Annotated in this window: 105 protein-coding genes, 3 tRNA genes, 3 rRNA genes and 2 other RNA genes (2 of these 113 cut by a window edge); 47 read left to right on the top strand and 66 right to left on the bottom strand. The window is 65.2% G+C overall.

Features of this window, described 5'->3' with window-relative positions; translation table 11 throughout:
* A protein-coding gene (gene secA / locus ACUDP5_RS04005; protein ID WP_263913845.1) for a preprotein translocase subunit SecA crosses the window boundary here: on the bottom strand, positions 1-2253 show its 5' portion. It extends 483 nt beyond the left edge of the window; the window shows 2253 of its 2736 coding nt (coding positions 1-2253); its start codon is at positions 2251-2253; its stop codon lies off the left edge, out of view.
* Positions 2254-2430: 177 nt separating this feature from the next.
* Positions 2431-3414: a M23 family metallopeptidase gene (locus ACUDP5_RS04000; protein WP_263913975.1), complete on the bottom strand. Its 984-nt coding sequence runs from the start codon at positions 3412-3414 to the stop codon at positions 2431-2433.
* Positions 3415-3541: 127 nt separating this feature from the next.
* On the opposite strand from ACUDP5_RS04000, the gene ACUDP5_RS03995 reads away from it, so the two are divergent.
* Positions 3542-3949 (top strand): flagellar hook-length control protein FliK, encoded by a 408-nt coding sequence (locus ACUDP5_RS03995; RefSeq protein ID WP_175190689.1) that lies wholly within the window; start codon positions 3542-3544, stop codon positions 3947-3949.
* Positions 3950-4143: 194 nt separating this feature from the next.
* Here ACUDP5_RS03995 and lpxC read toward each other — a convergent pair whose 3' ends face one another.
* From lpxC to rnpB, 16 genes are all read right to left on the bottom strand, one after another.
* The gene (gene lpxC / locus ACUDP5_RS03990; protein ID WP_025136633.1) at positions 4144-5067 is read right to left on the bottom strand and encodes a UDP-3-O-acyl-N-acetylglucosamine deacetylase; all 924 of its coding nucleotides are present in this window, start codon (positions 5065-5067) and stop codon (positions 4144-4146) included.
* A gap of 240 nt (positions 5068-5307) precedes the next feature.
* Positions 5308-6492, bottom strand: a complete 1185-nt coding sequence (ftsZ, locus tag ACUDP5_RS03985) for a cell division protein FtsZ (RefSeq protein WP_025136632.1) — start codon at positions 6490-6492, stop codon at positions 5308-5310.
* 190 nt (positions 6493-6682) lie between these two features.
* A complete protein-coding gene (ftsA, locus tag ACUDP5_RS03980; protein ID WP_006217473.1) occupies positions 6683-7909 on the bottom strand; it encodes a cell division protein FtsA in 1227 nt (408 codons plus the stop codon).
* 4 nt (positions 7910-7913) lie between these two features.
* Positions 7914-8738: a cell division protein FtsQ/DivIB gene (locus ACUDP5_RS03975; protein ID WP_445658192.1), complete on the bottom strand. Its 825-nt coding sequence runs from the start codon at positions 8736-8738 to the stop codon at positions 7914-7916.
* 12 nt (positions 8739-8750) lie between these two features.
* Positions 8751-9701 carry a D-alanine--D-alanine ligase gene (locus ACUDP5_RS03970; protein ID WP_445658191.1) on the bottom strand — a complete coding sequence of 317 codons (951 nt, stop codon included), beginning with the start codon at positions 9699-9701 and terminating at the stop codon, positions 8751-8753.
* Positions 9698-11104, bottom strand: coding sequence for a UDP-N-acetylmuramate--L-alanine ligase (murC, locus tag ACUDP5_RS03965; protein WP_263913842.1), 1407 nt, complete (start codon positions 11102-11104; stop codon positions 9698-9700). The genes ACUDP5_RS03970 and murC overlap by 4 nt, the downstream gene beginning before the upstream one ends.
* Complete coding sequence (gene murG, locus ACUDP5_RS03960; protein ID WP_445658190.1) at positions 11101-12180, bottom strand: undecaprenyldiphospho-muramoylpentapeptide beta-N-acetylglucosaminyltransferase; 1080 nt, start codon at positions 12178-12180, stop codon at positions 11101-11103. Before murG ends, murC begins: the two co-directional genes overlap by 4 nt.
* Complete coding sequence (ftsW, locus tag ACUDP5_RS03955) at positions 12177-13370, bottom strand: putative lipid II flippase FtsW (RefSeq protein WP_263913840.1); 1194 nt, start codon at positions 13368-13370, stop codon at positions 12177-12179. The genes murG and ftsW overlap by 4 nt, the downstream gene beginning before the upstream one ends.
* On the bottom strand, positions 13367-14899 hold the full coding sequence (gene murD / locus ACUDP5_RS03950; RefSeq protein WP_445658189.1) for a UDP-N-acetylmuramoyl-L-alanine--D-glutamate ligase: 1533 nt from the start codon (positions 14897-14899) through the stop codon (positions 13367-13369). Before murD ends, ftsW begins: the two co-directional genes overlap by 4 nt.
* Positions 14896-16065, bottom strand: coding sequence for a phospho-N-acetylmuramoyl-pentapeptide-transferase (gene mraY, locus ACUDP5_RS03945; protein WP_025136625.1), 1170 nt, complete (start codon positions 16063-16065; stop codon positions 14896-14898). The genes murD and mraY overlap by 4 nt, the downstream gene beginning before the upstream one ends.
* Positions 16055-18919: a bifunctional UDP-N-acetylmuramoyl-L-alanyl-D-glutamate--2,6-diaminopimelate ligase MurE/UDP-N-acetylmuramoyl-tripeptide--D-alanyl-D-alanine ligase MurF gene (murF, locus tag ACUDP5_RS03940; RefSeq protein ID WP_445658188.1), complete on the bottom strand. Its 2865-nt coding sequence runs from the start codon at positions 18917-18919 to the stop codon at positions 16055-16057. Before murF ends, mraY begins: the two co-directional genes overlap by 11 nt.
* Entirely contained in the window at positions 18916-20643 is a 1728-nt protein-coding gene (locus ACUDP5_RS03935; RefSeq protein ID WP_263913837.1) for a peptidoglycan D,D-transpeptidase FtsI family protein, read from the bottom strand. Before ACUDP5_RS03935 ends, murF begins: the two co-directional genes overlap by 4 nt.
* Positions 20640-20930: a cell division protein FtsL gene (gene ftsL, locus ACUDP5_RS03930; protein ID WP_263913836.1), complete on the bottom strand. Its 291-nt coding sequence runs from the start codon at positions 20928-20930 to the stop codon at positions 20640-20642. The genes ACUDP5_RS03935 and ftsL overlap by 4 nt, the downstream gene beginning before the upstream one ends.
* Positions 20930-22027, bottom strand: a complete 1098-nt coding sequence (rsmH, locus tag ACUDP5_RS03925; protein WP_263913835.1) for a 16S rRNA (cytosine(1402)-N(4))-methyltransferase RsmH — start codon at positions 22025-22027, stop codon at positions 20930-20932. Before rsmH ends, ftsL begins: the two co-directional genes overlap by 1 nt.
* A 7-nt stretch (positions 22028-22034) precedes the next feature.
* Positions 22035-22463 carry a division/cell wall cluster transcriptional repressor MraZ gene (mraZ, locus tag ACUDP5_RS03920; protein WP_006226256.1) on the bottom strand — a complete coding sequence of 143 codons (429 nt, stop codon included), beginning with the start codon at positions 22461-22463 and terminating at the stop codon, positions 22035-22037.
* A gap of 323 nt (positions 22464-22786) precedes the next feature.
* Positions 22787-23192: RNase P RNA component class A (gene rnpB / locus ACUDP5_RS03915), an RNA gene on the bottom strand.
* A 117-nt stretch (positions 23193-23309) separates the two neighbouring features.
* Here rnpB and ACUDP5_RS03910 point away from each other — a divergent pair.
* The gene (locus ACUDP5_RS03910; RefSeq protein WP_263913834.1) at positions 23310-25133 is read left to right on the top strand and encodes an ATP-binding cassette domain-containing protein; all 1824 of its coding nucleotides are present in this window, start codon (positions 23310-23312) and stop codon (positions 25131-25133) included.
* A 67-nt stretch (positions 25134-25200) separates the two neighbouring features.
* On the opposite strand, the gene pyrC is transcribed toward ACUDP5_RS03910, so the two are convergent.
* Positions 25201-26265 carry a dihydroorotase gene (pyrC, locus tag ACUDP5_RS03905; RefSeq protein ID WP_445658187.1) on the bottom strand — a complete coding sequence of 355 codons (1065 nt, stop codon included), beginning with the start codon at positions 26263-26265 and terminating at the stop codon, positions 25201-25203.
* 10 nt (positions 26266-26275) lie between these two features.
* Positions 26276-27469 carry a M20 aminoacylase family protein gene (locus tag ACUDP5_RS03900; protein WP_445658186.1) on the bottom strand — a complete coding sequence of 398 codons (1194 nt, stop codon included), beginning with the start codon at positions 27467-27469 and terminating at the stop codon, positions 26276-26278.
* Between the two features lie 147 nt (positions 27470-27616).
* Here ACUDP5_RS03900 and ACUDP5_RS03895 point away from each other — a divergent pair, with 147 nt between their 5' ends.
* Positions 27617-27895 (top strand): SWIB/MDM2 domain-containing protein, encoded by a 279-nt coding sequence (locus ACUDP5_RS03895; protein WP_006217453.1) that lies wholly within the window; start codon positions 27617-27619, stop codon positions 27893-27895.
* Positions 27896-28412: 517 nt separating this feature from the next.
* Here the strand turns inward: ACUDP5_RS03895 and ACUDP5_RS03890 are convergent.
* The 7 genes from ACUDP5_RS03890 to ACUDP5_RS03860 form a co-directional block, all read right to left on the bottom strand.
* A complete protein-coding gene (locus ACUDP5_RS03890) occupies positions 28413-28778 on the bottom strand; it encodes a DUF4870 family protein (RefSeq protein WP_445658185.1) in 366 nt (121 codons plus the stop codon).
* Positions 28779-29099: 321 nt separating this feature from the next.
* Positions 29100-29212: ribosomal RNA gene (rrf, locus tag ACUDP5_RS03885) — 5S ribosomal RNA — on the bottom strand.
* Positions 29213-29412: 200 nt separating this feature from the next.
* A 23S ribosomal RNA gene (locus ACUDP5_RS03880) occupies positions 29413-32297 on the bottom strand.
* Positions 32298-32605: 308 nt separating this feature from the next.
* Positions 32606-32681: transfer RNA gene (locus tag ACUDP5_RS03875), tRNA-Ala, on the bottom strand.
* Positions 32682-32707: 26 nt separating this feature from the next.
* Positions 32708-32784: transfer RNA gene (locus tag ACUDP5_RS03870), tRNA-Ile, on the bottom strand.
* A 133-nt stretch (positions 32785-32917) separates the two neighbouring features.
* A 16S ribosomal RNA gene (locus tag ACUDP5_RS03865) occupies positions 32918-34448 on the bottom strand.
* The 16S, 23S and 5S rRNA genes sit together here with 2 tRNA genes alongside, the layout of an rRNA operon.
* A 1229-nt stretch (positions 34449-35677) precedes the next feature.
* Entirely contained in the window at positions 35678-36154 is a 477-nt protein-coding gene (locus tag ACUDP5_RS03860; RefSeq protein ID WP_183003466.1) for an Lrp/AsnC family transcriptional regulator, read from the bottom strand.
* 156 nt (positions 36155-36310) lie between these two features.
* Between ACUDP5_RS03860 and hppD the strand changes: the two genes are divergently transcribed.
* Positions 36311-37423 carry a 4-hydroxyphenylpyruvate dioxygenase gene (gene hppD / locus ACUDP5_RS03855; RefSeq protein ID WP_175195530.1) on the top strand — a complete coding sequence of 371 codons (1113 nt, stop codon included), beginning with the start codon at positions 36311-36313 and terminating at the stop codon, positions 37421-37423.
* Positions 37424-37507: 84 nt separating this feature from the next.
* On the opposite strand, the gene msrA is transcribed toward hppD, so the two are convergent.
* Genes msrA through ilvD form a run of 3 tightly spaced genes read right to left on the bottom strand, consistent with a single transcriptional unit; the run spans position 37508 to position 40095 of the window.
* Positions 37508-38062, bottom strand: coding sequence for a peptide-methionine (S)-S-oxide reductase MsrA (gene msrA / locus ACUDP5_RS03850; RefSeq protein WP_445658184.1), 555 nt, complete (start codon positions 38060-38062; stop codon positions 37508-37510).
* Positions 38063-38090: 28 nt separating this feature from the next.
* Positions 38091-38426: a c-type cytochrome gene (locus tag ACUDP5_RS03845; protein WP_445658183.1), complete on the bottom strand. Its 336-nt coding sequence runs from the start codon at positions 38424-38426 to the stop codon at positions 38091-38093.
* Complete coding sequence (gene ilvD / locus ACUDP5_RS03840) at positions 38410-40095, bottom strand: dihydroxy-acid dehydratase (protein WP_263914148.1); 1686 nt, start codon at positions 40093-40095, stop codon at positions 38410-38412. Before ilvD ends, ACUDP5_RS03845 begins: the two co-directional genes overlap by 17 nt.
* Positions 40096-40229: 134 nt before the next feature.
* Between ilvD and lgt the strand changes: the two genes are divergently transcribed.
* Positions 40230-41018 carry a prolipoprotein diacylglyceryl transferase gene (gene lgt / locus ACUDP5_RS03835; protein ID WP_263914149.1) on the top strand — a complete coding sequence of 263 codons (789 nt, stop codon included), beginning with the start codon at positions 40230-40232 and terminating at the stop codon, positions 41016-41018.
* Here the strand turns inward: lgt and ACUDP5_RS03830 are convergent.
* The 4 genes from ACUDP5_RS03830 to ACUDP5_RS03815 form a co-directional block, all read right to left on the bottom strand.
* The gene (locus ACUDP5_RS03830) at positions 40993-41757 is read right to left on the bottom strand and encodes an SIMPL domain-containing protein (protein WP_263914150.1); all 765 of its coding nucleotides are present in this window, start codon (positions 41755-41757) and stop codon (positions 40993-40995) included. The genes lgt and ACUDP5_RS03830 overlap by 26 nt on opposite strands.
* A 74-nt stretch (positions 41758-41831) precedes the next feature.
* Positions 41832-42016, bottom strand: a non-coding RNA gene (ssrS, locus tag ACUDP5_RS03825) — 6S RNA.
* Between the two features lie 43 nt (positions 42017-42059).
* Positions 42060-42371, bottom strand: a complete 312-nt coding sequence (locus ACUDP5_RS03820) for a cell division protein ZapA (RefSeq protein WP_199165131.1) — start codon at positions 42369-42371, stop codon at positions 42060-42062.
* A complete protein-coding gene (locus ACUDP5_RS03815) occupies positions 42371-42817 on the bottom strand; it encodes a hypothetical protein (protein WP_445658182.1) in 447 nt (148 codons plus the stop codon). The genes ACUDP5_RS03820 and ACUDP5_RS03815 overlap by 1 nt, the downstream gene beginning before the upstream one ends.
* A gap of 481 nt (positions 42818-43298) precedes the next feature.
* On the opposite strand from ACUDP5_RS03815, the gene ACUDP5_RS03810 reads away from it, so the two are divergent.
* The 4 genes from ACUDP5_RS03810 to ACUDP5_RS03795 all read left to right on the top strand — a co-directional run bounded on the left by ACUDP5_RS03810 (position 43299) and on the right by ACUDP5_RS03795 (position 48046).
* Positions 43299-43763 carry a tripartite tricarboxylate transporter TctB family protein gene (locus ACUDP5_RS03810; protein WP_263914151.1) on the top strand — a complete coding sequence of 155 codons (465 nt, stop codon included), beginning with the start codon at positions 43299-43301 and terminating at the stop codon, positions 43761-43763.
* Positions 43764-43776: 13 nt separating this feature from the next.
* A complete protein-coding gene (locus ACUDP5_RS03805; protein ID WP_183003474.1) occupies positions 43777-45282 on the top strand; it encodes a tripartite tricarboxylate transporter permease in 1506 nt (501 codons plus the stop codon).
* Between the two features lie 201 nt (positions 45283-45483).
* Positions 45484-47088, top strand: coding sequence for a gamma-glutamyltransferase family protein (locus ACUDP5_RS03800; RefSeq protein WP_263914152.1), 1605 nt, complete (start codon positions 45484-45486; stop codon positions 47086-47088).
* A 52-nt stretch (positions 47089-47140) separates the two neighbouring features.
* Complete coding sequence (locus ACUDP5_RS03795) at positions 47141-48046, top strand: NAD(P)-dependent oxidoreductase (protein WP_263914153.1); 906 nt, start codon at positions 47141-47143, stop codon at positions 48044-48046.
* Positions 48047-48092: 46 nt separating this feature from the next.
* On the opposite strand, the gene ACUDP5_RS03790 is transcribed toward ACUDP5_RS03795, so the two are convergent.
* Entirely contained in the window at positions 48093-48725 is a 633-nt protein-coding gene (locus tag ACUDP5_RS03790) for an FMN-dependent NADH-azoreductase (protein WP_263914154.1), read from the bottom strand.
* A gap of 125 nt (positions 48726-48850) precedes the next feature.
* Between ACUDP5_RS03790 and ACUDP5_RS03785 the strand changes: the two genes are divergently transcribed.
* On the top strand, positions 48851-49789 hold the full coding sequence (locus ACUDP5_RS03785) for a LysR family transcriptional regulator (protein ID WP_025137466.1): 939 nt from the start codon (positions 48851-48853) through the stop codon (positions 49787-49789).
* Here ACUDP5_RS03785 and ACUDP5_RS03780 read toward each other — a convergent pair.
* The 6 genes from ACUDP5_RS03780 to ACUDP5_RS03755 all read right to left on the bottom strand — a co-directional run bounded on the left by ACUDP5_RS03780 (position 49783) and on the right by ACUDP5_RS03755 (position 55834).
* The gene (locus ACUDP5_RS03780; protein ID WP_263914155.1) at positions 49783-50712 is read right to left on the bottom strand and encodes a 2-hydroxyacid dehydrogenase; all 930 of its coding nucleotides are present in this window, start codon (positions 50710-50712) and stop codon (positions 49783-49785) included. The genes ACUDP5_RS03785 and ACUDP5_RS03780 overlap by 7 nt on opposite strands.
* 113 nt (positions 50713-50825) lie before the next feature.
* Positions 50826-52349 (bottom strand): tripartite tricarboxylate transporter permease, encoded by a 1524-nt coding sequence (locus ACUDP5_RS03775; RefSeq protein WP_025137468.1) that lies wholly within the window; start codon positions 52347-52349, stop codon positions 50826-50828.
* A 6-nt stretch (positions 52350-52355) separates the two neighbouring features.
* Complete coding sequence (locus ACUDP5_RS03770; RefSeq protein WP_263914275.1) at positions 52356-52835, bottom strand: tripartite tricarboxylate transporter TctB family protein; 480 nt, start codon at positions 52833-52835, stop codon at positions 52356-52358.
* A gap of 216 nt (positions 52836-53051) precedes the next feature.
* Positions 53052-54584: a sensor histidine kinase gene (locus ACUDP5_RS03765; RefSeq protein ID WP_445658181.1), complete on the bottom strand. Its 1533-nt coding sequence runs from the start codon at positions 54582-54584 to the stop codon at positions 53052-53054.
* Positions 54585-54594: 10 nt separating this feature from the next.
* A complete protein-coding gene (locus ACUDP5_RS03760) occupies positions 54595-55281 on the bottom strand; it encodes a response regulator (RefSeq protein WP_025137471.1) in 687 nt (228 codons plus the stop codon).
* Positions 55262-55834, bottom strand: a complete 573-nt coding sequence (locus ACUDP5_RS03755) for an RNA pyrophosphohydrolase (RefSeq protein WP_006217428.1) — start codon at positions 55832-55834, stop codon at positions 55262-55264. The genes ACUDP5_RS03760 and ACUDP5_RS03755 overlap by 20 nt, the downstream gene beginning before the upstream one ends.
* Before the next feature lie 65 nt (positions 55835-55899).
* Here ACUDP5_RS03755 and ACUDP5_RS03750 point away from each other — a divergent pair, with 65 nt between their 5' ends.
* The 10 genes from ACUDP5_RS03750 to ACUDP5_RS03705 all read left to right on the top strand — a co-directional run bounded on the left by ACUDP5_RS03750 (position 55900) and on the right by ACUDP5_RS03705 (position 64902).
* A complete protein-coding gene (locus tag ACUDP5_RS03750; protein ID WP_263914157.1) occupies positions 55900-57630 on the top strand; it encodes a proline--tRNA ligase in 1731 nt (576 codons plus the stop codon).
* A gap of 57 nt (positions 57631-57687) precedes the next feature.
* Complete coding sequence (gene ybgC / locus ACUDP5_RS03745; protein WP_025137473.1) at positions 57688-58110, top strand: tol-pal system-associated acyl-CoA thioesterase; 423 nt, start codon at positions 57688-57690, stop codon at positions 58108-58110.
* A gap of 2 nt (positions 58111-58112) precedes the next feature.
* Positions 58113-58793 carry a protein TolQ gene (tolQ, locus tag ACUDP5_RS03740; RefSeq protein ID WP_025137474.1) on the top strand — a complete coding sequence of 227 codons (681 nt, stop codon included), beginning with the start codon at positions 58113-58115 and terminating at the stop codon, positions 58791-58793.
* Positions 58793-59251 (top strand): ExbD/TolR family protein, encoded by a 459-nt coding sequence (locus tag ACUDP5_RS03735; protein WP_006392914.1) that lies wholly within the window; start codon positions 58793-58795, stop codon positions 59249-59251. The genes tolQ and ACUDP5_RS03735 overlap by 1 nt, the downstream gene beginning before the upstream one ends.
* Positions 59252-59290: 39 nt before the next feature.
* Positions 59291-60406, top strand: coding sequence for a cell envelope integrity protein TolA (gene tolA, locus ACUDP5_RS03730; RefSeq protein ID WP_263914158.1), 1116 nt, complete (start codon positions 59291-59293; stop codon positions 60404-60406).
* Positions 60407-60426: 20 nt separating this feature from the next.
* On the top strand, positions 60427-61749 hold the full coding sequence (gene tolB / locus ACUDP5_RS03725) for a Tol-Pal system beta propeller repeat protein TolB (protein ID WP_445658180.1): 1323 nt from the start codon (positions 60427-60429) through the stop codon (positions 61747-61749).
* A 31-nt stretch (positions 61750-61780) separates the two neighbouring features.
* Positions 61781-62278: a peptidoglycan-associated lipoprotein Pal gene (pal, locus tag ACUDP5_RS03720; protein ID WP_025137478.1), complete on the top strand. Its 498-nt coding sequence runs from the start codon at positions 61781-61783 to the stop codon at positions 62276-62278.
* 85 nt (positions 62279-62363) lie between these two features.
* A complete protein-coding gene (ybgF, locus tag ACUDP5_RS03715; RefSeq protein WP_263914159.1) occupies positions 62364-63056 on the top strand; it encodes a tol-pal system protein YbgF in 693 nt (230 codons plus the stop codon).
* Positions 63056-64099, top strand: coding sequence for a FecCD family ABC transporter permease (locus tag ACUDP5_RS03710; RefSeq protein WP_263914160.1), 1044 nt, complete (start codon positions 63056-63058; stop codon positions 64097-64099). The genes ybgF and ACUDP5_RS03710 overlap by 1 nt, the downstream gene beginning before the upstream one ends.
* Positions 64096-64902: an ABC transporter ATP-binding protein gene (locus tag ACUDP5_RS03705; RefSeq protein WP_445658179.1), complete on the top strand. Its 807-nt coding sequence runs from the start codon at positions 64096-64098 to the stop codon at positions 64900-64902. The genes ACUDP5_RS03710 and ACUDP5_RS03705 overlap by 4 nt, the downstream gene beginning before the upstream one ends.
* 86 nt (positions 64903-64988) lie before the next feature.
* Here ACUDP5_RS03705 and ACUDP5_RS03700 read toward each other — a convergent pair whose 3' ends face one another.
* Positions 64989-65486 (bottom strand): YbaK/EbsC family protein, encoded by a 498-nt coding sequence (locus ACUDP5_RS03700; RefSeq protein ID WP_263914162.1) that lies wholly within the window; start codon positions 65484-65486, stop codon positions 64989-64991.
* An 84-nt stretch (positions 65487-65570) separates the two neighbouring features.
* On the opposite strand from ACUDP5_RS03700, the gene ACUDP5_RS03695 reads away from it, so the two are divergent.
* Positions 65571-66380 carry an alpha/beta fold hydrolase gene (locus ACUDP5_RS03695; protein ID WP_445659127.1) on the top strand — a complete coding sequence of 270 codons (810 nt, stop codon included), beginning with the start codon at positions 65571-65573 and terminating at the stop codon, positions 66378-66380.
* A 58-nt stretch (positions 66381-66438) separates the two neighbouring features.
* Here ACUDP5_RS03695 and ACUDP5_RS03690 read toward each other — a convergent pair whose 3' ends face one another.
* Complete coding sequence (locus ACUDP5_RS03690; protein ID WP_175195561.1) at positions 66439-66909, bottom strand: Lrp/AsnC family transcriptional regulator; 471 nt, start codon at positions 66907-66909, stop codon at positions 66439-66441.
* Between the two features lie 243 nt (positions 66910-67152).
* Between ACUDP5_RS03690 and ACUDP5_RS03685 the strand changes: the two genes are divergently transcribed.
* Positions 67153-68109, top strand: coding sequence for a DMT family transporter (locus ACUDP5_RS03685; protein ID WP_263914164.1), 957 nt, complete (start codon positions 67153-67155; stop codon positions 68107-68109).
* 98 nt (positions 68110-68207) lie between these two features.
* Here the strand turns inward: ACUDP5_RS03685 and fusA are convergent, their stop codons facing one another.
* The 4 genes from fusA to ACUDP5_RS03665 all read right to left on the bottom strand — a co-directional run bounded on the left by fusA (position 68208) and on the right by ACUDP5_RS03665 (position 72969).
* On the bottom strand, positions 68208-70319 hold the full coding sequence (fusA, locus tag ACUDP5_RS03680) for an elongation factor G (protein ID WP_263914165.1): 2112 nt from the start codon (positions 70317-70319) through the stop codon (positions 68208-68210).
* A gap of 308 nt (positions 70320-70627) precedes the next feature.
* Entirely contained in the window at positions 70628-71092 is a 465-nt protein-coding gene (locus ACUDP5_RS03675; protein ID WP_025137487.1) for a universal stress protein, read from the bottom strand.
* Between the two features lie 87 nt (positions 71093-71179).
* Positions 71180-71524 carry a TIGR01244 family sulfur transferase gene (locus ACUDP5_RS03670; RefSeq protein WP_263914166.1) on the bottom strand — a complete coding sequence of 115 codons (345 nt, stop codon included), beginning with the start codon at positions 71522-71524 and terminating at the stop codon, positions 71180-71182.
* 50 nt (positions 71525-71574) lie between these two features.
* Positions 71575-72969 carry a PLP-dependent aminotransferase family protein gene (locus ACUDP5_RS03665; protein ID WP_263914277.1) on the bottom strand — a complete coding sequence of 465 codons (1395 nt, stop codon included), beginning with the start codon at positions 72967-72969 and terminating at the stop codon, positions 71575-71577.
* 173 nt (positions 72970-73142) lie between these two features.
* On the opposite strand from ACUDP5_RS03665, the gene ACUDP5_RS03660 reads away from it, so the two are divergent.
* Positions 73143-74069 (top strand): DMT family transporter, encoded by a 927-nt coding sequence (locus ACUDP5_RS03660; RefSeq protein ID WP_445658178.1) that lies wholly within the window; start codon positions 73143-73145, stop codon positions 74067-74069.
* Positions 74066-74710 carry a LysE family translocator gene (locus tag ACUDP5_RS03655; protein WP_263914168.1) on the top strand — a complete coding sequence of 215 codons (645 nt, stop codon included), beginning with the start codon at positions 74066-74068 and terminating at the stop codon, positions 74708-74710. Before ACUDP5_RS03660 ends, ACUDP5_RS03655 begins: the two co-directional genes overlap by 4 nt.
* Positions 74711-74721: 11 nt before the next feature.
* Here the strand turns inward: ACUDP5_RS03655 and ACUDP5_RS03650 are convergent, their stop codons facing one another.
* Positions 74722-75414, bottom strand: coding sequence for an LrgB family protein (locus ACUDP5_RS03650; RefSeq protein ID WP_263914169.1), 693 nt, complete (start codon positions 75412-75414; stop codon positions 74722-74724).
* Positions 75404-75823, bottom strand: a complete 420-nt coding sequence (locus ACUDP5_RS03645) for a CidA/LrgA family protein (RefSeq protein WP_263914170.1) — start codon at positions 75821-75823, stop codon at positions 75404-75406. The genes ACUDP5_RS03650 and ACUDP5_RS03645 overlap by 11 nt, the downstream gene beginning before the upstream one ends.
* Positions 75824-75918: 95 nt before the next feature.
* On the opposite strand from ACUDP5_RS03645, the gene ACUDP5_RS03640 reads away from it, so the two are divergent.
* From ACUDP5_RS03640 to ACUDP5_RS03600, 9 genes are all read left to right on the top strand, one after another.
* Positions 75919-76806, top strand: coding sequence for a LysR family transcriptional regulator (locus tag ACUDP5_RS03640; RefSeq protein WP_445658177.1), 888 nt, complete (start codon positions 75919-75921; stop codon positions 76804-76806).
* Between the two features lie 71 nt (positions 76807-76877).
* Positions 76878-77765 (top strand): alpha/beta hydrolase, encoded by an 888-nt coding sequence (locus ACUDP5_RS03635; RefSeq protein WP_445658176.1) that lies wholly within the window; start codon positions 76878-76880, stop codon positions 77763-77765.
* Between the two features lie 187 nt (positions 77766-77952).
* Positions 77953-78864, top strand: coding sequence for a dihydrodipicolinate synthase family protein (locus tag ACUDP5_RS03630; protein ID WP_175195575.1), 912 nt, complete (start codon positions 77953-77955; stop codon positions 78862-78864).
* 74 nt (positions 78865-78938) lie between these two features.
* Entirely contained in the window at positions 78939-79694 is a 756-nt protein-coding gene (locus tag ACUDP5_RS03625) for an ABC transporter ATP-binding protein (RefSeq protein WP_263914173.1), read from the top strand.
* Positions 79687-80436, top strand: a complete 750-nt coding sequence (locus ACUDP5_RS03620; protein WP_445658175.1) for an ABC transporter ATP-binding protein — start codon at positions 79687-79689, stop codon at positions 80434-80436. Before ACUDP5_RS03625 ends, ACUDP5_RS03620 begins: the two co-directional genes overlap by 8 nt.
* Positions 80437-80519: 83 nt before the next feature.
* On the top strand, positions 80520-81725 hold the full coding sequence (locus tag ACUDP5_RS03615; protein WP_445658174.1) for an ABC transporter substrate-binding protein: 1206 nt from the start codon (positions 80520-80522) through the stop codon (positions 81723-81725).
* A gap of 113 nt (positions 81726-81838) precedes the next feature.
* Complete coding sequence (locus ACUDP5_RS03610) at positions 81839-82741, top strand: branched-chain amino acid ABC transporter permease (RefSeq protein ID WP_263914175.1); 903 nt, start codon at positions 81839-81841, stop codon at positions 82739-82741.
* Position 82742: 1 nt separating this feature from the next.
* Entirely contained in the window at positions 82743-83708 is a 966-nt protein-coding gene (locus ACUDP5_RS03605) for a branched-chain amino acid ABC transporter permease (protein WP_263914176.1), read from the top strand.
* Positions 83708-84358 carry a GntR family transcriptional regulator gene (locus ACUDP5_RS03600; protein ID WP_025137502.1) on the top strand — a complete coding sequence of 217 codons (651 nt, stop codon included), beginning with the start codon at positions 83708-83710 and terminating at the stop codon, positions 84356-84358. Before ACUDP5_RS03605 ends, ACUDP5_RS03600 begins: the two co-directional genes overlap by 1 nt.
* Here the strand turns inward: ACUDP5_RS03600 and ACUDP5_RS03595 are convergent.
* Complete coding sequence (locus ACUDP5_RS03595; RefSeq protein ID WP_263914177.1) at positions 84345-84830, bottom strand: multidrug/biocide efflux PACE transporter; 486 nt, start codon at positions 84828-84830, stop codon at positions 84345-84347. The genes ACUDP5_RS03600 and ACUDP5_RS03595 overlap by 14 nt on opposite strands.
* Before the next feature lie 103 nt (positions 84831-84933).
* Here ACUDP5_RS03595 and ACUDP5_RS03590 point away from each other — a divergent pair, with 103 nt between their 5' ends.
* On the top strand, positions 84934-85797 hold the full coding sequence (locus tag ACUDP5_RS03590) for a LysR family transcriptional regulator (RefSeq protein ID WP_263914178.1): 864 nt from the start codon (positions 84934-84936) through the stop codon (positions 85795-85797).
* A gap of 42 nt (positions 85798-85839) precedes the next feature.
* Here ACUDP5_RS03590 and ACUDP5_RS03585 read toward each other — a convergent pair whose 3' ends face one another.
* A complete protein-coding gene (locus tag ACUDP5_RS03585) occupies positions 85840-86706 on the bottom strand; it encodes a ChbG/HpnK family deacetylase (protein ID WP_263914179.1) in 867 nt (288 codons plus the stop codon).
* Between the two features lie 36 nt (positions 86707-86742).
* On the opposite strand from ACUDP5_RS03585, the gene ACUDP5_RS03580 reads away from it, so the two are divergent.
* On the top strand, positions 86743-87138 hold the full coding sequence (locus tag ACUDP5_RS03580) for a GtrA family protein (protein ID WP_263914180.1): 396 nt from the start codon (positions 86743-86745) through the stop codon (positions 87136-87138).
* On the opposite strand, the gene ACUDP5_RS03575 is transcribed toward ACUDP5_RS03580, so the two are convergent.
* Together ACUDP5_RS03575 and ACUDP5_RS03570 are read right to left on the bottom strand one after the other, a co-directional pair.
* Positions 87095-88684, bottom strand: coding sequence for an ArnT family glycosyltransferase (locus ACUDP5_RS03575; protein ID WP_445658173.1), 1590 nt, complete (start codon positions 88682-88684; stop codon positions 87095-87097). The two genes, ACUDP5_RS03580 and ACUDP5_RS03575, sit on opposite strands and share 44 nt — an antisense overlap.
* Entirely contained in the window at positions 88684-89736 is a 1053-nt protein-coding gene (locus ACUDP5_RS03570) for a glycosyltransferase family 2 protein (RefSeq protein ID WP_263914182.1), read from the bottom strand. Before ACUDP5_RS03570 ends, ACUDP5_RS03575 begins: the two co-directional genes overlap by 1 nt.
* A gap of 279 nt (positions 89737-90015) precedes the next feature.
* On the opposite strand from ACUDP5_RS03570, the gene ACUDP5_RS03565 reads away from it, so the two are divergent.
* Genes ACUDP5_RS03565 through ACUDP5_RS03545 form a run of 5 tightly spaced genes read left to right on the top strand, consistent with a single transcriptional unit; the run spans position 90016 to position 94060 of the window.
* Complete coding sequence (locus tag ACUDP5_RS03565) at positions 90016-90519, top strand: GNAT family N-acetyltransferase (RefSeq protein ID WP_263914280.1); 504 nt, start codon at positions 90016-90018, stop codon at positions 90517-90519.
* A gap of 33 nt (positions 90520-90552) precedes the next feature.
* Entirely contained in the window at positions 90553-91761 is a 1209-nt protein-coding gene (gene gltS, locus ACUDP5_RS03560; protein ID WP_263914183.1) for a sodium/glutamate symporter, read from the top strand.
* Positions 91758-93287: a TAXI family TRAP transporter solute-binding subunit gene (locus ACUDP5_RS03555; RefSeq protein ID WP_263914184.1), complete on the top strand. Its 1530-nt coding sequence runs from the start codon at positions 91758-91760 to the stop codon at positions 93285-93287. Before gltS ends, ACUDP5_RS03555 begins: the two co-directional genes overlap by 4 nt.
* 42 nt (positions 93288-93329) lie before the next feature.
* The gene (locus ACUDP5_RS03550; RefSeq protein ID WP_445658172.1) at positions 93330-93593 is read left to right on the top strand and encodes a hypothetical protein; all 264 of its coding nucleotides are present in this window, start codon (positions 93330-93332) and stop codon (positions 93591-93593) included.
* Complete coding sequence (locus tag ACUDP5_RS03545; RefSeq protein WP_263914186.1) at positions 93593-94060, top strand: YaiI/YqxD family protein; 468 nt, start codon at positions 93593-93595, stop codon at positions 94058-94060. Before ACUDP5_RS03550 ends, ACUDP5_RS03545 begins: the two co-directional genes overlap by 1 nt.
* A gap of 45 nt (positions 94061-94105) precedes the next feature.
* Here ACUDP5_RS03545 and ACUDP5_RS03540 read toward each other — a convergent pair whose 3' ends face one another.
* The 7 genes from ACUDP5_RS03540 to ACUDP5_RS03510 form a co-directional block, all read right to left on the bottom strand.
* Complete coding sequence (locus ACUDP5_RS03540; protein ID WP_183003513.1) at positions 94106-94273, bottom strand: hypothetical protein; 168 nt, start codon at positions 94271-94273, stop codon at positions 94106-94108.
* A gap of 207 nt (positions 94274-94480) precedes the next feature.
* A tRNA-Val gene (locus ACUDP5_RS03535) sits at positions 94481-94555 on the bottom strand.
* 60 nt (positions 94556-94615) lie between these two features.
* Positions 94616-95338: a DNA polymerase III subunit epsilon gene (dnaQ, locus tag ACUDP5_RS03530; RefSeq protein WP_263914187.1), complete on the bottom strand. Its 723-nt coding sequence runs from the start codon at positions 95336-95338 to the stop codon at positions 94616-94618.
* Between the two features lie 4 nt (positions 95339-95342).
* The gene (locus tag ACUDP5_RS03525; RefSeq protein ID WP_445658171.1) at positions 95343-98450 is read right to left on the bottom strand and encodes an efflux RND transporter permease subunit; all 3108 of its coding nucleotides are present in this window, start codon (positions 98448-98450) and stop codon (positions 95343-95345) included.
* A 27-nt stretch (positions 98451-98477) separates the two neighbouring features.
* Positions 98478-99557 carry an efflux RND transporter periplasmic adaptor subunit gene (locus ACUDP5_RS03520; RefSeq protein ID WP_263914189.1) on the bottom strand — a complete coding sequence of 360 codons (1080 nt, stop codon included), beginning with the start codon at positions 99555-99557 and terminating at the stop codon, positions 98478-98480.
* 195 nt (positions 99558-99752) lie between these two features.
* Positions 99753-100214, bottom strand: a complete 462-nt coding sequence (rnhA, locus tag ACUDP5_RS03515) for a ribonuclease HI (protein ID WP_263914190.1) — start codon at positions 100212-100214, stop codon at positions 99753-99755.
* 50 nt (positions 100215-100264) lie between these two features.
* Positions 100265-101044, bottom strand: a complete 780-nt coding sequence (locus ACUDP5_RS03510; protein ID WP_263914191.1) for a class I SAM-dependent methyltransferase — start codon at positions 101042-101044, stop codon at positions 100265-100267.
* A gap of 20 nt (positions 101045-101064) precedes the next feature.
* Here ACUDP5_RS03510 and gloB point away from each other — a divergent pair, with 20 nt between their 5' ends.
* The 3 genes from gloB (at position 101065) to fabI (ending at position 104259) form a co-directional block, all read left to right on the top strand.
* Complete coding sequence (gloB, locus tag ACUDP5_RS03505) at positions 101065-101886, top strand: hydroxyacylglutathione hydrolase (protein WP_445658170.1); 822 nt, start codon at positions 101065-101067, stop codon at positions 101884-101886.
* Between the two features lie 7 nt (positions 101887-101893).
* Positions 101894-103309, top strand: a complete 1416-nt coding sequence (locus ACUDP5_RS03500; RefSeq protein WP_263914193.1) for a transglycosylase SLT domain-containing protein — start codon at positions 101894-101896, stop codon at positions 103307-103309.
* Between the two features lie 164 nt (positions 103310-103473).
* Entirely contained in the window at positions 103474-104259 is a 786-nt protein-coding gene (gene fabI, locus ACUDP5_RS03495; RefSeq protein ID WP_029953785.1) for an enoyl-ACP reductase FabI, read from the top strand.
* An 86-nt stretch (positions 104260-104345) separates the two neighbouring features.
* On the opposite strand, the gene ACUDP5_RS03490 is transcribed toward fabI, so the two are convergent.
* On the bottom strand, positions 104346-104744 hold the full coding sequence (locus tag ACUDP5_RS03490) for an OsmC family protein (RefSeq protein ID WP_006392867.1): 399 nt from the start codon (positions 104742-104744) through the stop codon (positions 104346-104348).
* A 182-nt stretch (positions 104745-104926) separates the two neighbouring features.
* Here ACUDP5_RS03490 and ACUDP5_RS03485 point away from each other — a divergent pair, with 182 nt between their 5' ends.
* Positions 104927-105604, top strand: coding sequence for a tellurite resistance TerB family protein (locus tag ACUDP5_RS03485; protein ID WP_445658169.1), 678 nt, complete (start codon positions 104927-104929; stop codon positions 105602-105604).
* Positions 105605-105642: 38 nt separating this feature from the next.
* Here the strand turns inward: ACUDP5_RS03485 and ACUDP5_RS03480 are convergent, their stop codons facing one another.
* The 3 genes from ACUDP5_RS03480 to ACUDP5_RS03470 form a co-directional block, all read right to left on the bottom strand.
* Positions 105643-106629 (bottom strand): tripartite tricarboxylate transporter substrate binding protein, encoded by a 987-nt coding sequence (locus ACUDP5_RS03480; protein WP_445658168.1) that lies wholly within the window; start codon positions 106627-106629, stop codon positions 105643-105645.
* A gap of 29 nt (positions 106630-106658) precedes the next feature.
* Entirely contained in the window at positions 106659-107540 is an 882-nt protein-coding gene (nadC, locus tag ACUDP5_RS03475; RefSeq protein ID WP_445658167.1) for a carboxylating nicotinate-nucleotide diphosphorylase, read from the bottom strand.
* 128 nt (positions 107541-107668) lie between these two features.
* Positions 107669-108604 (bottom strand): NrtR DNA-binding winged helix domain-containing protein, encoded by a 936-nt coding sequence (locus ACUDP5_RS03470; protein WP_263914198.1) that lies wholly within the window; start codon positions 108602-108604, stop codon positions 107669-107671.
* A 189-nt stretch (positions 108605-108793) separates the two neighbouring features.
* Between ACUDP5_RS03470 and ACUDP5_RS03465 the strand changes: the two genes are divergently transcribed.
* Positions 108794-109024: a hypothetical protein gene (locus ACUDP5_RS03465; RefSeq protein WP_263914199.1), complete on the top strand. Its 231-nt coding sequence runs from the start codon at positions 108794-108796 to the stop codon at positions 109022-109024.
* Positions 109025-109051: 27 nt separating this feature from the next.
* Here the strand turns inward: ACUDP5_RS03465 and ACUDP5_RS03460 are convergent, their stop codons facing one another.
* Entirely contained in the window at positions 109052-109387 is a 336-nt protein-coding gene (locus tag ACUDP5_RS03460) for an STAS domain-containing protein (protein ID WP_025137527.1), read from the bottom strand.
* A gap of 194 nt (positions 109388-109581) precedes the next feature.
* Here ACUDP5_RS03460 and ACUDP5_RS03455 point away from each other — a divergent pair, with 194 nt between their 5' ends.
* Both ACUDP5_RS03455 and alr read left to right on the top strand, forming a co-directional pair.
* Positions 109582-110013 carry an ATP-binding protein gene (locus ACUDP5_RS03455; RefSeq protein WP_263914200.1) on the top strand — a complete coding sequence of 144 codons (432 nt, stop codon included), beginning with the start codon at positions 109582-109584 and terminating at the stop codon, positions 110011-110013.
* 134 nt (positions 110014-110147) lie between these two features.
* The gene (gene alr / locus ACUDP5_RS03450) at positions 110148-111299 is read left to right on the top strand and encodes an alanine racemase (protein ID WP_445659126.1); all 1152 of its coding nucleotides are present in this window, start codon (positions 110148-110150) and stop codon (positions 111297-111299) included.
* A gap of 36 nt (positions 111300-111335) precedes the next feature.
* On the opposite strand, the gene ACUDP5_RS03445 is transcribed toward alr, so the two are convergent.
* Positions 111336-111696, bottom strand: the end of a protein-coding gene (locus ACUDP5_RS03445) for an MFS transporter (RefSeq protein WP_445658166.1). The gene runs 2108 nt beyond the window's last position; only the last 361 of its 2469 coding nucleotides appear in the window; the start codon falls outside the window, past its right edge; its stop codon occupies positions 111336-111338.

The following is a 111696-nucleotide window of genomic DNA, read 5'->3' as shown; positions in this document are numbered from 1 at the left end:
GCGGGCCGCCGCGACCACGCGCTCGCGCAGGTCTTCGTCGGTCAGGGTGGCTTCCTTTTCGAGCATCTCGACCAGCGGCAGACGGATCTGCCAGTCGGCTTCCAGCGCCTTTTGCAGGGCCGGGATGTCCCACTGCTCTTCCACCGATTCCGGCGGCACATAGGTGTTGAACAGCTCGGTCACCGCGGCATCGCGCAGGTTTTCGACCGTGGCGCCGACGCTGGCAGCTTCCAGCACGTCGTTGCGCTGCGAATACAGCACCTTGCGCTGGTCGTTGGCGACGTCGTCGTATTCCAGCAATTGCTTGCGGATGTCGAAGTTGCGGCCTTCCACCTTGCGCTGCGCGGTTTCGATCGAACGGGTCACCATGCCTGCCTCGATGGGCTCGCCCTCGGGCAGCTTCAGGCGTTCCATGATGGCGCGCACGCGGTCGCCCGCGAAGATGCGCATCAGCGAATCTTCCAGCGACAGGTAGAAACGCGACGAGCCCGGGTCGCCCTGGCGGCCGGCACGGCCACGCAGCTGGTTGTCGATACGGCGCGATTCGTGGCGCTCGGTGCCGATGATGCGCAGGCCGCCGGCGGCCTTCACTTGCTCGTTCAGCGGCTTCCAGTCGGCGCGGATCTTTTCGATGCGCGCGTTCTTTTCGGCTTCGGACAGCGATTCGTCCGCGCGGATCAGGTCGACCTGCTTGTCGACGCTGCCGCCCAGCACGATGTCGGTGCCGCGGCCGGCCATGTTGGTGGCGATGGTAATGTGGCCCGGCTTGCCGGCTTCGGCGACGATCTCGGCTTCACGGGCGTGCTGCTTGGCGTTCAGCACTTCGTGCGGCAGCTTGGCCTTTTTCAGCAGGCCCGACAGCAGCTCGGAGTTTTCGATGCTGGTGGTACCCACCAGCACCGGCTGGCCGCGTTCGTGGCAGTCGCGGATGTCTTCGAGAATGGCGTTGTACTTTTCCGCATCCGTCTTGAAGACCTGGTCGTTCTGGTCTTTGCGGATCATGGGCTTGTTGGTCGGGATGATGACCGTTTCGAGCCCGTAGATTTCCTGGAATTCGTACGCTTCCGTGTCGGCCGTACCCGTCATGCCGGACAGCTTTTCGTACATGCGGAAGTAGTTCTGGAACGTGATGGACGCCAGCGTCTGGTTCTCGTGCTGGATCTTCACGCCTTCCTTGGCCTCGACCGCCTGGTGCAGGCCGTCGGACCAACGGCGCCCCACCATCAGGCGGCCGGTGAATTCGTCGACGATGATGACTTCGCCGTCCTGCACCACGTATTGCTGGTCACGGAAGAACAGCGAATTGGCGCGCAACGCCACCATCAGGTGGTGCATCAGCGCGATGTGGCGCGGGTCGTACAGCGACTCGCCCTCGGGCAGGATGCCCAGGCGCGCCAGGATGCCTTCGGCGTTGACGTGACCGGCTTCCGACAGGTAGACCTGCTGGCTCTTTTCGTCGACCCAGTAGTCGCCTTCGGGTTCCGGTTCCTGCGGCTTGGGCTCGGTGGCCATGCGGGTCAAGAGCGGCGGCACCGCGTTCATGCGGATGTACAGCTCGGTGTGATCTTCGGCCTGGCCCGAAATGATCAAGGGCGTGCGCGCCTCGTCGATCAGGATCGAGTCCACTTCGTCGACGATGGCGTAGAACAGCGCACGCTGGCGCCGGTCTTCAACACGGTATTCCATGTTGTCGCGCAGGTAGTCGAAACCGAATTCGTTATTGGTGCCGTAGGTGATGTCGGCCGCGTAGGCGGCTTTCTTTTCTTCGTTCGGCTGCTGCGGCACCACCACGCCCGTGGACAGGCCCAGGAAGTGATACAGGCGCCCCATCCATTCAGCGTCGCGGCGGGCCAGGTAGTCGTTCACCGTGACCACGTGCACGCCCTTGCGGGCGATCGCGTTCAGGTAGACCGGCAGCGTCGCCATCAGCGTCTTGCCTTCACCCGTGCGCATTTCGGCAATCTTGCCGCTGTGCAGGGCAATGCCGCCCAGCAGCTGCGCATCGAAGTGGCGCATGCCGAAGACCCGCTTGCCGGCTTCGCGCACGACGGCGAAGGCTTCCGGCAGCAGGTCGTCCAGGGAAGTGCCCTGGGCGTGGCGGGAGGTGAACTCCTCGGTCTTGGCCGCCAGCTCCGCATCGGAGAGCGCGGAGATCTTGGGCTCCAGCCCGTTGATCTGGGTTACCAGCTTGCGATACTGCTTAAGCAGCCGGTCGTTGCGGCTACCTATGAGTTTTTTGAGCAGAGAAACCATGCGTATGTCGGCCGCACGAACCACGCCGCGCCCGCAAACAGGCTGAGGGCAGCGTCGCCCGTGACTTGATGTTATTTGGTTGAGCGGGGGTCCGCTGGGAAACGAACCAGTTTAACGCACCTGGAGCGCAATAGCCTGATCCTATGGCCAGGCTGGCACTGTAGCCCGGATCGGGCCTCAGCGCGCGGCGCCGTTGGCGCCGACCTGCGCCACGGCCGGCGGCGCATGTTGCTGCGGCCCGAGGAACAGGCGCGGATCCAGCGGCTGCCCGGCCAGCCGGACCTCGAAGTGCAGGTGCGGGCCGGTGGACCGGCCGGACGAACCGACCCGGGCCACCTGCTGGCCACGTTCGACCAGTTGCCCCTGCTTGACCATCAGGGACGAGGCATGGGCGTAGCGGGTAATCAGGCCATCGCCGTGGTCGATTTCAACCATGTTGCCGTAGCCGGGCTGGAACTTGGCTTCCAGCACCACCCCACCCGAGGCCGCCAGGATCGGCGTGCCCGGCGGTGCGGCGAAATCCAGGCCTTCGTGCATGGCGGAACGCCCCGTCACCGGGTTGCGGCGCCAGCCATAGGACGAACTGAGATAGGGGTAGTCGGTGATCGGCATCGCCGTGGGCATGCGCGCCTGGTCTGCCGAACGCCGCGTCAGCGCGGCATCCAGCAGCTTGAGGTTATCGGTCTGCAGCGCCAGCCGTTCCTGGATTTCGTCCAGCTGGCGGCCCAGCGCTTCGGCCGATGCCGCGCTGGGCGGCGCCCGGTCGGTGAACAGATCGTCCATGACCTGGGTCGCCTCGGGCGCATGGTTCGCATCGGTCGCGGCAGCGGCCAGTTGCTTGGCCACTTCCGGATCGGTATAGGCCACGCCGGCCACCTGGGCCACGCGCTGACCCAGGCCGTCGATGCTGACCAGCTTGGCTTGCAACGCCCCCACCTTGGCAGCCAGGAGGTTCATGTTGCCGCGCAGGAAGTCCGCATCGCGCCCCGGCTGCTCGGACAGCGGCCAACCCACGGTGTGTACGGCGGGCAGGATAGGAGTAATGTACCGTTGAAGCGCGGCGCCAAAGATGGCGGCCGTCATCAACGCGCCCCCCAGAAACAACGCCAATCGCGCGCCTCCCAGGGTGAAATGCCCGTCCTGCCCGTCGCGGGCGTGCATAATCACGATTTTCAAGGTTTGCTTCCTAATTCTTAGAGCCGGGATGAATAGACCCACTTCATACCGTCAACGTTCCAGTTCCAGCCGGCGGAAAGAAAATACCGCCCTGGGATGGCTGGGTCATGACATGCGGGGCGCCGGCGTACTGGCGACCGCCCGCAAGCACTTGCAAATCCAATATGCGGTGGCGGCGATTCTGCCCGCCCCGTTGGGCGCCGTGTGCCAGGTCGGCAAGCTGGAAAACCAGCGCCTTCAACTGGTGGTGCCCAGTGCCGCGCACGCGGCGAAGATGCGTCAACTGGCCCCGCGCATCGCGCAGGCCTTGTCGGACCAAGGCTGGAACCTTAACGAAATTGCCGTCAAGGTACAAGCCGGCCTACCCAAGCCCGGCGCCCGCCAGCCGCTGCCCCCGAAAGAGGCGCAGCCTCTGGGCGATACCGCCCTGGGCGCTTTCGAAGCGCTGCACGACACCCTGCGCCCCGGCCCCCTGGCCGACGCGGTCGCCAAGCTTTTGAAGCACCACAAGAGTAGCTGAGATAGCCTGACTTGTCCGGCACGCAGCCCGCCCGGATACCAAGCGAAACCAAGTTGTCGGACCGGATGATGCCTCGGGAAATACCTGGATGGCATCCGAAGGCGGAGGGGCGGCGGCAGGCGCCATCCCCGGACAGGGCTGGGCATCAGCTGGGGACGGACCCCGACGATGCCGCCCTTAGCGGCGAACCGGCATCAAGCCAGTTGCCATTCGTGCCGAAACGCCTGCGGCGCCGCGGCTTGCGATTCGTAGGTCACCAATTCCCAGGCGTCGCGCTGCGCCAGCAGTGCGCGCGCCAGCTGGTTGTTCAGGCCGTGGCCCGACTTGCAGGCCACATAGCGCGCCACCAGGGGTTTGCCCAGCAGATACAGGTCGCCGATGGCGTCCAGGATCTTGTGCTTCACGAATTCGTCGTCGTAACGCAGGCCGTCGCTGTTCAGCACCCGGTACTCGTCCATGACGATGGCGTTGTCCAGGCTGCCGCCACGGGCCAGGCCCATCGAGCGCAGCGCTTCGACTTCGTTGACGAAGCCGAACGTGCGCGCGCGAGCGATTTCACGCACGTACGAATGGGTGGCGAAATCGATTTCGGCAAAATTGGCGGTCGAGTCGATGGCGGGGTGGCGAAAGTCGATTGAGAAGGCCAGCGCGTACCCTTCATGGGGTTCCAGCCGGGCCCACTTCTCGGTGCGGCCTTCGCCCTCGCGCACTTCCACCGTCTTCAACACGCGGATGAACTGCTTCGGGGCGTTCTGCTCGACGATGCCCGCCGAGCGCAACAGGTAAACAAAGGTGGCCGCACTGCCGTCCATGATGGGGACTTCTTCGGCAGTGAGGTCGATATGCAGGTTGTCTATGCCCAGGCCGGCCAATGCCGACATGAGATGTTCCACCGTGGACACGCGAACATTGCCCTGCTGCAGCACGGATGCCATGCGGGTGTCGCCCACGCCGGTGGCCTGCGCGGGCAGGTCGACGACTTCGGGCAGATCGACGCGATGGAACACGATGCCCGTATTGGGCGCCGCCGGGCGCAGGGTGAGCTCGACCCGCCGTCCGGAGTGGACGCCGACACCAGTCGTGCGGACGAGATTCTGAATGCTGCGCTGTCGGAACATGAGACTAAGGTATTTTGAGCCAGGAAGCCGACAAGTTAAGAAGAGATTGCCGGCGTAACTGACGTATTGTAACTCTGTCCGGTTCCCAACGCCATCAAGGGCGCCTGGACCGACCGATAAAACCGTCCCCTATTCAAGCCGTGCAAGGGAAACACGGGCCGCTCCGCCTCCGGCTTGCCTGCGGGGACAGGCAAGCCGGAGATGAGGGAGTGCATATAGAGCCTGAATCAGGCTCCAGGTTCAATCCGCCTGCTTGCGCAGGAAAGCCGGGATGTCGAAATGATCCATGCCCGAGCTTTCCAGTGCACGCACCTGGGCCGACGCCTGGCTGCGCGGGTTGCGCATGACAGACGGCATGTCCAGATTGCGGTAATCACCCTGACCGGCGGCCGGCATCGTGCCCATGGGCATGTTGTCGGTACCGGTACGCAGCACTTCAGCGGTGCTCTGCACCAGTTGCGGACGCGCCTGCGCACGGCCCAGGCCGGTCGCAACCACGGTCACGCGCAGGTTTTCACCCATCGACTCGTCGTAGGCGGTGCCGAAGATCACGGTGGCGTCGTCCGAAGCGTAGCTGCGGATCGTTTCCATGATTTCGCGCGTTTCGCGCATCTTCAGCGAGCGGCTGGCAGTGATGTTGACCAGCACGCCGCGAGCGCCGTTCAGGTCCACGCCTTCCAGCAGCGGGCAGGCAATGGCGTGCTCGGCGGCGACGCGGGCGCGGTCAGCGCCCGAAGCCGATGCCGTGCCCATCATGGCCTGGCCCTGCTCGCCCATGATCGTCTTGACGTCTTCGAAGTCGACGTTGACGTTACCTTCGACGTTGATGATTTCGGCGATGCCCGCGCACGCGTTGTGCAGGATATCGTCGGCCGAACGGAAGCAGTCTTCCTGCGTCGCGTCCTCGTCCATCAGTTCATAGAGGTTCTCGTTGAGCACCACGATGAGCGAATGCACGTGCTTGGCGAGTTCGGCGATGCCGTCTTCAGCCATCTTCAGGCGCTTGTTGCCTTCGAAGGTGAAGGGCTTGGTCACCACGCCCACCGTCAGAATGCCCAGCTCCTTGGCCACTTCGGCCACGACCGGACCTGCGCCCGTGCCGGTGCCGCCGCCCATGCCGGCGGTGATGAAGACCATGTGCGCGCCGTTCAGGGCGGCACGGATCTCCTCGCGTGCGGTTTCAGCCGACGCGCGGCCTTGCTCGGGCTTGGCGCCCGCGCCCAGGCCCGTGCGGCCCAGACGGATCTGCACCGGGGCGTTGGTCGCCGCCAGTGCCTGCGCATCGGTGTTGGCGCAGATGAAATCCACGCCGTGCACGCCGCTGCGAATCATGTGCGCGACGGCATTGCCGCCCGCACCACCCACACCAACGACCTTGATTACGGTCCCTTTGGTGTTGTTCTCAAGCATCTCAAAGTTCATCATGATGACTCCCTCACAAGTCCGATTTTGCAAATCACAAAAATTCCCCAACAACCTATATTTTGTGAATCGCCTCAAAGCCGAAGCCGACCGGTTTGATCCGCAACGGGTTTGAGACGCCTCCCCTTCTGGCCCGACCCGCGATGCCGCTGCGGATCACGCCAAGGAGCAGGCCCCAACCTGCCCCCCTCTTTCAATTCATGAACCATTCCTTCATGCGCGCCAGCAGGCTCTTGAAATTGCCCGTCTGCGCGGCGACCTTGCGGCCACGCACACGCTGCATGCGCGCTTCCTGCAGCAAGCCCATCACGGTCGAGAAGCGCGGATTGCGCATCACGTCGGCCAGGCTGCCTTCGTATTCGGGTACCGCCACGCGCACCGGCTTGAGGAACACGTCCTCGGCCAGTTCGATCATGCCGGGCAACTGCGCCGAGCCGCCGGTCAGCACCACACCGGAAGCCAGCAGGTCTTCGTAGCCCGAATCGCGCACCACCTGCTGCACCAGCGTGAACAGTTCTTCCACGCGCGGCTCGATGACGGCGCCCAGCGCCTGGCGCTTGACCTGGCGCGGGCCACGGTCGCCCAGGCCCGGCACTTCCACGGACTCGTCCGGGCTGGCCAGCACCTGCTTGGCCACGCCATAGCGCAGCTTGATTTCCTCGGCATCGGGCGTCGGCGTGCGCAGCATGGCCGCGATGTCGTTGGTGATCTGGTCGCCGGCGATCGGCAGCACGGCGGTGTGGCGAATGGCGCCGCCGGTGAAGATGGCGACGTCGGTGGTGCCCCCGCCGATATCCACCAGCACGACGCCCAGTTCTTTCTCGTCAGCGGTCAGCACGGCCAGGCTGGAGGCCAGCGGCTGCAGGATCAGGTCCTGCACTTCCAGGCCGCAGCGGCGCACGCACTTGACGATGTTCTGCGCGGCGCTGACCGCGCCGGTCACGATGTGTACGCGCACTTCCAGGCGCAGGCCGCTCATGCCGATGGGCTCGCGGATGTCTTCCTGGCCGTCGACGATGAATTCCTGCGTCAGCACGTGCAGCACTTGCTGGTCGGTCGGGATGTTCACGGCCTTGGCGGTCTCGATGACGCGAGCGACATCGGTGGCGGTGACTTCCTTGTCCTTGACGGCGACCATGCCGCTGGAGTTGAAGCTGCGGATATGGCTGCCGGCGATGCCGGTGTAGACGTCGCGGATCTTGCAATCTGCCATCAGCTCGGCTTCTTCAAGCGCGCGCTGGATGGAATTCACAGTGGTCTCGATATTGACGACCACGCCCTTGCGCATGCCGCGCGATTCGTGCTGGCCCAGGCCAAGCACTTCGAATCGGCCTTCGGGCAAGATTTCAGCCACCACAGCCACCACCTTGCTGGTGCCGATATCGAGGGCGACGATAAGGTCCTTGATGTCACGGGTCATGGCGTTAGCGTTTCTTGGGAGGTTTCGGTGTGGATTTGGATTTGGTTTCCGACGCGGGCAACGGAGCCAGCGCCAGGGCGAAACCATTGGGATAGCGCAGGTCGGCCTGCGTGATGGTGCGCCCTTCCAGGCGCCCCGACACGGCGGGCCACGCTTGCACAAAGCGTTGAATGCGAGCTGCGAACGGCAGCGCGCCGGGCAGGCCATGCGGATCCGGCGCATCGGCGCCCGGATCGCGGCCCAGGTCCAGCAACATGCCGTTGGACAGCACCACGCGCCAGGCATAGCGCGGACTCAGCTCCAACTGCTTGACGTGCATGTCCAGCGGCGCAAACCAGCGTGCCAATTCGGCGTAGCGCTGCACCACCAGCGATTCGGTGCCCTCGGGCCCGGAGAACTGCGGCAAGACCGTTTCGTCGTCCACCTCGCCCGTGTTGGCCGTGAACGCTTCGCCCCAGGTGTTGATCATCTGGTTTTCGTTCCACAGCGCCAGCGGCTGCTGCTCTTCGATGCGCACGCGCAGCACATTGGGCCAGATGCGGCGCACGGTGGCGTGCCGCACCCAGGGCACCGATTCGAAGATCTCGCGAGCGTCGTCCAGGTCCACCGTGAAGAAGTTGCCCTTGAAGCGTCCGGCGATCGCCGCACGCACCGCCCCCGGCGATACATAGTGCAGCTCGGTGTCCGGCGTGGACTCCAGTTCGATGGCCGACAGCGTGAAATACGGGCGTTGCGCTACCCACACCACGCCCGCGATCAGCACGGCGCAGACCGCCAGCACGGCTAGCGTGTTGGCAATCAGGTTGGTAGTGCGAGCGTCGTTCCACACAGAGTATCCAGGTCAAGCGTTGCGAGCGATGCTGTGCACTTTGCACGAAGCGTCGGCCAGGATCGCCACGCACAGATCGGCGTAGCTCATCCCCGTGGCGCGGGCGGCCATGGGAACCAGCGAATGGCTCGTCATGCCGGGCGAAGTATTCATTTCCAGCAGCCAGGGGCGGTTGTCGGCATCCAGGATGAAGTCGGCGCGACCCCAGCCTTCGCAGCCCAGCGCGCGGTAGGCGCGCACGGCGACGTCGGCGACTTCTTCCGCCACCGCTGGCGGCAGCGTGGCCGGGCAGAAATACTGCGTGTCGTCCGAGAAATACTTGTGCTCGTAGTCGTAGTTGCCACCGGGCGCGGCGATCTCGATGACCGGCAGTGCGCGCGCGGTCTTGCCGCCACCCAGCACCGCCACGGTCAGCTCGCGGCCCTGGATGAACTGTTCGGCCAGCACTTCGGCGTCGAACTTGGCGGCCAGCGCGTAGGCTTCCTTCATGTCGGAATAGCCCACCACCTTGGTGATGCCCACGGTCGAGCCTTCATGCGGCGGTTTGATGATCAGCGGCAGGCTCAGCCGGTCAGGCACCAGGCGCAACTCGGTGTCGGCGTCCAGCAATTCGAATTGCGGCGTCGGCAGGCCCTGCTGCAGCCAGACGCGTTTGGTCATGGTCTTGTCCATGGCCAGTGCCGAGGCCAGCGGGCCGCTGCCGGTGTAAGGAATGCCCAGGAGTTCCAGGGCGCCCTGGATCGAGCCGTCTTCGCCGTAGCGACCGTGCAGCGCGATGAACACGCGATCAAAGCCCTGGCTGGCCAGTTCGGCCAGGCTGCGCTCGCCGGTGTCGAACAGGTGCGCGTCGACGCCGGCGCTGAGCAGCGCCTGGTGCACGCCGGCCCCGGACATCAGGGACACCTCGCGTTCGGCGGAACGACCGCCGTACAACACGCCTACCTTGCCGAATTTCGCGCTCATGCCAATTCTCCAACTTGGGCGGGGACCTTGCTGATCGAACCCGCTCCCATAACAATCACCACGTCGCCGTCGCGCACGAAATCCACCACGGCTTGCGGCAGGTCGGCGACGTCTTCGACAAAGACAGGCTCGACCTTGCCGGCCACGCGCAAGGCGCGCGACAAGGCGCGGCCATCGGCAGCCACCAGCGGCGGTTCGCCTGCGGAATAGACTTCGGTCAGCAGCACGGCATCGGCCGTACCCAGCACGCGCACAAAATCTTCAAAGCAATCGCGCGTACGCGTGTAGCGGTGCGGTTGGAACGCCAGCACGATGCGGCGGTCCGGCCAGGCGCCGCGGGCGGCCGCCAGCGTGGCGGCCATCTCGACCGGGTGGTGGCCGTAGTCGTCGATCACCGTGAACGTGCCGCCGCCATGCGAAGCAGGCACGGGGAATTCGCCGGTCTGCGTGAACCGCCGGCCCACGCCCTTGAACGAGGCCAATGCGTCGCAGATGGCTTCGTCGGACACACCCAGCTCGGTCGCCACGGCAATCGCCGCCAGCGCGTTGCGCACGTTATGCAGGCCCGGCAGGTTCAACACCACCTGCAGCGGCGGCAGCAGCGTTTCGCGATGGCTGCGCTGCACGTTGAAGCGCATGCGCGTGCCTTCCGGCTGCACTTCGTAGCCGCGCACCATGGCCTCGTCGTTCAGGCCGTACGAGGTGATGGGGCGCGACACGAATGGCATGATCTCGCGCACGTTGGCGTCGTCGGTGCACAGCACGGCGCTGCCGTAGAACGGCAGGCGCTGCGTGAACTCGATGAACGCGCTCTTCAGCCGCGCCACGTCATGGCCGTAGGTGTCCATGTGATCCGCATCGATGTTGGTCACGATGGCCATCACCGGCAGCAAGTTCAGGAACGAAGCATCGGATTCGTCGGCTTCGACCACGATGTAGTCGCCCTGCCCCAGCCTCGCGTTGGCGCCGGCGGAATTCAGCCGGCCGCCGATCACGAAGGTCGGGTCCAGGTCACCCGCGGCCAGGATGCTGGCCACCAGGCTGGTCGTGGTGGTCTTGCCGTGCGTGCCGGCCACCGCAATGCCACGCTTCAAGCGCATCAACTCGGCCAGCATGATGGCGCGCGGCACCACCGGGATGCGCGCGGCGCGCGCCGCAATGACCTCGGGGTTGTCGCCCGCCACCGCGGTCGACGTGACGATCGCGCCCGCGCCGGTGACGTTGCTGGCGACGTGGCCGATGGCGATGTTCACGCCCAGGCCCGCCAGGCGGCGCGTCACCGCCGACTCGTTCAAGTCGGAACCGCTGATGGTGTAGCCCAGGTTGAGCAGCACCTCGGCAATGCCGCTCATGCCCGAGCCGCCGATGCCTACGAAATGGATATGTTGAATTCTGTGTTTCATGATGAACGCCCCGCTGCTTGTTCACAGACGTCGGCGATATGGGCCGCCGCTTCGGGGTGCGCATGCGCGCGGGCCCGTTCGGCGACAGCCTGAAGTTCTTGACGAGTGCGCTGGCCCAGCCAGTCCGCCAGCCATTCGGGGCTCAAGGCGTTCTGCGGCTGCAGCCAGGCGGCCTGCGCGTCGCTCAGGAAGCGCGCGTTGGCGGTTTGGTGGTCATCGATGGCATGGGGGAACGGCACGAACAGTGCCGCCACGCCCGCTGCGGCCACTTCGGACACCGTCATGGCGCCCGCGCGGCAGATCAGCAGGTCGGCGTCGCCCATGGCGCCAGCCATGTCGTCGATGAAAGCGCGGCAGTCGGCCGTCACGCCCGCCTGGGCGTAGGCCTGCTGCAGCGCCGGCAAATGTTGTTCGCCAGCCTGGTGCACGACCACCGGCCGACGGTCTTGCGGCAGGCGCGCCAGCGCCTGGGGTACGGCGGTATTCAATGCCTGGGCGCCCAGGCTGCCGCCCACCACCAGCAACCGCAGCGCACCGCTGCGGCCGCTGTAGCGCTGGGCCGGATCGGGCAAGGCGCACAGGTCGGCGCGTACCGGATTACCCATGGCTTCGCCCTTGGGCAGCACGCCGGGAAAGCCGCTGAGCACGCGGCGGGCCATGCGGGCCAGCCACTTGTTGGCGGTGCCGGCCACGGCGTTCTGTTCGTGCACCACCAGCGGCGTGCCGCGCAGCGCCGCGATGACCCCGCCGGGAAAGGCGACATAGCCGCCCATGCCCAGCACGACGTCGGGGCGCACCGCGGACAGCCGTCCCCACGCCTGCGCAAACGCGCGCACCAGCAGGAACGGCAGCTTGAGCAGCGCGGCAGCGCCCTTGCCGCGCACGCCGGCAAAGCGCAGCGGCACGAGCTCGATGCCGCGTGGCGGCACCAGCTTGCCTTCCATCTTGTCGGGATTGCCCAGCCACAGCACGCGCCAGCCGCGCTGGCGCAGCACATCGGCCACGGCCAGGCCGGGCATGATGTGGCCGCCGGTGCCGCCGGCCATGATCAGGATGGTGCGAGGCGTGGCGCTCATGTCCGCCCCCCGCGCATCATGATGCGGTTTTCGACGTCCACCCGGATCAGCATGGCCAGGGCGCACAGATTCATCACCACGCCCGAACCGCCGTAGCTCATCAGCGGAAGGGTCAGGCCCTTGGTGGGCAACAGCCCCAGGCACACGCCCATGTTGATGAAGGCCTGCACGCCGAACCACATCGCCACGCCATGCGCTACCAGGCCCGCGAAGGTGCGTTCCATGGCGATGGCCTGGCGGCCGATGTCAAAGCCGCGATATACGATGATGGCGAACAGCGAGATCACCAGCATCACGCCGGCAAAACCGAGTTCTTCGCCCACCACCGCCATCAGGAAGTCGGTGTGCGCTTCGGGCAGGTAGTGCAATTTTTCGACGCTGGCGCCCAGGCCCACGCCCAACCATTCGCCGCGCCCCAGCGCGATCAGCGAGTGCGACAGCTGATACGCGCTGCCGTAGGCGTTGTCTTCGTTCCAGGGGTCCAGGTAGGCGAACAGGCGCGCACGGCGCCACGGCGACAGCCAGATCAGCATCAGGAAGGTACTGACCAGCACCGCCAGCAGGCTGCTGAAGTACTTGCCGTTGATGCCGCCCAGGAACAGGATGCCGATGGCAATGGCCACGATCACCATGAAGGCGCCCAGGTCGGGCTCGAGCAGCAGCAGCATGCCCACGCCGGCCAGCGCAAACGCCATCGGCAAAAAGCCGCGGGCAAAGGCCTGCATGTGTTCCTGCTTGCGCACGGTGTAGTCGGCGGCGTACAGCAGTGCGGCCAGCTTCATCAGTTCGGACGGCTGGAAATTCAGCGGACCCAGGGGAATCCAGCGATGGGCGCCATTGACTTCACGGCCGATGCCGGGCACCAGCACGGCCACCAGCAGCACCATCGCCACCACGAACAGCGGCACGGCCAGCCGTTGCCAGACGCGGATGGGAATGGCCAGCACGATCGCGGCGGCCAGCAGGCCGGCGCTGACGAACAGGCCGTGACGGATCACGAAGTAATAGCGGCCATACGAGGCATAGCGCGGGCCGTCGGCCAGCGCGATCGACGCCGAATACACCATCAGCAAGCCGAGCAGCAGCAACGTCGAAGCCGCGATGACCAGCGGCAGATCGAAGTTGCGCATGCGGGTACGGCCGGGCCGTACGGCGTTGACGCTGGCGGTGAGATCGGCGATCAGGCTCATGCCACCTCTCCACGGTCGCGGGCCAGGTCTTCGACCTCTTCCACGAACACCTGCCCGCGGTGCGGATAGTTGCGGAACATGTCCATGCTGGCGCAGGCGGGCGACAACAGCACCGCGTCGCCGGCTTGCGCCAGATCGGCGGCGCGGCGCACGGCCTCGTGCAGGGAAGCGGCCTGGATGCAGTCGACGCCGGTTTCAGCCAGCACGCGGCCGATCTCGGGGCCATCCTGGCCGATCAGCACGACAGCGCGCGCATGGCGCGAGACGACCGGAACCAAGGGCGAGAAATCCTGGCCCTTGCCCAGGCCGCCGGCGATCAGCACCACGGGCTGACCCAGGCCTTCCAGCGCGGCCACGGTGGCGCCCACGTTGGTGCCCTTGCTGTCGTTGATGTAGTCCACGCCGCCGATGTTGCGCACGAAGGCGGCCCGATGCGGCTCGCCCGCGTAGTCGCGCAGCGCACGCAGCATGGCGCCCCAGCCCAGGTCCAGGCAACGCGCCAGTTGCAGCGCGGCCAGGGCATTCAAGGCGTTGTGGATGCCGCGGATACGCAGCGCATCCACCGGCATCAGGCGGCTCATGCGGCCCTTGGCACGCACGGGTTCCGGCGCGTCTTTCTTGCGGCGCACGGGCGCGACCGGCTCGTCGAAGTCGACCGGCTCGGCGGCAACCAGCCAGGCCACGCCCTGGCCCTGTTCCAGGCCCATGTCGCCCACGCGCTCGGGCACGTCGCGGCCGAAACTGCGCGCGTTCAGCGCATCCAGCGTCGGCACCATGGCGGCCGTATAAGGATCTTCGCGATTGACGATGGCCACGCGCGCCATCTTCAAGAGGCGCGCCTTGGCCTGGGCATAGGCGTCCATGTCGCCGTGCCAGTCCAGATGGTCTTGCGTGACGTTCAGCACGACGGCCGCGTCGGCCATCAGCGTATGCGTGGTTTCCAGCTGGAAGCTGGAGAACTCCAGCACCCATACCTGCGGCAGTTCGTCGGCATCCAGCGCCCCCATCAACGCGGTCAGCGCGGCCGGGCTGATATTGCCGGCAGCCAGCACGGACAGGCCGCTGGCTTGCACCAGGTCGCGCGTCAGGGCGGTGACGGTGGTCTTGCCGTTGGTGCCGGTCACGGCCAGCACGCGGGGACGGTATTCGCGGGTCTCGGCCAATTCGGCCAAGGCGCGCGCGAACAGTTCCATTTCACCGATGACTTCGATGCCACGAGCCTTGGCCTCGCGCAGCAGGTCTTCGGCCGGCGCACCGGTGGGCGCCAGGCCCGGGCTGATCACGACCTGGTTCACGTCGTCCAGCAGAGCGACGTCGAACGAGGTGTCGCAACCCAGACGGTATTCGACCTCTGCCTGCGCCAGCGCTTCCTGCAGCGCCGGCAGGCCGCCCGGCGCTGCGCGCGTGTCGGCCACGCGCAGGCGGGCGCCCTGTCGGGCGCTCCAGCGAGCGGCGGCGACACCCGACTCGCCCAATCCGAGGATCAGGACGAGCGGCGCGTCAGCGCGGGAGGTTTCCATCGTATTCATCGCAACTTCAGGGTAGAGAGGCCAATCAGCACCAGCATCATGCTGATGATCCAGAAACGCACGACCACCTGGGTTTCTTTCCAGCCGCCCACTTCAAAGTGATGATGCAGCGGCGCCATGCGGAATATGCGTCGACCTGTTCCATAACGTCGCTTCGTGTACTTGAACCAGGTCACCTGGATCATCACCGACAGGGTCTCGACCACGAACACGCCGCCCATGATGAACAGCACGATCTCCTGGCGCACGATGACCGCGATGGTGCCCAGCGCACCGCCCAGAGCCAATGCACCGACGTCGCCCATGAAGACCTGCGCCGGATACGCGTTGAACCACAAAAATGCCAGGCCGGCGCCGCCGATCGCGGCGCACAGCACCATCAGTTCGGATGCGCCCGGGATATACGGGAACAACAAGTACTTCGAATAGTCGACGCGTCCAACGACGTAGGCGAAGATGCCCAGCGCGCTGCCGACCATCACGGTGGGCATGATCGCCAGGCCGTCCAGGCCATCGGTCAGGTTGACGGCGTTGCTGGTGCCCACGATCACGGCCCAGGTCAGCGCAACAAAGCCCAGCACGCCCAGCGGATAGCTGACGGTCTTGAAGAACGGCACGATCAGGTCGGCGCGCGTCGGCAGCGCCATCGTGAAGCCGCTGCCCACCCAGGCCTTGAAGAGCGGCCACAGTTCGGTATTGGCCGGCGCGGACACGGCGAATGCCAGGTAGACCGCGGCCACCAGGCCGATGGTGGCTTGCCAGAAGAACTTCTGCCGTGCCGGCATGCCTTCCGGATCGCGGTAGACCACCTTGCGGTAATCGTCCATCCAGCCGATCCAGCCGAAGCCGAAGGTCACCAGCAGCACCACCCACACGAAGCGGTTGGTCCAGTCGGCCCACAACAGCGTGCTGATGGCGATGGAAATCAGGATCAGCACGCCGCCCATGGTGGGGGTGCCGGTCTTGACCAGATGCGTTTCGGGGCCGTACGAACGCACGGCCTGGCCGATCTTCATTTCGGTCAGCTTGCGGATCACGCGAGGCCCCGCCACCAGGCCGATCAGCAAGGCGGTGGCGCATGCCAGTACCGCACGCAGCGTGATGTATTCGAACACGCCCAAGGCGCGCACATCATCGGAAAGCAGACGGGCGATCTCAAGCAGCATGGTGGTCTCCCTGCCCCTTGGACACTTGCCCGTCAGTCGAAGTAAAAGCCGTCACTACCCGCTCCATGCGCATAAAGCGCGATCCCTTAATCAATACGCAGGACGCGCGCAGGCCGCGCAACGCGGCAACGACTTCGTCTACCGATGCGCAGGCGTGTGCGCCCGAACCGTAGGCGGCGGCTGCCGCCCGGCTGGCTTCGCCTAGCGTGATGAGCGCGTCGAGCCCATGCTCGCGCGCGTAATTGCCCACCTCGACATGCATGGCGGGGCCGTTGTCCCCGACTTCACCCATGTCGCCCAGTACCAGGACGCGGGTGCCGCCGATGCGCGCCAGCACATCAATGGCGACGCGAACCGAATCGGGGTTGGCATTGTAGGTGTCATCAATGAGCAACGTTCCGTCACTCAATTTCTTGTACTGCATACGGCCCGCCACGGGGCTGAACCCGGCCAGCGCGCGCACGGCGACGTCCAGCGGCGCCCCCGCAGCGATGGCGCTGGCGATGGCGGCCAGGGCATTGCGCAGGTTGTGCAGGCCGGGCACCGGCAACGTCAGGTCGGCGGCGCCCACCGGCGTCACCACGCGGCAGCGCGTCGAATCGACGTCCGCCAGGATCTGTTCCGCATAGACGTCCAGGCCGGGCTGCAGGCCAAAGCGCAGCACGCGGCGCGGCGCGGCCAGCTTGTCCCAGATGGCCGCATAAGGCTCGTCGCCGGGGTACACCGCCACGCCGTCGTCGGGCAAGGCCGCGATGGCCGCGCCGTTTTCATATGCCACCGCTTCCACGGTGTGCATGAATTCCTGGTGCTCGCGCTGCGCATTGGTCACCAACGCCACGCTGGGCGCGGCGATGGCAGCCAGCTGCGCGATCTCGCCCGGATGATTCATGCCCAGTTCGAACACCGCGGCGCGATGCTCGGACCGCAGGCGCAACAACGTCAGCGGCACGCCGATATCGTTGTTCAGGTTGCCCGCGGTGGCCAGACGGGCCGCCTCGCCTTTCCAGCCCGCCAGCATGGCGGAAATCATTTCCTTGGTGGTCGTCTTGCCATTGCTGCCCGTCACCGCCACCACCGGCAGCGTGTACTGGGCGCGCCAGGCGGCGCCAATGCGCATCAGCGCCAGGCGAGTGTCGCCTAGCACCAGTTGCGGCAGATTCGATTCCGGCACGGCATGCGCCACCACGGCCGCGCAGGCGCCGCGCTCGGCAGCCTGGTCCAGGTAGTTGTGCGCATCGAAGTTGTCGCCCACCAGCGCCACGAACAATTCGCCTGCGCCGATGCGGCGGGTGTCCGTGGACACGCCCTTCACCAGCGGCAAGAGCAGCGCCAGGCGGGCCCACTCGCGGTCGTCGAAAGGCAGCTTTTCGCCACCGATGTCCTGGTAGGTCTCGTGGCCCTTGCCCGCCAGCAGCACCACATCTTCGGGCGAACTCGCCCAGATGGTCTGCATGATGGCGCGGGCGCGGTCGACCTGCACGTCAGCGCCTGCCGACGCCGGAATGCCGGCCAGGATCTGCGCCACGATGGCGTCAGGGGATTCGGAACGGGGATTGTCGCTGGAAACCACCACGTGGTCAGACAATTCCGCGGCGATGCGGCCCATTTCCGGACGCTTGCCCGGATCGCGCTCGCCGCCGCAGCCGAACAGGCAGATGAGGCGACCGGCGCGCGCCTGCGCCACCGGGCGCAAGGCAGTCAGCGCGCGCGCCAACGCGTCCGGCGTGTGGGCGTAGTCCACCACCACCAGCGCCCCGCGCCCGGCATTGGCCTGGGTGCTGGAGACGACGGGTTCCACGGTCTGCAGACGGCCATCGACCGGATCGGTCGCGGCCAATTCACGTGCAATCTGCGCAAACGGCAGGCCCAGCTTGTACAGCACGCCGGCCACCAGCAGCAGGTTGGACACGTTGTGCGCCCCCAAGAGGCGCGTCACGATCTGCGCCTCGCCATGCGGTGACACCAGCGTGAATATCTGGCCTTGGGCGGTCGCCTGCAGATCCCGCGCGCGCATCGCGGCGGGAATTGCGGCGTCCGCGCTCAGGCTGTAGCCCATGACCGATACGTCGGCCGGCAGCGAGGCGATCAGGCGGCGTCCGGCTTCGTCGTCCGCGTTCACCACGGCGGCATTCAGGCCAGGCCAGCGGAACAGACGGGCCTTGGCGGCCTCGTAGCTTTCCATCGTGCCGTGGTAATCAAGATGATCGCGGGTCAGGTTGGTGTACGCGGCCAACGCCACGCGCACGCCATCCATGCGGCCCTGTTCGATGCCGATGGAAGAGGCCTCCATGGCCACCGCCTTGGCGCCGGCGTCGCGCATCGCCGCCAGCAGGCGGTGCACGGTCAGCACGTCGGGGGTGGTCAGGCTGCCACCCAGCGTGCGGCCATCCGGCAACACGGCGCCCAGGGTGCCGATGGTGCCACAAGGCTTGTCGTTGCGGCCCAGCGCATGAGCAATCCACTGTACCGACGACGTCTTGCCGTTGGTGCCGGTGACGGCCACCACGGCCAACGCCGACGAGGGGCGGCCATACCAGGTGTCGCCCAACTCGCCCAGCAGGGCGCGCAGGCCCGTGACCGGCAACATGGGCGTATCGCCCGCTGCGGCGGCGGCCTCGATGGCCTCGGTGGCGGGCGCTTCGAACAGTACCGCGCTGGCGCCCAGCGCCAACGCCGCCTCTATATAGAGGCGGCCATCGCTGGACAGGCCCTGGCAGGCGACGAACACGTCGCCCGGTTCGATCTCGCGGGAGTCCAGTTTCAGGTGCGCGGTCAACGACACGCGCGAATGCAACCACGCCACGGCTTGTTCGACCGTGGCGGCGGGGGATGAGAGGAAGCCTTTGGCGCTCATCTGCCTGGCTCCTTGATACCGGCAACAATAGTGGATTCGAAGGGCGCGTCCGGCCTCACGCCCATCAACCGCAGACTCCCGCCGACAATATGGGAGAACACGGGTGCGGCAATCGCGCCGCCGTAGTAACCGCCGACCGTGGGCTCGTCGATGGACACCGCCACGACGATCTTGGGATCGGACACCGGCGCAAAGCCCACGTACGAGCTGCGATAGCGCTGCATGCTGTACTTGCCATCGACGATCTTGCGAGCGGTGCCGCTCTTGCCGGCCACGCGGTAGCCCTGCACCTGGGCGGCCTTCGTGCCATCGGGTCCGGCAGCCGCTTCCAGCATGCCGCGGACCAGGGCAGTGGTCTTGGGCGTGTAGATCTTGACGCTGGTCGGATCGCTGTCGCGCTTGACCAGGGTCAGCGAGACCATGTCGCCGTTGCGGGCGAACACGGTGTAGGCGCGCGCCACCTGCAGCAGCGACACAGACAGGCCGTAGCCATAGGCCATGGTGGCCTTTTCGATCAGGCGCCAGCGGTCCCAGGGGCGCAGGCGACCGGGCGCCGCGCCGGGGAATCCCACTTGCGGCGCTTGCCCCAGGCCCAACTCGGTGAAGCGGTCCCACATTTCGCGGGATTCCAGCTTCTCGGAGATCATCGTCATGCCGATATTGCTGGACTTGCGCAGCACGCCCGCCACATCCAGCGTGCCGTTGCGGCTCACGTCGCTGATGGTGCTGCCCTGGTAGGTAAAGCGGCCATTGCCGGTTTCAAACAGGGTGTTCGTGGTGATGCGGCCCAGATCCAGCGCCAGCGCGGCAGTGAAGGGCTTCATGATCGAGCCGGGCTCGAACGTGTCGGTGATGGCCTGATTGCGCAGGTTGGCACCGTGGAAGGTCTCGCGCTTGTTCGGATCGAACGTCGGCACATTGGCCAGCGCCAGGATCTCGCCGGTGTGCACGTCGACGACCACGGCGGTTGCGCCCTTGGCCTGGTGCTTGTCCATGGCGTCCTTCAGTTCCTTGAACACCAGGTACTGCAGGCGGGTATCGATGGACAGGCGCAGGTCGCGACCATCGACCGGCAGCGTCACGGCCTGCACGTCTTCGATGACGCGACCCAGGCGATCCTTGATGACGCGGCGGCTGCCCGGGCGGCCCGACAACTGCTGGTTGAAGGTCAGTTCGACGCCTTCCTGGCCCTGGTCTTCGACGCTATTGAACCCGACCACGTGCGCCATCACGTCGCCGTCCGGATAGTAGCGGCGGGTCTCGGGCTGCTGGTGCACGCCGGGCAGGCCCAGCTGCTTGATCTTGTCGGCCACATCCATCGAGACCTGACGCTTCAGGTAGACGAAGTTCTTGTCTTCCTCGACCCGGCGGCGCAGATCGGCAACCGGGGATTCCAGCAACTTGGCCAGGGAGTCCAGCTGCGCAGGCGTGGCCTGCTTCAGATCTTCGGGAATGGCCCAGATGGCCCGCGCCGGCACGCTCGAGGCCAGCACGGCGCCGTTACGGTCCATGATCTTGCCGCGCGTAGCGGACAGTGTCAGCGTGCGCTCGTAGCGGCGCTCGCCTTGCTGCTGCAGGAATTCGTTGGAGAGGCCTTGCAGGAACAGGGCGCGGCCGGCCAGCACGGTAAAACCGCCGAACAGCAGGATCAGCACCAGGCGGGCGCGCCAGGTCGGCAACTGACCGCGCAGCACCGGATTGTCGAAGAACGGAACGCGCTTCATTGGGCGCCTCCGCTGGTCGGCACCGGGGCCTGATTCAGGTACAGCGTGCGATCCGGAACGATGGGAATCATCTTCAGGTTGTCACGCGCAATCACGTCGACCCGCGCGTTACGCGCCAGTTCGGCACGTTCCAGTTGCAGGCGCCGCCAGTTGGTTTCCAGGTCACGTGCCTGCGCCTGATCGCGGCCCAGCTCGACAAAGAGCTGGCGCGACTGATACCGGCTGGTGACCAGGGAAATGGCCGACAGCATCAGTAAAGCCGCAACGATCAGGTTGACGCGACCCATCAGCGGCGCCCTCCTTTGCCACCGCGGCGAGGCGGCGGGGCCAGGTCGCTGCCCGGCAGCGAACCGATCTTGACGAACGCGGCGCCGCCTTCGGCGGACAACGGGGTATCGGTACGCTCGGCGACGCGCAGCACCGCCGAGCGGGCACGCGCATTGACCGAGACTTCGTCGTCTTCGGCCAACACGCGTCCCAGGGAACGCAACACAGGCTGGGGCATTTCGCTTTCGCGCAGCGGCAGGCGTGCATGCGCGGCCGCCGGACGAGCCGCCGCCGCGATGCACTGCTTGACCATGCGGTCTTCAAGCGAATGAAAGCTGATCACCGCCAACCTCCCCCCTGGGGCAAGCAGATCTAAAGCTGACGCGAGGGTGCGCGCGAGCTCTTCGAGTTCCCGATTGATGTAAATCCGTAGAGCTTGAAAGGTGCGTGTGGCCGGATGCTGCCCCTTTTCGCGCGTGCGGACGGCGCTGGCGACGCACTCGGCAAGCTCGAGCGTGGTGCGCAGCGGCCTTGTTGCGCGGCGAGCAGCAATCGCCTTTGCAACCTGAAAAGCAAACCGTTCTTCGCCATAATCCGCTATGACCTCCCGCATCTCATCCACACTGGCTTGCGCCAGCCAATCCGCCACCGTGGGTCCACGAGTGGTGTCCATCCGCATGTCGAGCGGGCCGTCCCGCATGAACGAGAAACCGCGCTCGGCATCGTCGATCTGAGGCGACGACACGCCCAGATCCAGCATCACGCCATCGACCTTGTCGATGCCGAGCTGCCCTAATTCTTCGGCCATGGTGGCAAAGCCCCCATGCACCACCGTCACCCGGGAATCTGCCGCCGCCAACGCATTGGCGACCGCGATGGCCTCGGGGTCCTTGTCGAACACCACCAGCCGCGCCCCCGCCCCGAGGCGGCTGAGCAACTCCCGGCTGTGACCGCCGCGTCCGAACGTGCCGTCCACAAAGACGCCACGTTCCGCCCGCGTAGCCGCGGCCGGCTCGTCCTGGAGGTGCGACCGGGTCGCGCCCTTGCCGCCGAAATCGGCCAGCAACAGCGCGTCCACCGTCGGCTCCAGCAGGACGGGCCGATGTTCGAATTCCATAACTTTTTCAGAACGAAAACTGATTCAACACATCCGGCATACCCTTGGCCAGGTCTTCAGCCTCTCGGCTTGCCAGGGTAGCGGCATCCCACAGCTCGAAATGAGCGCCCAGACCGAGCAGCATCACATCGCGCGTCATACCGGAAGCGTTGCGCAGTTCAGGCGCGATCAGGACGCGGCCGGAGCCGTCCAGTTCCACGTCCTGAGCGTTGCCCAGCAACAGCCGCTGCAACGCGCGAGCCGTCATGGGAAAGGCGGCAATCTGCTCGCGCTTCTTTTCCCACTCGGGCCGCGGGTACACCAGCAGGCAGCCGTCTGGGTGGCGGGTCAGGGTCAGGCGGCCGTCCGCCTGCGACATCAGCGCGTCACGATGCCGGGTCGGAATCGAGATCCGTCCCTTGGCATCCAGCGTGAGCGCGCTGCTTCCCTGAAACACCACTTTTACCCCACTTAATTGCACAATTTCCTACTATTTCCCACTCTACGGTATGGCAATGGGGCGGTCAAGCGCGCGGTTGCAATTTTTTCAATCACAACAAGGACTTAGAGCAACTTGTAAATGCGCAAAAAGAAAAACCTCCCATTAAATCAGGAGGTTGCGTCACTAACTAAAAGTGCTTCTTAAGAAGTGGCGGCTAACGATGCCTTTGCATTGTTTTACCTGGCCCGCTGGTCGAAGACTGGCGGGCGTTCCGCGCCGGCTGCCGCGATTCGGGCTTTGAAAAAAAGCCGCCCACGCCGCACGGATGGAGAAATTCAATGCAAGACGGGTCTATAGGCCGGATTCTGTACGCCAGGTTTCCCTGGCGGGCAATCATTCCTCTGCGCGGATCATTGCTGAGCCGCTGTAGCCACCTACCCGCATGCTTGGACGGAGCCGCCCTTAGCGACCCGAAAGCCGCACGCATGCCTATTTGATGTTGCTCCGGGTAGAGGTTGCCGCGTTTCACCCTGCGATGCCGCCGATCGTTGCCGACCGGCGCAATACGGAGATGGCCGTATCAGTGCGCGACTGGCGCGCCCGCCCCGCAGACTCGTCTCTGTGGTCCTGTTCCTCGTCCGCGTCCGAAGACGCAGCCGGACGGCCGTTAGCCGTTACCCTGCCCTATGGAGTCCGGACCTTCCTCGATGGATTCGCATCCACCGCGATCGCCCAACCCGCCTTGCGGTGCGTATTCTAGTACAGGTTGCGAGCCTGTCCCCCAGAGGGGCCAAACGACCCGGCGGGGTTCCTGCGACAATAGCGCTTGATCCGCCTAGACGCAGCAGACACGACTACTACATGGCCCTCGCAACTCTCATCACCCTGACCGACATCCAGCTGGCCTACGGCCACCACCCACTGCTGGACCACGCCGACTTCGCCATCCAGGCCGGCGAGCGCATCGGCCTCATCGGCCGCAACGGCGCCGGCAAGTCTTCCCTGCTTCGCCTGCTCGACGGTCGCACCCTGCCCGACGACGGCGACATTGCCCGTACGTCGGGCCTGCGCGTCGCCACGGTCGAACAGGAACCGGAGCTCGACGAAAACGCCACGGTCTTTGACGTCGTCTGCAACCTGGGCGACGACCACGAAGACTGGCAACGCCCGTCACGCGTGCGCTCGGTGCTCGAAAAACTGGGCCTGCCCGCGGACGCCCAGATCGCTGGCCTGTCCGGCGGCACCCGCAAGCGCGTCGCGCTGGCGCGTGCGCTGGTCGACGAACCCGATCTGCTGCTGCTGGACGAACCCACCAACCATCTCGACTTCGAAGGCATCGCCTGGCTGGAAGAGATGCTGCGCACCTGGAAGGGCGCGGCGGTCATCATCACCCACGACCGCCGCTTCCTGGACTCGGTGGCCACCCGCATCGTCGAACTCGATCGCGGACGCCTGCTCAGCTTCCCCGGCAATTTCTCGCAATGGCAGGAACGCAAGGCGCAGTGGCTGGAGTCCGAACGCCTGGAGCAGGCGCGCTTCGACAAGCTGCTGGCCCAGGAAGAAGTCTGGATCCGCAAAGGCGTGGAAGCACGCCGCACCCGCAACGAGGGTCGCGTGCGCCGCCTGGAACGCCTGCGTGTCGAACGCGCCGAGCGCCGTGAACGCGTCGGCGACGTGTCGCTGGCGCTGGCCGAAGGCCAACGTTCGGGCAAGATGGTGGCCGAGCTGGAACACGTCAGCAAGCGCTTTGGCGACAAGATCGTGGTGGACGACTACTCCACTACGCTGCTGCGTGGCGACCGCATCGGCATCGTCGGGCCCAACGGCGCCGGCAAGACCACCCTGCTCAAACTCATCCTGGGTGAAATGCAGCCCGACAGCGGCAAGACCCGGCTGGGTACCAATGTCTCGGTCGCCTACTTCGACCAGATGCGCGCTCAGCTCGATGAAAACGCCACCTTGGTCGACATCATCAGCCCGGGCAGCGAGTGGGTCGAGATCGGCGGCACGCGCAAGCACGTCATGAGCTACCTGGGCGACTTCCTGTTCTCGCCCGCCCGCGCCGGCTCGCCCGTGCGCAGCCTGTCAGGCGGCGAGCGCGCCCGGCTGCTACTGGCGCGCCTGTTCGCCCGCCCCGCCAACGTCCTGGTGCTGGACGAACCCACCAACGACCTGGACATCGAAACGCTGGAACTGCTGGAAGAACTGCTGCAGGAATATTCCGGCACCGTCCTGCTGGTCAGCCACGATCGCGCCTTCCTGAACAACGTCGTGACGCAGACCATCGCCTACGAAGGTCACGGCCGCTGGCGCGACTACGTGGGCGGCTATGACGAATGGGTTGCCCAGCGCCCGGCATCAGCGAACGGCGAAGACGCCGAAAAGGCCATCAAGGCTGCCGACGAAGCCGCGGCGCGCGCCAAGGCCGCCAAGCCCAAGCCGGCCAAGACCGCCAAGATGAACTCATGGGAATTGCGCGAACTGGAAGGCCTGCCCGAGGCCATCGCCGCGCTCGAGGCCAGGCAGGCCGAACTGGCCGGCAAGCTGGCCGACGGCAGCCTGTACCGCGATGCCCCGGCCGAAGTCGAACGCATCAACGGCGAACTGTCCAAGCTCGAAAGCGAGCTCGAAGAAAAATTCGCCCGCTGGGAACTGCTGGAGGCGCGCCGCGAAGGCGCCCTCTGAAGACATTGCCACTATCTATATATATAGATAGTGGCATGTCATGGATGGGCGGCGAGGCCGCCCGCGATCAGACTGCGGCGCGCCAGGCCAGGGTTTCTCCCGCGGCCAGCGGCACCAGCGCCGTATTGCCGAACGGCACTTCATCCGGAATCTCGTAGGTCTCGCGCACCAGCGTCAGGGTGCCGGTGTTGCGCGGCAGACCATAGAAGTCCGGGCCATGGAAGCTGGCGAACCCTTCCAGCTTGTCCAGCTTGCCAACGGCCTCGAACGCCGTGGCGTACAGCTCCATGGCGTGCAGCGCGGTGTAGCAGCCGGCGCAGCCGCAGGCATGCTCCTTCAGGCCGCGGGCATGCGGCGCGCTATCCGTACCCAGGAAGAACCGCGGGCTGCCGCTGGTCGCGGCTTCGACCAACGCCAGGCGGTGCGTTTCACGCTTGAGGATCGGCAGGCAATACCAGTGCGGCCGCACGCCGCCCTGGAAAATGGCGTTGCGGTTGTACAGCATGTGCTGCGGCGTGATCGTCGCGGCGATCGGACCTTCGGCGTCGCGCACATATTCCGCGCCTTCCTTGGTCGTGATGTGCTCGAACACCACCTTGAGCGCCGGGAATGCGCGGCGCAACGGCTTCATTACGCGCTCCACGAAGATCGCTTCGCGGTCGAACACGTCGATCGACGGATCGGTCACCTCACCATGCACCAATAGCGGCATGCCGCATTTTTCCAGCGCTTCCAGCGCCTTGGCACACTTGCCCAGCAGGTCGGTCACGCCGGCATCGGAATTGGTGGTCGCGCCCGCCGGATACAGCTTGACGGCGTAGACCTGGCCGGACTCGTGCGCGCGATAGATTTCTTCGGCCGAGGTGTTGTCGGTCAGGTACAGCGTCATCAGCGGCGTGAACGCGTCGGCGTTGCCGCCCGCTTTGGTCAGCGCGGCCAGGATGCGGCCGCGGTAAGCGAGCGCCCGTTCGGTGGTGGTCACCGGCGGCTTCAGGTTCGGCATGATGATGGCGCGGGCGAATTGCCTGGCGGTGTCCGCCACCACGGCCTCCAGCGCCGCGCCATCGCGCAGGTGCAGATGCCAGTCGTCGGGGCGGGTGATGATCAGTTGCTGGGGTGTTTGCGTAGACATGGGAAGCTTCTTAATCTGCCAGCGGCATGCCCCGTTCGGCCAACGCGCAGAACATCGCGCTGCCCAGGGGAATGACGGCATCGTTGAAATCAAAATGCGAGTTGTGCAGCACGCAGCCGGAATCGGCCCCGCCCTGCCCCAGCCGGAAATACGCGCCGGGCTTGCTCTGCAACATGAAGGAAAAATCTTCCGAACCCATCGACGGCACCAGGTCCCGCACGACGTTCTCCTTGCCGATCATCTCGGTGGCAATGTCGGCGACAAGATTGGCGTGCTGCGGCGTGTTCAGGGTCGCGGGATAGATGCGCTCATAGATCAGTTCGGCCGTCCCGCCGAACGCGCCGGCAATGGCAGTGACCAATTCGCGCATACGCGTCTCGACCATTTCCTGCACCGACTTGCGGAACGTGCGTACCGTACCCACCAGCTTGGCTTCACGCGGAATCACGCTCATCGCACCGGGATGCCCCGCCTGCATCGAGCCGATCGACACCACCGCGGAATCCAGCGGATTGACGTTGCGCGACACGATGGTCTGCAATGCCGTGATGATCTGGCCCGCGATGGTCACCGGGTCGATGGTCTGATAGGGATGCGCGCCGTGGCCGCCGCGGCCGGTAATCTGGATCTCGAAGCGATCGGCCGCCGCCATCATCGGCCCCGGATTGATGCCGATGGTGCCTGGCTTCAGGCCCGGCCAGTTGTGCAGGGCGTAGATCGCGTCACACGGAAACGTATCGAATAACCCATCCTCGAGCATGGCTTTCGCGCCACCGCGCCCTTCTTCGGCCGGCTGGAAGATCAGTACCGCCGTGCCGTCGAAATTACGCGTCTGAGCCAGGTACTTGGCCGCACCGATCAGCACCGCCGTATGGCCGTCGTGGCCGCAGCCGTGCATCAGGCCAGGCTTGGTGGACTTGTGGCCGAACTCGTTGTCTTCGGTCATGGGCAAGGCATCCATGTCCGCGCGCAGGCCGATCATCCGGCCGCTGTCGCAACGTTTGCCGCGGATCACGCCCACCACACCGGTCTTGCCGATGCCGCGGTGCACCTCGATTCCCAGCGCCTCCAGCGCACCCGCGACGATCCCGGAGGTCCGAACTTCTTCAAAGCCCAATTCCGGATGGGCGTGCAAATCGCGCCGCAGCGCCGTCAATTCGTCATGAAAGAGGCGAATTGATTCCAAAGGAGAACGTGCGTACATAGGAGGTTACAGAATGACGTGGGATGGGGGACGGTCCGGACATTTTAGTTGCTACAGAGGATAAATGCCTTTGTCTTTACGGGAGAGACACGTTATGCTCCGGCCGCAGGACAATTTTTCCAACAGCCAGAGAAGGAGCGCCGCATTATGGCCACAACCTCCAAACCCGCGACCGCGCGCAAGCCGAACGCTGCATTCATGAAGCCCCTGACTCCCAGCGCCGAATTGGCGGCTGTGATCGGTTCGGAAGCCGTGCCGCGCACCGAGGTCACCAAGAAGATCTGGGAATACATCAAGAAGCACAACCTGCAAGACGCCAGCAACAAGCGCAACATCAACGCCGATGCCAAGCTGCGCCCGATCTTTGGCAAGGATCAGGTCACGATGTTCGAACTGACCAAGCTGGTCAACGCACATCTGAAGTAAGCAGGCAAAGGGCGTACGTCGTACGTCCCTGCCTCGATACTGTCGCGACGCCCTGGCTTGAACGCCGGGCGGACTCGACTTCCGGCACCTACCGCCCACAGCAGTTCCGCACAGGCTTTCCGCCTAGCGCCGCCAGACCCATACCCGCGATGGGCACGGCCAGAATTCCCACGCACGACCTACGCTTCGGTGCCTGCGCATGTGAGTCGCACACACCTCGCGCGCTCCTTAGCCCTGCGCACCATGTGCTCGACGGCCGTTCATGCCGCACGCTTGATGGGTTTCGCTCAGCCGCAGCGCCGGCAGTGAGGCGGCGGCTACGCGCATGCACGCCGATCCGAAAGCGAGCGAAAGCTCGTCAATATCTCCAGGTGAACACTCCCTCCCAGGCTCCCATCGCGTTCAAGTGCGCTCGGGTCGCCTGTCTGTCCATATCGCCCTTGTTCTTGCTGCGCTTATGGACCCTGGAAATAAAAAAGGCCGGCGCATGCCGGCCTTTCCAGGGAACGCCGTACGTTCAGGCGTAGGTGGTCGGTGCAGTGCCTTCCAACAGCGACAGCCAGCCCTTGATCAGGCGGTACAGGCCCCAGACAACCGTGGCGACCACGCCGATCCAGCCGATATAGATCACCAGCGCCAGGCCGCTGATGGCCAACCACAGCAGAGCCCACCAAAAGGTCCGCAGCAGCCAGTCGAAATGGGCAGCGTAAACGGTGCCAGCGGCATCCGAACGCTTCAGGTACATCAGCACGACGGCAGCCAGCGTAGCAATGCCCAGGAAGCCACTGGTCAGAAAGCCCAAGGCAAACAAGCCATAGGCCACATGGGTCAGCGTGCGCAGGTCTAATGCCGTACCGGGCGCGGGGGTCTGGGTATCACTCACGATTACGCTCCAACAATTGACTCGGTCAATCTTACCGCACAATACCATTGGGCCCACGAGCGTTGTTAATTGGGCACAATCAGCATTGACGCGGCTTGCAGCCCTGTTGACGGCTCCGTCAGGCATTCATTTTCAGGCCCGCCGCCAGGCTGTCCAGCCTGCCCTAGCCAACGCATTCAAAGCCCCGACGCCCAAACAAAAGCCCCTGGTCGGCGCAGCCGCCCAGGGGCTTTTATCTTGTCAAAACCGTGGCCAGTCAAAACCGTAGCCACAAAGACAAAACCCCACAGGCGAGAGCCTGTGGGGTTTTGCGGAATAAAAGCCTGACGATGACCTACTTTCACAGACGTCCGTCCACTATCATCGGCGCAAAGGCGTTTCACTGTCCTGTTCGGGATGGGAAGGAGTGGTACCACCTTGCTATGGTCGTCAGGCGTAACTGGTTGAGTGGCTGCTTTGAGGGCAACAACTCCAATCTTGGAAGAAGCGCAACGTGTGGGTGACCAGAGACTCGCTCGATGATCACGCACAGTGGGGTGTAATTGGTGTTGGCTGGCTGCTGACGGTGCAGCCAGATTTTGTATTGAACGACACTTGGAACGCTACATCACCAGGTCATAACCATCAGTGTTATAGGATCAAGCCTCACGAGCAATTAGTATCGGTTAGCTTAACGCATTACTGCGCTTCCACACCCGACCTATCAACGTCCTGGTCTCGAACGACTCTTTAGGGGGATCAAGTCCCCGGGATACCTAATCTTCAGACGAGTTTCCCGCTTAGATGCCTTCAGCGGTTATCTCTTCCGTACTTAGCTACCCGGCAATGCCATTGGCATGACAACCGGTACACCAGAGGTACGTCCACTCCGGTCCTCTCGTACTAGGAGCAGGCTCCGTCAAGTATCCAACGCCCACGGCAGATAGGGACCAAACTGTCTCACGACGTTTTAAACCCAGCTCACGTACCTCTTTAAATGGCGAACAGCCATACCCTTGGGACCGGCTACAGCCCCAGGATGAGATGAGCCGACATCGAGGTGCCAAACACCGCCGTCGATATGAACTCTTGGGCGGTATCAGCCTGTTATCCCCAGAGTACCTTTTATCCGTTGAGCGATGGCCCTTCCATTCAGAACCACCGGATCACTATGTCCTGCTTTCGCACCTGTTCGACTTGTCAGTCTCACAGTCAAGCACGCTTATGCCATTGCACTATCAGCACGATTTCCGACCGTACCTAGCGTACCTTCGAACTCCTCCGTTACACTTTGGGAGGAGACCGCCCCAGTCAAACTGCCCACCATGCACTGTCCCCGATCCGGATAACGGACCAAGGTTAGAACCGCAAACAAACCAGGGTGGTATTTCAAGGATGGCTCCACGTGATCTAGCGACCACGCTTCAAAGCCTCCCACCTATCCTACACAGGCCGGTTCACAGTCCAATGCAAAGCTACAGTAAAGGTTCATGGGGTCTTTCCGTCTAGCCGCGGGTAGATTGCATCATCACAAACACTTCAACTTCGCTGAGTCTCAGGAGGAGACAGTGTGGCCATCGTTACGCCATTCGTGCAGGTCGGAACTTACCCGACAAGGAATTTCGCTACCTTAGGACCGTTATAGTTACGGCCGCCGTTTACCGGGGCTTCGATCAAGAGCTTGCACCCCATCACTTAACCTTCCGGCACCGGGCAGGCGTCACACCCTATACGTCGACTTTCGTCTTTGCAGAGTGCTGTGTTTTTAATAAACAGTCGCAGCCACCGATTCTCTGCGACCCCATCATGCTAAGCGCGCAGGCGCTTCACACTACCGGGGTATACCTTCTCCCGAAGTTACGGTATCAATTTGCCGAGTTCCTTCTCCTGAGTTCTCTCAAGCGCCTTGGAATATTCATCCCGTCCACCTGTGTCGGTTTGCGGTACGGTCTCGTACAGCTGAAGCTTAGAGGCTTTTCTTGGAACCACTTCCAATCACTTCGCAAGCAATGCTCGCTCGTGCCATACCCTTGATTTACGCGCCCGGATTTGCCTAAGCGCCATCTTCGATGCAGCAACAGGGACATCCAACACCCTGATGATCTTCCGCGATCCGTCCCCCCATCGCACTGTACGACGGTACTGGAATATTAACCAGTTTCCCATCAGCTACGCATCTCTGCCTCGCCTTAGGGGCCGACTCACCCTGCGCCGATGAACGTTGCGCAGGAAACCTTGGACTTACGGCGAGGGGGCTTTTCACCCCCTTTATCGCTACTCATGTCAGCATTCGCACTTCTGATACCTCCAGCAGCCTTTACAAGCCACCTTCGCAGGCTTACAGAACGCTCTCCTACCGCGTGCACTAAAAGTGCACACCCGCAGCTTCGGTTTATCGCTTAGCCCCGTTACATCTTCCGCGCAGGACGACTCGATCAGTGAGCTATTACGCTTTCTTTAAAGGATGGCTGCTTCTAAGCCAACCTCCTGACTGTCTATGCCTTCCCACTTCGTTTCCCACTTAGCGATAATTCGGGACCTTAGCTGGCGGTCTGGGTTGTTTCCCTCTTGAGTCCGGACGTTAGCACCCGGTGCTCTGTCTCCCAAGCTGTACTTGCGGGTATTCGGAGTTTGCCATAGTTTGGTAAGTCGCCATGACCCCCTAGCTATAACAGTGCTCTACCCCCCGCAGTAATACTTGAGGCACTACCTAAATAGTTTTCGGAGAGAACCAGCTATTTCCAGATTTGTTTAGCCTTTCACCCCTATCCACAGCTCATCCCCTAATTTTTCAACATTAGTGGGTTCGGTCCTCCAGCACGTGTTACCGTGCCTTCAACCTGGCCATGGATAGATCATCTGGTTTCGGGTCTACACCCAGCGACTGAATCGCCCTATTCGGACTCGCTTTCGCTACGGCTTCCCTATTCGGTTAACCTTGCCACTGAATGTAAGTCGCTGACCCATTATACAAAAGGTACGCAGTCACCCCACAAGGAGGCTCCTACTGTTTGTATGCATACGGTTTCAGGATCTATTTCACTCCCCTTCCGGGGTTCTTTTCGCCTTTCCCTCACGGTACTGGTTCACTATCGGTCGATCACGAGTATTTAGCCTTGGAGGATGGTCCCCCCATCTTCAAACAGGATTTCACGTGTCCCGCCCTACTTTTCTTACGCTTAGTTCCACACACAAAATTTCATCTACAGGGCTATCACCTGCTACGGCGGGGCTTTCCATCCCCTTCGATTATCTTGCATGCTAAAACGTAAAGGCTCTTCCGATTTCGCTCGCCACTACTTTCGGAATCTCGGTTGATTTCTTTTCCTCGAGCTACTGAGATGTTTCAGTTCACCCGGTTCGCTTCCACTAGCCTATGTATTCAGCTAGGGATACCGCATTGCTGCGGTGGGTTTCCCCATTCGGACATCTACGGATCAAAGCTTGTTTGCCAGCTCCCCGTAGCTTTTCGCAGGCTACTACGTCCTTCATCGCCTGTGATCGCCAAGGCATCCACCATATGCACTTAGTCGCTTGATCCTATAACGCTGTAGGCTATAGGACCTGAGTATTAGCGTTTGTGCCGTTCATAAGTTTCAAAGCAGTCTGAAGTTATTCACTTCAGTCTTGAGAACTTGGAACAAAATAATGCAATCACAACCCGTACTTATCTTCATCGACTTGCGCCGAGTACTTGATAAGTACATTTCGTTGTGCTTCTTCCAGATTGTTAAAGAACGAATATAGCTGTCAGGTAAAACCTAACTCATAAGACCGTCGATTTATTCAATCACGATGCTATGAGTTAGCCTCTACACGTCACCACCAGGTGACTGCTTGAGAATCAATGGTGGAGGTGAACGGGATCGAACCGATGACATCCTGCTTGCAAAGCAGGCGCTCTCCCAGCTGAGCTACACCCCCATATTCAACGCCTGGCGTCAAATACTTGGTGGGTCTGGTTGGATTCGAACCAACGACCCCCGCCTTATCAAGACGGTGCTCTAACCGACTGAGCTACAGACCCAAAACCTTCTCGGATCAGTAGTCAGGATGCCATGGACACAGGGAGGAATCCCTCTACCCAAGCCCACAACCGATCCCAGCTATATATCAAACAACCGATAAGAGTGGACGCTTAACACGAGCACTAAGCTCTGAAAGGAGGTGATCCAGCCGCACCTTCCGATACGGCTACCTTGTTACGACTTCACCCCAGTCATGAATCCTACCGTGGTAATCGCCCCCCTTACGGTTAGGCTAACTACTTCTGGTAAAACCCACTCCCATGGTGTGACGGGCGGTGTGTACAAGACCCGGGAACGTATTCACCGCGACATGCTGATCCGCGATTACTAGCGATTCCGACTTCACGCAGTCGAGTTGCAGACTGCGATCCGGACTACGATCGGGTTTCTGGGATTGGCTCCCCCTCGCGGGTTGGCGACCCTCTGTCCCGACCATTGTATGACGTGTGAAGCCCTACCCATAAGGGCCATGAGGACTTGACGTCATCCCCACCTTCCTCCGGTTTGTCACCGGCAGTCTCATTAGAGTGCCCTTTCGTAGCAACTAATGACAAGGGTTGCGCTCGTTGCGGGACTTAACCCAACATCTCACGACACGAGCTGACGACAGCCATGCAGCACCTGTGTTCCGGTTCTCTTGCGAGCACTTCCAAATCTCTTCGGAATTCCAGACATGTCAAGGGTAGGTAAGGTTTTTCGCGTTGCATCGAATTAATCCACATCATCCACCGCTTGTGCGGGTCCCCGTCAATTCCTTTGAGTTTTAATCTTGCGACCGTACTCCCCAGGCGGTCAACTTCACGCGTTAGCTGCGCTACCAAGGCCCGAAGGCCCCAACAGCTAGTTGACATCGTTTAGGGCGTGGACTACCAGGGTATCTAATCCTGTTTGCTCCCCACGCTTTCGTGCATGAGCGTCAGTGTTATCCCAGGAGGCTGCCTTCGCCATCGGTGTTCCTCCGCATATCTACGCATTTCACTGCTACACGCGGAATTCCACCTCCCTCTGACACACTCTAGCTCGGTAGTTAAAAATGCAGTTCCAAAGTTAAGCTCTGGGATTTCACATCTTTCTTTCCGAACCGCCTGCGCACGCTTTACGCCCAGTAATTCCGATTAACGCTTGCACCCTACGTATTACCGCGGCTGCTGGCACGTAGTTAGCCGGTGCTTATTCTGCAGGTACCGTCAGTTTCACGGGGTATTAGCCCATGACGTTTCTTTCCTGCCAAAAGTGCTTTACAACCCGAAGGCCTTCATCGCACACGCGGGATGGCTGGATCAGGGTTTCCCCCATTGTCCAAAATTCCCCACTGCTGCCTCCCGTAGGAGTCTGGGCCGTGTCTCAGTCCCAGTGTGGCTGGTCGTCCTCTCAAACCAGCTACGGATCGTCGCCTTGGTGAGCCGTTACCCCACCAACTAGCTAATCCGATATCGGCCGCTCCAATAGTGCAAGGTCTTGCGATCCCCTGCTTTCCCCCGTAGGGCGTATGCGGTATTAGCTACGCTTTCGCGTAGTTATCCCCCGCTACTGGGCACGTTCCGATACATTACTCACCCGTTCGCCACTCGCCACCAGACCGAAGTCCGTGCTGCCGTTCGACTTGCATGTGTAAGGCATCCCGCTAGCGTTCAATCTGAGCCAGGATCAAACTCTTCAGTTTAATCTCTGTATTTGTTCGTATTTCTTAACCCCCGAAAGGGTCGAGTCATACGTCGCTACTCAAAGGAAGTGAGGTATGTTCTTAAACTTGACGTCTAAGGTACTTCACTTCTAGTGAGCACTTGATTTCATTGTGCTTGTGACCGAAGTCACTCTGCACTCGCATCAAGCGCCCACACTTATCGGTTGTTTAATTGTTAAAGAGCGGCACTGCTAAATTCTGTACTGCGTTTACTTCTTGCTGCTATCTGCCCGTCAACTTCGGCTAACTTCGCTTTCGCGTCGTCGCTGTCGTTGCAGCAGAGAAACGAGATTATGAAGAAGTTTTTATCGTTTGTCAAGTCAGCTTCGTTTTCGTTTTAACGCAAACTCGCTGCCTTGCTTTACGACCCCTTCAGGTCTCGCCTTAGCAGCTATCGAAACATCAGGGTTAACCCTAACTTTTCGGCAACTGCCAAGTCTGAAACTATAACACAACTTTGCAGATTATGCAACCGGCTTTTGCCTAATTTGCATCCTATCCTGCAACCCCGCCATCCGGTGAATTCCTTCACTTTCCAGCAGCCCCGGGAAACCCCAGAGGTTGGTTACCGCTCAGTCGGCTAGCAACTTGATTCAGACCACCCTACCGGGTAAACCCTGATTCGCTGTCACCAGCCAAGCCCAAGACTATAGCACAATTTTTGCAGATTGTGCAACTGGCTTCTGCCTGATTTGCACCATCTTTTGCAAAACCCGCTGACTGCTGGTTCGAGAACCGTTGCCGGCCCATCGCCTTGAAGCCCTGCGGCAGATCTGTGTTGCCGAGGCATCCAGATCCGTTGCACTTGCTTGGCTTCGCGGTTCAGAAAACTGCTTGAACTGCGAAGGAGCGAGACTATAGCACAGAATTTTGGCTTGTCACGCCAGAATGACACCCGCTTTGCAGAAAGATGATGTTTTCGGGGGACGCACCCCGTGCTGACAGACAGTTCTTGTAGCTTCTTCTCTATATGGAGAAGAAGAAGCAGGCACTGGACCTTCTCTATATAAGGACAAGGTGCATCCCGTACAGAAGCTCATCGAGTCCGGCGATTCCGCCACCGTAAGCGCCTGGCGACCGAAGCCCTGCCTATATATAGAAGCGTAAAACGAGACTCCCCTTGTCCTCGCTTCCTATGCAGACCGCCCCTGCGTCGCCCGCTTAGACGCGCCCCCCTTATATACAGAGGGCCCGAATCTCCCAAAGGACTACAGCCGCAGCTCGGTGGTTTCCTTGATTTGCTGGAGCGCAAAGAACGATCGCATGTCGACGACTGCGGGGTGGCGCATCAAGGTGTCCATGGCGAACCTGGAGAAGTGGGCCAGGTCGGCAACCTGGATCCGCAGCAGGTAGTCCATGTCCCCAGACATGGCGTAGCACTCGACCACTTCGGGCCAGAGCTGCACGTCGCGAGCGAAGTCGCTCATCGGGGCGTGGCTGGAACCGCTGTATTTGTTCAGGCGGATGTTCACGTAGGCCAGCAGACCAAGCCCTACCTTTTCGGCGTCGATGAGCGCCACGTACTTCTTGATGAAGCCCTTCTCTTCCAGGCGTCGGACCCGGCGCAGGCAGGGACTGGGCGACAGGGACACGCGGTCGGCCAGCTCTTGATTGCTGAGCCGGCCATCGCGTTGCAACTCGGCCAGAATCCTTAGATCTGTCCTATCAAGCTCCAAGTCAGACATATTTAGCCCTAGATGTTTTATCTTCAGCAATATTATTGCCCAACCTTGCCGCTTTCGCGACATGTTTGCAATTGTCTGCCTGCCTTTCCTCCCTACAATCTTCATCCTGGACTTGGAGAACAAGTCGACCGAATAATGATTCAAGGGAGCAGACCTATGAGCAGCGCATTCCAACCCTGGGACAACCCGATGGGCACCGCCGGGTTCGAGTTCATCGAGTACGCCGCGCCGGACCCCGCCGCGCTACGCAAGGTGTTCGAACTGCTGGGTTTCAAGGCCATCGCCAAGCACCGCCACAAGGACGTGACGCTGTACCGCCAGGGCGGCGTGAATTTCCTGATCAATGCCGAACCCGATTCGTTCGCGCAGCGCTTTGCCCGCCTGCACGGCCCTTCCATCTGTGCCATCGGCTTTCGCGTGCAGGATGCCGCGGCCGCGTACAAGCGCGCACTGGAACTGGGCGCGTGGGGCTTTGACTCGCACAGCGGCCCGATGGAACTGAACATTCCCGCCATCAAGGGCATCGGCGATTCGCTGATCTACCTGGTGGACCGCTGGCAGGGCAAGGAAGGCCACGGCGGGATCGGCGACATCAGCATCTATGACGTGGACTTCGTGCCGGTGGACCCGGACAACGCCCAAGCCGACCTGAACCATCGCGGCGCCGGCCTGACGCTGGTCGACCACCTGACGCACAACGTGCACAAGGGCCGCATGGCCGAGTGGTCCGAGTTCTACGAGCGCCTGTTCAACTTCCGCGAAGTGCGTTATTTCGACATCGAAGGCAAGGTGACGGGCGTGAAGTCCAAGGCGATGACGTCGCCCTGCGGCAATATCCGCATTCCGATCAACGAAGAAGGCACGGAAGAGAAAGGTCAGATCCAGGAATACCTGGACCTGTACCGTGGCGAAGGCATCCAGCACATTGCCATGGCCACCGAAGACATCTACGGCACCATCGAGGCGCTGCGTGCCAACGGCGTGGTGTTCCTGGATACGCCGGAGACCTACTACGAACTGCTGGACCGCCGCCTGCCGAACCACGGTGAAGACGTGGCCCGTCTGCAGAAAAACCGCATTCTCCTGGATGGCGCCCCCGACGGCGGCCTGCTGCTGCAGATCTTCACCGAAAACCAGATCGGCCCGATCTTTTTCGAGATCATCCAGCGCAAGGGCAACGACGGTTTCGGCGAAGGCAATTTCAAGGCGCTGTTCGAATCGATCGAACTGGACCAGATGCGCCGTGGCGTGGTGAAAAACGTCGACTGACCGCTTCCCCCTCCAGCGCCCGGCGTCTTGCGCCGCGCGCTGGCCTTGAAACCTCACCTTGCGTGAGGTTTTTTTTCGCCGGTGTTACTTGGTCAGGCGGTCCTGGAACTGCTTGCGGAACTTGGCCACCTTGGGCGCGATGACGAATTGGCAATAGCCTTGCTCGGGGTGCAGGGCGAAATAATTGCGGTGATAGTCTTCGGCCTGCCAGAACGTTTCCGGCGCCAGCAACTTGGTGACGATGGGCGCATCGTAGATCTTTTGCGCGTCGACCTCGGCAATGACGGCTTCGGCCTGTTCGCGCTGGACGTCGTTCTGCCAGAAGATGGCCGATTCGTACTGCGGACCGATATCGTTGCCCTGGCGGCCCGGGGTAGTCGGGTCGTGAGTGGCGAAGAAGACGCGCAGCAGGTCACTGTAGGAAAGCTCGGCCGGGTCGAATTCGACGCGGGCTACTTCGATGTGCCCGGTGTCTTTGCCGCAGACCTGCTCGTAGCTGGGGTTGTCCACGTGGCCGCCGCTATAGCCAGGCAGCACGCTCTTGACGCCGCGCAGGTCGGCAAAGACCGCTTCGACGCACCAGAAGCAGCCGCCGCCAAGAACGGCGACTTCATTGCCCGGGGAGGGTTGTTCTGCCATGACGATTCCTTTCTAGAAGACGATAAGACTACTGCTTGGGCGGCGCCAGCGACAAGATCCATTCGGCCAGGAGGCGCGCGTCTTCCGGGCTGACATGGGTTTGCGCCGGCATCGGCACGGCACCCCAGGCGCCGCGGCCGCCCCCGCGGATCTTGCCGGCCAGGTAATCCACCATGGCGGGACCTTGCCCGGCATAGCGTTCGGCCACGCTGGCCAGTGGCGGCCCCACGCGCTTGGCATCCACCTGGTGGCATGCCATACAGGCCTTGTTCTTGGCCAGGTCCAGGCCGGTGGTCTGGGCCTGCGCCGCGCCTGCGACCAGCAGGCCGGCGGCAACCACCCACAAACTACGTATCAAATGCATCGGTTACTGCCCCACGGCTCGCGGTGCTGGCGAGCTTGCCGAACTTGGCAAGCACACCGCGTGTATAACGCGGCTTGGGCGGGACCCAGGCCTGGCGACGAGCCGCCATTTCTTCGTCGCTGATATTGAGCTGCAACAGCAGCTTGTGGGCATCGATGGTAACCGAATCGCCTTCGCGGATCAGCGCGATCGGGCCGCCCACGAAGGCTTCGGGCGCCACGTGGCCCACCACCATGCCCCAGGTGCCGCCCGAGAAGCGGCCATCGGTGATGAGGCCGACGGTTTCGCCCAGGCCCTGCCCGATCAGGGCGGAGGTCGGCGCCAGCATTTCACGCATGCCGGGCCCGCCCTTGGGGCCTTCGTAGCGGATCACCACCACGTCGCCGTCACGGATCTGGCGCGCCATGATGGCGGCCATGGCATCGTCTTCGGAATCGAAGACCCGCGCCGGCCCGGTGATGACCGGATTCTTCAGGCCGGTGATCTTGGCCACGCAGCCCTCGGGCGAGAGATTGCCCTTGAGGATGGCCAGGTGGCCCTGCGGATACAGGGCGCGGTCCAGCGGCATGATCACGTCCTGGTCGGCGCGCGGAGCATCCGGAATGTCCGCCAGGGTCTCGGCGATGGTCTTGCCGGTGATCGTCATGCAATCGCCATGCAGCAGGCCGGCGTTGAGCAGCAGCTTCATGACCTGCGGGATGCCGCCGGCGCGATGCAGGTCGGTGGCGACGTACTTGCCGGAAGGCTTCAGGTCGCAGAGCACCGGCACGCGTTTGCGGATGCGTTCGAAATCGTCGATGGTCCAGGGCACTTCGGCGGCGTGTGCGATGGCCAGGAAATGCAGTACCGCGTTGGTCGAACCGCCCGTGGCCATGATGACCGAAACGGCGTTTTCGATGGATTCGCGGGTGATGATGTCGCGCGGACGCAAGCCGCGCCTGACGGCTTCGACAAGGACCCGCGCCGATTCGGCCGCGGACGCGACCTTTTCGTCATCTTCGTTGGCCATGGTGCTGGAGTACGGCAGGCTCATGCCCATGGCTTCGAAGGACGAACTCATGGTGTTGGCGGTGTACATGCCGCCACAGGAACCCGACCCGGGGATGGCGCATTTTTCGATCTGCTTGAAGTCGGCTTCGGGCATGCGGCCCATCGTGTATTCGCCGACAGCCTCGAAGACCGACACGATGGTCAGGTCCTTGCCCTTGTAGTGACCCGGCTTGATGGTGCCCCCATAGACGTAGATGCCGGGCACGTTCATGCGCGCCAGGGCGATCATGCCCCCGGGCATGTTCTTGTCGCAGCCGCCGATGACCACCACGCCATCCATCCATTGGCCCTGGGCAGCGGTTTCGATGCAATCGGCGATGACTTCGCGCGACACCAGCGAATACTTCATGCCCTCGGTGCCCATCGACATACCGTCCGAGATGGTGGGCGTGCCGAATACCTGCGGGTTGGCGCGGGCGCCGCGTATGGCGTCGATGGCCGCGTCGGCCAGGCGTTGCAAGCCGCTGTTGCAGGGGGTGATGGTGGAATGGCCGTTGGCCACGCCGATCATGGGGTTTTCGAAGTCGGCTTCCTGGTAGCCCAGCGCGTAATACATGGCGCGATTGGGTGCCCGGGCGACGCCGTGGGTGATATGGCGGGAACGTTCGTTGTGCGACATGGTCTGTTGTCTCCTGTCGGCCGTCAGGACGCGGACATGGCAGCCGCGCCCGGGAGGATGGCCTGGCTCGCTCGCGTGCGAATCTTCAAGGCTCGCCGGTTATTATCATTCAACTTCATTGTGTCGGGCGGAACATGCTGCAATATCCAAAATTCGACCCCGTTGCCCTGCAGATCGGGCCCTTGTCCATCCATTGGTACGGGCTGATGTATCTGGTGGGCTTCGCCCTGGTGTATTTCCTGGGCCGTCGGCGCATCACGCGCGGCCACACCACGTCGCTGAACGTTCGCGACCTGGAAGACCTGATCTTCTACAGCGTGCTGGGCGTGGTGCTGGGCGGGCGGCTGGGCTATGTGCTGTTCTACAAGCCGGGCTATTACCTGTCGCACCCGCTGGAGGTGCTGTACCTGTGGGAAGGCGGCATGTCGTTCCACGGTGGCCTGATCGGCGTGATCCTGGTGATGCTGCTGTTTGCGCGCAAGAAGGGCCTGCCATTTTTCGCGGTCAGCGATTTCATCGCGCCGCTGATCCCGCTGGGGCTGGGCTTTGGCCGCCTGGGCAACTTCATCAATGGCGAGCTGTGGGGCCGTCCGACCGACGTGCCGTGGGCGATGGTGTTCCCAAGCAGCGGCGACGGTGTGCCGCGCCATCCGTCGCAACTCTATGAGCTGGGCCTGGAAGGCATCGTGCTGTTCGCACTGATGTGGTGGTTTTCGAGCAAGCCGCGCCCCCTGGGGCAGGTCAGCGCGGTATTCCTGATGGGCTACGGAACGTTCCGTTTCCTGGTGGAATTCACCCGCGAGCCGGACAATTTCCTGGGCCTGCTCGCGGGCGGGTTGAGCATGGGACAGTGGCTGTCCCTGCCGATGGTCGCCCTGGGCGCCATCATGTTCAGCCTTACTGCAAAACGATCGTCCCGTTGACCGAGATGCTGACCGTGACGTCTCCCGCTTCCAGGGGGACGTCCGCGCTGAAGCCGGCGCCGCCGGAGGCGTCCTTGGCCATCGCGCCCATCATGCGCGGCATCGGCGTGACACCGCCGGCGCCGCCCAGTTCAAGCTTGCTCAGGCGGTAGCCCGAGAAGCCGAAGGCGTTCGAGGCGGCCAGTGCACGGTCCTTGAAGGCCTGCGCGGCTTCTTTCAGCAGCTTGCGTTCTTCGGCTTCGCGCACTTCACGCGACAGCGAAAAGCTGATGTTCGAAATGGCGGTCTTGTCCGACAGCTTGGATGCCAGTGCGGCGGCGGCGGCGAAGTCCTTCGATTCCAGGATGATCTCGCCCTGGCCGCGCCAGCCGGCGTTCTTGCTCGCCTTGCTGCCGCTGCCGGAATTGGGCCAGACATTGAAGCCGCCCGTGCGCACGTCCACACCCTTGGTGTCGCGGGCGCGCTTGGCCACGTCGTCCAGCATGGCGGTCAGCTTCTGGCCCGCCGTGGGCTGATCCGCAGCCTCGACCTCGGCGGACAGTGAAATACGCACCGTGTCTTGCTTGACCTCGGACGAGGCAGTGGCCTGCAGGGTCAGCTCGGGCGATCGGTTGGTCGTGGATTCCGTCGGCGCAGGCGTCTGGGCCTGGGCGAAAACGGGCTGCGCCATGGACAGAGCGACCACGGCTGCGCACGCCGCACCAAGTTTGGTCAGCGAAAAAACGGGGGGTTTGAACATGGACTGGTCCTATGAGGGAGGACGATGGGGAGGCGCCCGAGGCGGACCTGCGCTCGTGGCAGGCCCGCTGGGATAGATGCCCCGCCTGTGCCGTCAAGGCCGGCATCTCGAACCCTGAGGTTCAAGGTGGTCGCGTTCCGAAGAGCCTTGGGTTCATCTACGAGAGACAATCACGCCAGCTCTGCACTCCCGCAACCAATATGCCATAAGACATAGGTTCAGAGAATGTATGGCCAAGTCACGGACACGGCAGGGACAAACTGAAAATACTGAAAAAAACTGGTGAAAACCGCGTATGAACGTTAGAGCAGTTTTTCCTGACCCGACAAGGCATCGTCGAGGACTGCGTTCATGTCCTCAATTCTACGCTTGAAGTCGCCGACCGCCAAACCGCCCAGCGGACCGTCGGGCGCTTTCATGGCAAGCAGCTCGCCAGCGACCTGCAATGCGGCCATCACGGCGATGCGTTCGTTGCTGGAGACCTTGCCCGTCCCCTGGATGCGCAGCATGAGCTGGTCGACGTGGCGCACGGCGGCCATCAGGGTGGGTTTTTCTTCGGGGGAGCACGCCAGCGAGTAGTCGCGCCCCAATATGGTTACGTCAACGCGTTCCATCAGTGTTGCTCTCCGGACGGCGCACCCGGCAAGCGGGCCAGGACGGCGTCGATGCGCTCGCGGGCCGAGGCAGCGGCCGCGCGCAAGCGCTGTAGTTCGGTGTCGCGCACTTGCAGGCTGCCCTGCAGCTCGGTTTCCCGAGCAGAGAAACGCGCTTCGAGCGAGTGGCGTTCGGCGGTTTCGCGAGCGAGCTGTTCGCGCAGGGCCACTTCGGCCTTTTGCGCCTGCTCGAGCATCGCGGTGACGGCGCCGTCGTTGTCTTGCAGCTTGTGCTGCAGGGCGGCGATGTCGGCGTCGCGTTCGGCAGCGCGCTGCTTGAGCACGCGCTGCTCGGCTTCTGTTTCATTCAGGCGCATACGCAACGCGTCACGCTCGGCGTGGAGTTGCCGGGTGCGTTGCACCAGTTGCCCGATACGGGCGGCGAGTTGGTCTAGGTCTTGCAGCATGGGCGCTATCGTAAACCATCCAGGGGGGAATCGGGCCTCTTCACGCAAGGTGAGAAACACGGCAATATTCAGTAGGAAATGCAGCTGTCATTCCAGCGGCCGGCAACATAACCGATCAGGGCCAACTAGAAAAGTCCCGCGCGCCTGGAATTCGACGGATCGCCCCGACCGGCTTTCGCATTTCTTTCTATAAACTTTCACTTAGCTTTCAAAACGCCATCAATCCGCCCGCCCCGTTACATCTGGGGATCGGGAGTACCCCAATTTTAGGGAAAACCCCAGGCTTTCACCGAGCTTACAGGGTTTGCATCGTCGCGGGCGTCCATTACCATTCGGCCTTTCAAGAAGCCTTCGCCGACGCTTTCAGAAGACCCAAGGCACCCCGACGTGCCTTTTTTGTGCCTGTCACTCGCCTTTCGGCCCGCCTGGCAGATCACAAGCCTTTTTTTATCTACATGCTGTAAACAGGAGCCAACCAATCATGCAGCTACGCAATCGACAGGACTTCTGGTCGGGGGTGATGTTCATCGCCCTCGGACTGGGATTCGCCTGGCAAGCCAGCAGCTACCAAATGGGTACTGCCGCCCGGATGGGCCCCGGGTATTTTCCTTTCTGGCTAGGCATTGTTCTCGCATTGCTGGGCGCCATCGTGCTGCTTGGCTCGCTGTCCAAGAAAGCCCACGAAACGCACGTCGACAAGTTCGACTGGCGCATCGTGCTGCTGGTGGTCGGGTCCGTGGTCATCTACGGTCTGGTCCTCAAGCTGCTCGGCATCTATATCTCGGTGTTCATGCTGGTTGTGATCAGCAGCCTGGCGAGCCACGAGTTCAGCCTGAAGGTCGCCGTTGCGAACGGCATCTTCCTGGTGGTGTTCTCGTATCTCGCATTCGTCAAGGGGCTGGGGCTGATTTTCCCGCTGTGGCCGTCGTTTCTGGGCATGAACTAAGGAGCAACCGGTCATGGAATTGTTTGACAACCTGATGTTGGGTTTCTCGGTGGCGTTCACGCCCGAGAACCTGTTGTACGCGCTGCTGGGCTGCGTCCTGGGTACGTTGATCGGCGTGCTGCCGGGCATCGGCCCCGTCCCGACCATCGCCATGCTGCTGCCGATCACGTACGTGCTGCCGCCGGTGGCTGGCCTGATCATGCTGGCGGGTATTTACTACGGTGCTCAATACGGTGGCTCGACCACGGCCATTCTCGTGGCGCTGCCAGGAGAAACGTCCGCGGTGGTGACCGTGCTGGACGGTCACCAGATGGCCCGCAACGGCCGCGCTGGCGCCGCCCTGGCCATTGCCGCCCTGGGTTCGTTCTTCGCCGGTTGCGTGGCCACGCTGCTGCTGGCCGCCTTTGCCCCCCCGCTGGCTGAAGTCGCGTTCAAGTTCGGCCCCGCCGAGTACTTCTCGCTGATGTGCCTGGGTCTGGTCGGCGCCGTGGTGCTGGCCTCGGGCTCGCTGCCCAAGGCGATCGCGATGATCATCCTGGGCCTGCTGCTGGGCATGGTCGGCACCGACGTCAACTCGGGCGTTGCCCGCTTCGACTTCGGCGTGCCGGAACTGCAAGACGGCATCGACTTCGCCATCGTGGCCATGGGTGTGTTCGGCTTTGCCGAAATCATGACCAACCTGGAGCAGAAGGAAAACCGCGTCGACATCACCGACAAAATCGGCTCGCTGTATCCCAACAAGCAGGAATTCAAGGAATCGTACCCCGCCGTGCTGCGTGGCACGGCCCTGGGTTCGGCCCTGGGCATCCTGCCGGGCGGTGGCGCCGTGCTGTCGTCGTTCGCGTCGTACACGCTGGAAAAGAAGATCTCGCGCAATCCGGAACGCTTCGGCAAGGGCCACCCGGCCGGCCTGGCTGGCCCGGAATCGGCCAACAACGCCGCCGCGCAGACGTCGTTCATCCCGCTGCTGACCCTGGGCATCCCGGGCAACGCCGTGATGGCGCTGATGGTGGGCGCGATGACGATCCACAACATCCAGCCCGGCCCGCAAGTGATGACGAGCCACCCCGAGCTGTTCTGGGGCCTGATCGCTTCGATGTGGATCGGCAACCTGATGCTGGTGGTGCTGAACCTGCCGCTGATCGGCCTGTGGGTCAAGCTGCTCAAGGTGCCCTACCGCATCCTGTTCCCGGCGATCCTGGTGTTCTGCACCATCGGTGTGTACTCGCTGAACTACAACGCGTTCGACATCTTCACGACGGCCATGTTCGGCATCGTGGGCTATGTCTGGTCGAAGCTGAAGTGCGAAGGCGCACCGCTGCTGCTGGGCCTGGTGCTGGGCCCCATGATGGAAGAGAACTTCCGCCGTGCCCTGCTGCTGTCGCGTGGCGATTTCACCACCTTCGTGACGCGCCCCCTGTCGGCATCGCTGCTGGCCGTGGCCGTGTTCCTGGTGATCCTGGTGGCCCTGCCGGCCATCCGCAAGAAGCGCGAAGAGACCTTCGTCGAAGAAGACTGACGCGAGCCTTCGCTGCCCAGGCGGCAGCGGTTGCAAGCCTTTCGGACCCCCGGCTCGCCGGGGGTTTTTCTTTGGCCAGCACCAGGGCCCGAGGACGACCTGCCCAGCAAAAGCTACCAATAATTACAACGCGCTACAGGATGCGAGGCCGCGGGCTTCATCTACGGTAAGCTACGGGTTTACCCCACGCGATGATTCAACATGAATTTCGACTGGAACAACCCCTACCCCACCACGCGCACGCCGGTGTTCGCCCGCAACGTCGTCGCGACCTCGCAACCGCTGGCGGCTCAGGCGGGCCTGCGCATCCTGGCCAACGGTGGCAATGCCGTGGACGCGGCCATCGCGGCCGCGGCCACGCTGACACTGACCGAGCCGGTCAGCAACGGCCTGGGATCGGATTGCTTCGCCATCGTGTGGGACGGCTCGAAACTGCACGGATTGAACGCGTCGGGGCCGGCCCCTGCGGCCTGGAACCTGGATTACTTCCGGCGCCGCCACCAGGGCGCGATTCCGACCCGCGGCTGGGACAGCGTCACGGTGCCCGGCTGCGTGGCCGGCTGGGCCGCGCTGCATGAAAAGCTGGGCAGCCTGGCGTTCGCCGACGTGCTGGCCCCCGCGATCGACTATGCCGAGCGGGGCTTTGCCATCAGCCCGATGGTGCAGCAGAAGTGGGCCGCGCAAGCGGATGTGCTGCAACCACAGCCAGGCTTCGCCGAGCACTTCCTGCCGCGCGGCCGTGCGCCGCACGTGGGCGAGCATTTCGTGCTGAAAGGCGCCGCCGCCACGCTCAAGCGCATCGCGGCCAGCGGCGGCCGCGATTTCTATGAAGGCGAAACCGCCCACAAGCTGGTGGCCCACGCACAGGCCCATGACGCGGCGCTGACCCTGGCCGACCTGCGCGACTATGCACCCGAATGGGTGACACCCATCAGCCAGCTGTACCGCGGCCACACGCTGCACCAGATCCCGCCCAACGGGCAGGGCATCGCCGCCCTGATCGCCCTGGGCATCCTGCAGAATTTCGACCTGGCGTCCAGGCCCGTGGACCACCCCGAGACCCAGCACCTGCTGCTCGAGGCCATGAAGCTGGCGTTCGCCGATGTCTACACGCACGTGGCGGATTCGCGCCATATGCGCCTGACCGTGGCGCAGATGCTGCGCGCCGACTACCTGGCCGAACGCGCGCGGCTGATCGACCCGAATGTGGCGCAGGCGTTCGCCTGTGGCCACGCGCCGCAAGGCGGCACCGTCTACCTGACCGCCGCCGACCGCAGCGGCATGATGGTGAGCTTCATCCAGTCCAACTACATGGGCTTCGGCTCGGGCGTGGTGGTACCGGGCACGGGCGTCAGCCTGCAGAACCGAGGCCACTGTTTCAGTATGCTGCCCGATCATCCCAACGTCGTGGCGGGCGGCAAGCGCCCTTTCCACACCATCATTCCGGGCTTTTTGATGCGCGATGGCGCGCCGGTGATGAGCTTCGGCGTGATGGGCGGCAACATGCAGCCGCAAGGCCAGGTGCAGACGCTGGTGCGCATGCTGGACTACGGCCAGCAACCCCAGGCGGCCTGCGACGCCCCGCGCTGGAAATGGAACCAGGGACTGGCGGTGGACGTCGAACCCTCGATGGCGCGCTCGGTGGCCGACGGCCTGCGCGCACGCGGCCACGTGCTGGAAGGCATCGAAGACCCCTACATGGACTTCGGCTCGGGCCAGTTCATCTGGCGCCTGGGCGACCCGGCCGTCGATGGCTACGTCAGCGCCAGCGACAGCCGTCGCGATGGACTCGCCGCCGGCTTTTGATTGCGTTAAGGTTACTGCCTCAGGTTTTCCTTTCCTCTGCGGAGTCCCCTGCATGGCATCGATCGGTACCAAGAGCTACGACGCGGTCGTGGCCCAGAAAGTCGCATTCCTCGGCTTGGGCGTGATGGGCCTGCCCATGGCCGGCCACCTGGCTCGCGCCGGGCATGACGTCACCGTCTACAACCGCACGCCGGCCAAGGCCCAGGCCTGGGCCGCGGAATTCGGCGGTCACAGCGCCGTGACGCCGCGCGAAGCCGTGGCCGGGGCACAGATCGTGTTCGCCTGCGTGGGCAATGACGACGACCTGCGCAGCGTGGTGCTGGGCCCGGATGGCGCCTTTTCGGGCATGGCGCCGGGCGCCGTGTTCGTGGATCACACCACCGCATCGGCCGACGTGGCGCGTGAACTGTATGCGCAAGCCAAGGACCTGGGCCTGAATTTCATAGACGCGCCGGTTTCTGGCGGCCAGGCCGGGGCGGTCAACGGCGTGCTGACGATCATGTGCGGCGGCGAACAGGCCGTGTTCGATGCCATCAAGCCGGTGGCGCAGGCGTTCGGCCGCGCCGTCACCCGCGTGGGCCCGCCGGGCGCCGGGCAGTTGGCCAAGATGGTCAACCAGATCTGCATCGCCGGCATCGTGCAAGGCCTGTCGGAAGCCGTGGCGTTCGGCCAGGCCGCCGACCTGGACATGAAGCTGGTGCTGGACGTGATCAGCAAGGGCGCGGCCCAGAGCTGGCAGATGGAGAACCGCGGCGGCACCATGGTCGATGACAAGTTCGACTTCGGCTTCGCGGTGGACTGGATGCGCAAGGACCTGGGCCTGGTATTGGCCGAGGCCCGCCACAACGGCGCCCGGCTGCCGCTGACGGCGCTGGTCGACCAGTTCTATGGCGACGTGCAGAAGATGGGTGGCGGCCGCTGGGATACGTCCAGCCTCATCAAGCGCCTGCGGGATTGATCCGGCGCAGCTGAAAAAATGCGGCCCCGTGGGCCGCATTTTTCATTCAGGCCGCTTGTTGTGCGACCGGGGCCGGCGCTTGCAACAGCGCGTCGATACGTTGGCGGGCCAGCGCCACGCCTTCCAGTGCGGCGGCCTCGCCCATCGCCATGCCTTCGGCGGCGATGAAGGTGACGTCGGTCATGCCCAGGAAGGCCAGCATCTGCCGCAGGTACGGCGTCATGGTGTCCGACGGCGTGCCTTCGGCCTTGCCGCCACGCGCGGTCAGCACGAACACCTGCTTACCCTTCACCAAGCCCTCGGGCACGCCTTCCGGCGTATAACGGAACGTGACGCCGGCGCGGGCAATGTAGTCGAGGTAGCTCTTGAACTGTGCGGGCAGGCTGAAGTTGTAGACCGGCACGGCGAACACGATACGGTCGGCTTCCTTCAATTCGGCCACCAGCGTATCGCTGAGTTCGACGATGCGCTGTTGTTCGAGCGTGCGCGCATCGGCCGGGGTGAACAACGCGCCGGCGGTGGCGCCGTCGAAGTACGGCAGCGGCGCGGCGCCGATGTCGCGGGTGGTGATGACGGCAGCCGGATCGGCCTGCTTGACGCGGGCGACCAGATGGTCGGCCAATTGCTTGCTGTGCGAGCGGTCGCCCAGAATCGACGACAGGATTACCAGGGTTTTCATGACTTAATCTCCAGTGGGGACCGCACGGATGGGCAGGTCCTGAATGCATGGGCTCACTGTAGATCGCTTAATTGATCACATAAACCCCTGTATGATGAACTACTCGTTCCACACATAGAACAATCATGCAAGATCTGAACGACCTCTACTACTTCTCTCAAGTCGTCGAGCAAGGCGGCTTCAGCGCGGCGGCCCGGGCGTTGGATATCCCCAAATCACGCCTGTCGCGACGCATCTCTCACCTGGAAGAAAGCCTGGGCGTGCGGCTGCTGCAACGCACGACCCGCCGGCTGCGGCTGACGGCTGCGGGGGAACGCTACCTGCACTACTGCCGCGAGATGGCGGCTTCGGCCCGCGCGGCCGACGACGCCATGCGCCAGTTGCAGTCCGAGCCGTCAGGCCCGGTGATTGTCAGCTGCCCGGTCTCGATTGCCCAGGACGTGCTGGCCCCCCTGCTGCCGGAATTCCTGGACGCCTGGCCGGCGATTTCGGTGCAGTTGCTCGTGACCAACCGGCGGGTGGACCTGATTCGCGAAGGCGTGGACCTGGCACTGCGCGTGCGGACCAAGCTGGATACCGACGCCGAACTGGTGGTGCGGCACCTGGGCACTGCGCGCGGCACGCTGGTGGCCAGCCCCGGCTACCTGCAGCGCCACGGCACGCCCGACACGCCGCAGGACCTGGCCTCGCACACCACGCTGAGCTTCAGCGATCCGCAGAACGAGGTGCGCTGGCCCCTGCGCAACGACAAGGGCGAAGAGGTGCACGTCGAATTGAAGCCGCAGTTGTCGTGCAACGACTTCATCGTGCTGGTGGAGGCGGCCGTGCGCGGACGCGGCATCGCGCTGCTGCCCTCGATCGCGACGCACGAGGAACTGCGGCGCGGCCAGCTCGTGCCGGTGCTGCCGCAATGGCAATCGCCGGAAGGCATCGTGCACTGCATTTACCCGTCGCGCCGCGGCATGATGCCCGCGGTGCGCACCTTGCTGGACTTTCTGTCGCAGCGCCTGCCCGCCACCTACCAAAGGCTGGAAAAGCAAGGCACTGCGTTGCCGGCTCAGTAACCGCGCGATCGATCGACGACGCCCGTGATGGGCTCGCCACGCATCAGCTGCGCGACCTTGGCCGCGATCTGCTCGATGCTTTCGTCGCGCAAGGTACGGGCGGCGATGTGCGGCGTGATGTGCACGCGCGGGTCGCGCCAGAACGGATGGTCCTTGGGCAACGGCTCGGTGTGAAAGACATCCAGCGTCGCGCCGGCGATCTCGCCTTCTTCGAGCATCTGCACCAGGTCATCTTCGACCAGGTGTTCGCCACGGCCGACGTTGACCAAGTGTGCGTCGGGCAGCAACTGGCCCAGCGTGTCGCGATTGAGAATGCCGCGGGTGTCGGGCGTAAGCGGCAGCACGTTGACCAGGAAGCGCGTGCGGGCCAGGAAAGCCGGCAAGGCATCCTGACCTGAAAATGTCTGCACGCCGGGAATGTCGCGCGGGGTGCGCGACCAGCCGGCCACCGGATAGCCGAATTCGGCCAGCGTCTGCGCCACGCGCGCACCGACCTGCCCCAGCCCCAGCACGCCCACGGGCCAATCGGCCTGGCGCGTGCCTTCGCGGGTATCCCAGTGCTGGCGCGCCTGGGCCTCGTCGAAGGCCTGGAAATCACGCGATACGCGCAGCAAGGCATAGAGCGCGTATTCGGCCATCTGCACCGACATGCCGGCATCTTCGAGGCGAACGATGCGCACCTGCGGCGGAATCTCGGGCATCTTGAGCAAGGCGTCCACGCCGGCGCCCAGATTGAACAGCGTGGTGATGCCGGTTTCGTGGCTGAACAGTTCTGCCGGCGGCCGCCAGACCAGGGCGACTTCGGCACCCGACGGCGGACCATCGGGATTCCAGACGGAAATGCGGCAACCGGGCATGGCGGCTTCCAAGCGCGGGACCCAGACATCGGGATCGTGCAGGGGGCAGGCAAAGAGTATGTGCATGACGGGGATCTGTGCGGGCTGGATAAACCACAAGCATGCGGCAAGGCGGGCCGTAAATCAAACGGCCCGGCATGAAAGCCGGGCCGTGCGCACATCAGGTATCGCCAGCCGGATCAGGCCGTCTGCGTGACCTGCGGCTTGTTCTTGCCCTTGTTGCGGCGCAGGAAGGCCCACACCTGCAGCAGGATCAGCAGCGCGCTGGCACCGATGAACCAGGCGCTGATCGGACGCTGCACGAACACCGCCAGGTCACCGCGCGACAGCAGCAGCGCGCGACGGAAGTTCTCTTCGACCATGGGGCCGAGCACGAAGCCGAGCAGAATGGGCGCAACCGAGAATTCCAGTGTCATCAGGATGGCGCCGATCACACCGAAGGCCAGCACTTCCCAGATCTGGAAGAGGCTGTTCTGCGTACTGAACACGCCCACTGCGATGAAGAACAGCGCGGACGGGAACAGATAGCGGTACGGCACCTGCAAGAGCTTGACCCACACGCCGATCAGCGGCACGTTCAGCACCATCAGCAGCACGTTGCCGACCCAGAAGCTGGCGATCAGGCCCCAGAAGATGTCCGGATGCTCGGTGATGAGCTGCGGGCCGGGCTGGATGCCCTGGATCAGCAGCGCGCCCAGGATCAGCGCCATCACGGCATCGCCCGGAATGCCCAGGCTCATCGTCGGGATGAAGTCGACCTGCGTCTTCGAGTGCGACGAGGCTTCGGGCGAGGCCACGCCGGCGATCATGCCGGTGCCGAACTTCTCGGGCGTCTTGGAGATCTTGCGTTCCAGCGCGTAGGCCACGAAGGTCGTGATGGTGGGGCCGGTGCCGGGCATGGCGCCGAACAGCGTGCCCACCGCGGTGCCGCGCACCATCGGCCAGAAGGCCGTCTTCAGTTCCTGCTTGCTGGGCCGCATGTCGCGCAGGCGCAGCTTGGCGCCGCTGCCGATGATGGTCATGCGGTTGACGCTCATCAGGAAGTCGGCCACGCCGAACAGGCCCATCGAGATCGCCACCAGTTCCAGGCCGTCGGACAGGTCCAGCAGGCCGAACGAGAAGCGGATGGTGCCGGTGTTGACGTCGGTGCCCACCACGCCGCACATCAGGCCGAACAGGGTCATGGCGACGCCCTTCAGGGGCGAACCACGCGACATCGTCGCGCCGGCCAGGAGGCCCAGCAGCATGATCGAGAAGATCTCGGTGGGACCGAACTTGAACGCCACTTCGACCAGCAAGGGCGAGGCGAAGATCATGACGATGATCCCGACCGATGCCGCGAAGAACGAACAGATCATCGTGATGCCCAGCGCGGTCCCGCCCTTGCCCTGTTTGGTCAGGGGATAGCCGTCAAGGCAGGTCACCGCGTGCGGCGGGTGCGAAGGCAGGTTCAGCAGGATCGCGCCGATGGCGCCGCCGTACTGCGAGCCGTAGAAAATACCGGCCAGCATCAGGATGGCGGGCACCGGCTGCATCACGTAGGTCAGCGGCAGCAGGATGGAAATGGCCGACAGCGCGCCCATGCCGGGCAGCACGCCGATGAGGTTGCCCACCAGCACGCCGAAGAACGACCACATCAGGTTGTGGAACTGGAACGCGACGCCGAAGCCGTACCAGAGGTCCATCAAAGATTGAGAGATCATGGCGCTTCAACCCCAACGAAACAGCGGCAGCTGCAGTTGCAGCGCCCACCAGAAAACCACCACCGCGATCACGGACATGCCGATCGACAGCACGAATGCCTGCTTGATCGTGTTCTTGCGATCGCCCAGGGCAGAAATGAAGACGATGGCGAACGTGGCGGGCAGCAGGCCGCCCCAGTGGCCCAGCACCAGGAACGCCAGGGTGCCCAGCAGGATGCAGGCGCCGCCGCGGAAATCCGGCAGGCCGTGCGCGTGGCCGTCACCCGGCGCCGGCGGGGTCGCCTCGCCCGAACGCGCCGAGATCGCGATAAGTATTCCGGTCAGCGCCAGCAGGCCGCCCAATGCCGCGGGAAAGAACCCCGGGCCCATGTGGCTGAGCGATCCGATGTGATAGTCCGTACCACCGTAAATCGCCCCCAATCCGATAAGGACCATCAGCGCGCCGCCGTAGTAGTCCTTTCTATTAATTGTTTTTTGCACTTCCATCCTCCTGAAGCAGGGCCGTGCAGCCCTTGAGGCGCCGCTCAGATCGAGCGCCACCCGGCCCTTTACGACAGACCGGCTGGCAGATTACGGAAGCAAGCTGCTAATCCGCTTTCTATGCGCTGTCGCCATCCTGAATCCGGGGGTAATCCCTGATGGAAACAGTCCGACTTAGCGTTAGCGGCCAGGAGGAAAGAATGAAAGCTGACTTGGACAAATCTACTGTTCGCCCGTGAACTCGACGTCCGTGGGGCGCGGATACTGCGAGACCGTGGCGGCCAGGGGCAGCCACAGCACGGAGGCCAGACCCACCCCGCCCTGCTCGTTGGCCTCGCCGTCGCGCAGCTCGATGTCGCCATCGTTGCGACGGGCATAGGCGCGGGCGATCGCCAGCCCCAGGCCCGACCCGGACGAGGCCACAGGCTTGTCGGTGCCGACCCGTTCGAAGCGGGCGAAGGCGCGTGCGCGCAGCAAGGGTTCGAGCCCGGGACCGTTGTCGGACACGGCGACTTCGGCACGGTTATCGACCCGGCTGACCGACACCGTGATGCGCGCGCCGACGGGTGCGTAGTGAATCGCGTTGTGCACCAGATTGGACAGGGCCTCGTGCAGCTCGGCCTCGCTGCCGGACACGGTCGCGCCGACCTCCTGGCCCTGCTCGTTGACGGCCTGCACCCAGCCCAGGTCCTGCTGCTTTTCATGCGCCAGCGGCAGGTACTGCAGCACCACTTCGCGCGACACGGCATTCATGTCGAGCAACTGCCGCGGCAGCTGATCGGCCTGGTTGGCGTGCGCCAGCGACAGCAACTGCTCGGTCAGGCGGCGGGTGCGGCCGAGCTGGTCGACGATGGCGCGCAGGCCCTCTTGCGCCCGCGCGGGGTCGCGTTCGCGCAGCGCGTACTGTGCCTGGGTCAGCATGATGGCCAACGGCGTGCGCAATTGGTGCGAGGCGTCGGCCAGGAAATGCGATTGCTCTTCGAGCACGCGCCGGTAGCGGGCGATATGGTGATTGACGGCATCGACCAGCGGCGCCACTTCGCTGGGCACGCGCGAGGCGTCCAGCGGCGTCAGATCGTCGGGTCGGCGGTTGCGGATGTCGGCCCGCAGCCGGCGCAAAGGCTTGAGCGCCCATGACACGCCCCACCACACCAGCAGCACGACCAGCGCCAGCATGCGGGCGTCACGCAGGATTTCCTGGCGCCGTGCGCTGTTTTCAGCCTCGATGCGCTTGCCGGTGCTTTCCGCAACCAGCACCAGCACCTGGCGGTGGTTGCCCTGGTAATACAGATCGCGCAGCACCGACACCACCCGCACGGGGTCATTGCGGTAGACGCCGTCGTAGAACACGGGCTGGCCGTTGGCGCGTGGCCAGGTGGGCGGACGCGGCAGCTCGGGCATGCCCAGCAGCGTCTTGCCCTGTTCGGTGGGCACGGGCGAATCGTCCGGCAGGGGCGGATCGATCTGCTCAATGCGGAAATACTTGCGCAGCCCCGCCCGCGATTCCAGCATGACCTGGGCGTACAGGGGCGTGGCCACCTGCAGCGAACCGTCAGGGGCGAACTCCAGGCTGCTTTCAAGCACCCGGGCCGGTTCGACCAGTGCGCTGTCGTAGGCCTCGTTGGTGATCTCGGACAGGGTGCGGTAGTCGTTCAGGCTGTCGATGACCAGCAGCGCCACCACGCCGGGCAGCAGCAGGATGATCAACAGGGCGCGAATGCCGACCCGCGGCAATCCAGGTATCCGTAGGCTCACGGGGAAGGATTCAGGTGTCGGCGGCTTCGCTGGCGACACTTTCCAGCATGTAGCCCAGCCCGCGGACGGTCACGATGCGCACGTCGCTGCCGGCCAGTTTCTTGCGCAAGCGATGCAGGACCACTTCGATGGCGTCAGGGTTGGCTTCGCTGTCGTGGGTGAAGACCTTGCCGAACAGCTGCGACTTGTCGACGGGGTAGCCGCTGCGGGTGAGCAAGGCCGCCAGGGCGGCGTGCTCGCGCGGGGTCAGGAACAGCAAGGAGCCGTCGAGCGTGAACGCCCGGCTTTCGCTGTCGTAGGAGAGCGAGCCGCACTGCAGCCGCGGGTGCTGGCGGCCGCGGCTGCGGCGCACCAGGGCGGTCAGGCGGGCTTCGAGCTCTTCGAGGGCGAACGGCTTGGTCAGGAAGTCGTCGGCGCCCAGGTTCAGGCCGCGTACCCGGTCTTGCAGCGCGCCCTGGGCGGTGAGCAGCAGGACGGGCGTGCGGTCGTCGCGGTTGCGCATTTCGCGCAGCACGACCAGGCCGTGCTTGTCCGGCAGGCGCAGGTCCATGACGATGGCATCGTATTCGGTGCCCGCCATGAAGGCTTCGGCCGTGCGGGCATCGGCCGCGTGATCGGGCACGAACCCGCTTTGCGCAAGCGCGCGCATGAGCCAGGACGCCATGTCCCGTTCATCTTCAACCAACAATATGCGCATGACCGTCCGTTCCTTCGGGCAAGTTCTCTGCCGCCCGCTGCCCATGCACGCGCTGACGCAGGTAGCGGGTTTCGTGATGACGCCGAAAGAGGATTGCTGACAACTCGTTCAACGCCTGGGTATAGACGTCTCGCTTGAACTCGATGACGGCATCCAGGGGGACCCAATACTGGCTCCAGCGCCAGGCATCGAATTCCGGATGCTGCGTCGCGCGCAGGCACACGTCGCTGTCACGTCCCACCAGGCGCAACAAGAACCAAATCTGTTTTTGTCCTTTATAGTGGCCACGCCACTCACGCCGGACGAAGTGATCGGGCACGTTATAACGTAACCAATCGCGTGTACGCCCCAAAATACGGACATGCTCGGGCTTTAGGCCCACCTCTTCATGGAGCTCGCGATACATGGCCTGCACCGGGCTTTCGCCGTACTTGATGCCACCCTGAGGGAACTGCCAGGCATGTTCCCTGATACGCTTGCCCCAAAAGACCTCGTTTCTGCTATTGACGAGAATGATGCCGACATTGGGGCGGTAGCCTTCGCGGTCAAGCATGGGCCACCCCCACCGAATTCAATACAATTACAGTCGATTATACGTATCTGCTGCCACCTTTAAACATGCGCGCATCCAACTACCACATCAACACCCTCAAAGAAGCCCCTTCCGAAGCCGAAGTCGCCAGCCACCAGCTGATGACCCGGGCCGGGATGATCCGCAAGCTCGCGGGCGGCATCTACACCTACATGCCCCTGGGCCTGAAGATCATCCGCAAGGTCGAGGCCATCGTCCGGGAGGAAATGAACGCCTCCGGCGCGATCGAGCTGCTGATGCCGGTGGTCCAGCCGGCCGAGCTCTGGATGGAATCGGGCCGCTGGGAGCAATACGGTGCCGAACTGCTGCGCATCAAGGACCGGCACCAGCGCGATTTCGTGCTGCAGCCCACCTCGGAAGAGGTGATCACCGACATCGCCCGCAACGAAATCCACAGCTACCGCCAGCTGCCGCTGAATTTCTATCACATCCAGACCAAGTTCCGGGACGAGCGCCGCCCGCGCTTCGGCCTGATGCGCGGCCGCGAATTCACCATGAAGGACGCCTACTCCTTCGACCGCGACGAAGCCGGCGCCCAGCGCAGCTACGACAACATGTACGCCGCCTACATGCGCATTTTCGGTCGCCTGGGCCTGGAATTCCGCGCCGTGGCCGCCGATACGGGCTCGATCGGGGGCACCCGCAGCCATGAATTCCAGGTCATCGCCGAGACCGGCGAAGACCTGCTGGTCTACAACGCCGAGACCGACTACGCCGCCAACATCGAACTGGCCGAGGCGGTCAGCCTGTACCCGACGCGCGGCGCCGCCACCCAGGCGATGGCCGACGTGGCGACCCCGGGCGCGGCCAAGTGCGAAGACGTGGCCCGCCTGCTGGGCATCCCGCTCGAACAGACGGTGAAGTCCATCGTCCTGGCCACCGACGGCGAAAAGGGCAAGGTCGACGTCTGGCTGCTGCTCTTGCGCGGCGACCACGAACTCAATGAAATCAAGGCTGGCAAGCTGCCGGGCCTGGCCGGCTTCCGTTTTGCCACGGAAACCGAGATCGTCGAGCACTTCGGCTGCAAGCCGGGTTACCTGGGCCCGGTCCGCACCGCCCGTCCGGTGCACGTCATTGCCGACCGCACCGTGGCCAACATGGCCGACTTCGTCTGCGGCGCGAACCGTGAAGACTTCCACATCCAGGGCGTTAATTGGGGACGTGACCTGCCCGAACCCGAGCTCGTGGCCGACCTGCGCAACGTGGTCGCGGGCGACCCGTCGCCGGACGGCAAGGGCACGCTGTCCATCCAGCGCGGCATCGAAGTGGGCCACGTCTTCTACCTGGGCAAGAAATACTCCGAAGCCCTGAAGGCCACCTTCCTGGACGAAACCGGCAAGCCGGCCACCCTGGAAATGGGCTGCTACGGCATCGGCGTGACCCGCATCGTCGGCGCCGCCATCGAGCAGAACCACGATGCGCGCGGCATCATCTGGCCCCGCGCCATCGCCCCGTTCGAAGTGGTGATCTGCCCGGTGGGCTGGGGCAAAAGCGAAACCGTGCGTAACACCTCCCTGAAGCTGTACGAATCGCTGCTGGCGCGTGGCGTGGACGTCATCCTGGACGACCGCGATGCCCGCCCCGGCGTGATGTTTGCCGAGTGGGAATTGATCGGCGCTCCGCTGCGTGTAACAGTTGGAGAACGCGGATTGAACGACGGTGTGGTGGAATTGCAGGCCCGTCGCGAAACCGAAGCGGCCAAGATTCCGGTAGAGTCCGCGCTTGAGACGGTGCTGACGAAACTCGACACGCTGTAAACCCTAAAGCAACTACGGACTTTTCGCGTCCCGACCCGCATTATCGAAGCCCGCATCGTGACCGATCCGAAGTCCGCCGAATCCCGCCTGCAAGTCCGCGTCTACTACGAAGACACGGATGCGGGCGGGGTGGTTTTCTACGCTAACTACTTGAAATTCCTGGAACGCGCCCGCACCGAGTGGTTGCGCGACCTGGGGGTCAACCAATCCGATCTGGCCACCGGCGAGCAACGCCTGTTCGTTGTCCGCTCGCTGGACATGTCCTACCGCAAGCCTGCCAAACTGGACGATTTGCTAACTATTCGCAGCCGGGTCACAAAATTGGGCCGCGCTTCGATACACTTCGCGCAGCGCGCAGAACGGGACGGGGAACTGCTTGCCGAAGGCAACATCCAAGTCTGCTGCGTCGATGCCGTCAACATGCGGCCGGTGGAACTACCGGCCGACGTCCGCGCCAAACTGGAATCAATTCAGGAATAACCATGCAAGCCACCAACGACATGTCGTTGCTTTCGTTGATTTCGCACGCCAGCGTGCCGGTCCAGCTGATCATGCTGATGCTGCTGGGCATCTCGATCATGTCCTGGACGTACATCTTCGCCAAGCGGCTCGCCATCAAGCGCGCCCACGCCCAGACCCGCCGTTTCGAAGACGACTTCTGGTCCGGCGGCGATCTGTCCATGCTGCAACAGGCCGTGGCCTCGCGCCGCGACGAGCAAGGCGCCCTGGCCCGCATCTTCGATGCCGGCATGACCGAATTCCTGAAGGCCCGCCGCGGCAACGCCGGCAGCGACGCCACCGCCCTGCTGGACGGCCCGCGCCGCGCCATGCGCGCGGCCTACCAGCGCGAAATGGACGCGCTGGAATCGCACCTGAACTTCCTGGCCTCGGCCGGTTCGGTGTCGCCGTACATCGGCCTGCTCGGCACCGTGTGGGGCATCATGCACGCCTTCATCGGCCTGTCGAACATGCAGCAGGCCACGCTGGCCTCGGTGGCCCCCGGTATCGCCGAAGCGCTGATCGCCACCGCCATCGGCCTGTTCGCCGCCATTCCGGCCGTCGTCGCCTACAACCGCTTCACCAACGACATCGACCGCATCTCGATCCGTTTCGACAGCTTCGTCGATGAGTTCCTGAACATTCTGCAACGGCAGGTGCGCTAATGCCCTCGGTAAGCTCGCGCGGCAGGTCCGGCCGCCGCATGAAGGCCGACATCAATGTGGTGCCGTACATCGACGTGATGCTGGTGCTGCTGGTCATCTTCATGGTGACCGCACCCCTTATCACGCCGGGCCTGATCCAGCTGCCCTCGGTGGGCGCGGCATCGGACGTGCCGGTCAAGCCGCTTGAAGTCCAGATTTCGGAAGACGGCAAGATCGCGCTGCGCATGCGCGAGCCCGGCGCCACCCTGCAAGACATCGCCCGCCCCGAACTGGTGGCCCAGGTGCGCTCGCGCATCACCGCCGAAACCCCGGTGGTGATCGCAGCCGACGGCAAGGTGCCCTACGAGACGGTCGTGAAGGTCATGGACGAACTGCGTACCAATGGCATTACCCGCCTGGGCCTGCTGGTGGACCAGTCCGCCGGCGGCAATCAGCCTGCCCCCGCGAAAAAACGCTAACGCGACGCCCTCCGCCGGCCCTGCCGGCTTGCAACGCTCATGACGCCACCCATTATTCGACACCACAGCGGCCCCCCGGCCACGCCGCCCAACAACGACAACCGGATCGCCTTGATCCTGGCGTTGCTGGTGCACGCGCTGCTGCTGGCCGTGTTGATCTTCAACCTGAACTGGCGCACCGAAACCCCGGGCCCCGTGCAAGTGCAACTGTGGGCCGACGGCGTGTCGCCGGACGCGACCCCGCCCAAGCCCCAGCCCGAACCGCCCAAGCCGCAGCCTCAACCCAAGCCGCAGCCCGAGCCGGAGCCTCAAAAGGCACCCGAGCCACCGCCCCCGCCGCCCAAGCCGGAACCCCAGGTCCAGCCCAAGACCGAACAAGAGGATCCGGAAATCGCGCTGCAGGAAGCCAAGAAAAAGCGCGAACAGGAAGAGCAGGCCCGCCAGGCCGCCGAGGCCGCCAAGGAAAAGGCGCGCCTGGAAGAAGAGCGCAAGCAGGCTGAACTGAAGGAAAAGAAGCGCCTGGAGCAGGAACGCCAGGCGGCCGAGAAGGCTGCGGCCGACAAGGCTGCCGCGGAAAAGGCCGCGGCTGACAAGGCCGCTGCCGAGAAGAAGGCCAAGGAAGACGCCGCCAAGAAGGCGGCCGCCGAAAAGGCCGCTGCCGACAAGGCGGCTGCTGAAAAGGCGGCCGCGGACAAGGCCGCGGCAGAGAAAGCCGCGGCCGAAAAGGCCGCTGCCGAGAAGAAGGCCAAGGAAGAAGCCGCCAAGAAGGCCGCCGCCGACAAGGCGCTGAAGGACGCCTTCCGTAACGACGCCCTGGGCGCAGCCGGCATCCCGGGCGGCACCGCCGACCGCAACCAGACCGGTGGCGCGGGTGGCCGCGACGCGGGCTACGGTGCCAAGGTGCGCGCTTGCGTGCAGCCGGGCGTGGCCTACCCGACGCCGCCTCGCAGCGGCGCCGATAACCCGACGGCCGAATACCAAGTAAAGTTGAATACCTCAGACGGAAAGGTCACTGCGGTTACGATTACCAGATCTTCGGGTATTCCCGCATTTGACCGCGCAATCGAAAGCGGCATCCGCCGCTGCAACCCGTTCCCGAAACCTTCTAATGGCCGCTACGAACCGAGTATCTACGGTGAGTACAGCATGTACTAATAGACAGGAGATTGCTGATTATGACTCCCGCCCCTAGCCGACGAGCCCCCCAACCCGCCCTGTGGCGACTGTACGGACTCGGACTGCTGCTGCTCGCGCTGGCCTGCCTGATGGCCATGAAGCCCGCCCAGGCGCAGCTTCGTGTCGACATCTCGGGTACCGGCGCCACCCAATACCCGGTCGCCATCGCCGATTTCGCGGTGGATGACGCCCATGGCCGCGCCCTGGCTGAAGTGATCCGCGCCGACCTGACCCGCACGGGCCAGTTCCGCCTGATCAGCGCCGCCGGTTCGGGCCTGAACGTCGATTCGCCCATCGCCCACGATGACTGGCGCGGCAAGGGTGCCGACTTCATCGCCTACGGCAGCATCGTGCGTGGCAGCGATGGCCGCTACGACGTGCGCTACCGCCTGGCCGACACGGTCAAGAAGGGCCAGCTGGACGGCGTGGCGTTCTCGGGCACCGAGCAGGAACTGCGCCGCGTGGCCCACCAGATCGCCGACCGCATCTATGAAAAGATCACCGGCGTGCGCGGTGTGTTCTCGACCCGCATCGCCTACGTGCTCAAGCAAGGCCCGACCTACGAACTGCAAGTGGCTGACGCCGACGGGCAGAACCCGCAGGTCGCCCTGCGTTCGCGCGAGCCGATCATTTCGCCGTCCTGGTCGCCCGATGGCGCCAAGCTGGCCTACGTGAGCTTCGAATCCGGCAAACCGGTCGTGTACGTTCACACCCTGGCCACCAGCGCCCGCGTGCCGGTCGCCAACTTCAAGGGCAACAACAGCGCCCCCGGTTGGTCGCCCGATGGCACCCAGCTGGCCGTGGCCCTGACGCGTGACGGTTTGTCGCAAATTTACATCGTTAGTGCGGCCGGCGGCTCGAATATGAAGCGAGTTACGCGTTCTCCCGGGATTGACACCGAGCCGAGCTTTACGCCAGACGGCCGTTCCATTATCTTTACCAGTGACCGCAGCGGCGGGCCGCAGATTTATCAAACCGGCCTGGACGGTGGCGATGCTCGCCGCCTCACGTTTAATGGTGGTTACAACATCTCACCCCGAATTTCCCCCGATGGATCGACGTTGCTGTACGTTGCCAGACGCGACGGCGCGTTCCGGATTGCATCGTTGAACCTGTCCTCCGGCTCGGAGAACTTGTTGACCGATGGTCGTGACGATCAGTCGCCAAGCTTCGCGCCGAACGGCATGCAAGTGCTTTACGCCGCCATCCAAAATGGCCGTAGCGTGCTTGCTGGCGTCTCGAGCGATGGCCGCGTACGACAAACGCTTTCGGTACTGAACGGGGAAATACGTGAACCGACTTGGGGCCCATTTACCCGATAACACGTGTGACTCTCTTTGCAAAGGAACTATCATGAAGTCGCGCATTGCCAAAAGCCTAACCATCGCCGCTCTGGCCGCCACCCTGGCAGCTTGCAGCTCCGTCCCTCTCGACGATAAAGCGGGTCAGGGCGGAGGCGCTGGCCAAGGATCGGCCTCTGGCCAGATCCTTGATCCCTTCAACCCCCAAAGCATCCTGGCGCAACAGCGCTCGGTGTACTTTGACTTCGACAGCTACACGGTGTCCGACCAGTACCGCGGCTTGGTGGAAACCCACGCCCGTTACCTGGCTTCGCACCAGCAGCAGAAAATCAAGATCGCAGGCAACACCGACGAACGCGGCGGCGCCGAATACAACCTGGCCCTGGGCCAGCGCCGTGCCGACGCCGTGCGTCGCATGATGACCCTGTTGGGCGTCAGCGACAACCAGATCGAGACCATCAGCTTTGGTAAAGAAAAGCCGAAGGCGACTGGTACGTCGGAAGCCGACTTTGCGGAAAACCGCCGCGCCGATATCGAATATCAGCGTTAAGCTTTTCGTATAGCCAAGTGCCCCACCACGCGTCGGGACGGTCAGCCGGCCGTCCCGACGTTTGTTTTTATACCCGGGAATTTTCATGCGCGATAACGTTCTGTCCCTGCGTCCTTTGATTGCGGCCACCGGCCTGGTGCTTGCGGCCCTGACGGCGCCCGCCCACGCTTTTTCCGATGATGAGGCCCGCAAGGCCATCCTGGATTTGCGCCAGCAAGTACAGCAGCAGAACGAGCAGAGCCAACGCGCCAAGCTCCAATTGGCCGATCAGATTCAAGCCCTGCAGCAGGAAGTTGCCCAGTTGCGCGACCAGCTCGAACTGGTGTCGCGCCAGCAGCCCAGCGCCAACAAGCCGGGCGGTGCCGCAGGCGGCGCCAACCCGCCGGGCGCGACCGCCGGCGATCCGCAGGAGCAGGCGGCCTATGACGGCGCCATCGACCTGTTCCGCAAGGGCCAGTACAAGGAAGCGTCCGAATCGCTGGCTGCCTTCACCGCGCTCTACCCCAACAGCCAGCTGGCCCCCAGCGCCCAGTTCTACCTGGGCAGCAGCCGCTACGCCCTGAAGGACTTCAAGGGCGCGATCGAACAGCTGAACGCCATGGTGCAAAAGGCCCCGGACAACGGCCGCGCGCCCGACGCGCTGCTGGTCATTGCCGGCAGCCAGATCGAAATGAACAACCGCGCCGGCGCCAAGACGACGCTGCAGCGCATCGTCCGCGATTATCCCAACGCACCGGCCGCCAGCACGGCCAAGAGCCGCCTGCAACTGCTGCAGTAATGGCCGACGCCGCATCCGCGGTCGCCGCTTACCGGCATATCCTGCGCCGCCGCGCGGGGCTCATCGCCCTGCTGCTGGCGGCGATTTTCATTGGGCTGCTGCTGGATTTCACCCTGGGGCCCTCGGGCCTGGGCTGGGGCGAGCTGTGGCGCACCCTGACCGCACCGGACGCCGCGGACCCGACGCTGCGGGTCATCGTCTGGGATATCCGGCTGCCTTATGCGCTGATGGCGGCTCTGGTGGGCATGGCACTGGGCCTGGCCGGCGCCGAAATGCAGACCATCCTGAACAACCCGCTGGCCAGCCCGTTCACCCTGGGCGTGTCGTCGGCCGCCGCCTTCGGCGCATCGCTGGCGATCGTACTGGGGCTGGGCCTGCCCGGCATTCCGGACGGCTGGCTGATCGCCGGCAACGCGTTCCTGTTCGCAATGCTGGCCGCCCTGATGCTGGATGTCGTGGCGCGCCGCGGCGGCATGCAGACGTCCGGCGTGGTGCTGTTCGGCATCGCCATGGTGTTTACCTTCAACGCCCTGGTGTCGCTGGTGCAATTCACGGCCAGCGCCGAGGCGCTGCAGAACCTGGTGTTCTGGACCATGGGCAGCCTGGCGCGGTCCAGCTGGACGACGGTGGCCGCGCTGGGGCTGGCGTTCGCGCTGGCCTTGCCGCTGGCCATGCGGCAGTCCTGGAAACTGACGGCGCTGCGGTTGGGCGAAGAACGCGCCGCCAGCTTTGGCGTGGACGTACGCCGGGTGCGCGTCACCGCCCTGGCGCGCGTCAGCCTGCTGTCGGCGCTGGCGGTGGCGTTTGTCGGCACCATCGGCTTCATCGGCCTGATTGCGCCGCACATCGCCCGGCGGCTGGTGGGCGAAGACCACCGCTTTTTCCTGCCGGCCAGCGCCCTGGTGGGCGGGGTCATCCTGTCGCTGGCCTCGGTCGCATCGAAGAACCTGGCGCCGGGCGTGATCGTGCCGGTGGGCATCGTGACCTCGTTGATCGGCATCCCCTTTTTCGTGGCGGTGGTGCTGCGCCGGAGCCTGCCATGACCGCGGCAATGGCACCGCGTGCGGCCTTGGCCATCGGCCACGTCACGGCAGGCTACGGCGCAGCGGACGTGTTGCACGACCTGTCGCTGCCCGAGCTGAAGGCGGGCGAAGTCACCGCCTTGCTGGGGCCGAACGGCAGCGGTAAATCGACGCTGCTCAAGGCCCTGGCGGGCCTGGTGCGGGTGCGCAGCGGCCATGCGAGGCTGGATGGGCTGGACCTGGTGCAGCAGGACTTCGCAACCCGCGCGCGGCACCTGGTGTATCTGCCGCAAAGCCTGCCGGCGGCCGTGCACCTGCGGGTGTTCGAATCGGTGCTGGTGGCGGCCCGCGCCAGCGAGGCCGTAGGACCGCCGGCCAGCCTGCACGACATTGACCGCCTGCTGGAACGGCTGGGCATCGGCCACCTGGCCCTGCACTACCTGGATGCCCTGTCCGGCGGGCAGAAGCAGCTGGTGGGGCTGGCCCAGGCGCTGGTGCGGCGCCCACGGGTGCTGCTGCTGGACGAACCGCTATCGGCGCTGGACCTGAATTACCAGTTCCATGTGATGCGGCTGTTGAAGCAGGAAACCGACGACCACGGCCTGATCACCGTGATCGTGCTGCACGACTTGAACGTGGCGTTGCAACATGCCGACCGCGCAGTGATGATCCATGGCGGCCGGCTGGTGGCGGCCGGGGCGCCTGCCGCGGTGATCACCCCGGCGGCGTTGGCAACGGTGTACGGGGTGCAAGGCCGGGTCGAGGCCTGCTCACGGGGCCGGTTGCAGGTGTTGATCGACGACCTGGAGGCGCGGCCGCACTGACGCGGCCGGGCCGATGCCTTGGTCAGGCCGCCGTCCCGCCGCAAGCACGAAGCGATGAACCTGCCCGTGCCACGCCCGGCGCCGTCTCAGGCGCGCTGGGCGACGTCAGCCACGGGCGCCCCCGTCATGGCGGCCAATTGCTGCGGAGTCAGGTTGAACACGGCGTGCGGATGCCCCGCTGCCGCCCACAGGCTGTCGTACTGGAACAGGTCCTGGTCGAGCAGCATGACCGGCTTGACGGCGTGGCCTATGGGGCAGACGCCGCCGATGGCGTAGCCGGTCATTTCGCGCACGAACCTGGCGTCGGCCTTGGCCAGCGCGCCGACCTGTTCCGCGACCTTGGCCTCGTCCACGCGATTGATGCCGCTGGCGATGACCAGCACCGGCGCGTCATCGGCCGCGCGGCGGAAGATGATCGACTTGGCGATCTGCGCGACTTCGCAGCCCAGGCCCGCCGCCGCTTCCGCCGAGGTCTTGCCGGTTTGCGGTAGCACCACCACGGGCTTGTCGTGGCCCAGTTGCTGCAACAGGCGGGCGACGCGCTGGGCGGATTCGGGAAGCTCGGCGGGCGTGGCGGATGACATCTGGCAGACTCCGTTCGAAGGGAATAAATCGGGAAACGAGTGTATCAGCCTAAAATGCGGGCCTGGCTTTCCTACCTGTATCCCATGCGTTCCGAACCCGTCCTGCCCCTGCAAACCGCCGAGATCGGCGGCTACGCCCTGTCCTATACCGAATACGGCGAGGGTGCGCCCCTGGTGCTGGTGCACGGTTCGCTGTCCGACAGCCGCTACTGGAAATCGCAGATGGCGCCGCTGGGACGCTCGTTCCGGGTGCTGGCGGTGTGCCTGCGGCGCTATTGGCCCGAGACCTGGGACGGCGAAGGCGACGGTTTTTCGGTGGCGCAACACGCCGCCGACGTACTGGAATTCATCGACCGCGTGGCGGGCGAACCGGCCCACCTGGTAGGACATTCTCGCGGCGGCCGCGTGGCGCTGGAAGCCGCCCTGACGCGGCCCGATGCACTGCGCAGCCTGACGCTGGCCGACCCCGGCCTGGCATTGCCCGGCGATGACGATGCGCGTGGCGGTTTTCGCCAGCGTGCGCTGGAATTGATCCGCGATGGCGCCATCGAGGAAGGCCTGGCGCTGTTCGTCGATACGGTGACCGGGCCGGACACCTGGCAGCGCATGGTGCCGTGGTTCAAGGACATGGTGCGCGACAACGTCGGAACGCTGTTCGGCCAGGCCCGCGAGACGCCCGCCGCACTGGGCGCCGCCGAAATCGGGTCGATTACGCTGCCCACGCTGCTGATCGGCGGGGCGCTCAGCCCTGCTCCCTACCCCGCCCTGCTCGACATGCTGGAACAATGGCTGCCGCAATCGCGGCGCGTGACCATCGCGGGTTCGTCCCACGGCATGAACCTGGGCAATCCGCGCGCCTTCAACGGCGCCATCGAAGCCTTTCTGCACGGCTAGGCGGGTAGCCGATCAACGGCCTGCGCGCGGCTGCCAGCCCCCAGGCCCGCCCGCGCCGTCAGGGTTCGACCGACGGCGTGTGCTTCAGGCGCTTGAGCACGAAGGTGGAGCGGCTGTGCCGTACGCCGGGCAGCTTGTAGAGCCGTTTGCGCAGGAATTCCTCGTAGCCTTCGGTACCGGCCACGGCCACCTTGATCAGGTAGTCGTATTCGCCGGTGACCAGGAACGCCTCGACCACCTGCGGCAAGCGCGTGATGGCGTCGCCGAAGCGCGCCAGGGTGTCGTCGTCGTGGTGTTCGAGCGTGACTTCGATCATGACCGTGTCCGGCAGGCCCAGCGCCTTCTGGTTCAAGAGCGCGGCATACCCTTCGATGACGCCGGCGTCCTCCAGGGCCTTGACCCGGTTCCAGCATGGCGTGGGCGACAGACCGACCTGCTCGGCCAGCTTGAGGTTGGTGAGCCGCCCGTCGGTGCGCAGCGCGCGCAGGATCTTGCGGTCGGTTTCGTCGATTTTCGGGGCGGTGGACACGGCGGCGGATCCGTAAAAGAGAATTTCCCTGCAAAAGTGGATTTTAGGGGATAACCCTTTTCCTTTTTCACGCAATACGGCGGGAATCAGGAAACCTATTTTCCCGGCCTGGCCGTAGACTTTCCAGCAAGACGGGCACCACCCCGCCCGTCGTATCCAGCGTGAAGCGCCGCGGCACAACCCGGCCCCCGCGCCGGGCGTCCACCGCAGCATGCCGCGCGTCGATCCGCGCGGCGGAAAATCATGTCTCATGCAGCAGCAGTACCCGCAAGAACCGGCCTGGGCCTGTCCGGCACCGCCATGCTCCTGGCCGCGCCGGCGCTATTCGCCTCGAATATGGTGGCCGCCCGCTGGGCCCACGACGCCGCCCTTCCCCCTGTTTTCCTGGCCTTCGGCCGCTGGCTGATCGCCCTGTTGATCCTGCTGCCGCTGGCCGCGCCGGCCCTGCTGCGGCATCGCCAGGCGCTCTGGCGCGGCTTGCCCGCGTTGCTGCCGCTGGCGGTGCTGGGCATGGGCGTGGCCGTGGCGCCGCAATACATCGGCGCCCAGTCCACCAGCGCCACCAACATCGCCCTGATCTTTTCGTGCAGCCCGATCCTGGTGGCGCTGCTGGAAGCGCTGCTGTGGCGCAAGCCGCTGCCGCCGCTGCGCGCGGCCGGCCTGGCGCTGGCGCTGGGCGGCGTGCTGGTCGTATTGACACGCGGCGACGCCCACGCCTTGGCGCGGCTGGCGTTCGGCCAGGGCGACCTGTGGGTGCTGCTGGCGGCCACCGGCTGGGCGTTCTACACCGTGCTGCAAAAACGCCTGACGCTGCCTGCGGTACCGGACAGCGCGCGCCTGGCGACGATGATGCTGGGCGGGGTGATTGCCTTGGCGCCCTTTGCCGGTATCGAAGCCGCGACCGGGGCGACGCCGCCCTGGACCGATCCGCGCCTGGCGGCGGTGCTGCTGTTTCTGGCGGTGGTGCCCAGCCTGGGCGCGTACTACGTCTACGGCCGGCTGATCAGCCGGGCCGGGCCGGCGACGGCGGGCTTGTCGATGTTCCTGGTGCCGGTGTATGCCGCGCTGCTGGCCTGGCCGCTGCTGGGCGAGGCGCCGCAACTGTTCCACGCCTACGGCTTCGTGATGATCCTGCTGGGGGTGAAGCTGGCGTCGGCGCGGCTGCGGACCCGCGCGGCGGCGGCCGCCGCGCCCGCGTGAGGCCGGGGCTGTCGACCGCGGGTTGACCACCGCCGACAACTCCCGAAGGATTGCAGCCGTCGGCAGAGACCCTCCTGCCGACAGCCGCCCGCCGAAGATCAGCGGCCCGTGCCTTGCGCGGCGATGACTTCCTGCGCCACGTTGCGAGGCGCTTCGGCGTAGTGCTTGAACTCCATCGTGTAGGTGGCGCGGCCCTGCGTCAGGGAACGCAGCGAGGTCGAATAGCCGAACATCTCGGCCAGCGGCACTTCGGCGCGCACCACTTTGCCGCCGCCCCCGGCGATGTCTTCCATGCCTTGCACCATGCCGCGGCGCGACGACAGGTCACCCATGACGTTGCCGGTGAAGTCTTCGGGCGTTTCGACCTCGACCTGCATCATGGGTTCGAGCAGCACCGGGTCGGCCCGGCGCATGCCGTCCTTGAAGGCCATCGAACCCGCCATCTTGAAGGCGTTTTCGTTGGAGTCGACATCGTGGTACGACCCGAAGAACAGGGTCACCTTGACGTCCACCACCGGGTAGCCGGCCAGCACGCCGGCGTTCAGGGTTTCGCGGATGCCCTTGTCCACCGCGGGGATGAACTCGCGCGGCACCACGCCGCCCTTGATGGCGTCGACGAATTCATAGCCCTTGCCCGGCTCTTGCGGTTCGAGCTTGAGCACGACGTGGCCATACTGGCCCCGGCCGCCCGACTGCTTGACGAACTTGCCTTCGACTTCGTCGCAGGTCTTGCGGATGGTTTCGCGGTAGGCCACCTGGGGCTTGCCCACGGTGGCTTCCACGCCGAATTCGCGCTTCATGCGATCGACCAGGATTTCCAGGTGCAATTCGCCCATGCCTGAAATGATGGTCTGGCCGGATTCTTCATCGGTGCGCACGCGGAACGAGGGATCTTCCTGCGCCAGTCGGCCCAGGGCGATACCCATTTTTTCCTGGTCGGCCTTGGTCTTGGGTTCGACTGCCTGCGAAATGACCGGCTCGGGGAAGACCATGCGTTCGAGCACGATGACGTGCGCGGGATCGGACAGCGTGTCGCCCGTGGTGACGTCCTTGACGCCCACGGCCGCGGCGATGTCGCCCGCGTAGACTTCGGTGATCTCGCGCCGTTCGTTGGCGTGCATCTGCAGGATGCGGCCCAGCCGCTCTTTCTTGCCCTTGACCGGGTTGTAGACCGAGTCGCCGGACTTGACCACCCCCGAATACACCCGGAAGAAGACCAACTGGCCGACGAAGGGGTCGGTCATGATCTTGAAGGCCAGCGCCGAGAAGGGTTCCTTGTCGGTGGGATGGCGTTCGATTTCGTGGTCGCGTTCGTCGTGGCCCTTGATGGCGGGCACGTCGACCGGCGACGGCAGGTAGTCGATCACGGCGTCGAGCATGGCCTGCACGCCCTTGTTCTTGAACGCGCTGCCACACAACATGGGGACGATTTCGTTGGCGACCGTGCGCTGGCGCAGGCCCTGCTTGATCTCGGCTTCGGTGAGGGGTTCGCCGCCCAGGTACTTTTCGAGCAGCGTCTCGTTGGCCTCGGCGGCTTTCTCGACCATCTTGTCGTGCCATTCCTGGGCCTGCGCCTGCAGCGCGGGCGGAATGTCGCGGTATTCGAAGCGCACGCCCTGGCTGGCGTCGTCCCAGATGATGGCTTTCATCTTGACCAGGTCGATGACGCCTTCGAAGCCGTCTTCGGCGCCCACCGGCAGTTGCACCGGCACGGCATCGCCCTTCAGGCGTTCGGCGATCTGCCGCTGCACGCGCAGGAAGTCGGCACCGACGCGGTCCATCTTGTTGACGAATGCCAGGCGCGGCACGCGGTACTTGTTGGCCTGGCGCCAGACGGTTTCGGATTGCGGCTGCACGCCGCCCACGGCGTCGTAGACCATCACGGCGCCGTCCAGCACGCGCATGGAGCGTTCGACCTCGATGGTGAAGTCGACGTGGCCCGGCGTATCGATGATGTTGATGCGGTGTTCGGGATAGTTGCCGGCCATGCCTTTCCAGAAGGCGGTGGTGGCGGCGGAGGTGATGGTGATGCCGCGTTCCTGCTCTTGTTCCATCCAGTCCATCACGGCGGCGCCGTTGTGCACCTCGCCGATCTTATGGGTGATACCGGTATAGAAGAGGATGCGCTCGGTGGTCGTCGTCTTGCCCGCGTCGATATGGGCGCTGATGCCGATATTCCGGTATAGCTCGATAGGCGTCTTGCGAGTCATGGCCTCGTTCCTTGCAGTAATCACCAGGAATGGACGGCAGGGTCCGACCGGACGCTGCCGCGGCGGGCGCCATGCCGCGTGAGAGGTGTGCTCGGGATATTGCGAAACCGCGCCCGCACTTATCCGTAAATATTACGCGCCGCGCGCGCGTTTACAAGCTTTAGCCATAAGCGCCATAGGGGCTGGCGCAGATGGCGGCCCGGACATGAAAAAAGCCCCTCGGAAGACGAGGGGCTTGCGGGTGCGCCGACCAGGGTTTCGGCCTGGCGACGCCGGGCGGCCTGACAGCCGCCTGACGCGGTCGGCGATTACTTCTTTTCTTCCTTGACGCGGTAGACCAGCACGGCGGTGCTGGCCAGCGACAGCACTTTGGCCGTGACGCTGCCCAGCAGCAGGCGCGACAGGCCGCTGCGGCCGTGGCTGCCGATGAAGATCAGGTCGCAACCGGCGTCGGCGGCGGCCTGGACAATGCCGTCTGCCACGTTGAAGTTGGACACGGCGCGCGCCTCGGCCTTCACGCCGCCGGTGTCGGCGCGGTCGGTGATCTGCTTGAGGTACTTGTCGGCCTGTTCGGCGGAGGCCTTTTCGTAGTCTTCGTCGGTAATGGCGTAGGCGGCGGCCATGCCGTCAAAACCGATGGTGGCGGCGAAAGGCTGCGTCACGTAGAGCGCGACGACGTCGGCGCCCACGGAACGTGCGAAGGAAATGCCAGCGTTGGCGGCTTGGGCCGACAGCGGCGAGCCGTCGGTGGGAATCAGGATCTTCTTGAACATCTTGCCTGCTCCTGTTTGAGAGGAAGTTCAATGCTACCGGAAACCCGCCAGGTTCACATCAAGCGAACCTGGGGCGCTTGATGCGCGTCAACCCAGCTGCTGGGCAGCGGCGAACAGGTTGGTGCAGCGGGTGCCGGTGCGGCAGTACGCCAGCACCGGACCCGGCAGGGTGCGCAGCAGTTCGGCGAAACGCACCACGTCGGCGGCGGTCATGGCGCTGCCCACCACGGGCTGGTATTCGATTTTCAGGCCGGCGGCGACGGCGGCCTTGGAGACGTCGGCCGCGGTGGGCTGGTCGGGGCCGCCTTCGAAGTCGGGACGGTTGATGATGACGCTTTTATAGCCGGCAGCGGCCACGTCGGCCATGTCGTCGGGACCCAGTTGCGGGGCGACGGCGAAGTTCTCGGTAAGGGGCTTGATGGGTGCGGACATGGCGATTCCTTGATGGGGACAGCTGAATATTATTGATTGTAGGGGCGGTTTCAGGCGAACAGTTTTTCCAGCACCGTCCAGACGCCGCGATCGTCGGCCATCGACACGGAAAAGCGCAGCATGGTGGACGGCGCCTGGGACGGCGAAAACAGCGTGCCCGGGGCCAGCAGCATGCCGCGGTCGGCGGCGGCGCGGGCCAGCACTTCGCTGTCACGGCCGCAATCGGCCCAGACGAACATGCCGGCGTGCGGCTCGTGCGGAATCGTCAGGCCCAGTTTCAGCAGCCCCTTGATGCAGCGCTGGCGCGCCTCGTCGACCCGCAGGCGGACGCGCTCGATGTGGCGCCGGTACTGCCCTTCCATCAGCACCCGGTGCACCACCCGTTCGCCCAGTTCGGGCGAGGTCAGCCCCGCCAGCATTTTCAGGTCGGCCAGTTTCTGCAGGATGTCGGGGTTGGCGGCCACGTAGCCGACCCGCAGGCTGGCGGCCAGCATCTTGGAATAGCCGCTGACCAGGATGACGCGGTTGAGCCGATCCAGTACGGCCAGTTTCATGGCACGGCCGGGGTGCAGGTCGCCGTAGGTGTCGTCTTCGACCACCATGAAATCGTGGCGCTCGGCGATGCGCAGGATGTCGTAGGCGACACCGGCCGACAGCGTATGGCCGGTGGGGTTGTGGACGGCGCTGTTGATGATGAACAGCTTGGGCTTGTGCTGCGCCGCCAGTTGTTCGAGCAGCGCGATGTCCGGGCCGTCGGGGCCGCGCGGCACGCCGATCAGGCGGGCGCCGAAGGCGGCCAGGCGCCCGAAGATGACGAACCAGGCGGGGTCCTCGACCAACACGACATCGCCGGGCTGCACCAGGTGGCGGGCGATCAGGTCCAGGCCATGGGTGACGCCGTTGGTGGTCAACAGGTTGTGTTCGGGGTGGGCCGGCACCCCTTCGCTCTGCAACGAGGCGGCAACCTGCTGGCGCAGCGGCGCGAAGCCCTGGGGATGCCCGTAGGACACCAGTTGGCCACGCACCGACCGGCCCACGGCGCGCACGGCGCCGGCGACCATGTCGGGGTCGAGCCATTCGGCAGGCAGCAGGCCGGCGCCGCCCGGCATGCCGGGGCCTCCGCCCTCGCGAAACATGCTGCGCAGCAGCCAGGCCACATCAATGCGCACCGGCGGGGCAAACGGGGGGAGCGCGGGCGCTGCCGCGGCGGCCAGCGGGCCGCTGCGGGCGCGCACGAAAAAGCCCGCACCGCGGCGCGACTGCACCAGCCCGCGCGCCACCAGCCGGTCGTAGGCTTCCACCACCGTGAAGCGGCTGACGCCGGACTGCTCGGCCATCTTGCGGATGGACGGCAGGCGGGTGCCCGGCCGCAGGCCCTGTTCGTCGATGCGGCGGGCCAGGCCGTCGGCCAATTGCGCCACCAGGGTGGCATCGGCCTGGCGCACGGGCTGCCAGGGCAAGGAGGGGGAAGCAACTGTCATGGGGATTTCACCAGGCCAGTGGTTAAAGTGATATGCCAAAGTGTACCGGTACTGTACCGATAACTATGCGTAGAGTGACAGCAATGCCCCAGACCCGCAAGTGGCGACCATGGGGCCCTGTTTTCTGGATGTTCCCCATGCGCCGATCCGTGCTGTACCCCTCGCCCCAGGCCGCCCCCGCTGCGTCGCAGGCGTCACCCTGGGAAGGCTATGGCTATGGCTTGCTGGGCGTGCTGATCTTTTCGCTGACCCTGCCGATGACCCGCGTGGCGGTGTCCGAACTGCCGCCGTTGCTGGTGGGCCTGGGACGCGCCCTGCTGGCCGCCGTACCGGCACTGGCCCTGCTCTGGATCACCCGCAGCCGCCGGCCCGACCGCCGTGAATGGCCTGGCGTGATCCTGGCGGCGGTGGGCATCGTGGTGGGCTGGCCCCTGGCGTCGACATTGGCGATGCAGAGCGTATCGTCGTCGCACGGCGCGGTGTTCAATGGCCTGTTGCCGCTGTCGACCGCAGCGTTCGCCGCCTGGCGCAGTGGCGAACGGCCATCGCCATCGTTCTGGGCCTGGGCGATGGTGGGCGCCGCGCTGGTGTGCACGTTCGCCCTGCGCCAGGGACACGGCACGTTGGCCATCGGCGACTTCTGGCTGTTGCTGGCCGTGGTGCTGGGCGGGATGGGCTACGCCGAAGGCGCCCGCGCCGCGCGCACCCTGGGCGGCTGGCGCACCATCTGCTGGGCGCTCGCCATCAGCGCGCCGGTGATCGCGGTACCGGTGGGCTGGATGGCCTCGCAGCAGGCCGCCTGGCCCGGCGCGAACGTCGTTTCGGCCTGCGCTTACCTGGCGTTCGGGTCGATGTTCGTGGGTTTTTTTGCCTGGTACCGCGGCCTGGCCGCGGGCGGCATCGCCCGAGTCGGCCAGATCCAGCTGCTGCAACCGTTCCTGACGGTGCTGGCCGCGGCCCTGTTTTTTGGTGAGTCGGTGGACCTGGCGACGTTCCTGTTTGCCGCCGCCGTCATCGTGGTCATCGCCGGCGGACGCCGCGCGATCGTTGGAGTCAAGAAATGACGCTGTTCCCCGCCAATCTGGCCGAAGTGCCGCTTGCCTCGTTGTCGTTGCTGGGCCCCCTGGCATTGTTCGCCCTGGTCAGCTCGATCACGCCCGGCCCGAACAACGTGATGCTGGCCTCGTCGGGCCTGAATTTCGGCTTTCGCCGCAGCATGCCGCACCTGCTGGGCGTGAACCTGGGCTTTACCTTGATGATTTTCCTGGTGGGCATCGGCCTGGGCTCGGTGTTCCAACAGGTGCCCGTGCTGTACACCGTGCTGAAGTACGTGGGCGCCGCCTACCTGCTGTACCTGGCCTGGAAGATCGCCAATTCGGGCGGCATGGAAGAAGGCGAGGCCCGCGCCAAGCCGCTGACCTTCCTGCAGGCGGCGGCGTTCCAGTGGGTCAATCCCAAGGCCTGGGTGATGGCGGTGGGCGTGGTGGCGACCTACACGCCGCAAGCCGGCTTCTTTGCCAACCTGGTCATCGCCACGGTGGTATGCGGCATCGTCAACCTGCCCAGCATCGGCATCTGGGTCACGTTCGGCACGGCGCTGCGCCGCGTGCTGCACAAGCCCTGGGCGATCCGCGCGTTCAACATCGGCATGGCGCTGCTGCTGGTGGCGTCGTTGTACCCGGTCGTGCTGGAAGCGCTGCACTGACGCCGCGTCCTCTAGGCCAGCAAGCCCGCCACCACGGCCGGCGTGACCAGCACGTTGAACAGGCCGGCCATCACCATCACCAGCCCTGCCACGGCGCCCTCTTCGGCCGCCAGTTCGCGAGCCTTGGCGGTGCCGGCACCATGGGCACCCATGCCGAACAGCGCGCCACGTGCCAGGGCCGAACGTAGCGGCAACCAGCCGCGCATCAGTTGGCCGATGGCCGCGCCGAACACCCCCGTGACGATCACGAATACCGCAGTCAGGTCGGGCACGCCGCCGACGTGGGACGACACCGCGATGGCGAACGGCGTGGCCACCGACCGCGGCAGCAGGCTCAGGCGCAGGTCGGGCGGCAAATCAAGCAGGCTGCCCAGCAGCCAGGCGCTGGCGCCAGCGATACTGCTGCCCACTGCCACGCCGGCCACCAGCACCGGCCAGTAACGGCGGATCAGCGCGCGTTGTTCGTACAGCGGCAGCGCGAAGGCGACGATGACCGGACCCAGCATCATCATCAGCCAATGCGAGCCGGACATGTAGTCGCGATAGGTGGTGTGCAAGACCAGGGCCAGGAGCAGCAGCAGGGCCGGCGCCACCACCAGCGTGGACGTCCACCAGTAGGCATAGCGGCGGTAGAACCGCCGCGCGCAGACGTAGGCCAGCACGGTCGCCAGCGGCCAGAAAAGCAGATTGAAATCAGCCTGCATGGCGGTTCATCCAGCGGTAGCAGAGATCGATCGTGAGCGCGGTGCCGGCCATGACCAGCGCGGTGCCCACCAGGATGATGACCAACAGCTTCAGGCCGAGCACGCCCAGGAATTCGCGGTGATCCAGCAACGACATCACCGCCGGCACGAAGAACAGCAGCATCTCACCCAGCAGCCAGTTGGCGCCACGATGCACATTGCGCACGCGCAACAGGCCGCTGGCCAGCAGCGCCAGCACCAGCGCCATGCCGATGACGCCGCCCGGCACCGGCAGGCCGGCGGCGTTGGCCAGCGCCTGCCCCAGCAGCGAAAACAGGATGAGCAGGCTGATCTGCAGCACGCGGCTGCGGCGCAGCAGGCTGCGCAAACGGACGGGGGTGCGGGCAGGAAACAAGAGCAGGGGTGACATGGGGGCAGTTCCAGCGGATGGGAACGTTTTACGCCGGTGCGGGCCATAGATAAAATGAATTTGTTGAATTCACATTATTCGAAATAGGCATAGCCATGGATCTGCGTACCCTGCGCGCGCTGGTGGAAGTGGTTCGCCAAGGCGGTTTTTCCCAGGCGGCCAAGACGGTGTTCGCGACCCAGCCCACGGTCAGCAAGGCCGTGCGGCAGCTGGAAGACGAAGTCGGCATGCCTTTGCTGGACCGCCAGGCCCAGCCGCCGCGGCTGACCGAGGCCGGCGACATCGTCTATCGCCGCGCCGTGAAAATGTTGGCCGAACGCGACGACCTGTACGCCGAACTGGATGAACTGCGCGGCCTGACGCGCGGTGTGCTGCGCCTGGGCCTGCCGCCGCTGGGCAGCAATGCGCTGTTCGCGCCCATGTTCGCGCGCTTTCGCAGCCGTTATCCGCGCATCGAGATCAGCCTGCTGGAACACGGCGGCCACCGGCTGGAAGAGATGGTCATGGCCGGCGACATCGAACTGGCCGCCTCGCTGCGGCCGGAATCGGCCAATTTCGAATGGCAGCCGGTGGCGCGCGAACCGCTGATCGCGCTGCTGCCCGCCGACCACCCCTGCGCCGGCGAAGCGTCCGTGGGCCTGGCCGATCTGCGCGATTCGCCTTTCATTCTGTTCGAAAGCGGTTTCGCGCTGAACCGCATCATCCAGGACGCCTGCCTGCGGGCGGGCTTTGCGCCCGCCGTCGCGGCCCGCAGCGGGCAGATCGATTTCATCGTGGCGCTGGTGACGGCGGGACTGGGCGTGGCCTTCCTGCCACGCATCAAGGCCGACGAGGAACGCTGCGCGGGCGTGGCGCAGGTGCCGCTGCGCGATGCCCGGACGGAATGGGAAATGGGCCTGGTGTGGCGCCGGGGCGGCTACCTGTCGCAAGCGGCGCAGGCCTGGCTGGCGCTGGCCCGCGAGATGCATCCGGATACGGCTTGATGCGATCGGCTGCCGGGCAGCGTTGTATGCTGCCGGCGGAACCGCGCCCGTCCGCGCGGGTCATATTTCCCATGCCCGCCCTGCCCCGATTCACTTTCCGCCGCCTGTTCGGCGCCGCCCTGCTGACCGCCGCCGGCGTGGTTGGCTGCTCGCAGCTGGATTCCTGGCAGCGGCAGACCATCTTTTCGCCGCAATCCGAGCCCCAGACCTGGTGGCGGGAACCCGCCGCAGGCACCCAGGTGTACGACCTGGCGCTGGCCAACGGCGACAAGGTGCGCGCCTGGTACTGGCAAAGCCCGCAGGCCAATGCCCCCACCGTGCTGTACCTGCATGGCGCGCGCTGGAACCTCAATGGCAGCGCCTTTCGCATCGACGGCTGGACCCGCATGGGCTATTCGGTGCTGGCGATCGACTACCGCGGCTTCGGGGCGTCCACGCCGCGCCTGCCGTCCGAGGCCAGCGCGCTGGAAGACGCCATGGCCGGGCTGAAGGAACTGGCGCGGCTGCAGCCGGACGCGTCCCGCCGCTTCGTCTACGGGCACAGCCTGGGCGGGGCCATCGCCATCGACCTGGCCGCGCGACCCGAACAACCCGACTTCGCCGGGCTGATCGTCGAAGCCAGCTTCACCAGCATCGGCGCGATGCTGGCGACCATGAAGTGGGGCCGCGTGCCGGGGGCCGGCTTGCTCGTCACCCAGCCGTTCGCGTCGGTCGACAAGCTGGGCGACATGCACACGCCCATGCTGTTCCTGCACGGCACCGCCGACCGCGTGGTGCCGCACACCATGAGCGACGAACTCTATGCCGCCGCCCGCAACGTATCGCCGGACCTGAAGCGGCTGGTCAAGATCGAAGGCGCCACCCACTCGGGCGCCTTCCGCAGCGGCGCCCAGTACGAGAAGGCCGTGAAGACCTTCATGCAGGACGCCAGCCGGGCGTTCCAGCGCAAGTCGGGCTGACTGGCCCGCCCTGCGGTTGGCAGGCGCCGCCCTGCCGCCGCGTTCCCTTCTATCACCTGCCCCGGGGAAAACCCGCTCTCGGGAAAGCCCCAAATCAAAATATCTTCTAAATATATTTAACCGATATTAGACTTTCTCCTGCCCGCCGCTCCCCCCTCGCGGCGCCGGCCTTACGAGGAGAACCAAGTTGAGTAACGTGCGTTGGCAGGGCGTCTTTCCTGCCGTAACCAGTAAGTTCCATGCCGACGAAACCCTCGACTTCGAAGCCATGCGCAAGCATTTCGGCTTCCTGATCGACAACGGCGTACATGGCCTTGTCACCTGCGGTTCGCTGGGCGAAGCCAGCACCCTGACGCTGGAAGAAAAGCTGGCCGTGACGCGTTGCGCCGTGGAAGTCAGCGCCGGCCGCATTCCGGTGCTGGCCAATGTGTCCGAAACCAGCACCCGCGAAGCGCTGCGCTTCATCAAGGAAGCCGTGGCCCTGGGCGTGGACGGCTTCATGCTGATGCCGTCGCTGATCTACGTGGCCGATTCACGCGAGGCGATGCAGAGCATCCGCACGATGGCCGAAGCCGCAGCCAAGCCTTGCATGATCTACAACAACCCGGTGGCCTACCGGGTGGACCTGAAGCCGGAACACATGGCCGAGCTGGCCGATTGCAAGTGGCTGGTGGCCATCAAGGAAAGCAGCGACGACATCCGCCGCGTGACCGACCTGCGCAATGCGCTGGGCGACCGCTACCAGTTGTTCATCGGCGTGGACGACCTGTCGTTCGAAGCCCTGGCGCTGGGCGCGGACGGCCTGCTGGCCGGGCTGGTGACCGCCTTCCCGCGCGAAACCGTGGCGCTGTATGACCTGATGAAGGCCGGCAAATGGCAGGAAGCGCTGGCGCTGTATCAATGGTTCACGCCGCTCCTGCACCTGGATGTGTCGACCAAGCTGGTGCAGAACATCAAGCTGGCCGAAACGCTGGCCGGCGTGGGCAACGAGCACGTACGCCGCCCGCGCCTGCCGCTGGTGGGCGCCGAACGCGAACGCTGCACCGCCATCATCGAGGCGCAGCTGGCCAAGCGGCCGCGCCAATACCAGTCGAAGTAAGCCACCCAGCCCCGGATCAAGGATAGGCGTGGCCCCCAAAGGCCGCGCCATCCTCCCGCAGCCTCTCGGACACCATGCAAAGCGACATCATCCTTCAGACCCGGGGCCTGACCAAGGAATTCCGCGGTTTCGTGGCGGTCAACGACGTCAACCTGAGCGTCAGGCGCGGGGCGATCCATGCGTTGATCGGACCCAACGGCGCGGGCAAGACCACGGTCTTCAACCTGCTCACCAAGTTCCACATTCCCACGCGCGGCCAGATCGTCTACGACGGCGTGGACATCACCGCCGAACGGCCGGCGCAGACCGCGCGCCGCGGCATCGTGCGTTCGTTCCAGATTTCCGCCGTGTTCCCGCAACTGTCGGTGCGCGAGAACGTGCGCGTGGCGCTGCAACGCAAGCTGGGCGTGGACTACTGCTTCTGGCGCTCGGAAAGCACGCTGGAACGGCTGCACCAGCGCGTGGACGAATTGCTGGACCAGGTGGGCCTGCGCGGCCAGCTGGACGTGGCGGCCGGCGACCTGCCCTACGGCCGCAAGCGCACGCTGGAAATCGCCACCACCCTGGCGCTGGAGCCCGAACTGCTGTTGCTGGACGAACCCACGCAGGGCATGGGCCACGAAGACGTGGACCGGGTCAAGCATCTGATCAAGCAGGTGTCTGCGGGCCGCAGCATCCTGATGGTGGAACACAACATGAAGGTGGTGGCCGATATCTGCGATGCCATCACCGTTTTGCAGCGTGGCGAAATCCTGGCCGAAGGGCCGTATGCCGAGGTCGCGGCCAACCCGGCGGTGCGCGAAGCGTACATGGGAGCGGAAGATGAATGAGACCCTGGCGATCGACACTCCCGTGCAGCGCGACACGACCTCGCAGGCCATGCTGGAAATCCGCGACCTGCACGCCTGGTACGGCGAATCGCACATCCTGCACGGCATCGACCTGGACGTCAGGGCCGGCGAATGCGTGACGCTGCTGGGCCGCAACGGCGCCGGCCGCAGTTCGACCCTGAAATCGGTACTGGGCCTGGTCGGACGGCGCAGCGGCTCGATCAAGGTGATGGGCCAGGAAACCATCGCCCTGCCGCCGCACAAGATCGCCCGCAAGGGCATCGGCTACTGCCCGGAAGAACGCGGCATCTATGCATCGCTGACCGCCGAGGAAAACCTGATGCTGCTGCCCTCGGTGGGGCCCGGCGGCATGTCGATCGATGAGATCTACGCCATGTTTCCCAACCTGAAAGAGCGTGCCCACAGCCCCGGCACGCGGCTTTCCGGCGGCGAGCAGCAGATGCTGGCGATGGCGCGCATCCTGCGCACCGGCGCGCGCCTGCTGCTGCTCGATGAAATCACCGAGGGCCTGGCCCCGGTGATCGTGCAGGCCTTGGGCCGGGTGATCCGGCAATTGAAAGAGCGCGGCTACACCACCGTGCTGGTCGAGCAGAACTTTCGCTTCGCCCAGCACCTGGCCGACCGCCACTACGTCATCGAGCACGGCCAGGTGGCCGCCGTGATCGACCGGGCCGACGTGCAGCAGTCGCAAGACCGGCTGAACGCGCTGCTCGGCATCTGACAGTTCGCGCGGTTCCCCGTCGTTGCAGTGGCCCCTGGTTTTCCGACCGCAGTTCCCCCCATTCCTATCCGGAGCGTAGTCAGATGAAATTGAATCGAATCGCAGCAGCGTTGTGCACCCTTGGCCTGGCAGGCATAGCCCACGCCCAGGGCGGCATCAGCGACGACGTCGTCAAGGTCGGCGTGCTGACCGACCTGTCGGGCGTGTATTCCGACCTGGCCGGCAACGGCTCCGTGATCGCGGCCCGCATGGCGGCCGAGGAAATGGGCAACAAGGTGCTGGGCAAGCCGGTGGAAGTGGTGGCCGCCGACCACCAGAACAAGCCCGATGTCGCCGCCAACCTGGCGCGCGAATGGTTCGACCAGGGCAAGGTCGACATGATCACCGACTTTCCCACCGCGTCGACCGCGCTGGCCGTGATGGAAATCGCCCGGCAGAAGAACCGCGTGACGATGCCGTCGGCCGGCCTGTCCACCGCCATCCTGGGCGAGAAGTGCTCGCCCCTGAATGCGCAATGGACCACCAACACCTACGCCCTGGCGGCCGGCACGGCGCGCGCGCTGGTCAAGGAAGGCAAGAAGACCTGGTACTTCATCACCGCCGACTACACCTTCGGCCACTCGCTGGAAAAGGACGCCACCGAGGTCATCCAGGAAAACGGCGGCAGCGTGGTCGGTGTATCGCGCCACCCCTTCCCCGGCAACGACTTCTCGTCGTTCCTGCTGAAGGCGCAGGCGTCCAAGGCCGATGTGATCGCGCTGGCCAACGCCGGCAACGACACGGTCAACGCGGTCAAGCAGGCCAACGAATTCGGCATCACCAAGAAGCAGATCGTGGCGCCGCTATTGACGTATATCTCGGACGTGCACAGCATGGGCCTGGCCAAGGCGCAGGGCATGTACCTGACCGAGGCCTTCTACTGGGACTTCGACGACGCCTCGCGCGCCTGGGCCCGCAAGTTCTTCGACAAGGCCAAGAAGATGCCGACCGCTTCGCAGGCGGGCGTGTATTCGGCCACGCTGTCGTACCTGAAGGCCGTCGAGGCGGCCGGCACCGACGACGCCCCGACCGTGATGGCCAAGCTGCGCGAGATGACCATCAATGACGCCGTGATCCGCAACGGCAAGCTGCGCGCCGACGGCGCGCTGGTGCACGACATGCTGCTGTTGCAGGTAAAGCCGCCCGCCGAGTCCAAGGCACCGTGGGACTACTACCACGTGAAATCGGTGCTCAAGGGCGAAGAGGTGTTTCCCAAGCCCCAGGCCGCCTGCCCGTTGAACAAGTCGTAAAGCGTGGCCGGCGCCGGGCGGTCACGCCCGGCGCCGGTTCGACCCGCACGAGGCGTGCGCCGTGCGCGCCTTCCTGGAAACCGACGCGTCCGCGTGTCCGCCTGCCGCCCACTATGTTCGACATCTCGCTTCCCGCCCTGCTCGCCCAACTGCTGGTGGGGCTGATCAACGGCTGCTTCTACGCCATTCTCAGCATGGGGCTGGCCATCATCTTCGGCCTGCTCAATATCGTCAATTTCACCCATGGCGCCCAGTTCATGATGGCGGCGTTCCTGGCGTGGATCGGCTTCACGCAGTTGCCGCAACTGCTGGGCCCCGGCGTGCAGGTCAACTTCTGGGCGGCGCTGGTGCTGGCGCCGCTGATGGTCGGCGCGGTCGGCGTGGTGATCGAAAAGACGCTGCTCAAGCGCCTTTATCACCTGGACCACCTGTACGGCCTGCTGCTGACCTTCGGCATCGCGCTGATGATGGAGGGGGGCTTTCGCTACTTCTACGGCATTTCCGGCGTGGGCTACGAGCCGCCCGAGATCCTGCAGGGTGGCTTCGACCTGGGCTTCATGTTCCTGCCCGCTTACCGCGCCTTCGTGGTGGTGGCGTCGCTGTCGCTGTGCCTGGTGACGTGGTACCTGTTCGAACGCACCCGGCTGGGCGCGCTGCTGCGGGCCGGCACCGAAAACGCCCGGCTGCTGCAGGCCTTTGGCGTGAACGTGCCCGTGATGATCACCCTGACCTACGGCTTTGGCGTGGCGCTGGCCGGCGTGGCCGGCGTGCTGGCCGCGCCGGTGATGCAGATCAATCCGCTGATGGGGTCCAACCTCTTGAACATCGTGTTCGCGGTAGTGGTGATCGGCGGCCTGGGTTCGATCATGGGCGCCATCGTTACCGGCCTGGCGCTGGGCCTGCTCGAAGGCCTGGCCAAGGTGTTCTACCCCGAAGCGTCCACCGTGGTCGTGTTCATCGTGATGGCGGTGGTGCTGCTGATGCGCCCCGCGGGCCTGTTCGGCAAGGAGAAATAAGGTGTCCCGCTTCCCCCTTTCGATCCGCATCCTGGCGCTGTTGCTCGTGCCGGCCCTGCTGGTGCCGTTTTTTCCGCAGGTGGTCTATCCGGTGTTCGTCATGAAGGTGCTGTGCTTCGCGCTGTTCGCGCTGGCCTTCAACCTGTTGACCGGCTTCACCGGCCTGGTGTCGTTCGGCCATGCCGCGTTCTTCGGCTGGGCGGGCTATGCCGCCGGCCAGATGATGATCCTGTACGGCGCGGCCGGCCTGCCGCCCGAAATCGCCATGCTGTGCGGCGTGGCCATGGCCGCCGCCATCGGCTATGCGATCGGCTGGCTGGCCATCCGCCGCACCGGCATCTATTTCGCGATGATCACGCTGGCGCTGTCGCAGGTGGCGTACTTCATGGCAGTGCAGGTGAAGTGGACGCGCGGCGAGGACGGCATGCAGGGCATCCCCCGAGGCAAATTCCTGGGGTTGCTCGACCTGAGCTCGGACACCCACATGTACTACTTCGCGCTGGGGGTCTTCGTGCTGGGATTCCTGTTCGTGTATCGGGTGATCCATTCGCCCTTCGGACAGGTGCTCAAGACCATCCGCGACAACGCGCCGCGGGCGATTTCACTGGGGTACGATACGGATCGGTGCAAGCTGCTGGCTTTCGTGCTGTCCGCCTCGGTCGCTGGCCTGGCCGGCTCGCTCAAGGCGCTGGTGCTGCAATTGGTGGCGCTGAACGACGTGTCGCTGGCCACCTCCACCGAGGTGCTGCTGATGACCCTGCTGGGCGGCATCGGCACCGTGTGGGGCCCCGTGGTGGGCGCCACCCTGGTGGTCAGCCTGCAGAACTACCTTGCCACCCTGGGCGATGTCGTCACCATCGTCATCGGGTTGATTTTCGTGTTGTGCGTGTCGTTCTTCCGGCGCGGGTTCGTCGGCGAATGGCTGGCCTACACGCAGTGGCGCAAAACGAAGGAAAACAATAATTGATGGCCGGAGCAGAACCCAAACGGCGCGCCGCCGACGTCGCCTACGACCAGATCGAAAGCATGATCGCCACACTGCAATTGCAGCCGGGCAGCGCGGTGGTGGAGGCCGACCTGGTCGAGAAGACCGGCCTGGGCCGCACCCCGCTGCGTGAAGCGCTGCTGCGCATGGTGGCGGCCGGGCTGATCCGCCAGGAACCGCGCCGCGGGCTGCGGGTGTCGATGATCCAGCTGGCCGACCACATGGACCTGATCCAGACCCGCCGGGCGCTGGAACAACTGATTGCCGCCAGCGCCGCGCGCCGCGCCACGCCCGCCCAGCGCAGCCAGATCGTGGAATGCGCGGCCCAGATGATCCGCGCGGCCGAAGGCGGCAACCTGGATGACTACATGCAGGCGGACCAATCGCTGGACCACGTCTGCCACAACGCCTGCCGCAACGTGTCCGCCGTGAATGCGGTGGAACCGCTGATCATCCAGTGCCGCCGCTTCTGGTATGCCTACCAGCACGAAGGCGACATTACGGAGGGCGCGCGGCGCCACATGGCCATGGCCGAGGGCATCGCCACGGGCGACGCCGCCGCGGCCATCCGTGGCGCGGATTCGCTGATGGACTACCTGGAGATGTTCACGCGCAAGGTCATTGACGCGTAGCGGCGGCGGGGGTCGCCGGCTCGGCCGCGTCGGTGGCGCCGCGCGCCAGCCAGGCCATGACGCGCGGGCGGGCCCGGTCGTAGCCCAGGTTGTAGAAGAACGCATAGGGCAGGTAGAACAGCACCAGCGCGATGTCGAGCACGAACGCCTGCCAAAGGCTGATCTGCAGCCACCAGGCCGCCAGCGGAATGACGATCAGGATCAGCCCCAGCTCGAAGCCGAACGCATGCACCACCCGCACACGCAGGTTGCGGGTGATGCCCAGCCGGTTTTCCAGGCGGTCGAACGCGGCGTTGTAGATCATGTTCCAGACCAGCGCGATCCAGGCGATCACCGCGGTCAGCACGCCCATTTCGAACAGCGACTTGCCCATGGCCCAGGCCGCGACTGGCGCGCACAGGCCGATGGCCAGGATTTCGAACAGGAAGGCGTGGAAAAAGCGTTCTTTGAGGGTTTTCTTGGCTTGCGTCATGACCCACCTGAGGTCGGTTGCTTGAGTAACCCGGCGATTTTCGACGATATTTCCGGTACGATAAAGATGATATCCATCGGAAAAACCGATACCAAAAACTACCATGCGCCATTCCCTCGAGTCCCTGGCCACCTTCGCCCAGGTCGCCGCCGAAGGCACGTTTTCCGCCGCGGCCCGCAAGCTGGGCAAAAGCCAATCCACCGTCAGCGAAACCATCGCCAATCTCGAAGTGGACCTGAACGTGACCCTGTTCGACCGCAGCCAACGCCAGCCTGCGCTGACCGAGGCCGGCCAGGTGCTCTTGACCCAGGCCTTGCAGGTGCTGGCCGCGAACGACCGCCTGAACCGCAGCGCCAGCCAGCTGTCGGCCGGGCTGGAGCCCCGACTGACCGTGGTGCTGTCGGACACGTTTCAGTCCGAAACCTTTGAAAACATGCTCAGCCAGATCGACGAGCGCTACCCGGCGCTGCGCTTCGAATGCCTGATCGCTGAATACGAAGACGTGGTGGCGCTGGTGCAGCAGGGCCGCGCCCACTTGGGGCTGATGGCGGCGCAGAACAGCTACCCGCCGGACATGGCGCATGCCAGCCTGCGCGATGCGTCCGAGATCGTGCTGTGCGTGGGCCGCAGCCATCCCCTGGCAGCGCTCAAGGGCGTCACGGCGGACCACCTGAAGAACGAACGCGAACTGCGCCTGAGCACCTATGAGCTGGACGACAAGGAACCCGCCCCGTCGCAATCGACCTGGTCGGCGCCGGGCTACCTGATGCTGCTGGAAATGGCCAACCTGGGTTTCGGCTGGGCCGAACTGCCGCGCTGGATGCTGCAGCGCTTTGGCCGCGGACAACTGGTGGAACTGGCCGTGCCGGGCTGGCCCAGGCAGATTCGGGTGGATGCGGTGTGGTCGACCCGGCGGCCGCTCGGGCCGGCCGGTGCGTGGTTGCTGCAGAATTTGACGCGGGCCTAGGCGGAATGGCCGCGTAGATGCCGCTTCGAGCCCTGCCCGGCCTTAGCCGGCGGCGGCTTGCCGGCGCGGTGTGCGGTGCGCTTGCACAGCGACGCCGGCCAGCACGGCCGGCAGGCGCGTGATGCGCACGCCGTTGGCGGACAGCCAATCGCCCAGCTTGGGGCTGGCCAGCACGTCGTATTCAGCCCGGCGCTGGCGCGCCATGGCACTGCCGCCCTGGCTGTCCAGCGCCGGATGGCACATCAAGAGGTCGCCATCCTGGGCATTGAACAACCAGTTCTGCAGCAGGTCGGCATAGCGCCGCTTGCCGCCTTCGAACCCATATACGCCCAGCAGGCGGCGGTTGGTGCGCAGGCCTTCCTTGCGGGCCTGGCGGCCCAGTTCGGCCGCGCCCAGCGCGCCGATGATGCGGGCCTTGATCGATTCCTTGGCAGGAATGCCGCAAAGCGCGCCGGGCGTGGTCTGGCGCAGCCAGGGCATGCTGGCGCCATAGCGGCGCTTGAGCAGACGCAGCAGGCGTTCACGAATGACAGGCAGCTGGTGCACGTGCTGGTGGCCGTCCACGTAGTCGGGCGCGCCGCCGAACGCCGCTTCGAACGCATCGAACTGGCGTTCAAGGCGCTGGTCGACCCAGGCCGCATCGAGCTGGCGGGCGTAGGCGCGCAGGATCAGGCGCGACAGCGACGGCACGTCGGCATCGTCCGGACCCAGCGATTCGGAGAAGTTCAGATGCAGGCCGATGTCGACATCCAGGGCCGCCAGGCGCGGCGCGTTGGCGGCAAAGGTCGGGCCTTGCACGAGGCAGCTGACGGCGCTGAGGCGGCCCATGCCGGCCAGCGCAATCATGCCTTCATCGATATCGGCATTCATGCCAAAATCGTCACCGCAGACCACTATGCGTTTGCTCATGCTTTCACCCCGCCATTCTTCTTCGACACGCCCCACATGCGCGCCCTGCTTCAACAAGTCAGTCTGTTCATCGCCGTCGGATGCGCAGCGGCCGCCACGCACTGGGGCGTCGCCGTTGCCTGCGTCGAGGCCCTGGGCGCCGCGCCGCTCCTGGCCAACCTGATCGGCTGGCTGGTGGCGTTCGTGGTTTCCTTCAGCGGGCACTACCGGCTTACGTTCAGACATTCCCACACACCCTGGACCATAGCAGTCCGCCGTTTCTTCTTCATTTCAGCCGTCGGCTTCATCATCAATGAATCCGCTTACGCCTGGTTGCTGCGCGTAACGGCCGTACGCTACGACATCCTGCTGGCCCTCATTCTTATCGCCCTGGCGGTGGCCACCTTCATCACGAGCCGGCTTTGGGCATTCCGCCACAAGCCCGCTGCTTGAAGGCGGCATCCGCCACCACCTGCCAGATCACGTATTTCACGCTGGTCGCCACCGGCTGCAAGCCTTGCAGCGCCCGGTAATTGCCGCCGTCCGAACTGGTGCCCCAGACCCAATAGCGCGAGCCTTCCGGCGCGGCGCACAGGCGGGCATCGAACTCCTCCCGGCTGATCAACACCTGCTTGCCGACCTGCGGTTCGAACTTGGCGGCGTCGTAGAGTTCTTTGCGCCAGTTGTCGCGCACCGGCACGTCCGGATTGAGCCAATCGTCCACCACCCATGAAGGCTGGGGCGCCTGGGCATACAGTGCCAGGTCGAACGGATAGGTATGCAGCGATACATACGTATCGCCCGGCTGCGCCAGCGGGCGGATCACGGCGGCCAGCGGGCCCGCGCTGCCGCGGGCGCTGTGCGCGGCGATGCCGATCGCCAGCACGCAGATGCCTGCGCCGACACCGACGCAGATGCGCACCAGCCGGGGCGCCAGCGTATCGTCCTTCTGGCGCCAGGCGGCAACGATGACTTCGGCCAGCAAGAAGGCCAGCGCCGGCAACGCAGGCAGCACGTAGCCGACCAGCTTGGAATTGGGCAGCGAGAAAAAACCGACCACGACGACGAACCAGATCAGGGCCAGGCGGCGCAGGTCACGCTGCGGGCCTTCCGCCCAGAACGCCTTGCGCAGGATGCCGCCGCCCCACAACGACCAGGGCAGCGCCAGCCCCACCACCACCGGCAGGTAGAACCAGAACGGCTGGGCATTGTTGAAGCCGCCTTCGGCAAAACGCTGGAAGTGCTGGTAGACGAAGAAATAGTCGTAAAAGCCGGGGTAGCGGATCTGCATCAGCACGAACCACGGCACGGCGACTGCCGCGAACACCAGCAATGCAGGCGGCCATACCAGCGCGGCCAGGCCGCGCCAGCGACGGCTCCAGACCAGCCAGATGAACAGAATCGCACCGGGCAGCACCAGGCCGATCAGGCCCTTGGCCAGTACCGCCAGCCCTGCCAGCGCGGCGGCGGCCAGAGACATCCAGCGATAGGCCTGGCCGCGTTCGACGCGCAGCGCGGTGTCCGCCGCGGCCAGCACGCACAGCGTGATCAGGCCGGCGACCAGCATGTCCAGGTTGGCGAACTGCGAACCGCCATAGAAGAACGGCAAGGTGGCCAGCACCAGGGCGGTGATGGTCGCGCTGGCGACATCGCGGTAACGCCGCACGAACGCGTAGAGCGCGGCAATGGCGGCCCAGGATGCCAGCAGCGAGGGCACGCGAGCGGCCCACGGATGCACGCCGAACAGCGTGAACGACAGTTCGGTCATCCAGTAGTACAGCGGCGGTTTGTGGAAATACGGCATGCCATCGAGCAGCGGCACGGCATGCGAGCCGCTGCGCAGCATGTCCCAGGCGACGCCGGCATAGCGGCCTTCGTCGGGCAGCGTCAGGGGCCTGACCCAGGCCAGGAAGGCAAGCCAGAAGCCGATCGCGAGCAGGAACCATCCCGCCGGCGGGATCCATTCGGAGCGCGCCGGGCGTTGCATAACGGTGCTCATCAGTGTGCGGCCTTGTCGGAGCGGGCGGCGTGCCCCTGGCGGCGGCGCACCACGAACAGCGGGCGCCCCTTGACCTCGTCGAAGATACGGGCGACGTATTCGCCCACCACGCCCAGCGAAATCAGGTTGACGCCGGCAAAGAACAGCACCGCCGTAACGATCGTGGTCCAACCGGATACTGCGTTGCCGGACACCAGGTATTCGCCCACCAGGTAGGTCGCGTAGGCCATTGCCAGGACGGCGAACAGCAAGCCAACCAGGCTGACCAGGCGCAGCGGCCAGGTGGTGAAGGCGGTCAGGCCATCCAGGGCCAACCGCGCCAGGCGCATGTTGCCGAAGCGGCTGTCGCCATGCATGCGCTCGTCGGGCGTGTAGGGCAGCGCTTCGCCCTTGAAGCCCACCCAGGCGTACAGGCCCTTCATGAAACGGGTACGTTCGGGCAGGGCATTGAGCGCATCCACCACGCCACGGTCCATGAGACGGAAGTCGCCGGCATGGGCCGGCACGTCGACGCCGCGGGCGCCGCTGAGCAGCTTGTAGAACCAGCGTGCGCCCGTGCGCTTGATCCAGGATTCGTCGTTGCGGGTTTCGCGCACGGCATAGACCATTTCGGCGCCGGCGGCCCAGCGGGCCAGCATCTGCTCGATCAGCGCGGGGGGATGCTGCATGTCGGCGTCCAGGCAGATGACCACGTTGCCCGTGGCACTTTCCAGGCCGGCGCTCAGCGCGGCTTCCTTGCCGAAATTGCGCGACAGTTGCACGTAGCGAAAGCCGTCGTACTGGGTCCATTCGGCCATCAGCGCTTCGGTGCCATCCGTGCTGCCATCATCGGCCACGATGATTTCCCAGCCACTGCACAGCGCGGCCAGGCGGCTGCGCAGCAACGGCAGCAGCACGCGCAGGTTCTCGCATTCATTCAGGCAGGGAATGACGCAAGTCACGCAGGTGTCGTAGGGCACGTTGGCGGCAGCCGTCGGCCAGACCGTTTCCAAGGGAAACGCTTTGGCCAGGACTTGCTGCCCCATGGGCTCGGACCGGAATTGGATGTGCATAGGACTTTGAAAAACGGGTATGCGGGACGGTATGACAGGCAGTATGCGCAGCCCCTCGTCGAATTTTCATGAAATGCCTCGACGGCCATATCGCATCCCTTGCGAGGATTCTAAAAAGCCGGACGGGCCAAATGTATAAAGCCGTATAAAGCCCGGTGAATCTCTGTCCCCGATATGTGAAAGGACGTAAAGCACCGGGGCCAGGTCGCTGCCCCCAGACCGGTAAAATGCGCGAAGTTCTTGTTTTCCAAGGGTGTTATGCAATATCAAGTCCGCCCCATGCTGACCGGCGACGTCGATGCCATCCTGCAGGTCCAGGCCCAGGCTTACCCGGGCTTTCTGCTGGAAAGCGCTGAATTCTTCCTGAACCGGCTGGCGCTCGCGCCGGCGTATTGCTGGGTGGCGCAAGCCGCGGCGCCGAAGGCCGCGGAGGCTGTGCTGGGCTATCTGGTGTCGTACCCGTGGGACGCAGGCCTGCCACCCACGCTGGACGCACCGCTGACGACCCTGCCCAAACCAGCCGATCACTGGTTCCTGCACGACTGCGCGGTGGCGCCGTCGGCCCAGGGCCTGGGCGTCGGGCAGGCGCTGCTGCAAGCCGCGGCCCAGGCCGCCATGCAGTGCGGTTTACAGCGGGCCAGCCTGGTATCGCTGGGGTCCGCGGTGGGGTATTGGGTCCGCCACGGCTATGCGCCCGTTGCGGCCGGCGGGCAAGACCTGGCGGCCAAGCTTGAAGGCTACGGGCCGCAAGCCCGCTACATGGCGCGTGCATTTCCGCTTTGAATTGACTGCGCCCCGCGGGGCGCGAAGGTATCCATGATTTCGCTTTCCCCCGTCCAATCCCTGCTGGCCTGCTGCCTGGTGCTCGCCATCGGCCGCGTGCTGACCACCCGGATCGGCGTGCTGGCGCGCTACAGCATCCCCGACCCGATCGTCGGCGGGCTGCTGTTCGCCATCGCGGCCTACCTGCTGTCCACCTGGGGCGGCGTGTCGGTTGCCCTGGAAACCAGCATCAAGCCGACGTTGTTGCTGCTGTTCTTCGGCTGCATCGGCCTGACGGCCAACCTGAAGCTGCTGGCCAAGGGCGGCCCGCGCCTGATCGCATTCCTGCTGGCGCTGATTCCTTTCCTGGTGCTGCAGAACGCGGTGGGGCTGGGCATGGCCTGGCTGCTGGACATGCATCCGCTGATGGGTCTTTTGGGCGGCACCATCACGCTGGTGGGCGGGCACGGCACGGGCGCGGCCTATGCCACCCGCTTTGCCGACGTCAACAACATCCAGGACGTGATGGCCCTGGCCATGACCGCGGCCACCATCGGGCTGGTGCTGGGCGGCGTGGTGGGCGGCCCGGTGGCCGAATGGATCATGCGGCGCCACAAGCTGCGCGGCAGCCTGGACCCGCAAGCCGACGGCGGCCACGAAGCGCCCGACCTGGGCGAGGCGCAGGCGCCGTCGACCTCGGCGTCGTTCATCACGTCCATGACCGCCGCCTTCGTCTGCCTGGTAGCTGGCGGCTTCCTGGCGACGCTGGTGGAAGGCGCGCCCGTCAGCCTGCCCAACTTCCTGTGGTGCCTGGCGACCGGCGTGCTGATCCGCAACGGCGGCGAACGCCTGGGCTTGAAGCTCGATGACCGCGCCACCGAGATCATCGGCACCATCACGCTGTCGCTGTTCCTGGCCATGACGATGATGACGCTGGACCTGTCCAGCGTGGCGCGGCTGGCCGGCCCGCTGGCGCTGATCCTGGCGGTGCAGACGCTGTTCTGCGCGCTGTACGCGGCATTGGTCGTGTTCCGGCTGCTCAGGCGCGATTACGAGGCCGCCATCATGTCGGCCGCGTTCTGCGGCTTTTCGCTGGGCGCCACGGCCACCGCCATCGCCAACATGCAGGCGCTGACGCGCCGCCACGGCCCGGCGCCGCAGGCCTTCATCGTGGTGCCGGTGACCGGCGCCTTCCTGGTGGACATCCTGAACGTGATCGTGCTGACGTCCCTGATCTCCTTGCCGTTCGTGGGGGGGATGTGAGCATGCTGCAACGCTTCGTACTGATCGCCCTGTGCCTGCTGCTGGCCGCCTGCGGCCGCGCGCCCGATACCGATGCGCTGCGCGCGGACGTCGAGCGCGGCCTGGCCGCCACCTATGGCGCGGACCTGTTCCGCATCGATGACATCAAGCGCATGGGCTCGGCGGCCGACAGCAGTGCGCCGGCCGGCGAAACCCGCCGCGTGGTCTATTACGACCTGCGGCTGGAAGTGACACGCGACATCTCGCTGGGCGCGTGGGACCAGCCCGGCGCCGCCGCCCTGGTGACGCTGCTGGGCGCGGGCCCGCGCAGCATCAGCGGCGTGAAATCCAGCGGCAACCAGGCCGGCGACCGCATCGTGGCGCACGCCAGCGCCATCTACCGCAAGGATGGCGATACCTGGGCACTGGTGACGCCGGCGGGCTTCAAGGCCGCCGAGGCGCCGTCGCTGGACACCGGCGCGCCGCCGCCCGTCACGCAGCGGCTGCTGGAGACCCTGGACCAGATCACCCATTCGGTCGCCTACAGCGCGTCCAGCACCGCGCAGCACGTGGTGCAGCAGGAACTGGAACGCTCGGTCGCCCGCATCAACGGCCGGCTGGCGCGCATGCAGCAAGGCTATCCCTTGGCTGGCGGCCCGGACCGCGGCGAGTACGTCACCTTCGCCCGCGCACTGGGCAACGTGGGCCAGGCCCGCCAGATCCGCGTGACGCCGCTGATCACCGGCGGCGGCGCCGAGAACATCGCCCTGCTGCGCAGCGGCGATGCGGTCGTCGGGCTGGCCCAGGCCGACACGGCCAAACTGGCCTACGAAGGCCGCGGCCCGTTCGCCGCGCAAGGCCCCTTCACGGGACTGCGGGCGCTGGGCAGCCTGTACCCCGAAATGGTGCACATCGTCGTGCGCGATGACGCGGGGCTGCGCAATGTGCGCGACCTGAAGGGCAAGAAGATCGCCATGGGCGCCGAAGGCTCGGCCGTGCGCGCCACGCTGGAAACCGTGCTGGCCGCGCATGGCCTGCAGGCAGGTCGCGACTACGAGGCCGTGCCCGCCACGTTCACCGGATCGCTGTCGGCGTTGAATTCGGGTGCGATCGACGCCGCCGCGCAGGTGATCGGCGTGCCGGCCACGCCGCTGCGCGACGCGCTGACCCAGGCGCACCTGATGCTGCTGCCGCTGGACCCCGCCGCGGTCAAGGCCCTGGCGGCCCAGGACAGTGCGCTGATGCCGATGGACATCGTGGCCGGCACCTACCCCAACCAGCCCGAACCGGTCGCCACCGTGGGCATGGCCGCGCTGCTGCTGACCACGTCCGACCTGACCCGTGACGAAGCCCTGCAAGTGGTGCGCGCGGTCTACCAGACCGGCCAGGACCTGCTGGCCGCCGGCTCGGCCCAGGGCGCCCAGGTCAGCGTGGCGACCGCCCGGCGCGGCCTGACGGTGCCGCTGCATGACGGCGCCGAGGAAGGGCTGGCCGCGCTGGAACATCCCAAACCCCGTCCGGCGCCCGCCGAACCCGGCAAGCCTTGACGCCGCTTGCGCTTATGATTGCGGTCCCAATCAGGAATCTTCATGAATAAATTCGATCTGCAAAAGAACCAGGCGCTGAAACTGGCCGGCCAACTCAAGCAAGCCGCCACGCCCGACCGTTTCGGCACCGCCTCGCAGGCGCCCGACCGCCGCGAGCAGCGCAAGCTGGACCAGGCCGCCGGCCTGGTGCCGTTTCCGCTGAAGCTGTCGCAGGCCCAAGCCGGCCAGTTGCGCGCCGCCGCCGCCGAACGCGGCGTCACCACCCACGACATCGTGGCCGAGGCCCTGCAGAAGGCCCTGGGCTGATGCATATCTGGGTCGATGCCGACGCCTGCCCCGGGGTCATCAAGGACATCCTGTTTCGCGCTGCGCAGCGTTGGCAGGTGCCGCTGACCCTGGTGGCCAACCAGGCGCTGCACACCCCGCCGTCGCCGCTGATCCGCGCGGTGCAGGTGCCGCGCGGCTTTGACGTGGCCGACGACCATATCGTCGAACGCGCGGCCGCGGGCGACCTGGTCATCACCGGCGACATTCCGCTGGCGGCGCAGGTGCTGGAAAAAGGGGCAATGGCGTTGAATCCGCGCGGCGAACGCTATTCGCCGGAAACCATCCGCGAGCGGCTGGCGGTACGGGACATGATGGAAGAATTGCGCGCCGGCGGGGTGGATACGGGCGGACCGCCCTCGTTCAGCCAGGCGGACCGCAAGGCCTTCGCCAACCAGCTCGATACGCTGCTGGCCCGGGTGGCGCGCCAGGCCGCGGCCAAGGGTTGACCGGCGCCGCCCGCCCTGCCGGGGCGGGCGCGGACTACGCAGTCATCAATAGAACGTGATGTACGCCTTGTAGATGATGGTGCCGATGGCCGTGATGAGGCCGACGCCCATCAGGCCCATGCCGATATTGCGGTCCCGCAGTCCGAACCCGACCAGCATGAGCGCCACGCCGGTGACGATGATGATCAACATGGTGTTGGTGCTGGGGTGCATAAGGGTCTCCCGGAGCGTCGATTTCAGCTTCCATGATAGACAACCCCAGGGACGATCGCGCGCAAGCGCCAACGCCAGGCTTGCGCCACGTCAAAGACGGCGCAGAAAACAAAAAAGCCAACCGCTGGGGTTGGCTCTATTGCTTTGCACTGCTATCTCGAATCACGCTCACCCGCTTTGCAGCCAGGCAGGTTCTTCGAGGGTCTTTGGTGGGTGGTACAAGTTTCGAACTTGTGACCCCTGCCGTGTGAAGGCAGTGCTCTACCACTGAGCTAACCACCCCGAAAGAGGCGAAATATTAGCACGCTTTTTTGAAAGTGTGCAAGTCGCCCGTGAAAAAGTTCAGCTGACCGCCGCCGGCACGTCGATCTTGCGCCAGACGCATTCACCGCCGACCGACTTGTCCAGCGCCGCCAGGTAGGTTTCGTGCTCGGCCAGTTCGGCCTCGCTGGCTTTCACCACCGGCAGGCCTGAGGCATCGAAGCGGGCCAGCACCACGCCGCCATTGGCGCCCTGGTCGTTGTCGTCCACGTCGATCAGCAGCGCGTCCTGGCCGCGAGTCATGGCCAGCCAGACTTCGGCCAGCAACTGCGAGTCCAGCAACGCGCCGTGCAGGGTACGGTGGGCGTTCGAAATGCCGAAGCGGTCGCACAGCGCGTCCAGCGAGTTGCGCTTGCCGGGGAACAGCGAGCGCGCGTGCAGCAGCGAGTCGGTGATCGTCTCGCAGTATTCGGTGATGACGCCGCGGCCGGTCTTGGCCAGCTCGGCGTTGAAGAACTTCACGTCGAATGCGGCGTTGTGCGCGATCAGCTCGGCGCCCTGGATGAACTTGACGAATTCGTCGGCCACGTCCGCAAAGCGCGGCTTGTCGGACAGGAACTCAGTGGTCAGGCCGTGCACCGCCAGCGCCTCGGGGTCGCTGTCGCGGTCCGGATTCAGGTAGATGTGCAGGTTGTTGCCGGTGGCCATCCGGTTGACCAGTTCGACGCAGCCGATTTCGACGATGCGGTGTCCCTGGGCGGGATCCAGCCCGGTGGTTTCAGTGTCAAAGATGATCTGGCGCATAAAGCTATTCCGACGCTTGGGCCGCAGACGCCGGCGGCGTCGGGGCATCCGGCTCGGGATGCGCTGCGCTGCCGGCGGGGCCGGGTTTCTTGCGTGCGGTGGCGATCAGGGTGTAGGCCACCGGCACGACGAACAAGGTCAGTAGTGTACCCAGCATCAGTCCGCCCACCAGGACCCAGCCGATCTGCTGGCGCGATTCGGCGCCCGCGCCCGTCGACAGCGCCAGCGGCACGGTACCCAGCACCATGGCCCCCGTGGTCATCAGGATCGGCCGCAGGCGCAGCACGCTGGCCTCGGTGACGGCCTCGAACAGCTCCCTGCCCTCGTCGCGCAGCTGGTTGGTGAATTCCACGATCAGGATGCCGTGCTTGGTGATGAGGCCCACCAGGGTGATCAATCCGATCTGGCTGTAGATCGACAGCGTGCCGCCGGTCAGGTACAGGGCCAGCAGCGCGCCGGTCATGGACAGCGGCACCGACAGCATGATGATGAACGGGTTGCGCCAGCTTTCGAACTGCGCGGCCAGCACCAGGTAGATGAAGGCCAGCGCCATGGCGAAGACCAGGTAGATGCTGCCGGACGAGTCGCGGAATTCGCGCGACTGGCCGTCCAGGTCGGTCACCACCGTGTTGGGCAGGACTTCACGGGCCACCTGGTGCATGTGGGTCAGCACCTCGCCCAGCGCGTAGCCCGGCGCCACGGCGGCGTCGATCTTGACCGCGCGCAGGCGGTTGAAGTGGTTCAACGACTGCGGCGACACGCCTTCGTGCACGCCCAGGAGGTTGTCCAGCTGCACCATGCTGCCATCGCGCGCCCGGATGTGGATGCCGGAAATATCGGTGGGGTTGGCGCGGTCGCGCGGGGTCACCTGCACGATCACGTCGTACTGCTCGCCCTGGTCTTTGTAGCGCGTGACCTGGCGGCCGCCCAGCATCGATTCCAGCGTGCGGCCCACGGTATCGACGTTGGCGCCCACGTCCGCCATCTTGTCACGGTCCACCCGCACCCGCAGTTCGGGGGTGTTCAGGCGCAGGTCCGTATCCAGGTTCATCAGACCCGGATACTTGCGCAGCTCGGTCAGGAATACCTCGGTCAGGCGGGCCAGCTCTTCATAGGACGCCTGGCTCATGATGATGAATTCCACCGGCTTGGACCGGGCGGACTGGCCCAGCGACGGCGGGTTGGTGGGAAACGCGCGCACGCCAGGCAGCGACGAGAACAGCGGCTGCAGTTCCTGCGTGATGGCCTGCTGCTTGCGGCCGCGCTCTTCCCAGGGTTTCAGGCGCAGGATGGCGGTGCCGTCGGTGACCGTGGGAAAGCCCACCGTGACCTGGCTGCCGCTGGCTTCGGGAATGGCCGCGTAGAACCCTTCGATGCCCTGCATGCTGTCCAGCGTGTAGTTCAGCGTGGCGCCTTCGGGTGCGCTGACGATGCCGAACACCACGCCGCGGTCTTCGATGGGCGCCAGTTCGCTCTTGACCACCTTGAACAGCACGCCGCTGCCGGCGGCCACGGCCACGCCGATGACGACCACCAGCCAGCGGTGCCGCAGCGAGGCGCCCAGCAGGCGGCGGTAGCCGTTGCTCATGCCGTTGAGCCAGCCTTCGATCAGGTTGTACCAGCGGCTGTGGCTGCTCTGGTGGCGCAGCAGCACCGAGCACATCATGGGCGTGAGCGTCAGGGCCACGAAACCGGATACCAGCACGGCGCCGGCCAGCGCCAGCGCGAACTCGATGAACAGGCGCCCGGTGCGGCCGGTGGCGAACGCCAGCGGCGCGTACACGGTGACCAGGGTCATGGTCATGGCCACCACGGCAAAGCCGATCTCGCGCGAGCCGCGCAGCGCGGCCTCTTTGCGCGGCATGCCGTCTTCGATGTGGCGGAAGATGTTCTCCAGCACCACGATGGCGTCGTCCACCACCAGGCCGATGGCCAGCACCATGGCCAGCAGCGTCAGCGTGTTGATGGAAAAGCCGAACAGGTACATCAGCGCGCAGGCGCCCACCAGCGACACCGGAATGGTGACGATGGGGATGATGCTGGCCCGCAGGTTGCGCAGGAAGAAGAAGATCACCAGCACCACCAGGATGATGGCTTCGCCGATGGTGTGGAACACCGAATCGATCGACCGCTCGATGAACACCGACGAGTCATACGCAATGGTGAGCTTCATGCCGGCCGGCAGGTTCTCGTTCAGGCGCACGATTTCCTCGCGCGCCGCCTTGGACAGTTCCAGCGGGTTGGCGGTGGACTGGCGCGTGACGCCGATGTTGATGGCCGGCTTGCCATTGAACCGCGACAGCACGCGGTCATTGGCGGCGCCGATCTCGACCTTGGACACATCGCGCAGCCGCACCGGATAGCCCTTCACGTTGGCGACGATGACGTTCTCGAACTGGGCCGGCGTCTGCAGGTCGGTGGACGACACCACCGAGAATTCACGGGCCCGCGACTCGATGCGGCCGGCGGGAATCTCGACGTTCTGGCTGCGCAGCGCGGTCTCGACGTCCTGCACGGTCAGGCCGTAGGCGGCGAGCTTGTCGCGGTCGACGTAGATGCGCATGGACGGCAGCCGTTCGCCGAACACGCGCACTTCGGCCGCCCCCGGCAGCACCGACAGCCGCGTCTTGATGTAGCGGTTGATGTAGTCGGACGTCTGGATCGCCGAGTACGAACCGGATTCCACCGCGATGTAGATGATGGGCTGGGAATCGGCCTCGACCTTGCCGATGATGGGCTCGTCGATCTCGTCGGGCAGAAAGCGCCGGGCGCGCGAGACCTTGTCGCGCACTTCGGCCGCCGCCGCGTCCGGATTGCGCGACAGGTTGAACTTGATGTTGATCAGGCTGCGCTCGGAGCGGCTGCGCGACGTCATCACGTCCACGCCCTCGATGCCGGCCAACTGGTCTTCCAGCGGCTTGGTCACCTGCGATTCGATCACCTCGGGCGAGGCGCCCTTGTAGGTGGTGTCCACCGACACGATGGGTTCGTCGATCTTGGGGTATTCGCGCACCGTCAGGCGGGAATACGAGATCAGGCCGATCAGGACGATGATCAGCGACAGCACCGACGCGAACACCGGCCGATTGATACAGGTTTCGGAGATACGCATGGGCGGCCGCTCGCTCGGAATGTGGCGTCAGGCGCCGTTGTTCACGACCTGCACGGCGCCGCCGTCGGTCACGCGCTGCAGGCCGGACACCACCAGCAGGTCGCCCACGGCCACGCCGGTCAGGATCTCGACGCGGCCTTCGCGGCGTTCGCCGATGGTGACTTCGCGGCGCTCGGCCACGCCGTCCTTGACCCGGTAGACGTACTGCGTCTCGCCCGACGGCGACAGCGCGGCTTCGGGCGCGACCAGGGCCTTGTCCTGGTTGAACATCAATTGCACGCGGGCGAACATGCCGGGCCGCAGCACCGAGTCCTGGTTGGCCACCGTGGCCCGCAGCAGGATGGAACGGCCACCCGCGTCGATCAGCGGGCTGACGGCGTACACCCGTCCCTGGCGCTCCTGGCCGGGCAGCGCGTCCAGGCGCAGCGTCAGTTGCTGGCCCACGCCGACCTTGTTCAGATACATTTCCGGCACGCGGAAATCGACCTTGAGCGGATCGATGGCCTCGAGCGGCGCCAGGTCCTGGCCCTGGTTGACGTAATCGCCCACCGAGACGCTGCGCAGGCCGGCGAAACCGGCAAAAGGCGCAGTGATGGTCATCTTGTCCAGGCGCGCCTGCGCCAGCGCCACGGCGGCTTCCTGCACCTTGAGCGTGCTGGCCGATTCGTCGCGGGCCTGCTGGCTGACGAAGCCCTTGCCCTGCAGCGCCACGGCGCGGCGGTAGTGGCTTTGCGCCAGCGTCAGGTTGGCGCGGGCCTGGGCCAGTTCGGCGCGCGGCACCGAATCGTCCAGCCGGATCAGGGGCTGGCCGCGCTTGACCGGCTGGCCTTCCTTGAATTCGATGGACTGGATGCGCCCGGCGACTTCGGGCCGCAGCACGACGGCCTCATCCGAGCGCAGGCTGCCCACGGCCGACAGGCCCCGGGCAAATGGAATTTCGGTCACCGCGGCGACCTCGACCCGCACTGCGGCGGGCTTGGGCACCGGTTTGGCTGCGGCCTTGGCATCGACCGCCGCGGGCGCAAACCAACGCGGCACGAATACGCCAAGCGCGGCCCCCGCGGCCAACCCGGCCGCGACGGCGGCCAACAGTACAGCTTTTTTCATGCGCGAATGTGGCGGTATCGCGGCGCGCGCCACGCATGCCCCGCTGGGGCGGCGCCGCTGGATGGAATAAGGCTTGGCACTGTAGCACCCGGATTTACATACTGGAACAATCCTGTAGCGCGCTGAAAGCACTAATCCACCCGACCCAGGGTATATCCCGATGCGGCGCGGGGCCGCCCGCCCCCCTCACACGGCTCAGGCGCGCTTGATCGATTCCACGCCCTGATTGGCCAACTGGTCGGCGCGTTCGTTGCCGGGGTCGCCCGCGTGGCCGCGCACCCAGCGCCAGGACACGGTGTGGCGGCGCACCTGGTCGTCAAGCGCCTGCCACAGCTCGGCATTCTTGACCGGCTTCTTGTCGGCCGTCATCCAGCCACGGCGCTTCCAGTTGGCCAGCCATTCGGTCATGCCCTTCATGACGTACTGGGAGTCGGTGTGGATGATGACGGTGCACGGGCGCTTGAGGGCCCGCAGGCCCTCGATGACGGCCAGCAGTTCCATGCGGTTGTTGGTGGTCTGGGCCTCGCCGCCGTGCATCGTCTTCTCGTGCGCGCCGGCGCGCATCAGCACCCCCCAACCGCCCGGACCCGGGTTGCCCTTGCAGGCGCCGTCGGTCCACATTTCCACTTTCTGGTCGTTCGCGTTGTTGTCCTGCATGGTGCTGCTGGTATGTCCTTGTACGGTCACAGTGAATCCGACGGCGCGCTTCAGGAGCGGTCGAAACCGTCGTCCGCCTGGCGGTTGACCACCACCGAGGCCGCGCGGGCGCGCTTGGGCCTGGTCTTCCAGGCGGGCCCAATGATACGCATGCCGGCCACCCGCTTGACGGCCGACACCAGGTAGACGGCGCCGCCCAGGCTCCACCAGCGGGCGCCGGCCGATTCCAGGAACCCCCAGCGCTGCAGCCATTTTTCGCTGCGGCAGGCGGGCGCATAGCAGCCGAAATGGCTTTGCTCGACTTCCAGCGACAGCAGCTTGAACCAGTCTTTCAGGCGCGGCAGCGACACCTGCGACGACGGCGGCTGCGGCAGCCAGGGTTCCATGCCGGGCATGCGGGTGCGCGCGCCCCACATGCTCCAGGGGTTGAACCCGGAAATCACCACCCGCCCTTCCGGCACCAGCACGCGCTCGACCTCGCGCAGCACGTTGTGCGGATCGGTGGTGCATTCGAAAGCGTGCGGCAGGATCAGAAGGTCTACGCTCTGGGATTCGAACGGCAGGGCCTCGGGCTGGGCCAACACCACGCGCGACTGCCAGCCGGCGATGTTTTCAGGCGTGGGCGTCTCGGTACCGACGTAGCCCTTGAAAGGCATGCGGTTGGCGCGCAGCAGGTTCATGTCGGCCAGGCCGACCTGCCAGGCGTAATATCCAAACACGTCCGCCACGGCCGCGTCGAACTGCGCGCGTTCCCAGGCCAGGGCATACTGCCCAGGCGGCGTCTGGAACCATTCGGCCAGCTCTACAATCGGCGCAGTCTCTTCTGCCACGTCTTATTCCTTCGAATCTCATGCAAGCCTTGACCGCCCCCGCAGGCGGCCGCGAAAGCACTGCCGCGGTCTTGCCTTTGCCCGCCTTTACCGACAACTATATCTGGGCCATCGTGCGCGACGGGCAAGCCGCGGTGGTCGACCCCGGCGATGCCGGCCCCGTCCTGCAATGGCTGGCCCGCGAAGGCCTGAAGCTGCGCGCCATTCTACTCACGCACCACCACGGCGACCATGTAGGAGGCGTCCTGGAATTGTCCCGCATTGGCGGCATCACGGTATATGGGCCCGCCCGCGAGACGCTGCCGCGCTGCGACGTGCCGCTGGTCGAGGGCGACCGGGTGGTGATCCCCGAACTGGACCTGGACCTGGCCGTGCTCGACGTGCCTGGACACACCGCGGGACATATCGCGTACGTCGGCCGGGCCGCGGGAAAACAGCCTGTGCTGTTCTGTGGGGACACATTGTTTGCCGGGGGGTGCGGTCGCCTTTTCGAGGGGACTCCCGCGCAAATGCATGATTCCTTGGAAAAATTTTCTGTTTTACCGCCAGATACACAGGTTTTTTGCGCACACGAGTACACTCTAGCGAACTTGCGCTGGGCCATGGCAGTCGAACCCGCCAACCGCACCCTGCAACAGTGGTATCAGCGGGCCCGGCAATTACGCGCAGAAGGTCTTCCCACGCTTCCCTCGACCATCGGTCAGGAACGCGCGACCAATCCGTTTTTGCGTACGCAGCAAGCTGACGTCGTCCGCGCCGCAACTGACTGGGCCGGACGCGACCAAACTACGCCGGTAGAGGTTTTTGCCTCCCTTCGTGAATGGAAGAACGAATTCAAGTGACCGCCCGATGAAGCTATCCCGACTCCTTCTGCCACTTCTGCTGGCAGTCCTCGCCGGTTGCGCAGGAACCAAATCCCCCGACAGCAAGAACCTCACCACCAATTCCCAAGGGCGCTACATCGCCCGCGACACGTCCCGCACGGTTGACCTGACCAACCCGCCGGCCGACGCCTGGGACCGCATCCGCCGCGGCTTCGCCATCCCCAACCTGAACACCGACCTCTCGCAGCAGTGGACCGACTATTACGCGTCCCACCCCGAGGCAGTGCAGCGCATGGCCGAGCGCGCCGGCAAATACCTGTATTTCATCGTCGACGAAATCAACCGCCGCGGCCTGCCGACCGAACTGGCCCTGCTGCCTTTCGTCGAAAGCGCCTACAACCCGACCGCCCTGTCGCGCGCCCAGGCCTCCGGCCTGTGGCAGTTCGTGCCGGCCACCGGGCAGCACTTCAACCTGAAGCAGGACTGGTGGCGCGACGAACGCCGCGATCCCATCGCCTCGACCAACGCGGCGCTGGACTACCTGGAAAAGCTGTTTGAGATGCAGGGCGACTGGTACCTGGCCCTGGCCTCGTACAACTGGGGCGAAGGCTCGGTGCAGCGCGCCATGGCCAAGAACGAAGCCGCCGGCCAGCCCACCGACTACCTGTCGCTGAACATGCCGGACGAGACCCGCAACTACGTCCCCAAGCTGCAGGCCATCAAGAACATCATCGCCGACCCGCAGCGCTACGCGGTGGCCCTGCCCCCGGTGGGCAACACGCCCTACTTCGTGACGGTGCAGAAGAACAGCGACATCGACCTCGAAATCGCCGCCAAGCTGGCCGAAATGCCGCTGGATGAATTCAAGGCCCTGAACCCGTCGTTCAACCGCCCCGTCATCCGCGGCGACCACGGCCCCACCCTGCTGCTGCCGGCCGACCGCGTCGAAATCTTCAACGCCAACCTGACCAACTACAAGGGCGACCTGAGCGCCTGGAAGGTCTACCACTCGCGCCGCGGCGAATCCTACGCCTCGATCGCCAAGCGTTTCGGCGTGACCGAAGCCAAGCTGCGCGAAACCAACGACATCGGCTCGCGCCAGAAGGTTGCGTCGGGCCAGTCGCTGCTGGTGCCGGGCGATCCCGGCACGGGCGGCGTGCAACTGGCCTCGCTGGCCGCCCCCGTGGGCGCGCTGGATTCGGCGCCGGTCAGCAACAAGACGCCTGCGCCGCGTGGCAAGGCCGCAGCCCCCGCCCCGCGCGGTGCCTCGGCCCGCCCCAACGTGCGCACCCACAAGGTCCGCCAGGGCGACACCCTGTTCTCGCTGGCCAAGCAGTACGGCACCTCGGTGGATGCGCTGCGCGCCCTGAACAACCTGAAGGGCAATGCGCTCAAGGTAGGCGCCCAGTTGCGCGTGCCGGGCACCAACGCCCGCGGTTGAAGAATCGAGGCGGCAACCCGGGGGCCGTCCCCCGGCCAGGCCCCCGATATCCCCGCCTTCTCTCGCGGCGCCCACCAGGGCGCCGCGCCGTTTTGTCCGCGGAGCCGCCAAACTCCTTAAAATAGGCGGCCTCCAGAAGGAAAAAATTCAAAGGAATCACACACATGGGCTTTCTCGCCGGCAAACGCATCCTGGTCACCGGGGTGCTTTCCAACCGCTCCATCGCCTACGGCATCGCGCGTGCCTGTCACCAGCAAGGCGCCGAACTGGCGTTCACCTACGTGGGCGACCGCTTCAAGGACCGCGTGAGCGAATTCGCCGCCGAATTCGGCAGCGACATCGTGCTGCCCTGCGACGTGGCCGAAGACAGCCAGATCGAAGCCACCTTCACCGACCTGGCCAAGCGCTGGGACGGCCTGGACGGCCTGGTGCATTCCATCGGTTTCGCCCCGCGCGAAGCCATTGCCGGCAACTTCCTGGACGGCCTGTCGCGCGAAGGTTTCCGCATCGCCCATGACATTTCCGCCTACAGCTTTGCCGCCATGGCCAAGGCCGCCCTGCCGCTGATGGAAGGCCGCAATGGTTCGGTGCTGACGCTGACGTATCTGGGCGCCGAGCGCGTGGTGCCCAACTACAACACCATGGGCCTGGCCAAGGCCTCGCTGGAAGCCAGCGTGCGCTACCTGGCCACGGCGCTGGGCCCGCGCGGCATCCGCGCCAACGGCATTTCGGCCGGCCCGATCAAGACCCTGGCCGCCAGCGGCATCAAGGACTTCTCGGCCATCCTGAAGTTCGTCGAGGCCCAGGCGCCGCTGCGCCGCAACGTCACCATCGACGACGTCGGCAACGTGGCCGCGTTCATGCTGTCGGACCTGGCCGCCGGCGTCACCGGCGAGATCACCCACGTGGACGCGGGCTTCTCGACCGTCGTCCCGGGCATGGAAGACTGACACCGCACAAGGCCCGGCGCGGCCAAGCCCGCCCTGCCAACCTTGGGCAGAACAGAAAGCGGACCCGCGGGTCCGCTTTTTTTGATTCAGGCCGGGCGCACGATCAGCGTGGACACCTGCACGTCCACCGCCGTCATGAGCTTGTGGATCGGGCACTTTTCGGCCACGGCCAGCAGTTCATCGATCTGCGCGTCGCTCAGCTCGCCGTGCAGCGTCAGCTTGGCGGTCAGGCGGTAGATGCCCTTGCGCTCTTCGCCGGCATCGCGCACCACGTCCACCCCCACCGATTCCAGCGGCAGGCCCTTGCGCTGGGCGTAGACCATCAACGTCATGGCCTTGCAGCCGCCCAGTGCGGTGTCGAAGTAGTCGTGCGGATCCGGGCCGGCGCCCTGCGGCTGCGGCATGTCCAGCGGCAGGTCGTGGCCTTCGGCCGTGGCGGTGAATTGCAGGGTCTTGGGCGCGTTCTGGCGCACGTGGATGGTCATGAGCGGGGTTCCTTGCGTTGCGGACGGCGCGCACGCACCGCCTCTGCCCCACGTTGTAGCATCCGCCGATGGCGCCCGCCCGGGCGCGCAACATCCATTTCTGACTTTAAGCTGAACTTCCTGGCGCAACGAAGGTCGGATATCCCTATCCGCAAGATCCTTTGCTTTCACCAGGGGGCCGCATGAGCGCCAGACAACTTCTCGATCAATTATTGCAATCCGGCCAGGGCCTGCTGTCCGACGCCAGTGCCAAAGTGCAGGGCGCCACGGGCGGCAAGGGCTCGTTCCTGACCGGGCTGGGCGGCGGCGCGTTGGGCGCCGGCGCGCTGGGCCTGCTGCTGGGCAGCAAGAAAGCGCGCAAGATCGGCGGCAAGGTCGCCATGTACGGCGGCATGGCCGCGCTGGGCGCCCTGGCCTACCGGGCCTATGGCGACTGGCAGCGCAGCCAGGCTGGCGCGCCGTCCGGGCCGCCGCAGACGCTGGACCGCCTGCCCCCACCCGAAGCCGAACAACACAGCACGGCGGTGCTGACGGCCATGATCGGCGCGGCCAAGGCCGACGGCCATATCGGCCCCGAGGAACGCGCCCTGCTGGAAACCGAAATGGGCAAGCTGTCGGCCGACGCGCAGGACCGCCGTTGGCTCGAAGCCGAGCTGGCGCGTCCGCTGGACCCGGCCGCGATCGCGCAGTCCGCCAAGACCCCGGAAATGGCGGCCGAGATGTATCTGGCCAGCCTGTTGGTGGTGGACGAGGAAAGCTACATGGAACGCGCCTACCTGGACGAACTGGCGCGCCAGCTGCAGTTGCAGCCGGGCCTGAAGGAACAGCTGGAGCAGCACGCCCGCGCGGCCGTGGCCTGAGGCCCGGTTCGAGGCCCCGGAGCGTGACGGCCCGGGCGTCAGTCCGCGCGCAGCCCGATCGCCTCGGTCAGCGCCGTGTAGCGGTCGATATCCGCATTGATCATGTTCTGGAACGCCCGCGGCGAACTGATCGTCGGCGTAAAACCTTGCTCGCGCAGCGAGGCCTGCACGTCCGGCCGCTGCACGATCCGGGCAACCGCGGCGTTCAGCTTGGCGACCACCGCGGGCGGCGTGGCGGCCGGCGCCAGCAGGCCATGCCATTGATCCAGCGCGTAGTCGGGCACCCCCTGCTCGGCCACCGTGGGCACGGCCGGCAACAGCGGCGAACGCTGCGGCGACGTCACTGCCAGCGCCCGCAGCTTGCCCGCCGCGATCATCGGCGCGGCGCTCGAGGCGGTCACGACCCCCACCCCCACCTGGCCGGCCATCACGTCGGTCAACGCCGGTCCGCACCCTTTGTACGGCACGTGCTGCAGCGACGCGCCGCTGGCGCGCGCCAGCATTTCACCCGCCAGGTGCTGCGGCGTGCCGTTGCCGCACGAGGCGAACGGCAAGGGCTTGTCCGGCCGCGCAGCAGTGAGCGCGTCGTCCAGGTCGTGCAGGGGCGATGCCGCCGGCACCACGAAGACGGACGGCACGAAAGCCACGTTGATCACCGCCGCGAAGTCGCGCTTGGGCACGAAACCCAGGTTGCGGTAGACGCCGGGATTGATCGCGAAAGAGCTGTTGACCATCAGCAGCGTGTAGCCGTCGGGCGGCGACTCGGCCACGATGCGCGCGCCGATGTTGCCGCTGGCGCCGGGACGGTTCTCGACCACCACCGGCTGGCCGAATTGCTCTTGCAGGCTGGCGCCCAGGCGGCGCGCCAGCAGGTCGGTGCCCCCGCCCGGCGGAAAGGTCACCACGATCGTGATGGGATGGGTCGGATAAGACGCATCGGACGGCGTATCGCCCGAGGGCGGATTGCCGCAGGCGCCCAGCGCCAGGGTCAGGAGCAGCGAAGTGGAAAGCAGTGCGCGTTTCATGGTTTCTGCCTGTCGTGGCGGGGCCGGGCTCAGGCGTCCAGGCCGATGTCCAGCACCTTGGCGCTGTGGGTCAGCCAGCCCACGGCGATCTGGTCGACGCCCGTGGCGGCTACCGCGGCGGCGGTGTCGGGGGTGATGCGGCCGGACGCTTCGGTAATGGCGCGGCCGCGCGCCATGGCGACCGCCTGGCGCAGTTCGTCCAGGCTCATGTTGTCCAGCAGCACCACGTCCACGCCCAGCGCCAGCGCGGTTTCCAGCTGGGCCAGCGTGTCGACTTCCAGCTCGATCTTGACCATGTGGCCGACGCCCGCGCGGGCGCGCTGCACGGCGGTTTCGACGCCGCCTGCCAGGGCGATGTGGTTGTCCTTGATCAGCACCGCGTCGTCCAGGCCGAAGCGATGGTTGCTGCCGCCGCCGACCCGCACCGCGTACTTCTGCACGGCGCGCAGGCCCGGCAGGGTCTTGCGGGTGCAGGTCACGCGGGCGCCGTAGCCTTCGATGGCGCGGGCGATGGACGCGGTGGCGGTCGCCACGCCGCTCAGGTGGCACAGGAAGTTCAGCGCCACCCGCTCGGCGGTCAACATGGCACGGGCATTGCCGCGGATGCGCGCGATTTCCATGCCGGGTTCGAGCGCGGCGCCATCGCGCTGCGCCACGATGAATTCGATGTCGCGATCCATGGCGCGAAACGCCAGGCGAGCCAGATCCAATCCGGCCAGCACGCCTTCCTGACGCGCCACCAGGCGCGTCTGCGCCACAGCGTCGGCGGGCACGATGGCATCGGTGGTCAGGTCGCCGGCGCGGCCCAGGTCTTCGAGCAAGGCCGCGCGCACCAGCGGCTCCAGCATCACATCCGGCAGCGCGGGAATGGCCAAACGGGCGGCAGCGGGCAGATCACCTTTTATGCTCATTTTGAGTATTTAGTAGTTAAAAAAAGGCGCGCAAGGAATGCGCACTACTTATGCTAGAGATGAGCATATTGCTTGTCAAGCGGCACCGCAACATATCGGACGCCTACCCGCATTGCGCCCGCGAAGCGCTAGAGACCGCGGGACAAGGGCAGCTTGCTGCCGGCAATGGCGCGTTCGAGCAGCACGTCGCGGCGAAAGCGAAACAGCTTGGCGGGACGCCCCGCGGTGCCGGTGGCCATGTCGCCGGTTTCTTCCACCAGCGCCTGCTGTTCGATCAGCCGGCGGAAGTTCTGCTTGTGCAGGCCGCGGCCGGCCAGGGCCTCGACCGCCAGCTGCAGTTGCAGCAACGTGAACTGCGCGGGCATCAGTTCGAACACGACAGGGCGGTACTTGATCTTGGCGCGCAGTCGCGCGATGCCGGTGGCGAGAATGCGGCGGTGGTCGTGACGCATGGGCTCGCCCGGCAGCGCCGCCGCCCCCGCGCCCGGTTGGCGGCGGGCCGCTTCGGGCACCAGGCCGGCTTCGAACAGCAGCTCGTAGCGCTGCAGCACCATGTCTTCGTTCCAGGCCGCGCCCTCCAGCCCGAACGTGATGGCGGCACGCTGGCGCCGGCGGCTGCGGGTGGCGGCGTCGGCGCTGTCGTCGCACCAGGCCAGCAGCCGCGGCACGATCTGCGCGTCGACCAGGGCTGGCGGGCCCGCGCGACGGTCTTCCCAGGGGAAATAGCGGTACCAATCCTGCCAGCCCACCTGCGCCACGCCGGTTTCGCCGGCCTCGCGCGTCAGCCCCAGATAGCTGACCGACATGACGCGCGCGCCCGACTCGTCGGAACGATCGCCGTCGGCAAAGGTGTAGAGCTGCTCGACATAGCCCAGCGGATGATGCGTCTGGGTTTCGACCCAGGCGCGCAGGCCCGCCTGCAAGGAGCGGTGAGACAGTTCGAACGGCCCGGCCGGCAGGGCCCGCGCGTCGTCGGTCGTCAGGACCCGTGGTTCGCCGTGGGTGACGGCGACCAGGACGGCGACGAGTTCGGCATGCACGGAGCGTTCGACGGATTCGGTCAAGGTAGGCGTAGGAAGAATGGGAAGAAACCGGGCACTGCGAAGCGCTCGGCATTATAAGGTTCGGGCGCTGCAACAGCCCCTTGCAAACGTGACAGCGCAAAGCCCCTGATGGCCGCCGCGCGGCCCTAACATGGGACGTGCATGTCGGCGCGCCGCCATCCTGGGGCGCCCGCAACCGGAGCCGAGACCATGCTGAAAAACACGCCCGATCCCGCCGCCACCAAGCCGGACATCGCTGGTGAAAAGCCGCAACCCGTCGACCCCCGCAAAGGCACCGGCATCCTGCCGATGCCCGACCAAAGCGAGACGGTGGCCGGCATGCCGCGCCGCGGCCGCGCCATTGAAGAGCCCGGCGATCCCGGCGTCATCACGCCCGAAGACGACGTGCTGGATACGTCTTACGAAAACCGCAAGGGCTGAGCCTTGCGAGGCCTGGCCAAGGGCCGCTCAGGCGACCTTGGCCACGGCTTCCTGGCGCGTATCGACCACGGTCAGGATGGCCAGGAAACCGCTGATGTCGAACACTTCGCGCACATGCGGCTGCATGGCGCACAGCGCCAACGCGCCCGAACCCTGCTTCAGGCGCTTGGCCAGCACCAGCACCACGCGCAGGCCCGCGCTGGAGATGTAGTTCAGGTTCGACATATCCAGCACGAAGCGGCGTTCGCCTTTTTCCACCTGCGCCAGCAGGTCGGCTTCGATGCCGGCGGCATTGCCGCTGTTGATCTGGCCTTCGGGCGAGACAACCAGCACTTCTCCGACTTTCTCGACTGCGAGATTCATAGTGGTTCCCGATAAGTGACCGGCGCCCCGGGTCCCGGCCCATGCGGGTGGCGGCGCGATGCCGAGATGATACGCGAGGCGCCCGCCCAGCCAAACGCAATCTTCCATACGGCGGACAGCGCCGCCCGATACGCCACCCGCCAGCAATCGGGCATACTTGCACCTGCACGTGTACCACTGAACGCAAGGCGACCATGCCCTCTCAGCCCGATACGCTTGACCTCGTCCCCGACGCCCACGCTGTCGCCTCCGCCATGCAATGGATCGAGGCCATCGGCGAGCGCGACGCCTGGTCGCCCAAGCTGAGTTTCGGTCTGTCCTTGAGCCTGGACGAAGCGCTGACGAACATCGTTTCATACGCCTTCGACGATCCCCTTCTTGCCCCGGACCCCGCCCGCGTCAGCCTTGCCTGCCGCCAGGACGGCGAATGGATATCGCTGGAGATAATCGACAATGGCCGGCCGTACGATCCCACCCAGACCCCGCCTCCGCCTTTGGCTGCGACGCTCGATGACGCCGAGATCGGCGGGCACGGCGTGCGGCTGATGCAGCACTACCTGCATGACCTGCGCTACGCACGCCACGGCGACGAAAACCGCCTGACGCTCATCATGCGCGCCGCGTGACCTTCCCCTGGCGCGGTTGATCAAGACGCGCTATCGACAACTTGCAGTGCATAGGCAGAAAGTACCGAACAAAATCGGTCGATCTGTCACTCATGCATAGACTGCGCGCGTGCCTGCGTGCAGCCCACGCCCCGATGCCGCCCGTGAACGCACCCTACCGTCCAGAAGGATTGCTTGCCCGCCCCCTGTATGCCCGCGTCGACGCGGGCGCCGTGGCCCATAACCTTGCCCGCTTGCGCGCGGCGCTGCCGGCCGCCGGCGCGCCGCGCCTGTGGGCCACCGTGAAGGCCGATGCCTATGGCCACGGCCTGGCGCGCGTGCTGCCCGCGCTGCGCGAGGCGGACGGGCTGGCCGTGCTGCACCTGGACGAGGCGCGCAACTGCCGCCGGCTGGGCTGGCGCGGCCCGGTGCTGGTGTACGGCGGCCTGTATTCGCAGGCCGATACGCTGCTGCTGGACACGCCCGGCCTGCACCTGGTCATTACCCATGCGGCGCAGCTGCAATGGCTGGCAGAGTCGCCTGCGGCCGAACGGCCCGCGGTGTGGCTGCGTTTTGCAGGCGATATCCACCACACCGGCTTCTGCGCCGACGACTACCCCGCCGCCTTCGAGGCGGCGTCCGCGCTGGCCGCACGCGGCCTGGTCGGCGAAGTCGGCCACCTGAACCATTACGCCCGCGCCGACGAGGCCGACGGCGTGGCCACGGCCGACGCCGAATTCCGAGACGTGATCCGCGGCCTGCCGGGTCCGGTGTCCACCAGCAATTCCGCCGCCGTGCTGCGCCATGGCGCGCAGGCCGCCGCAACGCAATGGGTGCGGCCGGGGCTGGCGCTGTACGGCGCCAGCCCGTTCGCCGATCGCAGCGCGGCCGACCTGGACCTGCTGCCGGCCATGTCGCTGCACTCGCAAGTGGTGGGCGTGCAGCGCGTCAAGGCCGGCGCCGGGGTGGGTTACAGCGGCGCGTTCCAGGCCACGGAATCGATGGACGTGGGCATCGTCACCTGCGGCTATGCCGACGGCTATCCGCGCCATGCGCCCACCGGCACGCCCGTGGTCGTGGCGGGCACACGCACGCGCCTCCTGGGACGCGTGTCGATGGACATGATGGCGGTGGACCTGGGTCCCGTGCCGCAGGCCGGCATCGGCGCGCCTGTCACGCTGTGGGGCGCGGACGGCCTGTCGGTGGAAGACGTGGCGGCGTCGGCGGGCACCATCGCCGCGCAATTGCTGACGGGCCTGTCGGCCCGGGTGCCGGTGGCGCAGGCCGGCGCGGGCCCGGCGCGCTGAATGGCGGCGCCCACGCAGCGCGGCGCCCTCCTTCGATCAGGCCGTCTCTTCGCGCGGCCGGGCCGGTGCGAACAGCAGGAACAACAGCGTGGCGCACAGGTAGATCACGCCGGTCGCGGCCAGGCCCGCGCCCATGCCGGCGGCGCCGAACATCGCCCCCACCACCAGCGGCCCGGCCATCTGGCCCAGCTTGTCGGCGGCGCGCATGACGCTGGTGGCCCCTGCCGCGCCATAGCGCTGCACATCCGGCAGCGCCAGCATGTAGGGCGATTGCGACGCGCCGGCAAAGCAGCTGGCCAGCGCCAGCAACAACACGGCCGCAGCGGCAGCCACCAGGCCGCTGTTGAAATACAGGCCCAGCATGCCGACGCTGCCGACCAGGCCGCCCAGCACGATC

The sequence above is a fragment of the Achromobacter sp. NCFB-sbj8-Ac1-l genome, assembly GCF_052695805.1.
This window is presented reverse-complemented; position numbering and strand designations above follow the sequence as displayed.

Excerpts from the sequence above, each read along its gene's own strand:
- ACUDP5_RS03635 (WP_445658176.1), top strand. The coding sequence starts at position 76,878 with ATGCCCGCCCTGCCCCGATTCACTTTCCGCCGCCTGTTCGGCGCCGCC.
- murC (WP_263913842.1), bottom strand. The coding sequence starts at position 11,104 with ATGAAACACAGAATTCAACATATCCATTTCGTAGGCATCGGCGGCTCG.
- ACUDP5_RS03625 (WP_263914173.1), top strand. The coding sequence starts at position 78,939 with ATGCAAAGCGACATCATCCTTCAGACCCGGGGCCTGACCAAGGAATTC.
- ACUDP5_RS03620 (WP_445658175.1), top strand. The coding sequence starts at position 79,687 with ATGAATGAGACCCTGGCGATCGACACTCCCGTGCAGCGCGACACGACC.
- ACUDP5_RS03460 (WP_025137527.1), bottom strand. The coding sequence starts at position 109,387 with ATGAATCTCGCAGTCGAGAAAGTCGGAGAAGTGCTGGTTGTCTCGCCC.
- ACUDP5_RS03525 (WP_445658171.1), bottom strand. The coding sequence starts at position 98,450 with ATGCGTATCTCCGAAACCTGTATCAATCGGCCGGTGTTCGCGTCGGTG.
- fabI (WP_029953785.1), top strand. The coding sequence starts at position 103,474 with ATGGGCTTTCTCGCCGGCAAACGCATCCTGGTCACCGGGGTGCTTTCC.
- ACUDP5_RS03595 (WP_263914177.1), bottom strand. The coding sequence starts at position 84,830 with ATGACGCAAGCCAAGAAAACCCTCAAAGAACGCTTTTTCCACGCCTTC.
- ftsW (WP_263913840.1), bottom strand. The coding sequence starts at position 13,370 with ATGAGCCTGATCGCCGATCTCACCGCCAGCGTCAACGCCGTACGGCCC.
- ACUDP5_RS03540 (WP_183003513.1), bottom strand. The coding sequence starts at position 94,273 with ATGCACCCCAGCACCAACACCATGTTGATCATCATCGTCACCGGCGTG.
- ACUDP5_RS03485 (WP_445658169.1), top strand. The coding sequence starts at position 104,927 with ATGAGCGCCAGACAACTTCTCGATCAATTATTGCAATCCGGCCAGGGC.
- ACUDP5_RS03455 (WP_263914200.1), top strand. The coding sequence starts at position 109,582 with ATGCCCTCTCAGCCCGATACGCTTGACCTCGTCCCCGACGCCCACGCT.
- ACUDP5_RS03900 (WP_445658186.1), bottom strand. The coding sequence starts at position 27,469 with ATGTACGCACGTTCTCCTTTGGAATCAATTCGCCTCTTTCATGACGAA.
- alr (WP_445659126.1), top strand. The coding sequence starts at position 110,148 with ATGCCGCCCGTGAACGCACCCTACCGTCCAGAAGGATTGCTTGCCCGC.
- ACUDP5_RS03795 (WP_263914153.1), top strand. The coding sequence starts at position 47,141 with ATGGCATCGATCGGTACCAAGAGCTACGACGCGGTCGTGGCCCAGAAA.
- ftsZ (WP_025136632.1), bottom strand. The coding sequence starts at position 6,492 with ATGATGAACTTTGAGATGCTTGAGAACAACACCAAAGGGACCGTAATC.
- tolQ (WP_025137474.1), top strand. The coding sequence starts at position 58,113 with ATGCAAGCCACCAACGACATGTCGTTGCTTTCGTTGATTTCGCACGCC.
- ACUDP5_RS03520 (WP_263914189.1), bottom strand. The coding sequence starts at position 99,557 with ATGAAAAAAGCTGTACTGTTGGCCGCCGTCGCGGCCGGGTTGGCCGCG.
- rsmH (WP_263913835.1), bottom strand. The coding sequence starts at position 22,027 with ATGGAATTCGAACATCGGCCCGTCCTGCTGGAGCCGACGGTGGACGCG.
- ACUDP5_RS03785 (WP_025137466.1), top strand. The coding sequence starts at position 48,851 with ATGCAAGATCTGAACGACCTCTACTACTTCTCTCAAGTCGTCGAGCAA.
- ACUDP5_RS03655 (WP_263914168.1), top strand. The coding sequence starts at position 74,066 with ATGACGCTGTTCCCCGCCAATCTGGCCGAAGTGCCGCTTGCCTCGTTG.
- ftsL (WP_263913836.1), bottom strand. The coding sequence starts at position 20,930 with ATGGGTCGCGTCAACCTGATCGTTGCGGCTTTACTGATGCTGTCGGCC.
- ACUDP5_RS03610 (WP_263914175.1), top strand. The coding sequence starts at position 81,839 with ATGTTCGACATCTCGCTTCCCGCCCTGCTCGCCCAACTGCTGGTGGGG.
- ilvD (WP_263914148.1), bottom strand. The coding sequence starts at position 40,095 with ATGTCGCACAACGAACGTTCCCGCCATATCACCCACGGCGTCGCCCGG.
- murF (WP_445658188.1), bottom strand. The coding sequence starts at position 18,919 with ATGAGCGCCAAAGGCTTCCTCTCATCCCCCGCCGCCACGGTCGAACAA.
- ACUDP5_RS03615 (WP_445658174.1), top strand. The coding sequence starts at position 80,520 with ATGAAATTGAATCGAATCGCAGCAGCGTTGTGCACCCTTGGCCTGGCA.
- ftsA (WP_006217473.1), bottom strand. The coding sequence starts at position 7,909 with ATGACCCGTGACATCAAGGACCTTATCGTCGCCCTCGATATCGGCACC.
- ACUDP5_RS03580 (WP_263914180.1), top strand. The coding sequence starts at position 86,743 with ATGCGCGCCCTGCTTCAACAAGTCAGTCTGTTCATCGCCGTCGGATGC.
- ACUDP5_RS03760 (WP_025137471.1), bottom strand. The coding sequence starts at position 55,281 with ATGCGCATATTGTTGGTTGAAGATGAACGGGACATGGCGTCCTGGCTC.
- ACUDP5_RS03735 (WP_006392914.1), top strand. The coding sequence starts at position 58,793 with ATGCCCTCGGTAAGCTCGCGCGGCAGGTCCGGCCGCCGCATGAAGGCC.
- ACUDP5_RS03780 (WP_263914155.1), bottom strand. The coding sequence starts at position 50,712 with ATGCACATACTCTTTGCCTGCCCCCTGCACGATCCCGATGTCTGGGTC.
- ACUDP5_RS03645 (WP_263914170.1), bottom strand. The coding sequence starts at position 75,823 with ATGTCACCCCTGCTCTTGTTTCCTGCCCGCACCCCCGTCCGTTTGCGC.
- ACUDP5_RS03830 (WP_263914150.1), bottom strand. The coding sequence starts at position 41,757 with ATGTTCAAACCCCCCGTTTTTTCGCTGACCAAACTTGGTGCGGCGTGC.
- ACUDP5_RS03545 (WP_263914186.1), top strand. The coding sequence starts at position 93,593 with ATGCATATCTGGGTCGATGCCGACGCCTGCCCCGGGGTCATCAAGGAC.
- ACUDP5_RS03995 (WP_175190689.1), top strand. The coding sequence starts at position 3,542 with ATGCGGGGCGCCGGCGTACTGGCGACCGCCCGCAAGCACTTGCAAATC.
- ACUDP5_RS03550 (WP_445658172.1), top strand. The coding sequence starts at position 93,330 with ATGAATAAATTCGATCTGCAAAAGAACCAGGCGCTGAAACTGGCCGGC.
- ACUDP5_RS04000 (WP_263913975.1), bottom strand. The coding sequence starts at position 3,414 with ATGCACGCCCGCGACGGGCAGGACGGGCATTTCACCCTGGGAGGCGCG.
- ACUDP5_RS03500 (WP_263914193.1), top strand. The coding sequence starts at position 101,894 with ATGAAGCTATCCCGACTCCTTCTGCCACTTCTGCTGGCAGTCCTCGCC.
- pyrC (WP_445658187.1), bottom strand. The coding sequence starts at position 26,265 with ATGTCTACGCAAACACCCCAGCAACTGATCATCACCCGCCCCGACGAC.
- tolB (WP_445658180.1), top strand. The coding sequence starts at position 60,427 with ATGACTCCCGCCCCTAGCCGACGAGCCCCCCAACCCGCCCTGTGGCGA.
- ACUDP5_RS03935 (WP_263913837.1), bottom strand. The coding sequence starts at position 20,643 with ATGAAGCGCGTTCCGTTCTTCGACAATCCGGTGCTGCGCGGTCAGTTG.
- lpxC (WP_025136633.1), bottom strand. The coding sequence starts at position 5,067 with ATGTTCCGACAGCGCAGCATTCAGAATCTCGTCCGCACGACTGGTGTC.
- dnaQ (WP_263914187.1), bottom strand. The coding sequence starts at position 95,338 with ATGCGCCAGATCATCTTTGACACTGAAACCACCGGGCTGGATCCCGCC.
- nadC (WP_445658167.1), bottom strand. The coding sequence starts at position 107,540 with ATGAGCATAAAAGGTGATCTGCCCGCTGCCGCCCGTTTGGCCATTCCC.
- gloB (WP_445658170.1), top strand. The coding sequence starts at position 101,065 with ATGCAAGCCTTGACCGCCCCCGCAGGCGGCCGCGAAAGCACTGCCGCG.
- murD (WP_445658189.1), bottom strand. The coding sequence starts at position 14,899 with ATGAATACGATGGAAACCTCCCGCGCTGACGCGCCGCTCGTCCTGATC.
- ACUDP5_RS03695 (WP_445659127.1), top strand. The coding sequence starts at position 65,571 with ATGCGTTCCGAACCCGTCCTGCCCCTGCAAACCGCCGAGATCGGCGGC.
- ACUDP5_RS03845 (WP_445658183.1), bottom strand. The coding sequence starts at position 38,426 with ATGCATTTGATACGTAGTTTGTGGGTGGTTGCCGCCGGCCTGCTGGTC.
- ACUDP5_RS03970 (WP_445658191.1), bottom strand. The coding sequence starts at position 9,701 with ATGAGCGCGAAATTCGGCAAGGTAGGCGTGTTGTACGGCGGTCGTTCC.
- fusA (WP_263914165.1), bottom strand. The coding sequence starts at position 70,319 with ATGACTCGCAAGACGCCTATCGAGCTATACCGGAATATCGGCATCAGC.
- ACUDP5_RS03860 (WP_183003466.1), bottom strand. The coding sequence starts at position 36,154 with ATGTCTGACTTGGAGCTTGATAGGACAGATCTAAGGATTCTGGCCGAG.
- ACUDP5_RS03895 (WP_006217453.1), top strand. The coding sequence starts at position 27,617 with ATGGCCACAACCTCCAAACCCGCGACCGCGCGCAAGCCGAACGCTGCA.
- ACUDP5_RS03465 (WP_263914199.1), top strand. The coding sequence starts at position 108,794 with ATGCTGAAAAACACGCCCGATCCCGCCGCCACCAAGCCGGACATCGCT.
- ACUDP5_RS03810 (WP_263914151.1), top strand. The coding sequence starts at position 43,299 with ATGCAGCTACGCAATCGACAGGACTTCTGGTCGGGGGTGATGTTCATC.
- ACUDP5_RS03670 (WP_263914166.1), bottom strand. The coding sequence starts at position 71,524 with ATGTCCGCACCCATCAAGCCCCTTACCGAGAACTTCGCCGTCGCCCCG.
- murG (WP_445658190.1), bottom strand. The coding sequence starts at position 12,180 with ATGAGCGCCACGCCTCGCACCATCCTGATCATGGCCGGCGGCACCGGC.
- ACUDP5_RS03790 (WP_263914154.1), bottom strand. The coding sequence starts at position 48,725 with ATGAAAACCCTGGTAATCCTGTCGTCGATTCTGGGCGACCGCTCGCAC.
- ybgF (WP_263914159.1), top strand. The coding sequence starts at position 62,364 with ATGCGCGATAACGTTCTGTCCCTGCGTCCTTTGATTGCGGCCACCGGC.
- ACUDP5_RS03480 (WP_445658168.1), bottom strand. The coding sequence starts at position 106,629 with ATGAAACGCGCACTGCTTTCCACTTCGCTGCTCCTGACCCTGGCGCTG.
- ACUDP5_RS03675 (WP_025137487.1), bottom strand. The coding sequence starts at position 71,092 with ATGTTCAAGAAGATCCTGATTCCCACCGACGGCTCGCCGCTGTCGGCC.
- ACUDP5_RS03600 (WP_025137502.1), top strand. The coding sequence starts at position 83,708 with ATGGCCGGAGCAGAACCCAAACGGCGCGCCGCCGACGTCGCCTACGAC.
- tolA (WP_263914158.1), top strand. The coding sequence starts at position 59,291 with ATGACGCCACCCATTATTCGACACCACAGCGGCCCCCCGGCCACGCCG.
- gltS (WP_263914183.1), top strand. The coding sequence starts at position 90,553 with ATGATTTCGCTTTCCCCCGTCCAATCCCTGCTGGCCTGCTGCCTGGTG.
- ACUDP5_RS03590 (WP_263914178.1), top strand. The coding sequence starts at position 84,934 with ATGCGCCATTCCCTCGAGTCCCTGGCCACCTTCGCCCAGGTCGCCGCC.
- ACUDP5_RS03800 (WP_263914152.1), top strand. The coding sequence starts at position 45,484 with ATGAATTTCGACTGGAACAACCCCTACCCCACCACGCGCACGCCGGTG.
- msrA (WP_445658184.1), bottom strand. The coding sequence starts at position 38,062 with ATGGCAGAACAACCCTCCCCGGGCAATGAAGTCGCCGTTCTTGGCGGC.
- ACUDP5_RS03775 (WP_025137468.1), bottom strand. The coding sequence starts at position 52,349 with ATGATCTCTCAATCTTTGATGGACCTCTGGTACGGCTTCGGCGTCGCG.
- ACUDP5_RS03815 (WP_445658182.1), bottom strand. The coding sequence starts at position 42,817 with ATGCTGCAAGACCTAGACCAACTCGCCGCCCGTATCGGGCAACTGGTG.
- rnhA (WP_263914190.1), bottom strand. The coding sequence starts at position 100,214 with ATGCAGGACAACAACGCGAACGACCAGAAAGTGGAAATGTGGACCGAC.
- ACUDP5_RS03770 (WP_263914275.1), bottom strand. The coding sequence starts at position 52,835 with ATGGAAGTGCAAAAAACAATTAATAGAAAGGACTACTACGGCGGCGCG.
- lgt (WP_263914149.1), top strand. The coding sequence starts at position 40,230 with ATGCTGCAATATCCAAAATTCGACCCCGTTGCCCTGCAGATCGGGCCC.
- ACUDP5_RS03700 (WP_263914162.1), bottom strand. The coding sequence starts at position 65,486 with ATGTCATCCGCCACGCCCGCCGAGCTTCCCGAATCCGCCCAGCGCGTC.
- ACUDP5_RS03650 (WP_263914169.1), bottom strand. The coding sequence starts at position 75,414 with ATGCAGGCTGATTTCAATCTGCTTTTCTGGCCGCTGGCGACCGTGCTG.
- ACUDP5_RS03750 (WP_263914157.1), top strand. The coding sequence starts at position 55,900 with ATGCGCGCATCCAACTACCACATCAACACCCTCAAAGAAGCCCCTTCC.
- ACUDP5_RS03565 (WP_263914280.1), top strand. The coding sequence starts at position 90,016 with ATGCTGACCGGCGACGTCGATGCCATCCTGCAGGTCCAGGCCCAGGCT.
- hppD (WP_175195530.1), top strand. The coding sequence starts at position 36,311 with ATGAGCAGCGCATTCCAACCCTGGGACAACCCGATGGGCACCGCCGGG.
- ACUDP5_RS03685 (WP_263914164.1), top strand. The coding sequence starts at position 67,153 with ATGTCTCATGCAGCAGCAGTACCCGCAAGAACCGGCCTGGGCCTGTCC.
- pal (WP_025137478.1), top strand. The coding sequence starts at position 61,781 with ATGAAGTCGCGCATTGCCAAAAGCCTAACCATCGCCGCTCTGGCCGCC.
- ACUDP5_RS03910 (WP_263913834.1), top strand. The coding sequence starts at position 23,310 with ATGGCCCTCGCAACTCTCATCACCCTGACCGACATCCAGCTGGCCTAC.
- ACUDP5_RS03585 (WP_263914179.1), bottom strand. The coding sequence starts at position 86,706 with ATGAGCAAACGCATAGTGGTCTGCGGTGACGATTTTGGCATGAATGCC.
- ACUDP5_RS03805 (WP_183003474.1), top strand. The coding sequence starts at position 43,777 with ATGGAATTGTTTGACAACCTGATGTTGGGTTTCTCGGTGGCGTTCACG.
- ACUDP5_RS03660 (WP_445658178.1), top strand. The coding sequence starts at position 73,143 with ATGCGCCGATCCGTGCTGTACCCCTCGCCCCAGGCCGCCCCCGCTGCG.
- ACUDP5_RS03490 (WP_006392867.1), bottom strand. The coding sequence starts at position 104,744 with ATGACCATCCACGTGCGCCAGAACGCGCCCAAGACCCTGCAATTCACC.
- ACUDP5_RS03640 (WP_445658177.1), top strand. The coding sequence starts at position 75,919 with ATGGATCTGCGTACCCTGCGCGCGCTGGTGGAAGTGGTTCGCCAAGGC.
- mraY (WP_025136625.1), bottom strand. The coding sequence starts at position 16,065 with ATGCTGCTTGAGATCGCCCGTCTGCTTTCCGATGATGTGCGCGCCTTG.
- ACUDP5_RS03820 (WP_199165131.1), bottom strand. The coding sequence starts at position 42,371 with ATGGAACGCGTTGACGTAACCATATTGGGGCGCGACTACTCGCTGGCG.
- ACUDP5_RS03575 (WP_445658173.1), bottom strand. The coding sequence starts at position 88,684 with ATGAGCACCGTTATGCAACGCCCGGCGCGCTCCGAATGGATCCCGCCG.
- ACUDP5_RS03705 (WP_445658179.1), top strand. The coding sequence starts at position 64,096 with ATGACCGCGGCAATGGCACCGCGTGCGGCCTTGGCCATCGGCCACGTC.
- ACUDP5_RS03710 (WP_263914160.1), top strand. The coding sequence starts at position 63,056 with ATGGCCGACGCCGCATCCGCGGTCGCCGCTTACCGGCATATCCTGCGC.
- ACUDP5_RS03755 (WP_006217428.1), bottom strand. The coding sequence starts at position 55,834 with ATGCTTGACCGCGAAGGCTACCGCCCCAATGTCGGCATCATTCTCGTC.
- ACUDP5_RS03570 (WP_263914182.1), bottom strand. The coding sequence starts at position 89,736 with ATGCACATCCAATTCCGGTCCGAGCCCATGGGGCAGCAAGTCCTGGCC.